Source organism: Mesorhizobium sp. WSM4871, assembly GCF_055811295.1.
The window spans coordinates 170,548-282,949 of sequence record NZ_JBVVPU010000004.1; the positions used below are offsets into that span (position 1 = coordinate 170,548).

Sequence of the window (112,402 nt, forward strand, 5' to 3'; positions counted from 1 at the left end):
ACATCCGCGGCAATGCCGTGGCCGGTCTTCAAGGCCGAAATGCGCGTGGCAAAGGCCGCGCAGAAACGATCGTAGATACCGCGCTGAACAAGGATGCGGTTGGCCGCAAGGCAATCCTGCCCGGAGGTGGCGAATTTAGCATCGACCGCAATCGTCACCGCCTTGTCGAGATCGGCGTCGTCGAAGACGATCAGCGGTGCATGGCCGCCAAGCTCCATGACCAGGCGTTTCATCGTCGGCGCGCACTGCGCCGCGATCAGCCGGCCGACTTCAGTCGATCCGGTGAAGCTCATGGCGCGGACGCGTGGGTCTTCGCACATCCGCCCGACAATCGCCGAAGCACTGCCGGTGATGACGTTGAAGACGCCCGCCGGCAGGCCGGCGCGTTCGCCGAGCTCGGCCAACGCCAGCGCCGACAGCGGCGTTTCGGAGGAGGGGTGCGCGACGATGGTGCAGCCGGCGGCAAGCGCTGCCGCCGCCTTTCGGGTCAGCATCGCCGCCGGAAAATTCCAGGGCGTGACGACGCCGACGACACCGAGCGGTTCGCGCCGCACCATCATCTCGGCGTTTGGCAGATGGCTGGTGACGCTCTCGGCATTGAGGCGTTTTGCTTCTTCGGCATACCATTCGACGAAGGAGGCGGCGTAATCGATCTCGCCAAGCGACTCCTTTAGCGGCTTGCCTTGTTCCAGCGTCATCAGCAGCGCCAGATCCTGCTTGGCGGCAATGATCAGCTCGAACCATTGGCGCAGGATTCTCGACCGCTCTTGCGGCAGCAGTCCGCGCCAGGCCGGGAAGCCCCGGGAGGCCGCATCGATGGCCGCCGTCGTTTGCCCGGCGTCGAGCGCGGCGACCCAGGCGACAGTCGTGCCGGTCGCCGGGTCGGTGACTTCGAAACTCTTTCCGGCCTCGCTCGCCGTCCAGCGCCCATCGACATAGGCGAGCTCACGCAACAGCCGCCGGTCGGCCAGCTGGTCGAGCGCTTCGTGACGGTGCGAGCGGGCGAAATGCGCGGACATGGTCGAGCCTCCCGGTGCAGGTGTTACGGGCAAGACTATCCGCACGGCACGGACAGAGAGGCTGTTTGCATGTCCCGGTGTAGAGAGATTGTCTTTATTGCGCCGCCCTGCCAGACGATCTCTCTGATGTCGCTATGGCTGCGCTGGCAGCAGTTCGGCTACCGGCAGCACGATCTCTTCCTTGACCGTCTTGGTGACGATGTAGGTGAAATAGCGGTCGATGCCGATTTCGCGTTCGAGCAAGCCATCGACGAGACGCTGATAGGCGTCGATATCGCGCGCCATCACTTTCAGCACGTAGTCGACGCCGCCGCCCACCGACCAGCAGGAGACGATCTCGGGCATGTCGCGGATGGCGCGCTCGAAGCGATCGAAATCGGCTTGGCGGTGGCTGGCAAGTGTCACTTCCATCAGTACGGTGGCGATCGGCGCCAGCGCACGGATCGCCACCTTTGCGTGATAACCGGAGATGATGCCGGCCTTTTCCAGCTTGCGCAGCCGCATCCAGCAGGGCGTCGGCGACAGGCCGACCTTTTGCGCCAAGGCAAGTTTGGTAATGCGGCCGTCTCGCTGAACGGCCTCCAGTATCCTGAGATCGATGGGATCGAGCCGCGCGGATGTCATTGCGGACAACTCCGCAGGCCTGGAACCGCATCGTGGCGGATGAGCCTCATTCGATGGCAACCGCAATGACGCTGGCGCAATCGCCGGCCTTGACGAGACCGGGAAAGTGTCGCGCGACGAGAAGGCCCGACATTCTTGCCACAATCTCCTTCGGCGTCACGCCGGTCCGGCTGATGGGGTGAATGCGGGCAACGACCTGTCCGGCTGTGATTGGTTCGCCAAGATCAACCATCGTCTCGATCATACCGTCGTCCTCGGCAAAGCAGAAGCAATCGCCTGACGGCATGTCCAGCCAGCGCGTCGGCCGCTGATCGACAGCGCCGGCGACGATGCCCGCGTGTCTGAGCACATTCAGAACACCACGCCGGGCAATGCTGACCGTATGCGCGGTCGACGTGCCGCCGCCGCCAAGCTCGGTGGTGACGAAGATCTTGCCGAGATCTTCGGCGGCAGTGTCGTACATGCCGACCGAGTCGATTTCGAGCATCTTCATCGACCATGGCGCCGAGAATGCCTCGACGGCTGCGAAGGCCTTTGCGGACAACGCCTGGTCGGGGAGAGTGTGCGCGGCACAATAGGGAATGAAATCAAGAGTTTTGCCGCCGGAGTGGAAGTCGAGCACGATGTCCGCGCGGGGCAATAGCTGGCGCTGGAAATAATCGGCGATTTTCTCCGTCACCGCGCCGTCAGGACGTCCGGGGAAGGATCGGTTCATGTTGCCCTTGTCGATCGGCGAGGTGCGCGTGCCGGCGCGAAACGCCGGGTAGTTCATGGCCGGCACGATGATGACCGTGCCGTTGACATCCTTCGGGGACAAGGTACGCGCAAGCTCGAACAAGGCAAGCGGTCCCTCATACTCGTCGCCATGATTGCCCCCGGTGAGAAGGGCGGTCGGCCCGTTGCCATTGCGGATCATGGCGATTGGAATCATCACCGAGCCCCAGGCCGAGTCGTCACGGCTGTAGGGCAGGCGAAGGTGGCCATGCTGGACCCCTGATTTGGCGAGGTCGATGGTCGGCGTGATCGACGAGGGCCGCTGGGCATCTGTCGGCATCATCAATCCTTGGCGAAAAGCTGGCGAGGCACGTTGGCCAAGCATTCGACGCCCGTCTCGGTGATCAGGATCGACTCGGTGATCTCCAGCCCCATCGTTTCCAGCCACAGACCCGTCATGAAATGGAAGGTCATGCCCGGCTGGAGTTCGGTGCGGTCGCCGGGCCGCAGGCTCATCGTGCGCTCACCCCAGTCCGGCGGGTAGGAAAGGCCGATCGAATAGCCGGTGCGGCTGTCCTTGACGATGCCATATCGCTTCAGGACCGCGAAAAACGCATTGGCGATGTCCTCGCAGGCATTGCCCGGTCTGGCGGCGGCGAGGCCCGCTTCCATGCCTTCCAGCGTGGCCTTCTCCGCGTCGAGAAAAGCCGGTGTCGGCCTGCCGAGAAATACGGTGCGCGACAAGGGGCAGTGATAGCGGTTGTAGCAACCGGCGATCTCGAAGAACGTGCCTTCATTCGGCTTCATGGGCTTGTCGTCCCAGGTGAGATGCGGCGCCGACGCATCCTCGCCCGAGGGGAGCAGCGGCACAAGCGCCGGGTAGTCGCCGCCAATCCCGTCGACGCCGCGTGTTCCGGCATCATAGATCTCGGCGACGAGGTCGCATTTGCGCATGCCGACCTCTACCTTGTCGACGATGCGCTTGTGCATGGCCTCGACGATGCGGGCGGCGTTGCGCATGTAACCGATTTCGGTCTCCGTCTTGATGGCGCGCTGCCAGTTCACCAGCGCCGTCGCGTCGATGAGGCGCGCGTTCGGCAAATGCTTTTGCAGGGACAAAAAGGCCGCGGCGGAAAACCAGTAATTGTCCAGTTCGACCCCGATGGCGAGCTTGTCCCAGCGCCGCTCGCCGAGAACCTGGGCGAGATAGTCCATCGGATGCCGCTCGGTCGACTGCACATAGTGGTCCGCATAGGGCACGATGTTGTCGTCGGAGAGATAGCTGGTGCGCCTGGCGCCGTTGGCGTCCTGGCCGCGGCCGTACCAGACAGGTTCTCCATCGGGCGGCACGATGACCGCCTGGTGGACGTAGAAGGACCAGCCGTCATAGCCGGTCAGCCAGTGCATGTTGGACGGATCGCTGACGATCAGCAGGTCGATGCCCTTGGCCTCCATGGCACGGCGCGTCTTGGCCAGGCGCTCGGAATATTCCTGCCGGGAGAACCTCAGATTTGCAGTGGTCATTTTCATTTGTCCCGGTTCTAAGTCATTGTTTGTTCGCATGATCTTGTCCGAAAAGTCTGCAACTTTTTGCTACGCTGACCGTCAGTTCGGGATCATGCTCTAGCTTTCGAACGATGTGCCGGCCGTGGCCGCATTGGCGCGATCGCGGGCAAGCGTGGCGATCGCGGTGTCCTGTACGCCGGTGCCGGTGAGATCGGCCAGGGTTATGTCGGAGGGGGATGTGCGTCCTGGCGACGTACCGGCAATGACTGCGCCAAGCTCCGGGAACGCCTGTTCCGCGGCGACGATTCCGGCGGCGATGGCGTGATGCAGTTCGCCCAGCCGCCGCGTCTGCTTGAGGCTGTCGGCGACGTAGACGGCTTTTTCGAACACCGCCGGATCGATCTCGTTCTTGTGCTCGGAATCCGATCCCATGGCCGTGACGTGCTGGCCGCTCTTCAGCCACTGCGCCATCAACACCGGTTTCTCGGATGGCGTCGTCGTGACGATGATATCGGCTTCGGCGGCAGCCTGGCGAGGATCGGACACGGCGCCGACGTCGATGCCGAGCGATTGGCTCAGATCGGCCGCGGTGGCCTCGGCCTTGGCCCCGTCACGCGCCCAGATGCGCGCCTGCCGGATCGGCCGCACCAAAAGCAGCGCTTCGAGTTGCAACCGCGCCTGGACACCGGCGCCGTAGACGGCAGCCACGGACGAGTCCGGTCGTGACAGGTGCTTGGCGGCGACTGCGCCGGCCGCTGCCGTGCGGACATCGGTGAGATAACCATTGTCCAGCAAAAGGGCTTCGACCAGGCCCGTTCTGGCTGACAACAACACCATCATGCCGTTGAGGCTGGGCAGTCCGAGCTTGGGATTGTCGAAGAAGCCAGGGCTGATCTTGATGGCGAAGCCATCGACGCCGGGGATGTATGCCGTCTTCACATCGACCTCGCCGCGATGCTCGGGAATATCGAGGCGCAGGATCGGCGGCATCGAAACCGGCAAGGTGGCCAGTGCCCGAAAGGCGTGCTCGACGCAGGCCACCGCTGCGAGATCAAGCTTGACGACCTTTCTCAGTTCGGCCTTGGTCAAGATGGTCATGCGGCTCATGGATTGGTCTCCTCGTCATTCGTCCATGTTCCGCAGACGATGCCGCGGTGCAGGTCCATGCCGATGTTGCGGCCCGACAGCAGCACGAAGGTTTCGCCTTCCAGCCTGACCTTGCCGGCCAAGATCGCCGCGATACCAACGGCGCCGGCGCCTTCGACAATCTCACGCTCGACGGCGTAGGCATGCCGAATACCCTCGGCGATCTCGGCCTCGGTCAGCAGCACCACCTCGTCGAGCAGGTCGCGGCACATGCGGAAAGTGTATTCATTGGTCAGGCCGATGCCGCCGCCCAGCGAGTCCGCGAGCGTCGGCAGCTCCGTCACCGGGAGTGGCTTGCCAGCATCGATGCTGGCTTTCATGGCGGCGCCGCGTTGCATCGAAACGCCGATGACACGTATGGCCGGCGAAATGCCTTTTACCGCGGCAGCTATACCGGCTGCGAGCCCGCCGCCGGAAAGCTGGACCAGAACTGTCCTGGCGGCAGGTACGGCTTCGATCATCTCGAAGCCGATTGTGCCTTGTCCGGCAATCACGGCAGGATGGTCGAAGGGCGGAACCATGGCCATGTTCTCGTCGCGGACCAGCCGATCGACCTCTTGTTGCGCGTCGTCCTGGCTGTCGCCGACAATGCGTATGTCGGCGCCGAGGCGACGGATTTCGGCAAGCTTGTTGTCGGGAACCAGACGCGACATGCAGATGACGGCGCGCACGCCCTCGAGCTTTGCCGCATGCGCCAGCGCGCGCCCATGATTGCCAGTGGATGCAGCGACCACGCCGCGCGACTTTTCGGCAGGAGAGAGCAGGGCGACTGCGTTGGACGCGCCGCGCAGCTTGAAACTGCCGGTCGTCTGCCGATGCTCCAACTTGAGGAACACCGGCACCCCGGCAATCTCCGAAAGCGCCTGAGAACGGACCGTTGCGGTCCGCTCGATCTTGTCGGCGATCCGCAGCCGCGCGGCCTGGATATCGCTAAGTGTGACCGGGTTCATTGGAGTGCCTGCGGTTCGGCCGCACGCCAATGCTTCTGGCCCGACAGCGCGTTGCGGAAAATCGAGAGTGCGAAATAGCGCGTCATATCAGCGGACAATCGGGCCGATGGGAGTGCGGGTGAGCACTTCCGCTCCGCTGCCGGTCAGAAGCACGGTGTTGGAGATGAAATCGTCGCCGCGGCCCGTGCCCATCAGCCAGGACAGGATATGAAAGCTCATGCCGGCCTCGATTTCGATGTCGGAATCGTGACGAAGCCCGGTCACCGAATTGCCGCCGGTCCAGGAGGGCGGCTGGCCAGCGCCGACCAGATACCCGCAATGGTGCCGCCGGTAGTGCGAGAGGCCCGCGTCATCGACGACGTTCTGCCAGGCTGCGTAGACATCGCGCGCCTTGGCGCCCGGTTTGAGGGCGGCGACGACAGCGTCGAAGGCGTTCGCAGTCGTCTCGGCCATCGCCGCGTCCGCGTCGCTGATGCCGCCGATACGGACCAGCCGTCCGAGCGGCGCGTGATAGCGCGAGACGCAGCCGGACAGTTCGAGGAACACCGGCTCGCCGGATCTGTAGTTCTTGTCACCCCAGGTGGTGTGCTCTTCGCCAAGCCGGGCAGCCGGGCGGATGAACGGGCCGAAGCCTGGAGCGTGGCCGCCGGCCCGGATCATCGCCGCCACGCATTGCGCCGCGACATCCTGCTCGGCCGCGCCATCGGAAATCGCTTCGATCGCGGCGGCGGCGGCGGCGTCCGTCACCTTGGCAGCGCGGCGCATGAGGGCCTGCTCCTCGGCACTTTTAACGCGCCGCATCGTGTCGACCAGGCCGGAGATGTCGCTCCATATGGCAGCGGTTTGCGCCTTGAGCCTGAGAGCGAGACCGTGGCTCAGCCCGGATGTCCAGTATTCGAGGCCGATCGGCTTGTCCGCGAGACCAAGTTCGGACAGCACGCGGGCAGCGAGATCGGCCGCGGTCTCGCTATCGGAATGGCCGCGAAATTCGGCTGCCTTGACCTGGTTCTCGATGGTCACGCGCTCCATCGAACGCGTGACCAGGATCGGTTTTCGATCGAGCGGAACGATAAGGAGATGCGGCGCGAAGTAACCCCAGTGATCGAGGCCGGTGAAGTAAAAGACATTCTCCGGCGAGACGATGATCGCCGCTTCGAGGTCACTTTCAATCAGCGCTGCGCGAAGCTTCGCAAGGCGTCTTGCCAGCTCGACTTCGGAAAACGGATTGCGGTCCATCAGGGGTCTCTTTCGAAGACATGTTCGTGGCACACTAACACTGCCGAAGACGCTCAATTGTGCACAACTAGCGAAGCTGGTGCGCTGAATTAGCAATGCGCAGTCAGCAATTTATGGATTGTTACAACGCCGCTTGCAGCAAGTCCAGATCAGTTGTATACGTCTTATGCGCCAATCGACGATGTGGGAGAAACATCGATCCGCTTGGCCAGCCATTGAAAAAAGAAAAGGGGAAAGCATGTTCAAATCAACGACCTCACGTCGCGCGGTGGTGAAAGCCGCTGCTTTTATCGCGATCGCAGCGACGTCATTGACGTCGCTGCCCGCTCACGCGGAGACCACCCTCGAACGGGCCAAGAAGGACGGCTACATTCGCGTCGGCTTTGCCAACGAGGCGCCATTCGGCTTCGCCACGCCAGACGGCAAGCTGACCGGCGAGGCGCCGGAAGTCGCCAAGGCGGTGCTTGCCAAGATGGGCATCAAGCAGGTGGATGGCGTTCTCACCGAATTCGGTTCGCTCATTCCCGGGCTCAAGGCAGGCCGGTTCGACATCATCGCCGCCGGCATGTTCATCAACCCCAAGCGCTGTGCGGAGATCAATTTCTCCGAGCCGTCCTACGGCATTGGCCAGGCCATGCTCGTGCTCAAGGGCAATCCGAAAGGCGTGAAGGACTATTCGAGCATCAAGGACAATCCCGACCTGAAACTCGCCGTGATGGCTGGCGCCGTCGAAGGCGGCTACGCGAAGGACGCCGGAGTAGCCGCTGACCAGATCGTCTCGCTGCCCGATCAGTCCAGCCTCGTTGCCGCCGTCCAGGCAGGCCGGGCCGACGCGGCGGCGCTGACTGCGCTGTCCATCGCCGACATGGCTAAGAAGGCCGACGGCGTCGAATCGACCAAGCCGTTCGGCGAGGTTGCCGGCAAGTCGGTGAAAGGCCATGGCGGCTTCGGTTTCCGCAAGGAAGACACCGATCTGCTGGAGGCGTTCAACGCCGAGCTGAAGACGTTCCTGGGGTCGCCTGAGCATATCGCGCTGGTCGAGCCGCTCGGCTTCGGCAAGGACTACCTCCCGAACAAGACCACCGCGCAGCTTTGCGCGGGCGAATAGTTTCCCCTACCGTTGGGCGGCGCAAAACGCGCCGCCCCCTTTGCAAGGAGGGGTAGATGGGAATCCGTACGCTGGTCGGCATGCTTGTCGCGGCACTCGCCGTCATCGGCGTCCTGGCGACGCAGGAGACCTATAGGCTCTTCCTGCCGGGACTGCTGCAAGGCGCGGTCCTGACGATCGAGATCGCCCTTCTGGGCAGCCTGCTCGCCGTCGTCATGGGCGTGCTCGCCGCGTTGGCGCGGATGTACGGCCCGGCGCCGCTCCGCTGGCTGGCGACGGTCTATGTCGAGATCTTCCGCGGCACCTCGGCGCTGGTGCAGCTGTTCTGGCTGTTTTTTGTGCTGCCGCAATTCGGCGTCATGCTCGATGCATTTCCTGTTGCCGTGCTTGCCCTTGGCCTCAATGTCGGGGCCTACGGCTCGGAAGTGGTTCGCGGCGCGATCCAGTCCGTCGCGCGCGGCCAATGGGAGGCGGCAACCGCGCTCAACATGAGCCGCGCCCAGATGTTGCGGCGGATCATCCTGCCGCAGGCGTTCGTCGCGATGATCCCGCCCTGGGGCAACCTCTTCATCGAGCTGTTGAAATCGACGGCGCTGGTTTCGCTGATCACGCTTTCGGACCTGGCCTTCAAGGCGCAGCAGATGAACCAGAACACGTTCAAGACCATCCCGATCTTCACGCTCGTCCTGCTGATGTACCTGGCCATGTCGCTGGTGCTGACGATCGGCATGCGACTTCTTGAAAGGCGCGCGTCGCTGGGCCTGGCACGGGGGAGGGCGGCATGATCTGGGACTGGGCATTCGCCTTCGAAATCCTGCCCGTGCTTGGCCGTGCGGCGATCGTCACCATAGAGGCGACGCTGCTTGGCTTCGCGATCGCCGCCTTGCTCGGTCTTGTCCTGGCCGTTGTGCGCATCGCGGTGCCGTGGACCGGCTGGACGATCTCGGTGCTGGTCGAGCTGATCCGCTCGACGCCCCTGCTTATCCAGATATTCTTCCTCTATTTCGTATTGCCGAAATTCGGCGTCGTGCTCGACGCCTTCACGGCTGGAGTGCTCGCCATCGGCATCCACTATGCCGCCTATTGCTCGGAGGTTTATCGCGCCGGCTTCGACAATATCCATCGCGGCCAGTGGGAAGCATCGATCGCGCTCAATCTCTCGTCGTGGACGACGTTCAAGGACATCATTATCCCGCAGGCCATCCCGCCGATCGTGCCGGCGCTGGGCAACTATCTCGTCGCGCTGTTCAAGGAGACGCCGCTGCTTTCGGCGATCGCGGTCCTGGAATTGATGCAGACCGCCAAGATCATCGGTTCCGAGACGTTCCGCTACACCGAGCCGATCACGCTCGTTGGCCTGTTCTTTCTTGCGATGAGCCTGGTTTCGGCAGCCCTCATCCGCTCCCTTGAAGGCGTGCTCAACCGGAGGACCATGCGATGACCGAACAACCCATGGTTCGCTTCGAAAACGTCTCGAAACGCTATGGCACGCTGACCGTGCTCGACGGCCTCGATCTCGAGATAAAGCGCGGCGAGAAGGTCTCGGTCATCGGCCCGTCCGGGTCGGGCAAGACCACGGTGCTGCGCATGCTGATGACACTGGAGACGATCAATGACGGCGTGATCTGGGTGGAGGGCGAGCCGCTGACGCATATGCAGCGGAACGGCAAGCTGGTGCCGGCCGACATCAATCACATCCGCAAGATCCGCGCCAAGATCGGCATGGTGTTCCAGTCCTTCAATCTCTTCCCGCACATGACCGCGATGGCGAACTGCATCGAGGCGCCGATCACGGTCCTCGGCATGAAGCGCGCGGATGCGGAGGCGCGCGCGGCCGATCTATTGGAGATGGTGGGGCTCGGGCAGAAAAAGGGCCACTACCCCTCGCAGCTGTCTGGCGGCCAGCAGCAGCGTGTCGCCATCGCCCGCGCGCTCGCCATGCGGCCCAAGATTATGCTGTTCGACGAGGTGACCTCGGCGCTCGATCCCGAACTTGTCGGGGAAGTGCTGGAGGTTATTCGCAAGCTCGGCAGAGAGCACGACTTGACCATGCTGATGGTTACCCACCAGATGGGCTTCGCCAAGGAATTTTCCGATCGCGTCTGCTTCTTCCATGCGGGCAAGATCTGCGAACAGGGTCCGCCGAAGGAATTGTTCGGAGCGCCGAAGAATGAGCGCACGCAGCAGTTCCTCCGTGCCGTTCTGGAGGCTGGATGACGCTTGAAGCGGACGATATGGTTATCCACGCGGCTTCGGCGGCCGCGCGTCCGCCTTCGGCACGGGAGCGGTCCGAACGCATCTACCTGATATTGCGCGACCGCATCTGCCTGCTCGACTACGCACCCGGCAGCCATCTTTCGGAAGAAGAGCTCGCCCAGGAGTTCGAGATCAGCCGCACGCCGGTTCGACGTGTGCTCACGCGCCTCGAATCGGAAGGTCTTGTTCAATCCGTCCATGGCGTCGGCACGATCGTCACCGACGTCAATGTCGAGGAGCTCCAGCAGGTCTACCATCTGCGTCTGGAATTGGCGCTACTGATCGGCAAGCTCACGCCGATCCCACGCACGGCCGCGGATCTCGACCGGATCCGAGCTTTGATCGAGCAATGCGAGACCGATATGCGCGAGCCGGATCAGCGCGCCTTCCTGCGCCTCAACAGGGATTTCTTCTACGAACTCAGTGCAATGACAGGAAACCAGCCACTGCGCGAGATCAGCGAACGGCTCTATTTCCAGGTCTCGCGCGTCGTCCTCAAGATGATGCCGCAACTCGGCCTGGTGGAGGAGTTCACCGCCTTCCGCCGCGAGATGGAGGAAGTGCTTGCCGCCGCCGAGATCGGCGACTGGGACTCGATCGGCCACATCAGGCGGGCGCATATCTCCATGAGTTTTCGCCGCATGATGCGCCATGCGGGCCATTCGGCCGATGTTACGGGCGCTCGCTGACTGAAGCGCTGACGCCGATATGCTGCGTTTCAGATGTCGAAGTTGGCCGGCAGAATGACGATGTCCCGGATCGTCACCGTCCGCGGCCGCGTCAGCATGAACAGCAGGACTTCGGCGATTTCCTTTGGATCGAACAGATTTCCGGACGCCATCGCCCGGTCGAGGTTCTCCTTCGGCCAGTTGGCGACGAGGGGCGTCAGCACCGGCCCGGGGGCGATCGCGCCGACACGAATGCCGTGTTTGGCGACCTGGCGCCTCAGCGCGTGGACGAACGCCTGAACCGCGTGCTTGGAAGCGGTGTAGATCGGCTCCCATGGCACCGCGGTGTGGCCGGCGACGGAGCTGGTGACGACAATGTCTCCGGTGCCCCGCTCGATCATGTGTGGCAGGACCGCATGGACTGTCCGGAATACGGCATTGACATTCAGGTCCAGCATCCGGTCAAAGGCGTCCGGATCGCCATCGACGAAATCGCCGCCGATATAGGCGCCGGCATTGGCATGGAAGGCATCGAGGTGACCGGCCTTGTCCAGAATGCCCGGCATCATGCCTGCCACGCTTTCCGGATTGGTGAGATCCACCCGCAAGGGAATTGCATTCTCGCCGAGCTCGGCAGCCAGGCTGCGCAGCTTGTCATCCGCATAGTCGATCAGGACCACACGGGCACCCGCATCGAGACAACCACGCACGCAAGCAAGGCCGATACCCGATGCCGCCCCTGTGATCGCGATGACCTTTCCAGAGAGTTGTCCGCTCATCCTCATCCTCCATCCGTCGAATTGCTTTCGGGGTTGAGCGCCTCGCCCGTGCAGGCGAAGCGGTACTCGTCCAGGCTGCGCTGGATCGAGGCGATCAGTAACGAGGTGGGCTCGAGCGGCTTGCCTGCAAACGCCTCGAATGCGGGCAGATGCTGCCGGAACAGCGTGAGCGGCACCGTCTTGCCGCGCAGTGCATCGGTCAGGTTCGCCACCGCTGCTTCCGCTTCCGGCCGGTTCCAGTAGTAGCGGATGCGGTCCGAGAAAGAGTAGTGACGCTGCAGGCGCTGTTCGGCTTCCGAGCCGTGATAGTGGCCCTGCCAATTGGCGGGTTCGGCCAGCATCAACCGCTCCATGGCGTGATAAAGCGGACGGGCTCCATAGTGCGGCAAAAGATCGGTCGCGACAAGGTCCAGCCCGTAGAGCGCCTCGCGCAGCACGAAGGTCAATTCCGGCCCCACTTTGAGGATTGGAAAGCCGTCCTCGACCAACTGGCGCAAGGATGTTCGTCCCTGGTAGTCGGTCGAATGCGCCTCGAAGACGAGGCCCGGCTCCTGGTCGAGCAGTTGCGTCAATCCGCGTGCCTTGGCGCGATCATAGAGGACCACATTCTCGTTGCCGAACTCCACGCCCGGCTGGACTACCAGCGCGATGACGCGTGAGAACGCATCGGCCAGGCCGTGGCTGAGGAACAGGTCGCGATGGACATCGATCGTATGCCTCGCCGCCGCGATGCTGGTTGGCTCGATATCGCTGATCGCATGGTTGGCGCCGCCGGGAGCCGGCACTTCGGTGCCGATAATATAGACCGGCGCCTCACCGCCCGCGGCGCGCGCCGCGTTCTCCGCCGCCGTGGCGAGCCGCGCTGCACGCTCCGCCGTCGTTGCGTCGTCGAGCGCGGCAGGCTCGCCGGCGCATCCCATCGAAGCATCGAGGTGGATCTTTCGGAAGCCGGCGGATACGTAAGCCGTGATCATCTCTTCCGCCTTCGCCATCGCCGCGTCGGCATATTCCCCGCGCCACGGATTTGGCCCGAGGTGATCGCCACCGAAGATGATCCTTTCCACCGGAAGCCCTTCTTCCGCCGCTATGGACTGGACGAGACGAACAAAATCGCCGGGCAACATTCCGGTGTAGCCGCCAAACTGGTTGACCTGGTTACAGGTTGCCTCGATCACCAGCGTGTCGGAGAAGCGTGCGGCGTTGCGCGCGGCCGCCCGAATGACCAATGGATGCGCCGAGCAAACCGACGTGACGCCTGTCGGCGAACCCTCGCGCCGCGCCGCCGCGAGGCTTCCGAGGAGACCGGTCATGGCAGGTTTCTCGGGGTGACGGCGATGAATTCGTCAAGCTGCAGGCGTGAGGCGGCGCCTTCCATCGGACCTTGGACCGTGACGTTGCGGGCACCCGCGGCATTGGCATATTCCAAAGCTTTGGACACAGGCATGCCGAGGCGGCGGCAAGCGACGTAAGCGCCGCCGAAGCAGTCGCCCGCGCCCGTCGGATCGACTTCCGCAACCTTGAAGGCCGGACAATCGACACGCGAGCCGTCGGCGCCGAAAAATGTCGAGCCTTGTTCGCCGCGTTTAAGAGCGATCTCCGTCACACCGCGGGAAAAGAGCGCGGTGACGGCGGCAGATTCACCATCAACACCGGCCGCCGTGAACAACTCGTCGCCCGAGGGCAGGATAAGGTCGGCGACATCGACCAGCCTGGCAAAGCGTTCCTGCGTCTGGCCGAGCCCGAGCAATTCCTTGCGCAAATTCGGGTCGAGTGAAACGGAGCCGCCGCGCTGCTTGATGGCACCGATGGCGTGGTCCATGATCTCCCACACTCCCGGGATGGCAAAGGCGGTGCCCATGACGTGAAGGTGTCCGGCGCGCGCGAAGAGCGCCTTTGCCTCATTAGTGAGGCTCACCAGCGCGGCCGCGGATTTTCCGATGTTGTAGACGAAGTCGCGTGAGCCGTCGTCGCGATAGCGGACAAACGCGCTTCCGGTCGGATAATCCGGACTGACGGAAATGGCCGATATGTCCGCGCCGTCGGACCGGAGCCGTTCGATGTTGATGCGGCCGAAATCATCATCGCCGACCGAGGCGACAATTGCCGCCGAGCCGCCGATCTTTGCGCATTGATCGATGAAAATCGCCGGCGCGCCGCTGGGGTAGGGGCCGATGAGTTCGATAGGTTCGAGGAAACCGTCGCCACGGCTTTTCGCCATGATCTCCACCAGGATTTCGCCGATGACGACCGTTGGCCCCAGTGCATCCGCTGCGAGCTTGGTCTGATCTAATATCGCATCCACGGGCATTGCATGGCTCGGCTGTTGGGCACTTATGGTGTCGGAACGCGCGCGCCGCAGGTGTTGCAGCGGGCGCTCGCTGATCCTGTCCGGCAGAGAATGACAGCCCTGAGACGGCTAGGGTCAGGAATACGCGATTGCTCCTCCAAAAAGCACACTATGAGTGTTTGTAGTTTTGTGCAACATATTAATCGGTCGAGACTGTGTGGCGATGGTGCCATTGTGAAGTCGCCGCCAAAAGCGGTCTCGCGCAATATCAGCCTTCATCTTCCTCCGGCTCTTCGAATTCGGCTGCTTCACCGGCGAAACGCTGGCTCTCCAGCGACAAATAGCGCTGGTGCAACATGCAGGCCGCACCGAAGGCGGAACCGACAGTTCCTTCATCGTTCACTGTGATTGATGGGACCGGGAAACTGGATTCCTGTATGGCATGGATGTGTGCCGCCACCCTGGCGGCCATCAAGGGATAGAGTGCTGCGACCGAACCACCCAGTACGATCCTATCGGCGTCGATGATCCGGCAAGCCTGCACAAGCCCAATCGCCAAGGCCCTTGCCCACTGCTCGGCAATGGAGACGGCGCTGGGCAACCGGTCCTGAACATCGGCCAGGAAGTTGCCGAATGTCGGATGATCGAGGGTGGAGGTCTTGCGATACTCCCCCATGATGGTCTCAAGGCCGATCAGTTGTTCCAGATTGCGGCGCGGGCCTGGCGTGTCGCTGATGATCAAGTGCCCGATCTCGCCCGCCAGCCCGTTGGCGCCGCGAAAAAGATTGCCGTCAATGATGATGCCGCCGCCGATGCCACTCTCCATCACCAGAAACAGCGTCACGCCCGAATGCACCTCGCTGCGCCCGTAGGTCGCGCCGATGGCGAATGCGTTGGCATCGTTTTCGGCAAGGACGGGAACGCGCAGCGGCAAGGCGTTTCTCACCAAATCCGCGAGGTGAACATTTCGCCAGCCGAGAAGCGGCGCCAGGCGGACCAGGCCATGCTTGTCCATCTGCGCCGGCGTCGATACGCCAAAGCCTTCGCAGCGCTCCAGCTTTGAGGCCGGAATGGACTGGAGAGCCAAGCTCACCGCGCGGTCGACCGCAGCCTCTACGCCGATCGAAGGCCCATCGAACGGCTCCACATTCGTCGAAACAATGTTGGTGCCGAGATCGATCTCGACCGTGCTGATGTGCTCGACACCGATCTCGACCCCAAGGAAAAATATGGCATCCGGCACGAGTTCGAGCATGATGCCGGGGCGACCGACCCGGGCATAGCCCGGTTGTTCAGGCGAATCCTCAATTGCTTCGCGCACCAAACCGTCGGCGGTCAGGCTGGCGATGATATGCCCCGACGAAGAGCGGTTAAGGCGCAATTTGCGGGCGAGTTCGGCCCGACTGAGACGCCCAAACTGATGCAGGGCCCTGAGAGCCGCGACTTCATTGCTTTGTCGGATTCGCCGATGCGAACTGGCGGTCAGCGCCGGGTCGTTCACGTAAGTCTCTCCAGACTGGCTGCGATCCGCCGCACAACCAGATCCTCGACTATGGCCGGGCGTTCGTCGTTCGCCGCCGAACCGCCTCTTCCATTTTCAGGTCGATGAAGGCCTTGGCGTGCTTTGCCAGCGGCATGTTCTCGGTCCAGGTATCGCGCCAGATAGCGCATGCCAGTGAAAGCCCTTCATCGACCACGGCGCTGGAGAACGATTCGAAAGTGATGTCGCGCTCGTAGCCGATGTCGAGCAAGGCATCGAAGATGCGATCGAAGTCGATTACCCCGTCGCCGAGATAGCCGCGATTGCTTTCGCCGATATGAAAATAGCCGATCTTGTCGCCGGCCAGACGAATGGCTGCCGCTGGATTCGCCTCCTCGATGTTCATATGAAACGTGTCGAGATGGAGCGTGACGTGGTCGGAGCCGGTCGCCTTGATGAAGTCGAGGCCCTGAGCCGTCGTGTTCAACAGGTTCGTCTCGAACCTGTTGACGACTTCCAGGACCAGATCGACCTTGGCCTTCTTTGCTGCTTCGGCCGTCCTGGCAATGGCTGCAACGCTGTTCTTGCGGCCGCGATCGCTTGGCATGGTCGAATATTTCGTATGGGCGGAATAGAGAATGCCGCCAAGCTTGGTGCCGCCGATATCGCGAACCGCCGCGACGGCACCCGCCAGCAATTCCTCGCCGGCCTTGACGATGCCTGCATCCTCGCTCGACACATCGGCGCTCAAGGGAAGGCCCATCGTGACCGCGATTTCGAGGCCCAGCGCCTGAGCCTTCCTGGCGAGGCGGTCGAGGTCGAACTTTTCAGGCCGAAGATACGCAAACTCGATCAGCCGGTAACCACACGCGGCCGAGTTCGCCATTGCTTCTTCAAGCATGGCCTGGGTGCCGCCGCCGGTCCAAACGAATGAATGAATGCCCAATCTGCGCATGCGGACCTCCTCCTCGAACTGCAATCTATGTTGCGTAGCGCAACAAAATAACCAAAATCGCCCCATGTCAAGATCACGCGAAATACGAAACGGGCTGATTTTGCCATCCGCATGAAAGTGATTGACAGCTTAGCAGAACACCTTAATTTGTCTCGTTAAGCAACATATAAGTTTGGCAAAAGCACCAGACGTGGAGGAGGACCATCCAGCCGTGCTTGGATGCACGGCTACCTCAGCTTATGTTTCGCCCTATGGCATCGTTCAGTGTACTTTGTTCGGTGGCGTACTTTGTCCGGTGGCTTGGGCACGCTGAATGATCCACAGGGCTCGTGACCATCGTCCGGTAAACGACGGTTTTCGAGAACTCCGGACAAGGGGGCGAAGCAGCGTTGGCCTACCGCTGAGGGCAGTCCTTGTGGGGCTGCGGGAGTGGCGGATCAAGGAGAGCCGAAGCGCTGCGTTATCGGGAAGGAGCCATTCAATGAAGCCCGCTCAGAAGATCGTTCCGGACTTCGAAATGATCATATGTCCGCCGGCGGAGTCGTTTCGCTGGAACATGCATGACTATCCATTTTTCAAGGCCAAATGGCATTATCACCCGGAATATGAGTTGCACCTGACGCGGACGACTTCGGGCGTCATGATGGTGGGAGATCATATTGGCAAGTTCGCTCCAGGGTGCCTGGTCCTGACCGGACCGAACGTCCCGCACAATTGGGTCAGCGATATTGAGCCCGGGAAGCTGGTTCGCAATCGCGATATGCTGATCCAGTTCAGCCGCGAATGGGCCGATCGTGTCACCGGCTTCTGTCCCGAACTCGGAACCATCCGGCCGCTCTACGACGACGCCGTCTACGGAGTGGAGTTTCGCGGCGCCACCGCGCTCGCCGGGCAGCGGCTGCTCGCACAAATCGGCGCCGCCCATGGCGCCGAGCGGGTTGTGCTCTTCCTGCAATTGATGATCACGCTGGCCCGCAATCCCGGCGACCGCCGCAGGCTGTCGCGGCTGGCACCTACCTCCTCACAGGCGGAATTGCCGCCGGAACTTGACGTGGCGATGCGCTACGTTCTGGACCACTACAGCGACGATATCGATCTGCCGTTCGTTGCCAGGCTCTGCGACCTGGAACCGCAGGCATTTTCACGTTTCTTCAAGCGTCAGACAGGCCATACCTTTGCCCGTTACGTCATCCTCGCGCGCATATATGCCGCCTGCTCGCTGCTGACGCAGACTTATCGGCCGATTACCGACATCTGCTTCGAGGTCGGGTTCAACAACATCGCCAATTTCAACAGGCAGTTCTTCAAGATCTGCGGGCGCACGCCATCGGACTACCGGCGCAGTGCCCACAAGATCGGGACTGAGGCGCGCGCCGATCCGTTCAGGGAAATCCGCACCTGGTCGGACGACGCACGCACGGTCGGCGAAAAAGTATAGGTCGCCTGCAAACCACGCGTGGCAGGGGTAATGCCCGCCGCACTAAGTTCATCGGAATGTCCACGGGAGCGAGGCTGCGGCAGACACTGCGAAGGCAGGTCGAGGGAGGAGGTATCTGGCGGGAACCACAGCCGCTGTTTCATTGTCTTGAGGGTACTGCGTCGTGGCAACCGCGCTGTTAGGAGGGATGGCGAGCGGCGCCATGGTCGGCTGGTCGGAGGCGCGACAGAGCTACCGCATTTATCGGCCTGAAAAGGGTTCCAGCTTTGTCCGGATGGCCAAGAGCTGCGTTCCCTAGCGGGTACGGACACAGCGATCGCAGAAGTGGATGACTGACAGTCAATGTTTTGTTGGAGGAGTGAAAAATGAAACATGAATTTGGAATGAGTCTTGCCGCATTGGCAGTCGGCCTGATGACCAGCGTAATGCCTGCAAAGGCCGATTTCTGGTCGGATGCCGGTGCAAAATACAAGGGTGTGACGCTGCACGGCGTGACCGAAAGCACCCCGCCTTCGAACTACATCAAGGACGTTCTGGCCCCCGCTTTCGAGAAGGCGACGGGCATCAAGGTGGAAATCGAGACCACGTCCTGGGACCAGATGTACGACAAGGCGATCAAGGACATGGAAGCCAAGACCGGCATCTATGACATGGTCTATATCGAGCAGGACATCATCTACGCCTACCTTGCTCGAGACTTCCTGGTCGACATCACGAAATCCCTCAAGGACGATCCATCGCTGAAAGCGCCGGATTACGACGAAACGCATTTCACGACATTTGCGAATTATTTCAAAAATGCCGACGGCGATCTTTTCGGCATTCCGATGGAAGCCTTCATCAAGCTCTATTTGTACCGGACCGATCTCTTCAACGATCCGGCGATCAAGGAAGCGTTCAAGAAGGAAACCGGCAAGGATCTGGTGCCGGCAAAGACCCATGAGGAATATACGCAGATCGCGGAATTCTTCACCAAATGGGGCAAGGACCACAGTCTGGAACTGTGGGGCACCACCGCGCAGGCGAGTACCGGCCATCCCGCTTCATGGTATGAGTTCTTCGAATCCGTCGCGCCCACTTTCGGCGTCTACAACTGGGGTATCGACGCTTCGAAAAACTACTCTGCGTCGGTCGCCAATGGCGGCACGATGAACAGCGACAAGGCAAAGGCGGCGCTCAAATATTGGCTGCATCTGCGCGATATCGCGCCGCCGGAATCCCCGGCCAGCACATGGACCGAAGTCGCGACCACCTTCGCTGCGGGCCGCGCGGCACAGGGTCTGGTTTATGGCGAGAACGCGGCATGGATCGCCGCCGACGCCGAGAAATCGAAGGTCGTGGGCAATGTCGGCGTTGCGCTGCCGCCGCTGGAGCCCGGCGTCATGGAGGATGCGGAGGCCGGCAAGGGCTATATCGGCTACTATGACGGGGGCGCCTTCGGCCTTCCCATCACCTCGAAGAACAAGGAAGCGTCGCTGCTGTTCCTGCAATATATCGGCCAGGATTCGGTCCAGGGCGATTGGGCGGTGGCCGCACCCCGCATCACCAACACGGCAACCTATGACGATCCGAAAGTCATCGAGATGGATAAGAAGCTCAACGGCTACTACACCATGCTCAAGAACGACGGAAAGCTGTTTGCCGGCGCTCCCCCCTATCCGTTCCATGCGCAGGTGCGTGAGGCAACGGCGCCGATCTTCTACAAGATCCTGTTGGGCGAGGTCTCGTCCGACGATGGGCTCGACCAGATGGCTGCCGCCGCCGAGGCGGAACTGACGAATCTCGGCTACCGCAAGTAGCAGCTCGAACGCAGACTTCGGGCCGCCTTGAAGCGGCGGCCCGAATACGCTTTTGCCGCTTCGCGACATTCCCGGGAATATCGTGAAGCGCCTTCCTGGAGAGTGGTTTCATGCGATCAAACAGAGTTGGATGGCTGCTGCTCGCCCCGACGATTGCGATCCTGGGGATCTTCGGCATCGTCCCATTTCTGTACGTGCTCTATGTGGCCTTCCATCAATGGAACCCGTTCGGCGCAAATCCCTATATGGTCTACAACGGCGCCAACAATTTCCGCCGCCTCGTGTTCGACAACGAGTTCCTGACCTCGATCGCCTTCACGCTGAAATTCGCCTTCTTCGCCGTTCTGAGCGAGGTCATCCTCGGCTACTTTCTGGCCCAGCTGTTCATGAAGGAGTTTCCCGGCCGGGGTTTGTTCCGCACGATCCACACGCTGCCGCTGATCGTGGCGCCGATCGTCGTCGGATCGGTGTGGCGGCTGATGACCACGCCCAGCATCGGTATCATCCCGTACCTTCTGAAATCCTGGTTCGGCTACGACCTCAATATCGGTCGTGACGCCACCATGGCCTTTGCGCTCACCGTCATCATGGATATCTGGCACTGGACGCCACTGGTGACGCTGACGCTGCTTGCAGCGCTCGTCTCGCTGCCCAAGGAGCCGTTCGAGCAGGCGCAGATCGACGGCGCCAACCGGTGGCAGATATTCTGGCACGTCACCTTGCCGATGATCCGCCCGGCGATCCTGGCCACGGTTTTCATTCGCCTGATGGATGCGCTGCGCACCGTCGACGAAGTGTGGATGCTGACCGGTGGCGGCCCAGGTGCGGCTACGCGCTATCTCGGCCTGCACATCTGGAAGATCGTGTTTCCCAAGACCGACTACGGCTACGGCTCGGCCACTTCGATCATCGTCCTGTACCTCACTCTGGTGATGTGCTGGCTGCTTTATGTCGCCCTTGTCGCTCGCCGCGGCCAGAAGAGAGCATCCTGATGCGTGCCAACCGCCCCATTCTTTCCATCCTGCTGTGGACCTTGCTCAGCCTGGTGACGCTGTTCCCGATCTATTGGCTGTTCGTGATCTCTGTGAAGCCGGCCGTCGAGCTGTTCACCACGCCAAGCGTGCTGCTCGAAACCGTCTACTGGAAGAACTATGTCAAGGTTCTCGGCGACGACACGCTGCGCCGCTACATGTTCAACTCCATCATTATCTCGACCGGCAACGCGGTGCTGGTGACCGTGCTGGCGTTCATGGCCTGCTATGCGCTGTCGCGCTTCGATCTGCCCGGAAAAGAGAACATCTTCTTCTGGACGATCACCAACCGCATGGCGCCGGCCGCTGTCTTCCTGCTGCCCTTCTTCCTGCTCTTCACGCAGGTCTTCGTCATAGGGGAGTGGAAGCTTTACGACACGCGCACGGGCATGATCCTGCTCTACTGTACCTTTAATCTGCCCTTCGCCATCTGGACGCTCAGGCCGACGATCGATGCAATTCCCAAGGAATTGGACGAGGCCGCGACCGTCGACGGTGCAACAACGTGGCAAGTGATCCGCGAAGTGATCTTTCCGCTGGCGCGGCCCGGTCTCGCCGTCACCCTGATCCTGACCTGGGTGTTCGCCTGGAACGAGTTCCTGCTCGCCGCGACGCTCACCAGTTTCAACGCGCGCACCATCACCACCGGCCTGTCGGAGTATGTCACGACGACCGGAACCGAATGGGGCACGATGGCGTCCATTGCGATCATCACGCTTATACCGGCGCTGCTGATCTTCTCGGTCGTCCAGCGGCACATCGTGGCCGGCCTGACCTTCGGCGCGGTCAAGGAGTAGTTCCATGGAACACATGGTCGATCTCGATGCGGTGGATGACGAAGCCAGCACCATCGTCGCGAGCCCGCAACGCACCGGCTTCCTGCCGATCGTAACCAACTGGTTCGACCGGGTTTTTGTCGGTATCTATCTGTTCGTTGCGCTCGAATTGTTCTGGATGAGGTTTCTCGAACAGTCGATCCCATTGTCGGTTTGTCATGTGCTGGCGATCGCGTTGGGTGTGCTGATCGTTTGGCGTGGCTAGAGCATGATCCCGAAAGTGTGAACCGGTTTCGGAACGGATCATGCTCAAACCAAAAGCTTAGCGCGCAACGACGATCGAGAGAGAAGAGGACGGGAAGCAGGCTCATGAAGTCATTGGTGCTGGAAGAAAAGATGAAACTTTCGCTGCGGGATTTCCCGATCGAGCGCGAGGAGGTGCTCGGCGTTCGTGACGTGCGCATCAAATTGCACACCGTCGGCATCTGCGGCTCGGATGTGCACTACTATACGCATGGTGGCGCCGGCATCTTCCAGGTGAAGGCGCCGATGATCCTTGGCCATGAGGCGTCAGGCATTGTCGTGGAGACAGGCGCGGAGGTGACGTCGCTGAAGGTCGGCGACCGGGTGTGCATGGAGCCGGGCATTCCCGACCCGAACAGCCGCGCGACGCGCATGGGCCTGTACAATGTCGATCCGGCGGTTCGCTTCTGGGCGACGCCGCCGATCCATGGCGTCCTGCGGCCGACCGTCGTCCATCCGGAGAATTTCACCTTCAAGCTTCCGGATAATGTTTCCTTTGCCGAGGCGGCCATGGTCGAGCCACTCGCCGTCGGCATCCATGCCGCCACGAAGGCGCAGGTGAAGCCGGGCGACATCGCCCTGGTGATGGGCGCCGGGCCGATCGGCCTGGTTACGGCGCTGTCGGCGCTGGCGGCGGGCTGTGCCCGGGTCTTCGTATCGGATATCGATGACACCAAGCTCGAGCTCGCGGCGAAGCTCGGCGCCATCACGCCGATCAATGTCGCACGGCAGGATGTGGCCAAGGAAATTCTCGCCGCAACCGATGGCTGGGGCGTGGAGATCGTGTTCGAATGCTCGGGCAGTCCACGCGCCGCGGCAGGCATTTTCGATCCGCTCTGTCCGGCCGGCCGGGTGGTATTCATCGGCGTGCAGATGCATGACATCAACTACGATGTCGGCAAGGCGATGGTGCGCGAAGCGCGCGTCGAGCACGTCTTCCGCTACGCACATGTCTTTCCGCGCTGCGTTGCCATGCTGTCTTCCGGCGCGATCGACGTGAAGCCGCTGATCACGCGCACGTTCGAGTTCGAAGACAGCGTTCGAGCCTTTGAAATCGCCGCATCCGCGCCAAAAGGCGAAGTGAAGATGCAGATTGCCTTGCCGCAATAGAGGGGATGCGAGTTGGCTGAAGTCACCGTCAGGAACATCGTCAAGCGTTATGGAAGCGTCCAGGTCATCCATGGAGTGAACGTCGACATCGCCGATGGCGAGTTCGTCATCCTCGTCGGCCCGTCGGGCTGTGGCAAATCCACCTTGCTGCGCATGATCGCCGGTCTCGAAGCCATATCGGGCGGCGAGATCAGCATTGGCGGCCGGGTGGTGAACGATGTCCTGCCGAAAGACCGCGACATAGCGATGGTGTTCCAGAACTATGCGCTCTATCCGCACAAGAACGTCGCCGACAACATGGGCTTCTCGCTCAAGATCAAGGGCAGGCCGAAGGCCGAGATTGAAGCCAAGGTCAAGAAGGCGGCCGAAATCCTCGATCTGGGCAAGCTGCTCGACCGGTTCCCCAAACAGCTGTCCGGCGGGCAGCGCCAGCGTGTGGCCATGGGGCGCGCCATCGTGCGCGACCCGCAGGTCTTCCTGTTCGACGAGCCGCTGTCCAACCTCGACGCCAAGCTGCGCGTTGCCATGCGGGTTGAGATCAAGGAACTGCATCAGCGCCTCGGCACGACGATCGTCTATGTCACCCACGATCAGATCGAGGCGATGACGATGGCCGACAAGATCGTGGTGATGCGGGACGGCAAGGTGGAACAGGTCGGCGCGCCGCTCGATCTCTACGACAATCCGGGCAATGTCTTTGTCGCCGGTTTCATCGGCTCGCCGGCCATGAATTTCATCAAGGGCAAGATCGGTTCGAAGGACGGCAGGCAGGTCTTTGTGTCGGACACCGGATCCGTGCTGCCGGTCGAGGCGGGTCGCGCGCGGGATGGCCAGCCGGCCATCTACGGCATACGTCCCGAGCATATCGATATCGCGCCCGACGGATTGCCGGCAACGGTTTCAGTGCTGGAGCCGACCGGTTCCGAGACGCAGATCTTCGCCAAGTTTGGCGAGGACGCCATTGACGCCATCGTCAAGGACCGGCTCACCGTCCGTCCCGGCGAAGAGGTTAGGCTGAAGATCGATCCGCGCCGGGTCCACATCTTTGACAGGCAAAGCGGCGTACGTCTGTAAAACATAATAATATCAACTATTTTTATGCGATTCTTCTTTCAATGTCTGATCGGGGTCAGCGTGCCGTCGCTGTAGACGATGCGACCGGAAAACTTTTCGAGTTTTCTCGTTTGCGCCGACGATGCTCATATTGGACAGAATTGTCCGAAAATAATTGCCTACGCGCAACCATCAGTTCTTGTCGACCGGCTTAGACCGCATCCGCGAAACGGTCTCGCGTTCGGCCCGCTTGGAGCGCATCGGCGGCAGGCCGCGGTCGATCAGATCCATGTCTTCCAGCACCATGTCGCCCATCCGCTTGAAGGCGATGTCGAGCGCTCCGGCCCGGTGGGCGGAGCGCAGGAAGCCGGGCAGCGTGCGCACCGGATGGTCCTGGGCCAGCGGCTCCTCCGGGAAGACATCGCTGGCGGCGACGATGTGGCCGCAGTGAACGGCATCCATCAGCGCCGGAAAATCGACGACACCGGCGCGGCTGAGCAGGATAAAGGCCGCTCCTCTGCGCATTTTGGCGAAGGCTTCCGCGCCAAGGAAACCCTGGTTCTCGCTGGTGACGGAAGCGACGACAAAGACGAAATCGCTCTCCGACAGGACGGCATCCAAGGAGGCCGGCTCGACGCCGTTCTCGATCAGGATCGACGGCGGCAGCCAGGGATCGAAGACCTTGGTGCGCGTGCGAAAGCCTGACAGCAGCCGGTTGAGCGCGCGGCCGAGATCGCCGAAGCCGATGATGCCGACATCGGCGCCGGAGAGCAGCCGCGCCGTCTGGTTGCCACCACCGCCCCACAGCTCCTTGCCCTGCCGAAAGGCGAGGTCGGCATCGACGATGCCGCGCGCGAGGTTGAGCGCCATGGCGAGGCCAAGCTCCGCCACCGGTTCGGCGAACACCAGGCCGGTGGTGACGACATGGACGCCGCGCGCAAACAGCGTCTCGTAGGGCATGTTGTTGATCAGGTTGCTCTCGACGTTGAAGATGCAGCGCAGCGCCTTCATCCTGTCCAGCGTTTCGGGTGCGATCGGCGGCTGGCCGACAATATAGCGCGCCTCGGCTAGCGCATCCGCCGGCAGCGCGGCGACGCCCTCGGGCGTCGTCTCGACGATGCGGTATTTCGCCCTGAAGCGCGCCAGCTGCGGCGGCGTGAAGATGAGGTCGAGCGTGCGCGGTTCCGGCGCGCTGATGACCAGCGGCAATGAATGCGACATTTCTCCTCCTGCGCCGATATCAGGGCAATCCGTGCAGATCTGACTATTCGATGATTGAACGGTTTACCAGTGGGGCCGCAGGCGCTGAGGAATGCCTGATCGCCCGCAAATTCAACCGAGGGGGTGCGCGAGCGCGACGATGTCCTCGACATTCTGATGGGAGCGGGCGAAACGCTTGAGCACGAGCGGATCGTGTCCCGGAACGATATGGGCGGGTGAGCTGGCAAGCTGCTTCATCCGCTCCACCCCAAGGATCACGTCGCTCAGCCGGTCGAAGACGGGAAATGGCTTCTCGCGTTCCATATTGGCATAGAAGTGAGCGGCGTCGGAGGCGATCACCACCGCGCCGTTGTCGGTTTCGACACGGACCACTTGCAGCCCGCGCGAATGGCCGCCGACCCTGTGCAGCGTGATGCCGGGCGCGATTCCCGATTCCGGATCGTGGAAGCAGACCTTGGCGTTGTAGACACGCCGCACCATGGTGGTGACGTCCTCGACTTCGAACGGATGGCTCATCGCGTGATGGCACATGCAGCGGCCGGTCGCGAATTCCATCTCCGCATCCTGCAAATGAAAGGTCGCGTTGGGAAACAGGTGATGGTTGCCGCAATGATCGTAATGCATGTGCGAAATGATCACGTCGCTTACGGCCGCATGGTCGATGCCGATGGCGGCGAGGCCTTCGTCGACCGGCCTGATGACGCTGCGGCCACGCTTGTCGCCGGTCGGCTTGTCGAAGCCGGTGTCGACGATGAAGGTGCGTTGCTCGCCGACGATCGCCCAGACGAAGTAGTCCAGCGGCATTGGAACGTCATGCGTGTCGCCGCCAAGGAAATTCTCGTTCGACCGGCGCTCGAAATGGCCGTAGCGCACGGCATGGATTTCATAACGTGCGGCGTTGCCCATCGTCAGCTCGCTTCGGCAACGCTTGCATCTTGAGCCGACCCGACTTGCACATGCGCCCAGGTCTCCACCGTCTTGACCATGCAGGTGAAATCAGAATCAGGCCCGTAGAGCTGGTTGGTTACGCTCAGCAACTGGCGGACCGCGCTGCCCACCACCATCGGCACGCCCATCGCCTCGGCCTCGTCGACGCAAAGCCGCACGTCCTTGAAGGACAGGCCGGTCGCGAAACCGAAATCGAAGGTGCGCGGCAGCACGGATTTCGGAAATTTGTCCTCGGTCGCACTGTTGCGGCCGCTCGACGCGTTGATGACATCAAGCATGACCTTGGGATCGAGACCCGCCTTGACGCCCATGACGACCGCTTCGGAAGAGACGGCCAGAGCTGCGGCGGCAAGCAGGTTGTTGGCCAGCTTCATGGTTTGAGCAGCGCCCTGGACCTCGCCCATGAAGAAGATCTTGCCGAAGTTCTCGATCACCGGCCTTACCGTTTCGAAGGCCGCTTTTGGACCCGATATCATCACAGCGAGCGTGCCGTTGCGGGCGCCCTTCAAGCCGCCGCTGACCGGCGCATCGATCATGGCGATGTTCTTCTGCGCAAGGCCTTCGGCGACCTTGGCGGCCGTGCGCGGGCCGGTCGTCGATATGTCGATGAAAATTCGAACCGATTTGCCCTCGGCGATACCGGATTCGCCGAGCACCACCTTTTCGAGGATCTGCGGACTGGGCAGGCTGGCAAAGACGATCTCGGCGCTGTCGGCGACGTTGCGCGCGCTGGTTGCCGCCTTGGCGCCTGCCTTGACCAGTTCCTCGACCGCCCTGGTGTCGAGGTCATGGACCGTCACGTCGTAGCCAGCCTGGATGAGACGGCTCGCCATCGGCGTGCCCATTTTTCCGATACCAACAAAGCCGATTTTCATGGTCATCGCTCACTCCTCGCTCGGTGCACATTTCCCATCGCGCTAATCTCAATCTCGCGGATTACATTCATCAGATGACATTTATCGTGGCTTCAGATGCCGTATCGCGCGTCAAACGCGGCACGAGAAGTTCCGCAATATCCAGGACCTTCAGTTTGTCCACCACACCAAGGGCATCGATGGCCGCGGTGTACATCACCTTGTCCTTCGGGCAGGCCACGACGAAATAGTCGATATCGCCAAGGCTCAGCGCTTCGCGGATACGGTTCTCGCTCGGCCGCTCGGTGACGCCGTCGTCGCTCTGCCAGATGCGGCCGCCGCCGGCGCCGCAGCAGAAGGAATTCTCCCGGCAGCGCGGCATGTCGTGAAGCGTGTAGCCGGCCGCGCGGATCAGGTCGCGCGGCGCATCGAAGCCGCCATTGTAGCGCCCGAGGTAACAGGGATCGTGATAGGTGACCTTGCCGCCGTCAACCGCGTCGAGTTCGAGCCTTCCCGCCTCGATGAGCTCGGCCAGCAGGGCGGTATAGTGCAGGACCTCAAATGCCGCGCCGAAATGCCGATAGTCGTTCTTGAGCGCATTCAGGCTATGCGGATCGGTGGTCATGATGCGGTTGAAGGTGCATTCCGCGATCGCATCGATGTTGGACTGCGCCAGAGTCTCGAACAGACCCTCTTCGCCGGCGCGCCGCACGTCGTTGCCGCTGTTGCGCTCGGCATCGAAGAGAATGCCGAAATCGACACCTGCCGCACTCAGCAACTCGGCAACCTTGCGGGTGATTTCCTGAACGCGCGGATCGTAGGAGGCGTAGTCGCCGACGAACCACAGCACATCGACAGGTTCGCTGCGTGCGTCCTTGACCGGAAAGCCGAGCTCCCTGGTCCAGCGTGCCCGCATTTTGGAAGGCTTGCCCATGGAGTTGCCAAGCCGGGTGAGGTTGGAAAGCGCATCCTGCAAACCCGGACTGACATGGCCTTCGTCGACCAGGTGACGGCGCATGTCGATGATCTTCGGCAGGTGCTCGATCTCGACCGGACACGCCTCCATGCAGGCGCGGCACGTCGTGCAGGCCCACAGCGTCGCCTCCGAAATGACGCCGCCGACCAGCGGAAGCGCCGACGGTCCGGCGGAGAGCGCGTCGCGCATGTCGGTGATCAGCATTTTGGGGCTGAGCGGCAGGCCCGCGGCATAGGCCGGGCAGACCGCCTGGCAACGGCCGCATTCGGTGCAGGAGAGAAGGTCGAGCTGCTGTTTCCAGTCGAACTCGGCGAGCTTGTCGACGCCGGGACTTTCACGTTCGCGCGGCACTGCCGGCGCGGTGCCGCGCGGTTCGAGATTGCGAAAATAGATGTTCGGCGCGGCAAGGAACATATGCCGATGCTTGGAGCCGGGAATATAGACGAGAAAGGCGAGGATGGCGCCGACATGCAGCCAGTAGCAGATCTCCTGTGTCTCCTGCGCCGGCACACCGATGCGGCCGAGCAGGCCGGCAAGCCAGGAGGCGACCGGTCGCCACGAACCGTCGGCGCCGCCCAGAATGCGCGCCGCCGCTTCAAACAGCAACGAGCCCACGATCAGCACGATCAGCACGTAGATGATCGCCGCGTCGCTGCCGCTCGATCCCTTGAACCGCGCAGGCCTCAGGACGTAACGCTGATAGAGCGCAAGCCCGACGCCGATCAGCATCAGCACCGCGAAGAAATCCTGCAGGCCGGCGATCCATGTCTCTCCGCCGATGGGCGCCAGCGAGAACCCCGGAAACAGACGTGAGCCGAAAGCCTCGATCGTCGCGGTGAACAGGACGAAGAAGGAAATGAAGATGATCGCGTGCAGCACGCCGGAAAGCGGCTTGCGCAGCATCTTCCTGTGCAGACCGATGGCGATTGCCACGCCTTCCAGGCGTCGCATCGGCTGGTCGAAACGGGCAGCCTTCGGCGCATTGGCAAGCGCAGACACGTAATGGCGCGCGCGCCAGCCTGTCATTGCGATCGCCGAAGCCAGTATTACCCAGAGCACCAAGGTAGATGTCATCTCAACGGCCTGGCGGCGCCTGCAGCCTGTCGCTCAGGCTCGCGACGAGATCGAACAGGTCACAGGTTGCGCCGTAGTGAGCAACGTTGAAGATGGGAGCCTTCGGATCGGTATTGACCGCGATGATCAGATCGGCATGCGACATGCCCTCGAGATGCTCGGGCGCGCCCGAGACACCGAGCGCCAGATAAAGCTTGGGCTTGACCTTCTGGCCCGATTTGCCGACCTGGCGCAGCTTCGGCAGCCAGCCATTGTCGACTACGGGGCGGCTGCCGGCGATCTCGGCGCCGAGGATCGCCGCCAGGTCGCGGGCAATGTCGATGCTCGCCTCGTCGCCAATGCCGCGACCCACGCAGACGATACGTTCGGCGGTCGTCAGGTCGACATCGGCGTAGTCAGGCACATCGATGGCCAGCATCTTGACCTTGGCGCTTTCGATGGCAGGGGTGGCATCGAATTGCTGCACCTTGGCGGCGTCGACGGGGCTTGGCATGGCTTCCTCGAAGGCGCCCGGATTGACCATCAGGACCGCGGGGAGCTTGACCACGCATTCGGCAAGGACCTTGCCGCCATACATCTGTGCTACGACATTCAAACTTTCGTCGTCCCGCTTGATTTCATTGACATAGGACAGGAGCGGCCAACCGGTGCGCGCGGCGATGTCGGCAGCGACATCCAGTCCGTTCGCCGAGTAGGGCACCAGCACCAGATCGGGCTGTTCGGCCGCGATCGTATCGCGCAACAGGCGCGCATAGGCTTCGGCCGGGATCAGATCGGACCCGGCGGCATCAGCGGTGACCAGCCGATCGGCTGCTCCGAAGGAAGAAGCCGCCGCCTTGGCGGCCTGGCCGGCGAAGAAGGCGACCACCTCGTCGCCAGCCGCTGCGATGGAACGCGCTGCGGCGATCATCTCCAGGGAGAAGGCTTCGATCCTGTCGGAGCGGCCTTCGGTGCAAGCTATCATCTTCATGGCTTACTTCCTTGCCAGACCGTTGGCGGTCAGACCGTTGACTGCCAGGATGGTGACCAATCGATCGGCGACATTCTCGGCGTCGTTGCCGAGGTCTTCACCCGAACCGCCCTGCGCTGGCAGGCGAAGCTCACGAATCTCGGCGGAACGCTCGAAGCCGGACGGCTCGAGCGTGGCGCGGGCGATCGGGGTCTTGGACGCTTCGCGCAGCTTGCTGCCGGAGACGTAGCGCGGCGCCTTGGAGGCAGTCTGCACGCCGAGCACCGCGGGCAAGGCCATCTCGTAGGTGACGGCGACGCCCGCGCCACGCTCTTGCGTTACCCGCAATCCGGCACCGTCGGCTAAAACGCGATTGGTGCCGGAGACATGCGGCCAGTCGAGCAGCGCGCCGACATAGGGTGCGAGCTGGCCGAAAACATCCTCGGTCGACTGCACGCCGCAGAGAACGAGATCGGCGGATTTGGCGCGCGCCGTCGCCGCGATCGTGGCGGCTATGGTGCGCGAGGAGATCATGGCGTCGTCCTCGGTTTGAAGGGCTATGACCTCGTCGGCGCCCCGGGCGGCGGCCATTTGCAGCACCCGGTTGGCGCCTTCGCCAAGGGCGACCGCCGTGACTGTCGCGCCGCTCGCTTCCTTGAGTAAAATCGCTTCTTCGAGTGCATGATCGTCGAAATCGTTGAGCTGGAAATCCAGCCACTCGCGATCGATGCCGCGCCCGTCCTCGGCAAGCTGAAGCTCGCCGGCGGAATCGGGAATCATGCGCAGGACAACGAGAATATTCACGGCCTCTCCTCCGACGGAACGCACCTCAAGCGCCCGGCACCCGTTTTAGATCGTATTTTCAATCCTTCCCAACGGGCAAAAATGTAATAGCAGCTATTACAAGACCGAAGGTTGACCTTTCCCGGCTATCAATTGTTAATTTGAGCCCAATCGTGGTCAATCCGCAATGTTCTGAACGGGAGAGGATTCAGAATAATACTTCTATTTTTTCCAGAATAGCTATCAACATTCTATTGAATGTTCAGGAGGAGGAACAAATGTCAGTAAAGAGCATATTAGATCAAAAAATCTCGCGTAAGAGTTTTATCCGGGGCGTGCCTGCCGCGGCTGCCGCCATCGTCGCGGCGCCAGCCATCCAACTCGCCCAGACCAGTGCTGCGGTCGCCGCCGAACCGGAAACCAAGCCCGGTTACTATGGTGCGCCACGCACCTGGATGTGGAATCCCAATGCCAACACCATGGTCGACACATCGAAGTGGAAGAAGGACGGACCCTATACGATCGGTTTCTCCAATGCCTCGATTTCGAATGCCTGGCGCGTCGCCTTCCAGCACGGCGTCCTCTGGTCCGCCGGCCAGCATCGCGACGAGATCGCTCATCTGTTGGTCACCGATGCCAATGACGATCCTTCCAAGCAAATCGCCGATATCCAGGATCTGATCAGCCAGGGCGTCGACATCCTGCTTATCGCCGCCTCAACCGAGGACGCGCTCGATTCCGTCGTCGGCCGCGCCATGGAACAGGACATTCCCGTCGTCATGGTCGACCGCAAGGTGAAGACGGCGTCGAATTACATCACCTATGTCACCGCGTCCGACTGGGCGCTCGGCCGCCTTGAGGCGCAGTGGCTGTGCGAGACCCTCGGCGGCAAGGGCAATATCGTGATGCTGCCCGGCATTGCCGGTTCCAGCGTCGCGGAAATCCGCATCAAGGCGAACGAGGAAGTGTTTTCGAAATTCCCTGATATCAAGGTGCTGGAGAAGCAGTATTGCGATTGGAACCCGGCCACCGGCAAATCGGTGATGGCGGCGCTGATCCAGAAGCATGGCAAGAACATCAACGGCGTGCTTGCCGACAGTGCGCTACAGGGCTATGGCGCGATCGAGGCGTTCCTCGACGCCGGCTACAAGGCCGGCGAATTTCCACCGATGACCGGTGGCGACGTCGCCCGGATGTATCAGCTGGCCAACCAGCACAACATCAAGATGGTCGGCATCGACTATCCGACCTCGATGGGCATCACCGGCATCGAGACCGCGCTCGACGTGATGAAGGGCATCTCTGTCCCGGACAAGGTCGAGGTGAGCTTCCAGGTCGTCACGTCGCCGGGCGCGGATACTGTCTCGGTCAAGGGCGACAGGCATCTGCTCGACCATGTCAGCATGGACGATCCGGGTGACCTGTCGCCAAGCAACGGGCTGCCCGCCGGCTATAATCCGAGCACATTCAATCCCGACTATCCGAAGTAAGCCTCCCAAGCGACCCGGTGCGCGCCAGGCTTGGTGCGCACCGGACGTGAATTGAACAGTTCGAGCGCCGGATATGTCAGCGTCTGTTATTGAGCTCAGCCAGATCGAGAAGGACTATCCTGGAGTCAAACCCCTGGACAAGGTCGATTTCGCCGTGCAGCCAGGCGAGATCCACGCACTTCTGGGCGAAAACGGCGCGGGCAAATCAACGCTGATCCGTGTCATGGGCGGCGTGACCAAACCCAATTCCGGCACCATCACCTATCTCGGCAAGCCGGTTTCCTGGCAGTCGCCGAAGGCAGCGCGCGCTGCCGGCATTCATGTGATCCACCAGGAGCTGGCGCTTTTTCCCGAGCTTTCGGTTGCCGAGAACATCCTGGTCGACTCCCAGCCCCGGGGCATGCTGGGGCTCATTTCGAACCGTGCCCGCCACGCCCGCGCGGCTGAAATCCTCGCACAGCTCGGCGTCGATATCCCGACCCACGCCAAGATCGACGAATTGCCGCTTGCCGATCAGCAGATGGTCGAGATCGCGAAAGCCCTGGTCGGCGACGTGCGGCTGCTCATCCTGGACGAGCCGACCGCGGTCATCGCCGGCCGCGAGGTCGATCTTCTGTTCGAGAACATGCGCAGGCTGCGCAATGAAGGCGTCGGCATCGTCTATGTCTCCCATCGGCTCGAGGAAATTTTCGAGATCGCCGACAGGGTGACGATCCTCAAGGACGGCCAGCTCGTCGACACGAGCCCGGTAAGCGCGCTCACGCGTGAAGAGATGATCACCAAGATGGTCGGCCGCCGGCTCAGCCAGATCTATCCGCCGCGGCGTGCCGCGCCAGCAGACGGCCCGGACGTGCTCACCGTTCGCAATCTCAGGGCCGGCCCGCGCGTCCGCGACGTCAGTCTTAACGTCAGAGTGGGCGAAATCGTCGGCGTGGCCGGCATGGTCGGTTCGGGACGCACCGAGGTCGCCGAGGCCATCTTCGGCACCCGTGCCGTCGACAGCGGCGTGATCGAATTCGACGGAAAGCCGTTCGAGAGAAAGCTTCCGAAGGGTTCGATCGGCCATGGGCTCGGTTTTCTGACCGAGAGCCGCAAGGACGACGGCCTGTTTCTCGGCCTGCCGATCTCCGCCAACATCGTGGCGCCAGATCTCGACGCCATAACGAAACGCGGGCTGATCGACCGTAAGCAAGAACGAGCGGTGGCCACGCGGCAGATCCAGGATTTTTCGGTGGCGACACCGTCGCCCGACGTGAAGATCGGCAATCTCTCGGGCGGCAACCAGCAGAAGGTGCTGTTCAGCCGCTGGTCGCGGATCGCCAGCAAGCTGCTCATCCTCGACGAACCCACACGCGGCGTCGATATCGGGGCCAAGGTGGAGATCTACCGCATCGTGCGCCGGCTGGCGGATTCGGGCGTCGGCGTGCTGATGATCAGCTCGGAATTGCCGGAAATCGTCGGTCTCTCCGACAGGGTCTTCGTGATGGCGCAGGGCCATGTCGTCGGCGAAATCAAGGGCGACGACCTCGGCGAGGAGGCGATCATGGATCTCGCCGTGCGTTCGGTCGGGGAGCGCAAGGCGGACATGGATCAGCATGCGGAGCCGGTCGGATGAGCGCGATCGCCATGGACATTCGTCGCAATCGGCTGATGCTCTCCTATCTGATCGTGGCAGTGCTGCTGGTGCTGCTTGCCGTCGCCGGCGGCTTCTTGTCCGACCGTTTCCTGACCTGGCGCAACATCGGCAATCTGCTCCAGCAGCTCATCGTGCTGGGCATGGTCAGCCTTGGCCAGACTTTCGTCGTGCTGATGGGCGGCATCGATCTGGCTGTTGGTTCGCTGGTCGGCGCACTCACCGTCTTTCTGGCGAACTTCCTCGAATGGCGCCCGGATCTGGTCTGGCTTGCCTTGCCGCTGGCGTTGATCGCCGCGACCGGGGTCGGCGCGATCAACGGCCTGCTGACCGTGGTGCTGCGCGTCCATCCTTTGATCGTCACGCTCGGCATGTCCTCGATCATCTTCGGCGGCACGCTTATGTACCGCAAGGAGCCCGGCGGCTCGGTACCGCGCGCCTTCGCGGACATCGCCTATACAAAGGTCGGCGGCATTCCGATCAGCGCCATCGTGCTCGTGGTGATTTTTGCGCTCGCCGGGCTTTGGCTGCAACGGACGCGCACCGGCCGCAGCATCTACTTCGCCGGCGGCGACCGGGAAGCGGCGCGGCTTAACGGCCTGCCCGTCGACCGCATCGTGGTGCTGGCCTATGCGCTGTCGGGCCTGTGCGCCGGCATAGCGGCGATTTTCCTGACCGCGCGAACCGGCGTCGGCGACCCGCGCATCGGCGTCGCGCTGACGCTGCAGTCAGTGACGCCGGTGGTGGTAGGCGGCACTATCCTGGCGGGGGGCAGGGGCGGCGTGCTAGGCACGTTCCTCGGCGTGCTGCTCGTCACCATGCTGAACAGCCTGCTGAATTTCGTGAATGTCTCGTCCTACTACCAGTGGGTCATTCAAGGTCTCATCATCCTCATCGCCGTCGGCATTCACAGCTCGAGGCGGAAATAGCGATGACACCTCTCGATACCCCGATGCAGCGATCGCAAAGCATTTCCATAGCGTCCGTTTTCGAGCGCTATGGACTGGTGATCTTCCTGGTCGCGCTTATGGTCGTTGCAGCCATCGCTTCACCGACCTTTCTGCGCCCGGCCAATTTGGTCAATGTGCTGACGATCGCCGCACCGCTCGGCATGGTCGTCGTCGGCCAGACCTTTGTCATCCTGGTGCGCGGACTGGATCTTTCCGTGGCCTCGTTGATGGCGACGGTGGCCGTGCTGGCCACGGCCTTCAAGGCCACGACCAACGAGGCGATCCCGATGATCTTCATCGCCGCGATCGCCCTGTCGGCCATGGTCGGCCTGGTCAATGGCTGGCTGGTGGCCAAGCGCAACGTCAGCCCGTTTCTCGCGACGCTGGCGATGATGATCATCCTGCAGGGTGCACGCTTCGCCTACACTGGCGGGGCGCCGATCAGCACGCTGCCGCCCGGCATGGGCTTTCTGGCCTCGGGACGGGTCCTTGGCATTCCGGTCAATCTGATCACCCTGGCGTTCCTGGCGATTGCCTTCGGCATCGTGCTGCACCGATCGCGCCTCGGCCGGGAAATATTCATGGTGGGCAGCAATCCGAAAGCCGCGTTTCTCAATGGCGTGGCGCCGGACCGCGTCGTGATCCTTTGCTACGTCATCTGCTCGGTCTGTGCCGGCATAGGCGGGCTCTTTCTGCTCGGCTATGTCGGCACGGTGTCGAACTGGGTCGGCCAGGGCTACGAACTGGATTCGATCGTCGCGGCGGTGATGGGCGGGGTCGCGCTTTCCGGCGGCCGCGGCAATGTCTTCGCCGCGCTGCTCGGCGTCGCCGTGCTGGTCGTGATCAATAACCTGGTGCTGCTGCTCGGTTTTCCGATCGAGATGCAGCTCATCATCAAAGGCATCATCATCATCGGCGCCGCGGCCTTTTACCGGACGCGGCTCGCCTGAGACATGATGCGGTGAACCTCGAGGGAGGAAGAGAATGACGGTTGAAATTCTGGCGCAACGCAATGCAAGGCCGGGACGCGACGAGGAGGTGGATGTCGTGATCGTCGGTGCCGGACCGTCCGGCTCGGTCGCGGCACTTCACCTGGCGCGCGCCGGCATTTCCGTGGTCGTGCTGGAGCAGGGCGAATGGCCGGACTATGACGATTACACCGGCGCCCGGCCGGAACACGAGCTGGTCAGCACCAAGCTCTGGCACCCAAATCCCAACGTCCGTGACAACCCGAACGACTATCCCGTCGATACGTCGACGACAGACATCAATCCGCTGATGTTCGCCGGCGTCGGCGGCAGCGCCACGCTTTACGGCGCGCAGTGGATGCATTTCCTGCCGTCCGATTTCCGGGTGCGCTCGATGGACGGCGTGGCGGAGGACTGGCCCTTCACCTATGAGGACCTCTTGCCCTATCAGCTCGAGATAGAGCGCGAGGTTGGTGTGTCGGGCCTCTCCGGCGACCCCGCCTTTCCGCCACGCGGCGCCTATCCCTTTCCGGCGCTGCCGATCGGGTCCGTCGGCCTGCGCGGGGCGCTCGGCATGGAGAAGATGGGCTGGCACTGGTGGCCGGGAAGCAATGCGATCCCGTCGGAGAAGTTCGGCGAACTCAATCCGTGCGTGCGCCGTGGCACCTGTCTTACCGGCTGCCCCGAGGGGGCGAAGTCAACGACCGACCGCTCGCATTGGCCGTTGGCGCTGAAGGCCGGCGCGCGGCTGATCACCCGTGCCCGGGTGAAGGAGGTCGAGACCAACGACCAGGGGCTCGCCACCGGTGTCGTCTATATCGACGCCAATGGGCGCGAGCGGCGCCAGCGCGCCAAGGTCGTCATCCTGTGCGCCAATGGTGTCGGCACGCCACGGCTGCTGCTGATGTCGGGTGGTTCAAGGAATCCGCACGGGCTCGCCAACTCCTCGGGCATGGTCGGCAAGCGACTGATGATGCATCCCTTCGCAAGTGTGCTTGCGTCCTACGAGGACCCGCTCGATTCCTGGCGCGGTCCGTTCGGCCAGCAGGTCTATTCACTGGAATTCTACGAGACGGATGAAAGCCGTGGCTTCGTGCGCGGCTCGAAATGGAACTGCATGCCGTCGGGCGGACCGGTCGGCGTGTCCGGCGCAACCGGGTCGAAGGTCTATGTCGCGGAGGAGGGCCGCTTCCAGGATTTCTGGGGCGCCAATCTGCATGAGAACGTCGCCCGCCGCTTCGGCCATTCGCTGATCTGGGGCATCGTCGGTGAAGACCTGCCGGAGGAGAGCAACCAGGTGGTGCTGTCGAAGGACCTGGTGGATTCCGATGGCCTGCCGGCGCCGCAGATCGTCTACAAGGTCAACGAGAACTCCAACCGGCTGCTGCAGTTCAATATCGACCGCTGCCTGGAATCGGTGCGTGCCGCCGGGGCCATCGAGACGCTGGTTTCGACACCGGTGCGTGAATCCGGCTGGCACCTGATCGGCACCACCGTCATGGGCGACGACCCCAAGCGCTCGGTCGTCGATCAGTGGGGCGCCTGCCATGACGTGCCGAACCTCTATGTCATGGATGCTTCGACCTTCCCGACCTCGGGTGCCACCAATCCGACGGCGACGATCATGGCGGTTGCGCTGCGCAACACGCAGCGCATGATCGCCGAGCGCCGCAATCAGAAGGTGGCCTGAAATGGCTGGGGAACAAGTCTTTTTCGCGCTCGCCGATTTCCTGATCCCGGCGCATGGCAAGATGCCGAAATTCAGCGATGTCTGCACCTACGCCGACGTCGAGAAGTCCCTCGATTTCCGCATCGACCTCAAGGAGGGCTTTGCCCGCGCCATCGCCATGGATCCGTCCACAGGCGCGGAGGCACATCTGGAAAAGATCAACAAGCAAGACGGCGAAGCCTTCTCGGCGATCACCACCGTTGCCATCGCCACCTACTACATGAATCCGCGCGTGCGTGAGCTGATCGGCTATCCCGGACAGGAAAATGTCCAGTACGATTCCAAGGCAACGCAGATCTACCTGACCAACGGTTCGCTCGGTCATGTGATCGCCCGCGGCCGCAAATATCGGCCGACCCCCGGCCTCTGACCTCGCAAGCAAACAGGAAAGGACTACCCAATGGGCAAGGACGTATTCGACAAGGGTTTTGAAATCCGCAAATCGGTTCTGGGCGCGGAGTTCGTCGAGAAATCCTTCGCCAGCGCGGATGACTTCAATCGACCGATGCAAGAACTGGTCACGGAGTATTGCTGGGGCGCCGTATGGGGCCGCGATACGCTCGACAAGAAGATCCGCAGCATGTTGAACCTTGCCATGCTGGCTGCGCTCAACCGTCCGCACGAGCTGAAAATGCATGTGAAGGGCGCGCTTCGCAACGGCGTCACCAAGGACGAGATCCGCGAAGTGCTGCTGCAGGTGGCGATCTATGCCGGCGTGCCGGCAGGCGTGGATGCCTTCCGGCTCGCCCGCGAGGCCATGCAGGAAGCCCAGGCATGATCACGCGTCCGCCGCTCGCCGCGGAAAAACTTTCGATGCTGGTCGGCGGCCGCTCCGTCGGTTCGGCATCGGGTGATCGTTTCGAATCCTTCGATCCCTTCACCGGCAAGGCCTGGGCGCTGGTTCCGCGCGCTGGGGTCGCCGATGTCGACTCGGCCGTCCAGGCCGCTCTCGATGCCTTCCGTGGCGAATGGCGGACAATGAGCCCAAGTGCGCGCGGGCAGATCATGACGCGTTTTGCCGACCTCGTCGCCGAGGAGGCAGAGAACCTGGCCATTCTCGAAACCCGCGACAATGGCAAGCTGATCAATGAAATGCGGATGCAGTGTAAATACATCCCGCAATGGTTCCGCTTCTTTGGCGGGCTCGCCGACAAGATCGAAGGAAGGGTCATCCCGATCGACAAGCCGGGCGTGTTCAACTACACGCGTCAGGAGCCGCTGGGCGTCGTGGCTGCGATCACGCCGTGGAATTCGCCGTTGATGCTGGCGACCTGGAAGCTGGCGCCGGCGCTCGCCGCGGGCAACACGATCGTCTGGAAACCGTCGGAATTCTCCTCCGTCTCGGCGCTGTTCTTCGGCCAGCTCTTTGAAAAAGCCGGCTTCCCGAAGGGCGTCGTCAACATCATCACCGGCTTCGGCAACGAGATCGGCGACCGCCTCGTCACCCATCCCGACGTGGCGAAAGTGGCCTTCACCGGCGGCGACGCGACCGGCCGCCGCGTCTATCAATCGGCGGCGGGCGGGCTGAAGAAGGTGACGCTCGAACTCGGCGGCAAATCCGCCAACATCGTCTTCGCCGACGCCAAGATGGAGGCGGCCATTCCCGGGCTCGTTTCCGGCATCTTCGCGGCGACCGGCCAGACCTGCATCGCCGGCTCGCGCGCGCTCGTCCAGCGTTTGGTCTACGACCAGGTGACGGAAAAACTGGTCGGCTTCGCAAGGACGGCGAAGATCGGCGATCCGCTCGATCCCGAGACCCAGGTCGGTCCGATCACGACGCTGCCGCAGCGCAAGAAGGTGCTCGACTATATCGGCATCGCCAATGGCGAGGGCGCGACGCAATTGCTGGGCGGCAAGGTGCCCGAGGACAAGTCGATCGCCGACGGCTGGTTCGTCGAGCCGACGATCTTCGGCAACGTCAAGCAGTCCATGCGCATCGCCCAGGAAGAGGTGTTCGGACCGGTGCTTTCGATCATTCCGTTCGAGGATGAGGACGAGGCGGTGGCGATCGCCAATGACAGCATCTATGGCCTTGCGGCCGGCCTGTGGACGCAGGATCTTGGTCGCGCGATCCGCCTGCCCGAACGGCTCGAAGCCGGCATCATCTGGGTCAACATGTATCGCGCAACCAGCTATCTTTCGCCCTTCGGCGGCTACAAGCAATCGGGCTTCGGGCGGGAGAACGGCCAGACCGCCATCTTCGAATATCTCCAGGAAAAAAGCGTCTGGATCGATGGCGGGAATTCCATCCCCGCGCCGTTCGTCCAGCGCTGACCGGACAGGATCTTCGCGGAGGAAGCCATGAGGGCCGTCGATGTCGTGCTATGAAATCATCGATGCGAGGTTTGGCGACCTGATCGATCCTGTCGCCTTCCTCGAAACCATCCATACGGGGAATCGCTGGGCGGAGGGGCCGGTCTATTTCGCCGACCTGCGGTCGCTGGTCTGGAGCGACATTCCCAATGACCGCATGCTGCGCTGGGACGAAGAGACGGGCGCGGTTTCGCTGTTTCGCGGCAATATCGCCAATCCGAACGGCAATACGCGCGACCGGGAAGGGCGTCTCGTCACCTGCATGCAGGGCGAGCGCCGGGTGGTGCGCACGGAATGGGACGGCTCGATCACGGTGCTGGCCGATGCGTTCGACGGCAAGCGGCTGAACTCGCCGAACGACGTGGTGGTGAAGTCGGACGGCAGCATCTGGTTCACCGATCCAAACTACGGGATCATCTCGGACTATGTAGGCCGCAGGAACCTTCAGGAGCAGCCGGGCTGCCGCGTCTACCGGGTCGAGCCGCTGTCGGGAAAGATCACGGTCGTCGCCGATGATTTCTCAATGCCGAACGGGCTCGCTTTCTCGGCCGACGAAAAACAGCTCTATATCTCGGACTCCGGATTTCTCACCGACCGCAGTGCGCCACACCACGTCAGGTTGTTTGACGTGGAGGGCGAAAAACTGATAAATTCCCGTGTGTTCGCCGAGATTTCTCCAGGCATTCCGGATGGCTTTCGCGTCGATATCATGGGCAATCTCTGGATCAGCGCCTGGGACGGCGTCCAGTGCCATACACGGGATGGCGAGCTGATCGGAAAGATCAAAGTGCCTGAAATGGTGGCGAATGTGGTCTTCGGCGGGCCGCGCGACAACCGGCTGTTCATCACGGCGACGACGTCGGTTTACGCGGTCTTCCTGAATGTCCGGGGCCTGAAATATCCATTCGGGACGTGAGAGAAGGCACCACGGAAATACCTGGAAGCTCTGCCGCAGCGGATGGCCAGATGGGTGAGAGTTGGACACGAAGCAGCTACAGGTTTTCATCGCCGTTGGCTCGGCAGGGAGCTTCTCGAAGGCAGCACTTGACCTGAATGTGACGCAGCCGATGGTTACGCGCCATATTCGCGGGCTGGAGGAGGAGCTCGGCGTCGAGCTTTTCTACCGGAACGGCCGCGGAGTGGTGCTGACCGAGGCCGGTGTGCTTTTGAAGGCGCATGCCGACGAAATCGTCGAGCGGCTGCGGCTGGCGCAGAACGCGGTGTCCAACCTCAAATCCTCGCCAAAGGGCCGGCTGGTGCTGGGCGTGCCGCCCTCGGTCGGCACGGTGCTGACGGTGCCTCTGGTCAAGAAGATCAAGAATGAATTCCCCAATGTCGTGCTGCAGGTGATCGAGGGTTTCAGCGGCCACATACTGGAATGGCTGATCGCCGGCCGCATCGATGCCGCGGTGCTCTACAATTCGCCGAACCATCCCTCCGTCCTTACCGAGCCGCTTGCCGACGACGAGCTGTTTCTGATCGGACCGGCCTCGGGCGAACGCGTGCTGCCGCCGGGGTCGGTCGGCCTCAACGTCTTTGCCGAACTGCCGATGATCCTGCCGAGCCGGCCGCATGGACTCAGGCGCCTGCTCGACAACATCCTGGCCGAGCACGGCGTCTACCCGCGCGTCGAGATGGAGCTTGAAGCAATGCCTTCGACATTGCTGCTGGTCGAGGAGGGCACGGGCTATACCGTGCTGCCCTATGCCTCGGTCCATCTGCTGGTCGAGGCCGGGCGCATCGAGGTCTGGCCGTTCGATCCGCCGATTACCCGCAAGCTCATTCTCGCGACCTCCTCGCAACGACCGATGTCGTCGACCTTCCGTCCGCTGTTCCGAACGGTTCGCACGGAACTGAGGGACATCATGTCGACCCACATCTGGAAACCGCCGCCGCATCTCGAATGACTGTGCGATGGCTGCGGAGTGTCTGCGCCTTTGTCGCGGGTCAACCCGCGTCATACCGCTCGGCAAAATCCTTCAGTATCGGGCGCTGGCCTTTCAGGATCCTGGTTTCGGCCTCGGGCAAGCCGAACCATCCCACCTTGTCGATCTCGGGGAACTCCCGCATCGAGCCGGACCTTGGCGGCCATTCCATCAGGAAAGTGTTGCTCCTGGTGACGGCCGCATCGACATCGGCTTCCACGCACCATGCCAGTACGATCTTGCCTCCCGGCTGCTTATAGCGGCCGAGAGGCTGGAAGCGCCCGTCGACACGCACGCCCAGCTCCTCTTCGGTCTCGCGCCGCGCTGCCGCCAACTCGTCTTCGTCCGCCTCGACGAGGCCCTTCGGGATCGACCACGCGGCTTCGTCCTTCCCTGCCCAGAAGGGCCCGCCCGGGTGCACCAGCAGAACCTGCAGCAGGCCCGCGCTGCGGCGATAGATCAACAATCCGGCACTTGTGACGGCCATCCGCTGGTCTTTCCTGGCGCTTGCCGCTTTTTCGCTAAGTGCTGTCGGGCCGCGCTAATGCATGTCGCGCAAAAGTGCGCAGCGATTTTTGCGATAACGACATGCATAAAGCCAAGAACTTAAAGCGCATCGCATGAATCCGTTCGAACGCGACGCGCTTTAATTGTTCCGACTCACCAATTCGGAAATGTAACTTTCCAATGTGACCGTGCCGCGTTGGGGATGGCTGGGCATCTCGAATCCCTCATCCAGGCTGACGGCAGTCATACGGGCATATGAATCGGCTGCAGCTTGGGAAAAGCCCATGCTTTCAAAGGTCTCCTGCCATTTTTCACGCGGTGCAGTCACGACCTCGACTTCCTTGCCCAGTTCTTGGCTGAATGACGCCGCGACATCTGCTGCGGCGTACCGGGCTGGGCCTTCAACATAGTGGATGCCTGTTTGTTGGACGGGCTCTGTCAGCAGACGGGCAGCAGCGCGTCCGAGATCGGCTGGCGCCACCATCGGCAATTTGAAGTCCGCTGGAAAAAGTGTGTTCACCACCCCCTCCCGTTCCGCAGTTCGAAGAGAAGAATCCCAATTGCTCATATAGTAGGCTGCACGAATGATGCTGGCAGGGATCGGCTGGCTGCGCAATCTTTGCTCCAGTTCGTGAAGGACGCTGAGATCGCCGACCCTGTCGCCGGGCTGTGCCCCATAGGTTGATTCGGCGATGATCTTCCGCAATCCCGATCCTTCAAGAGCTGCAGTGATGCTGGCAACGGTCATGCGTTCTTCGGCATCGGTATCGATAGCGGGGTCGGCTGGAGGATTGAGCAGAAAGAGGCGCTCGCCTTGCCGAAAGATGTCACGAAGGGCCTCGCTATCGTGGACATCCGCCACCGCGATGTCGGCGCCCTGACGGGCAAGTTCGGCGCCATGGGATGGATCGCGCGTTACAATTGTCACCGGTTCTGCCTGGTTCAGAAGTGACATTGCCGCGGCTGAACCAACATGACCCGTGCCTCCGAGGATGATGTGCATGGCCTGTCCTTTCTCCGTCAGTCGGTAGTGATCACGATCTCGATCCCGGGTTGACGGCGGCTAATCCGCAGGGGCTGTGGCAGGAGCCGTGTAGCGCCGGCGCACCGCATCAAGAACGAGCTGGCGGCTCTCCTGCGCCGACAACGTCTTGTCCTTTTCCGCGGCCGCGGTTTCACGGGCCAACTCCTTGTCCCGAATCTGATGGCGAAACCATTTTGAATAATCGCCGCTCCGCAGATGGTGCTCCCAGGTCTTGTCGTCGATGCCTTCCGCCATCTGCGCGAAGATCATCAGATTGTGCGCCCTCAGATTCATAGCATTGTCCGGGCCCTTGAAATAAAAGCTGCCGGCCTCGTCGAGTTGGCCTTCGGCATATTTGCGGCTGTGCCGTTTGAGCGACTGGCGCGGCTCGACCGCTTTGATCGTCGCAGGTTTCTTTTTCGCGTGCGGTCGCCAGAACAGCACGCGCTCGCCCTTTGGCGAGGCCATCTGCTTTGGCGCGTCCATTCCGGTTTCACTACAGAACGTCTTGACGACGCCCTTGGCCTTGGGACCAAGCGCGATGACGGCCGTCACCAGGCGCAAGACGTCCGTCGAGATCGCCTCGGGATGCACTGTGATCAGGATCGTGCCGGGCAATTCCAACGACAGGACCGCGCGGGTGTCGTCGCGCCGCTTGGGCAGAAGGTGGTGCGCTTCGTCGATGACCAGAAAATGCGGTCTCGCCGTGCGGTAACGGAAATTGCCCAAGCCGGGCAGCAGGTCGGCAAAGAAATCGGGGCGTTCGTTGACCCTCAGGGACAATCCGTTGACGACAACGTTGGTGTCGGGCTTCTCGATCAAGTCGAGCAACTGCTCCTTTGTCGGCGCTGTCGCGCCATCGCCCAGCCGCACGGCGCCTTGCAGGCCATCATAGTCACCCTCCGGGTCGAAGACACAGAACTGGAATCCGCTTTCGACGAAGCGTTCGGTCAGTGCGGTGGCCAGGGTGGATTTGCCAATGCCCGAGCTCCCGGCGATCAGAACGGTATCGGTCGGCGACAGATATGTCTCCTTTCCGGCCGCAGCGCCTAGCAGGATGCCATCGCGCGGCTTCCGGACAAGCTTGCGATCATGCTTGATCAGCTTGCCGATCAGTTCCTCGACGCCCTTGCCGCGAGCGCCGCGTGTGACAAGGTCGGCGGTGTCCTTTACCGCCGGCAGCGCGTTGTCGACGGCGACGCTGCAGCCGCAGGCCCGCAGAAAGGCGTGGTCGTTTTCGGCATCGCCAACGCCGACCACATTGCGCGGCGAGAGGCGAAGATCCTGAAGTGCGGCGGCCAGCCCCGCCGCCTTGTTGATGCCGCTGGGCAGGATCATCACCGCGCCCTTGTTGAAGATGATCTCCAGCTCCAGTCCCAGTTTCTTGATGACGTCGAGCACCGTCGCCTGGTGAGGTTCCCAGGTGGCGACGATCGAGCGCCCGACCGAAAGCGGCTTCACGCCGCGCTTCTTCAGCTTGGCGACGAGATCGGGCGAGGGCGATGGTGAAATCGCGCGTTCCTCCTCGCTGGCCGGCGTGTAGATCAAGGCGCCGTTTTCGGCGACGACCTTGTCGAACAGGCCGATCTCCGGAAAAACCTGCTGGAGATCGGGCAGTTCGCGCCCGGTGACCAGGATGAGCTTACGACCGGTCTTTTTCGCCCGTTCGAGTGCCGAAAGCGTCTTTTTCGATACGATCCCATCATGCGCCAGCGTCCCGTCATAGTCCGTCGCCAAAGCCATGAAATACATATTCGGACCTTTCACATCGGCATCGCGGCGCAATCGGCGCAATTATGATCGCGCTGCCCAGCCAAGGGTTGCCTGGAGACAACGCATGTCCGGCGAAAAGGTTTACGCGCGATGCGTCATTCCTTCGACAATGCAGCTGTTGGCGGAACCCGCCCGCCCATTCGTCGTTGTGGTCACTACGGACAGACGCAGTTTCCATCCAAGCGCAATGTCAGGTGAAAGCATGGTTGAAAAAGCTACAGCCGGAAGAAAGAGCAAAGGCGTCGATAAGGATGCCCTTCGCCTTGCCGAAACGACCGACGTGTCGCCCAGGCAGGCAAAGGAGTTGCTCCAAAAGCACGGCAGCGATCGCAAGAAGGCAGAGAAGGAAGCGAAGAATTTCAAGGCCGAGGGATGATTGACGTGGCCGATGCCGGGGAAGCTGGAACACTCTAGCAAGGCCGACAGAACAGGCCCATCAATTGGGGAATTCCTCGTCCAGAACCTGAAGGCTTTGCTCGTATTTTGATGTCGAGGCGCCGATCTGTCGCGCCTGCCGTATATTGTCGGCGAGATCCGCGCGCTTGACCGGCAGCGCCAGGGGATTGGCCGCCGCTCTGCGTACGAAAGTAAGCTCATCTTCGTCGGGCCGGCGGGTCATCGCCTCGACAGCCGAGACGATGGACGGTCCGAAGCCGGCCGCCTCCAGTCGGTCGCGGCTCCATCCATCGCCTTTCTCAAGAACGTCGTGAAGGTAGGCGATAGCCTTGCCGTCAAGCGTGTCCACGGCATCGACGACCCGGCGACAATGCTCGATATACGGCTCTCCGGTCTTGTCTGTCTGCCCGGCATGAGCCTGTTCGGCGATCTTTGCCGCGCGGTAAAGCACGCTCATGGTGTCAACCCTCACCTTGTTTAACGAGGTTCTGGCCTAAATCGTCAATTCGCCCGCGGGTTCCATTCGACAAGGCCGGTTCACCAATGTTCTTCGGTGTCGCGATGCGGTAAATCAATCCCGCAGCAGACCCAGCCAAGCCGTTGCCTCGATCCATAACTGTATTGCGGCGCCAGATCTGCGGGCTCGTCAAAGCTTCCGACATGCAAGGCGATCTCCTGGGGCGATGCATCGTAGGCAAGGCAGAGCGGAGAGCCACAAGCACTGCAGAAGCCTCTCCGGGCGATCGGCGACGATCGGCGATAGGACGGTTCCGCGCTGTCCCACGACAGACCTTCCGAAGCCACCCATGCCAAGACCGCGAACGCGCTGCCGGTCGCTCGCCGACACATGTCACAGTGACAGTAGTGAACACGCAATACCGTTTCGACGCGAAAGCGGATGTTTCCGCAGAGACATCCACCAACCAAGCCCGTGATCACTTGGTTCGGCAGGAGCGCCCTGCCAGCTCGAACGTGGTGCTTCCCGGGATAGCGCTGCAGGTCATCCTTGTCCCACAATGTGTCTTTCAGTTTCGAGGTGAGCAACGCGCGACGATGTTGACGGTTCCGGACCCTCGGGGGAACGAGGTGTCGTGCTCTGCGTTTGTTGGTAAACGTTCACAGGTTGAACTTATGGACAACGGGACCGATATCGATCGATTGCGCCAAACCGATGCCGCTCGTGAAATGACGTTGCGATTGTCGATGTCCTGATGTCGACGCCGGGGCTGGCATATGGCCCTTTGGGCAATAACTGCGCGCACCTTTGCGTCGACATGCAACGCTTGTTCGCGGAACCTTCGGCGTGGGCGACGCCCTGGATAACGCGTGTCCTGCCGCTTATCGAAAGCCTTGTCGAACGACGCGCAACGCAGACTATCTTTACCCGCTTCCTGCCGGCACAGAGGACAGGGCAGGGTGTGGGTACGTGGAAGCGTTACTATGAACGCTGGGCATCCATGACCCTGGAAAGGCTCGACCCGGAAATGATCGACCTGCTGCCTCAACTGGCGCGGCACTGTCCTCCTGCTGTCGTCATCGACAAGCACATCTATTCTCCCTGGTTCGAAGGCGAGCTCAGGCGCCTTCTCTTGCAACGGCAGGTCGATACTTTAGTGATCACCGGCGGCGAGACCGATGTGTGCGTGCTGGCCACCGTGCTCGGAGCCATCGATTTCGGCTACCGCGTGGTGCTCGTCACGGACGCGCTCTGCAGCTCGTCGGACGCTACGCATGATGCGTTGTTAACGGTCTATCACCAACGGTTCGCGCAGCAGGTCGAGACGGTGGAGATGGAGGCGGTCCTGTCATCCTGGACATAATTTGAAAGGCCGGCTGCTGGTGCCGGTATGGTCAGTGCGGAACGCCGGGGTAGTTCCCGGCGCTCAGCACTTTCGCCAGATGAGCAGCGTTCGAGGCTGCCATGTCGATCATCTCGACGACCTTCTCCGGTGTGCCCGGCAGGTCGACATAGTTGACGCTGCCCATCGCTTCACCGACCCAATAGACGCCGCCATTTGCCGGGATGGTGAAACCGACATCGTTCAGCGCCTGAAAGCATTCAGCATGGCAATGATGGGCGCCATCCTCGTTGCCGACGATAGCCACCAGAGCCACTTTGCCGGCCGCCGGCATGCGACCCTTGTCGTCTGTCTCGGAAAGGAAGGCGTCCATCCGCTCCATCACGCGCTTGGCCACGCTTGAAGGCTGACCCATCCAGATCGGCAGCCCCAGCACGAAGATATCGGCGGCGACGATCTTCTCTCGCAATTGCGGCCAGCCATCGCCCTTGCCCATGTCGGACAGGACGCCCGGTTTGATGTCGTGCTCGAGCGCACGCACGATTTCGCCTTTGACGCCATGCGGCACCAAAGCCGCAAGGAGATCGGCCAGCAATCTGTCGGTCGACGAGCTCTCCTCGTCGTTTGGCATTTTGAGGCTGCAGTTGAGGGCGAAGGCTGTCAGTGACATCAGGGGCTCCGGCGTGGCTTTGCAGACCAACGCATCTAACAGCCTCAGGTTGCCTTGCGGCCCGTTTTTAGGGTCGGAGGTGACTCGTGTCGGCCGTACGGCTCCTAACCATCGCCAGATCCGGGAGATACTTCGGAATCGGGGAGAATTCCAAAGTCCTGAGACTTGGCGCCTTGCGCCGCCGTCAAGAATCCTTCCGCCGCAAGACCGCGACGCAACAGCTCTCTGACCGCCGCAGACCTGCTTGGCATGCGCTTTTCAAAACGCCAGTTCTCAAGCGCGGCGAGTTCCTCGGCGGTCAGCATGACCTGCAATCGTTCAGGTCGTTCCAGATCGGCCATGTCAGTCCCTCCAACACAACAAGGAGACGAGTTAGTAAGTGCCTCATCTACAGTGGAGTTAGTAATCGTCTCAAGATACGTCAAGAGGGGATGTGAAGTGATTTACGCGCAAGGCAAACGATGAGCGTCAAGCGTGGACGGCACAATCGGCGAGCTATGCTAACTAATTGATTTTATAAGAAAATATATGAGATTTTTTCTTGTCATTCGTACGCCTGAGGTGCATCCTTAAGGGATGAGGGAAACAGTTCCTGGAAGGAAGTTTTCCATGCGCTATGACTATTCAGTTCGACTGCGAGAGGACGTGAGTGTCCAGGTTCTGGCCGCGTTGCACTCGCGAGGCATCATCAATGTGGCCTTAATCGCGGAGAAGGTGAGACGGCGCAATCTCGCTGAAAACATCGCTCTTGAGGATATCGAACATCTCGTCATGCAGGCGGCCCAATTCTATGGGGCGCCCATGGAATTCGATGGCTTGACCGTCCTTATGGAGACGAATGTGTCACTTCCCAACAATGGTCAGGTAGTGACCGCGAATGGCGGTCTCAAGGACGAGGGCGCGCAAGTCGATTCTCACCAGGGACAGTTGCAGTAGGAGCACTCGGAACTCACGAAAGCGACTGACCGGATCGCTTCCTCAATATTCGCGCCTCGCGCAGCAGCGAATTGCAATCGGCGCCGATCATCGCGATCAGATCCTGCGCCTGATCAAGGGTAATGCCGGTCTCCGCCGCCAAGGCGCGCGCCAGAGCAGTCTTTTCACGCCTGTTCTGGTTCTGCTTGTCGTCGTCCATCGCATGGTCCTCCCGATATGGAAGAACCTCAGGCGGGAGCGATGGTTCCTCCAATAGATGAGGGAGAATGCATTCCGGTGAGTGCAAGGGCGCCTCGGTGCGAGATCGCCTCCTTGTTGCTGACGCCGTGCAAGACCGCGTCAGGAGCGAGCGAATGCAAACAGTCCTGCGTCCGTATCGTCGCCTCCATCAATCGCCGACGCAACGATCTCCGAAGCGATCTGCGAGAAGGTGATGCCGTTGCCGCCATAGCCCATCACGGCATGAACGCGCGGATGGCCAGGCAGGGCACCGATATAAGGCAGCCCCGAGGTCGTGGTGCCGAAGGAGCCGGCCCAGGCAAATTCGGGGCTGACGTCGAGGTTCGGAAAGAGGCTGGCCAGTTTTGCCGCCAGCCGTTTGGCCTTGTCGGCGATCGACCCATCGCGATGCGCCTCGTCGGTGAACTCCTCGTCCTCGCCGCCGCAGATGACGCGGCCGTCGGCCGTTGCCCTGACATAGAGGTAAGGATCCGATGCCTCCCAGATCAGAGCTGCGTCCGTCCAGATCGCTTTTTGTTGCCGCCGCGTGGCGATCGCCCAGGTCGAAACTATGCGGTGCCTGGCCGCCGGGATGAGATCGGTCAGTTCGTAACCCGTCGCCAACACCAGATGCCGCGCCGTGATGATCGGTCCAAGGTTGGTGCCGACGGTGACCTGGCCACGACTGTGTTCGATGGCTGTCGCCTCGACCGGCGCATAGAAGCGCGCCTTGCGCGCCAGTGATTTGAGCAGCAGGCCCGCGGTGAGCTTGCGCGGGTCGAGCGCAAGATTGCCATGGCTGAAAATGGCGCCGGCGCGATGGATGCCGAACTTTTCCGTGAGAGCCTGGCGGGTCAGGTAGGATGCGGCGATTCCAGCCTGTCGGCGGGCCTCTGCCTCGGCCTGCAGTTCGGTCGGATCGAGCAGATTGCCGGCAAGATAAAGCGAAGGCAAACTGGTCAGGCTGCAATCGATGCCGAGTTCGGCAATCCGTCCGCTCAGATTAATCACCGCCAGGCGCGAGCGCCGCCATGCCTGCTCGGCATCGGCCTTGTTTTTGATCGTCGCAAGTTTCGTCAGGGGTTGGTCAAGCTCGAAACTTACCAAGGCCGTCGTTGCCGAGGTCGATCCCTTCAGCGGTCCGCGCCGGTCGATACAGACCACCGAGTGGCCGGCGCGCGTCAGCGCCTCGGCCGCCATGGCGCCGCTGACTCCCATGCCGACGACCAGCACGTCGGTCTTTACATCCCGTGTCAGTTTTCCCGTCGGCACCGATGGCGCGCGGTAGGAGACCCAGACGGGTCGTCCGCCCCTCAGGTCAAGTTTGCGCTTCATCGACGCCTCCGGTTTTCAGCAACAGCCCGCCGCTCCTTGCGGAACGGCGGGCAAGCCGGTCTCAGCCGGTAGGCTAGATTCGCCCGAGGACGACCAGAATGATGACGATGAGCAAGACGAGCCCCAGACCGCCGCCGCCATAGTAGCCGGTTCCGTAAAAAGGCCCGCCGCCCAAGCCGGAAAAACCGCCCAGCAGCGCAAGTATCAGAATGATGATGAGAATGGTTCCAAGGCCCATATTTTCCTCTCCTTCATGCGGCCGCGCCATGTATGTTGCGCGGATTCCTCAACTTGAACTCGCAAGCAGCGTTCCTGTTCCCCAGATGGGAAGCGCCCGCTGCGCCGCGCAGTTGACAGAAACGGCCGCGGCCTTGTTGACGTTCCGCCATTGCTGACGGCGGTCGTCAGCGCCTACGATGCGTGGCGGGCTTCGATCTGGCCGCCGACAAGAGCCGACGCGAAGGCTCAACTGTGTAATTTTTGACCGCCCGACGGTGGCCGCTATTTTGGGAAAGACGCTTTGACAGACCTATCGGACCTGTTCGGCCTTGCCGGCAAAACCGCCTTCATTTCGGGATCGAGCCGGGGCATCGGCCTGGCGCTTGCCCAAGCCCTCGGCAAGGCGGGCGCCGCCGTCATCATCAATGGGCGTGACGAAGGTCAGGTTCAGAAAGCCGCGGGATCGCTGAAAGCGTCGGGAATCGAGGCGATCGGTTCCACTTTCGATGTCACCGTAGCCGAGGATGTCGAGCGCGAAATCGCTAGGCTCGAAGCGGACTTCAAGCCGATCGACATCCTCGTCAACAATGCCGGCATGCAGCACCGGGCGCCCTTCGCCGACTTTCCGGCCAAGATGTTCGACAAATTGATGCGAACAAACCTTTACAGCGCGTTCTATCTCACCCAACCGGTTGTCCGGTCGATGATGGGCCGCAAGCAGGGTTCGATCATCAATATCTGCTCGGTGCAGAGCGAACTCGGGCGTCCCTCGATCGTGCCGTACACCGCATCGAAGGGCGCAATGAAGATGCTGACCAAAGGCCTTGCGGCGGAACTTGGCCCGCATGGCATCCGGGTCAATGGTTTGGCGCCCGGCTATTTCCGGACGGATCTGAACGAGGCGCTGGTGAAAGATGCCGAGTTCTCGCGCTGGCTGGTCGGCCGGACGCCGTTGGCCAGATGGGGCGAGGTGGATGAACTGGGCGGCGCGGCGATCTTCCTGGCTTCCAATGCGTCGAGTTTCGTGACCGGCCAGATCGTCTATGTCGATGGCGGGATGACCAGTTCCGTATGAGTTCTGGCGCGCAGGTCTGTCGGACAGGAATTCGGCCTGGCGAACTCGCTTGACGGCACTCGCGGTGAGCGGCATGTCTACTTGTTCACTCAAAGAGACAAGTGATCTTCCATGGACCATCAATACATCATTGGACTGGATGTCGGAACATCGGTGACGAAGGCCGCCCTGTTCGACCGGGCCGGTCGCGAATTGGCGGCGACCTCGCGGCGCACGGCCGTCCTTTCGCCGCATGCCGGCTGGTACGAGATGGAGCCGGACGAGCTTTTCGACGCGGCTTGCACTGCATGCCGCGAGTTGATGGCAGCGGCCAAAGTTCCGCCAACTGCGGTCTCCGCACTCGCCATTTCAGGCGTCATGATCGGCGGCTGGCTGGTGAGCGCGGACCAGCAGGTCGTGCGGCCGGGAATCCTGTGGAACGACGGCAGGGCACAGGAACTGGTCGACCGGCTGAGCGCGGCGAATCCGTCCCTGATGTCGCAGCTTTTCGACAGTTCCGGGCAAGTCATGCAGCTTGGCTGCACCTTGCCGGTCCTGGCATGGCTTGCCGAAAATGAGCCACGGTCGGTAGCGCGGGCTTCGGTGATCCTGACGGCCAAGGATTTCATCCGCATGCGGCTGACCGGCACTATCGCCACCGACGAGACCGACGCCGCGATCGCGCCGGGAAGTGCCGCGCGGCGTGCCTTCAATCCCGAGCTCCTGCAACTCTTCGGCATCGAGCGTCACGCCCACCTCCTGCCGCCGGTGCGGCGTTCGAGCGAGCGCGCCGGCGTTCTCGGCGTGGAGGCTGCCCTTGCCACCGGGCTCGCGCCCGGAACGCCCGTCGCGATCGGCGCCGGCGACCTGCCCGCCTGTGTGCTGGGCGCCGGTGCGGCAGAGCCCGGCATTGCCTGCTCGGTCGTTGGAACGACCTGTCTCAACGGGGTGGTTTCCGATGCTCCGGTGTTCAGCCCTCGCGACATGGGCATACTCTTCACCATTCCCGGCGACCTCTGGATCAAGACGATGGTCAATGTCGCCGGGACGACCAACCTGGACTGGAGCCTGAGCGCGCTCTGTCCGGATTTGCTGGGGCGGCCTGATGCCTATGAGCAACTGGCTTCGCTGGCGGCGAGCAGCCCGGCCGGTGCCGGGGGCGTGTGCTATGTGCCGTATCTCAGCCATATCGGCATCATCGCGCCGCGGCTCGAGGCCGGCGCCCGCGCCGGCTTTGTCGGCCTCAATCCCAGCCACGGGCGAGGGGATCTGATCCGCGCCGTCTATGAAGGGCTCGCCTATGCGATCCGCGATTGCTACGACCGCATCGAGCAGCCGATCTCGGCGATCCGCCTCGTCGGCGGTGCGGCGCGCAGTCCCTTCTGGACACAGATGATCGCCGATGTGACCGGCGTGCCGGTGGAAGTGCCCGAGGGAAGCGAGTTCGGCGCCAAGGGCGCGGCGCTGCTGGCCGCGGTGGCGATCGGCTGGTACGGCGACATCAGGCAGGCCTGCCGCGAGACCTTCAGCCTGTCGCGGCGACATGATCCCGATCCCGCCCTGCGCGCCGCCTACGAGGAGGGTTATCGACGCTATCAGGTCGCTTGCGAGGCCATGCTGGATCGAGTGGCGCCGGTTTATCGGTGATAGGGCATCGGATCCAGATCCCTGGACAATCCTATTCTAAAACAAATAGATAAGGCGGAAAGCTCAACCGGCGAAATTGCCGAAACCCACCCGGTAGTTCCATGGCTCTCCGGCAGGCTGCGCCGCACCCGGCCAATCGGCGCCGACCTGGGAAATAGAGATCTCCAGCGCGACCGGCACGAGAGAAATGGTCGACAGTTCGATCGGCGCGCCCGACTGGTCGAAAGCGCGGCGTTCCGCGATGTAGATGGCTGCCGGCTCGCCAAGCTCCAGCAGCCGGGCCGTCTGCGCGTCGGCGATTGCGGGCCGGTAGCGGTCTTCCGCATGAACGATGGTGCGGCCAAAACCCTGGCGCAACGCCTCGTAGAGGCCTTGAGCGAGGTGAGAGAGTTCGAGACCCCTGAGCCGTTCCAGATTGAGCAGCGTGTCGGCGACCGCGACCGGCTTGCGGTCGGCAAGCACCAAGCGTGTGTGGCGGTAGACCGAAGCACCCTCGGCAAGGGCGAAAAACGCCCTGGCGGCTGGCGATGCCGGCTCGGGCGCACTGGCAAGAATGCGGTAGTCGGCCGCCAGGCCTTGTGCCCGCACGCCGTCGGTGATCGATGTGATCGCCCGATAGTGCTTGGCGACGCCGCTTTTGTTGATGAAGGTGCCGGTGCCCTGCTGGCGCCGCAGCAGGCCCTCGCGCACGAGGATGTCGATCGCCTGCTGGATCGTGCGGCGGCTCACCTCCCATTCCTCGACGAGCTTCAATTCGCCGTCGAGGCGATCCTCATAATAACCCGACAGGATGCGCGCACGCAGGCTTTCAGCCACCTGGATGTAAATCGGGCGATGATCGCGCACCGCGCTGGCGTCGGCTTTCAAGATGATGTTTCCCCAACCGATCGGGATCCTGTTTGCCGAGAATAGAGGTCCGCGACCAGTTCAGCCATCCGGTTAATGACCGCGTCGAGGATTATCCTGCCTTTTTCGCCGGTGGCGGCGGTGGCGTCGCCGAGCACCGGGCTTGCCGAGAATTCGCTCCAGCGATAGGCCACCTCGCCGAAATCGGCGGGAAAATCGGGATAATTGACGATCGCCTCGTCCATCCGCACCAGTTCCGGCGCCAGATGCAGCATGTAGGAGGTCTCGATCTCGCAGGCATGCATGTAGGAGGGATGCGCCGCCGGCCTTTCTCGGACGGTTCTCGTGGGCTCGGCGGCACCCGGGTAGTTGAAGATGGCGACGGTCACGCCCTTGTCCTTGAGCTGCCGTTGCGCCTCGCGCAGCGCCGTCACGTTGCCGTAATGCGCGTTGATCACGGCAAGGCTCGACAGCCCTTTTTCCAGCATGGACAGGCCGATTTCCGAGACCGTGCGCGACACCGTTTCATTGGAGATTGAAAACGAGCCGGGCGCGTCCGACAGCGACCAGACCTGGCCGAACGGCAAGAGCGGCAACAGCATCACCGGCGTCGCGCCGGCGATGCGCTCGATGAGGGCGGTCGCCAGCCGGCGCGCCAGATAATTGTCGGTGCCCGCCGGCAGATGGTCGCCATGCGCCTCGACCGCGCCGATGGGCAACAGCAGCACGGGCTTCTTTAAAAGCAGCGCGCGCGCTTGCGCATCGTTGAGGCGTTCCAGTTCGGCGTCTTCGAGGTACAAATCGGGCCTCAGGTTCTGAAGGCGAAAGCCCGCTTGGGATTTTCGACCATGAAGGTGTGGATGAGCGCCTTGCCGTCGAAGCCGGCCTCGCCAGCCTCCTCGATGAAACGTGGCACCCAGCTTTCGAGGATATAGCCCAGCCCGAGCCCGCCCTCGCCATAGTTGCGATACATGGTGCGGCGGGCGATGTCGCCGCCGATCATCACCTGCTTCTCGTAACCGCGTTTGACCAGCTTGAGGATGCAGTCGATGAGCACGCTCTCGGGGTGGTATTTGATGCGGGAAATGCCGTCGAAGCACATGTAGACACCGGTCTCGGCTGCCTTGGCGTGCACCCATGGATCGGGATTGCGGTCGACATGGGCGATGGTGAGGCGGCTCGGGTCCACGCCCTCCGCCTTGACGATGGCCAGTTGCTCCAGGATCAGCGTGCCAAGCTCGGTGTGCGAATGGATCGGGGCATTGGTTTGCTTATGCGCGTCAAGCGTGGCGCGCAGCACCTTGTCCTCGGCATCGCTGATGGTGTTGTAGCCGGTGCCGAATTTCACCACGCCGCCGCGGATATCGGTGCCGTCGAGGCCGGCGGTGATTTCGCTGGCGATGTGGTCGCGGATCTCGGCGCGGCTGTGGGCGTCGATCCACATCTGGAACGTCATGTTCTGGCCCTGCATCTGTCCGGGCCACATCACCGCCTTGTTGAAACCGGCGGTGGCGATGATCTTGATGCCGGTGCGCTCGGAGATGGTCTTCAGCGCCACGGGATCGCGTCCGTAGTCGATGGCGGTGGCGTCGTAGACAGCCTGGCCGCCGGCCTTGACGAAGAGTTCGACGTCCTTGATCGAGGCCTCGACGTCGTCGATCATGAAGTCGTCGATCTTCTTCTCCTTCCACAGCGGCGGGATGCAGAAGAGATGATCGTGCGCATAGGTCACGCCGAGCTGGTCGGGATCGATGTCGCCGGTCAGGGTGCGGATGAAGCTCATTGGGATCGCTCCTGTTTGAGGTTCGCAAGCGCGAGCGCCAGGATGATGATGAGACCCTGGACGATGAATTTGGCGGCTGGCGGCAAGGCCAGCACATAGAGCAGGCTTTGGACGAAGAACAGGATCAGCGCGCCGGCCATGGCGCCGAGCGGCAGGAAGACCCCGCCGGCGAACAGCGCGCCGCCGATGACCGCGGCCGCGATCGAATCCAGCGTGAAGTTGTTGCCGACGCCGATGCTGGCCATGCCGGTGATCGCCGACAGCAGGATGCCGCCGATCGAGGCGAGCACACTGCACAGCACAAAAGACAGGATGATCAGTCCATCCGAAGGAATGCCGCTGTGCCGGGCAGCGACCACATTGGCGCCTGACAGGATCATCTTGCGGCCGAGCATGGTGAAATGGACGAGCAGCAGCAGAGCGACCAGCAACACCAGCCAGATGAGGGCGGAGTAGGGAGCGATGCCAAAGAGCCAGCCCTCGGTGATGACCCGGAAAGCGGGCGGCACCGCGCCGCGCGGCGAGCCATTGGTGAAGAATACCACCAGCCCGGCGATGATCAGCGAACTGGCGAGCGTCGCCAGAAACGCCGGGATGCGAAGCTTGGTCGACATGATGCCATTGGCGAGGCCGACGAGCGCGCCGGCGGCAAGGGTCGCCGCCACAGCCGGCACCAGATTGGCCATGTCGCTGTTGAAGATCGAGCACAGGACGATGTTGGCCATCGAGGCGGTTGCTCCGACCGAAAGGTCGAGCCGGCCCATCATCAGCACCAATGCCTGTCCCGCGACAACGACGCCGAGTGGTGCTGCCTGCCGGATGTTGTCGAGCAGCAGGATGGACGAGAAGCCGCGCGTCGAGATGAAGAATGCGGCAAGCAGCAGCAGCAACAACGCCATGGCGCGCAGGCTGGCGCCGGCCGGCCGGAGGCGGTCCAGATAGGTTGCGGCCGTCATGCCGGGCTCCGCGATCTGCCGCGCATGAAAAGCATCAGCGCCGCCACGAAGATCAGCCCCTTGGCGATCTGCTGCAGATTGGTGTTGAGCTCCAGAAGGTTGAAGGCATTGCCGATCAGCACCAGCGCGATCGCCCCGGCAAGGACGCCGAAGACACTGCCGCGTCCGCCTTGCAACGCCACACCACCCAGCACCGCCGCCGCGATGGCATCGAGCGTGAAGGAATCGCCGATGAGCGGGTCACCGGAGAGGATCTTGATGCCCACTGCGAGACCGGCGACGGCAGCGAGCCCGCCCGAAATCAGGAACACCGAGAGATCGATGCCAGGCACGTTGACGCCGTTGGCGAAGGCGGCACGGCCGTCGGAGCCCAGCGCATAGATCGACCGCCCGAAGCGGGTGAAGCCGAAGATCGCGAAGGTGGCGGCGAATGCAACCGCGATCAAAAGCAGCGGCCAGCCGAAGAATTGATCCTGGCCGTAGAAGGCATCGTAGAAGCCGTAGTCGACTTCGCCGCCCGGCGAGGGAAGCAGCAGCAAGGCGATGCCTTTCACCACCGCCGATGTCGCGAGCGTCATGATCAGCGGATTGATGCGCAGCAAGATGACGCCGGCGGCGTTGAAGGCGCCGCAGGCGAGCCCTGCCAGGATGACCAGCGGGATGCTGAGCCAGCCGAGCTGCGCCGAGGTGACGCCGAGGATCGCTGTCGAAAGGCTGATGACCGAGCCGACCGACAAATCTATGCGGCCGGCAAACAGCACCACCGCCTCACCAAGGGCTGCGATGGCGAGCGGGAGCACGCGGTTGACGAGATTGCCGAGATTGCCGGCGGACATGAAGTCGCCCGACCAGGTGGTGGCGATCGCGCCGATCGCCACCGCCAGCAGCAGCGCCGGCAGGCCGAGCATCAGATTGGGGCAGACCGATCCTCTAGGCTGCATGGTTCAATACGCCCTCCGGACCGGCGGCGAGCCGCATGATTGCTTCCTCCGAAAATTCCGGCCGGGCCAGCGTGCCTGTCACGGCGCCTTCGAACAGCACGTGGATGCGGTCGCTGAGGCCGATCAGCTCAAGCATGTCGGCGCTGATCAGCACCACGGCAACGCCCGCCGCGGTGAGATCGCCGATCAGCCGGTAGATTTCGGTCTTGGCGCCGACATCGACGCCCTTGGTCGGTTCGTAGAGCACCAGCACTTTCGGCGTTTCGGCGAGCCAGCGGGCAAACACCACTTTCTGCTGGTTGCCGCCCGAGAGCTGCCGGACCGGCTGGTCGATGCCGGTCGAGCGGATGGCGAAGCGCTGGCGGGCCGTTTCGGCGAAGCGCCGCTCGAGCGCATGGGCGAGCCAGCCCCAGCTGCTGCGCCGCGACAGGGCAAAAAGGCTGACATTCATGCGGATCGGCAGGTCGAGCGCGAGGCCCTCATGCTTGCGGTCGTCGGGAATGGAGGCGATGCCCGCGGCAATGCCTCTTGCCACGCTGGTCAGCCTGATCGGCGCGCCGTCGATAGCGATCTCGCCGCCATGGAACGGCGTGATGCCCGACAGCGCCCGCGCCAGCGGCCGCTGGCCCTGGCCCTCGAGCCCGGCGAAACCGACGACCTCTCCGGCTCGTAGCGAGAAGCTGAGCGGCTTCAGCCCGGCAGCCGCGGCATTGGTCACGGACAAACGCACCGGCGAGGCCGCAAGGTCGGCGGGCCGCGCCGGGAAGATATCGGCCAGCGTGCGGCCAACCATGGCACGGATCAGGTCGTCGCGACTGAAGGCGCCGCGCTCGGCGTCCAGCGTCAGCGCGCCATCCTTGAGCACGACCGCATGGTCGGCTGCTTCCATTACTTCGTCGAGCCGGTGCGAAATGAAAATCACCGCGCTGCCTTGCGCCTTGAGCCGCGCCATGGCGGCCAGTACTAGTTCGGTCTCGTGCGAGGAGAGCGAGGCCGTCGGCTCATCAAGGATCAGCAGGCGCGGTTTCAGCCGTATTGCCTTGGCAATCTCGACCATCTGCCGCTCCGCGGCGCTGAGTTCGCTGCCCATGCGAGTGGACTTCAGGGCAAAGCCCATCTCTGCAAATTGCGCATCCGCCGCCTCGTGCAGGCGTTTTTGCCGGATGAACCCCAGACCATTGCGCGGCTCGTCGCCGAAGAACAGGTTCTCACCGACCGAGAGGTCCGGCAGGATCGAAGTCTCCTGCAGGGCCAAGGCCACTCCCGCCCGGCGCGCGGCCTTGGGCGAGGCGGGGCGGAAAGCCACGCCGTCGAGCGCCATCGCGCCGCCGTCGGCGGGAAAACTGCCGGCGCAAATGTGCATCAGCGTCGATTTGCCCGCTCCATTCTCGCCGACGAGCGAAACGATCTCGCCAGCGCGAACGGAGAAGGACACGTCCCGCAGCACCTTGTTGGCGCCGAAGGCTTTCGACACCTGCGCCACTGCCAGCCGCGGGAACTCGGCCGGCATTGGCTTCAGTGCAGGGGTGACGATCTCGATCATCGATTACCTTAGAACGATCTCGCTTGGAGTGATCTGGGAACGACCTTCAGTTTGCGAAGATCGCCTTGACCTGCTCGTCGGTAAGACGGGTATTGGCCCAGAACGAATCGGACAGGTCCGCCTTCACATATTTGCCGAGGTCGTCGGCGGTGATCGTCGGCACCGGCAGCACGGTGTCCCTGGTCGCGCTCTTGCCATCCAGCAGATCGAGCGTGATGCGCAGCGCTTCCGAACCGAGCCAGGTCGGCTTGGAGGTGGCGATCGACGCGAAGCCCTTGTCCTTCAGCGCCTGCCAGCGCTTTAGGTAGCCATTGTTGTCTTCGCCGGTCATCGGCACCAGCGGACGCTGCGCCGCTTCGAACGCATCGATGGCGCCGAGCGTCATGGCGCCGCCCTGCGACCACACGCCCTCGATCTGCGGATTGGCGGCGAGCAGGTTGGAGACCGCCTGCTTGCCTTGGGCGTAATCCCACGAGGCGTCGACGGCGCCCAGGATCTTGATGCCCGGATTGGCATCGAACACCTCCTTGGCGCCTTTGTAGCGGTCGTCGCTGACCGAAATGCCGGCGATGCCGTTGAGGGCGATGATGTTGCCCTTGCCGCCCATCTGCTTGACCAGCCATTCGGCGCCGGCCTTGCCGAAGGCGATGTCGTCGACGGTGACCAGCGCGTCGTAATCCTGCGATTTGATGGTCGAGGCGAGCAGCACGACCTTGATACCCGCCGCGCGCGCCTTCTTCAGGGTCGGAATGAGCGCCGTCGGCGAGGTCGGCGTGGTGATGATGGCGTCGACCTTCTTGGTGATCAGATCCTCGATGTTGGTGATCTGCTTCTGCGTGTCGCCGGCGGATTCCACATAGACGACGTTGACACGGTCCTTGTCCTTTTCGGCCTCGGCCTTGAACTCGGCGGCGAGCTGGACCGACCAGCTGTTGCCCATGAAGTAATTGTCGTAGCCGATCGTGTATTTCTTGTCGGCGGCGAACGCCGAGGTGATCATTCCCGCCGTGACGACGGCGGCGGTCAGCAGAGTCTTCAGTCCCATTTGCATCAAACCCCTTGTTGGTTCGCGCCTTGCGCGTCACGGCCAGAGCGGCAACAGATGGTAGCTTGTCCATACAAGGAGTCAAGTTGATGCGTGATGACCCGATAGGAGCCGTCGGCACTCACCGCGTCAAAGGCCAAACCGGTCCTTCAGCCGTCCCGACAGGATCGCCGCCTTCACGCCCACCGGCCAGAACCGGTGGAACCGGATCCTCCTCACCTGCGATATCGGCATCGGGAAGGGAGCGGTCTCGTCGCCGCGAAGACGCTGCGCCAGGGCATTGCCCATCGCCGAGGCCATGGCGACGCCTCGGCCGTTGTAGCCGAGGCAGATCAGCATGCCAGCTTCCGGCTCGTGCACATGCAAGAGGTGATCCCTGGTGATCGCGACCCGACCGTTCCAGCCATGTGTCCAGCGTGCTCCGGCAAGCGCTGGCCAGAGCTGGCGCGCGTAATCGGTGAGGTAGCGGATGGCGGACGCATTCTCGATCGGCCGCATCGGCCCCCTGCCGCCCATCAGGAGGCGGTTCTGCGTATCGATCCGGTAGTAGACCGTGATGTTGCCGGCCTCATAGACGACCTGCCTTTCGGGAAGGATTGCCGCGGCAACCGGGGACGGCAGCGGTTCGGTCGCGGCGATGGCGCTGAACACCGGAACGAGGGATTGCTCCAGGCCCGGCCAGAGCGTGCCGGTATAGCCATTGGTCGCGATCAGAACCTTCTCGGCGCTGAGAGAGCCGCTTGCGGTCTTGAGGAGCCACCGTCCGGCTTCCCTGCCGAGCGAGAGGACCTCGCTGTCGCCGAAGATCCGCGCGCCGGCATTCTGCGCCGCGGCGGCCAGACCAAGGGCATATTTCAAGGGATGGAGATCGCCGCCGCGGGCGTCGAACATGCCCGACATGTATCTGTCCGTGCCGGTCCGCGCCGCCATCGCCTTTGCGTCCAGAATGGCGACCGGCATGCCTCGCCGCTCGCACTGCTCGGCCGTGGCCTGTACGGCGCCGGCCGGCTTCAGGCGGACGGCGGCACGTATGGTGCCGTTCTGCCTGATGTCGCAGGCGATCGACAGGCGCTTGATGAGATCGAAAGTGAAGTCGGGCGCACCATAGGAGAAGTCGACCATGCGCGGCCCGAGATCCGGGCCGAACATCGCCTCTATGGTGTCAGGATCGTATTTGAGGCCGGGATTGACCTGGCCGCCGTTGCGGCCCGAGGCGCCCCAGCCCGGCTGGCGGGCTTCGAGCACGGCGACGTCCTCGCCGGCCTCCGCCAGATGCAGGGCCGTCGAAAGCCCTGTGAAGCCGCCGCCGACAATGGCGATCCTCGCCCGCTGCGCACCGGCCAGGGCCGGGTAGTTGACGCTGCCGCCGGCGGTTTCGCGATAAAGGCTTCTGGGCGGTTCGCTTTCGAGCATGTGCGATGTTTATGAGAGAGCGGCCGGTGGAACAAGTTCTCCCCCGCTTCGAACGCAATAGCGAATGGTGGAGCGATATCGCCGAAGGTCTGCCCGATCCTATCGTCGGGGACGGCATGGCGCGGTGATCGACAGGCCCGGAATGGGCGTGGACCTGATCCCCGAACGCGCCGAGCGTTATCTTACGGAGGATGATGCGGGGTTTTCGGCTGGGTCGGGAGCTCCTAAACCGGCACGAATGGCCGCATATGGATGTTTGTTTTTCGATTTGAAGGTGCTTGTTCTTGACGAGGGTTACCATGTCGTGAAAGCGCCAGGAGCTGTCTTCGCCCAGACGATCTCTGAAGGGTCGCGTATGGGGCGATGGCCGCCGCCAGTGACAACCGATCCGCTGTTAAAAATCGCGCGCAGGTTGACAACCTTTGCGTTGGTGCAACATCCTGCCGATCTTTGACCGGAGGCAGTATGACTATTTCGATCAACCGCCGCGTCTTTTCCATCGGCGCGGGTACTTTGGCGTTGGCGGGCGCGGGGCTTTCGCCGGCGCGCGCGCAGCAGGCTTTTTTCCGTATCGGCACCGGCGGCACGTCCGGCACCTACTATCCGGTGGGCGGGCTGATCGCCAACGCGATCTCGGCGACGGGGCCGGCCGGCGTCGAGGGCCTGGTTGCCAGCGCCACGTCCTCCAACGGCTCGGTGGCCAACATCAGCGCCATCCAGTCGGGCGCCTCCGAATCAGGCTTCACGCAATCCGACGTCGCCTACTGGGCGCAATCGGGCACTGGCCTCTATGAGGGCAAGCCCAGGGTGGAGGACCTGCGCCTCATCGCGACGCTCTATCCCGAAACCATCCATCTGGTCGCGCGCGCCGACGCCGGCATCAAGACGGTGGCGGACCTGAAGGGCAAGCGCGTCTCCCTCGACGAGCCAGGTTCCGGCACCATCGTCGATGCGCGCCTCGTGCTCGGCGCCTATGGCCTGACTGAAAAGGACGTGAAGCCGGAATACCTCAAGCCCGGCCCGGCCGGCGAGCGGTTGCAGGACGGCGCCATGGACGCTTATTTCTTCGTCGGCGGCTATCCGACCGGCGCCATCGTCGAACTTGCCAGCACCAACAACATCACCCTGGTGCCGATCACTGGCCCCGAGGCCGACAAGCTCCTGTCCGAGCAGAAGTTCTTCTCCATCGATATCGTGCCCGAAGGCACCTACAAGAACGTCGGCGAGACCAAGACCATTTCGGTCGCCGCGCAATGGGTGACCAGCGCCAAGCAGACCGATGACCTCGTCTACAAGATCGTCAAGTCGCTCTACAGCGACGAAACCCAAAAGGCGCTGCAGGCTGGTCATGCTAAGGGCAAGCTGATCACGCTCCAGAACGCCGTCACCAGTGCCGGCATTCCGTTCCATCCCGGCGCGGAGAAATTCTACAAGGAAGTCGGTGTCCTGAAATAAGAGGCCACCAACAGACTGACGACAACGAGGCGGAAGGCGTGCTTTCCGCCTCGTTTGTCTGGGGATTCAGGATGCGGAACCGGCTATGAGCGACGACGACAAGATCAGGCTCTCCGGCATGGAGTTCGACGAGGAAAAGGCTCGCGAACTGGAGGAGAAATTCGACTCCGAGATCCGGTTCCGGCCGCTGACCCGGGCCGCCGGGTGGCTGGTCGGCTCCCTTCTGGTGGCCTTGTCGCTGTTTCACTATTACACGGCTGGATTCGGCCTGCTGCAGGAGATGCTGCACCGGGGCATCCACCTATCGATGGTGCTGTCGCTGATCTTCCTCGTCTTCCCATTGGTGAAGAAGGGCTACGACCAGCCCGCGCAATCCAGCCTTCTGCGGCCGCTCGGCATACCGGTTTTCGACTGGCTGTTGGCGATTGCCGCGGTGGTGGCGGTCCTGCACGTGCCGATGATCCCGCTCGACGATCTTGCCTTCCGCGTCGGCAACCCAACGACGACGGACGTCGTGCTTGGCCTGACCCTCATTCTGCTCCTCCTGGAGGCGACGCGCCGGTCCGTCGGCATCCCGCTGCCCATCATCGCCATCGTCTTCATGTCCTATGCGCTGTTCGGCCCGTATATGCCGAGCATCCTGGTGCATCCCGGCGCGTCCGTCTCCCAGCTCGTCGACCACCTCTACCTGACGACGCAAGGCATCTACGGCATCGCACTCGGCGTCGTCGCAACCTATGTTTTCCACTTCGTGCTGTTCGGCGTCTTCGCCACCCGCATCGGTCTCGGCCAGCTCTTTCTCGACTGCGCGGCATGGGTCGCCGGCCGCTACGCAGGCGGTCCGGCCAAGGTATCGATCTTCGGCTCGGCCCTGTTCGGCATGATCTCCGGCTCGTCGGTCGCCAACACCGTCACCGTCGGCTCATTGACCATCCCGGCGATGATCAGGCTCGGCTACAAGAAGCATTTCGCCGCCGCGGTGGAGGCGGCTTCTTCCACCGGCGGGCAGGTAACGCCGCCGATCATGGGAGCCGCCGCCTTCCTGATGATCGAGTTCCTCGAACTGCCCTACACGACTATCATCTTGGCAGCGATAGTGCCGGCCTTCATGCACTTCTTCGGCGTGTTCATGCAGGTGCATTTCGAGGCCAAGCGCACCGGCTTGCGCGGCCTTCGGCCGGACGAGATGCCCGATGTGGTCGAGGCATTGAAACGGGACTGGCCGACCATCATCCCGCTCGTCGTCCTGATTGCCGTGCTTCTCGCGGGCTATACGCCCTACATGGCTGCCTTCTGGGGCATTACCCTGTGCATCGCCGTTGGCCTTCTCAATCCGCGCCGGCGCATGTCGGTCGCCGACATCCTGGTCTGCCTGCGCGACGGCGCTAAATATGCGCTCGCCGTCGGCGCTGCCGCCGCCACGGTGGGCATCGTCATCGGCGTTGTCACCCTGACCGGCGTCGGCTTCAAGCTGTCCTACATTGTCACTTCGACGGCAGGCCACCTGTCGCTCCTGTTCGGCACCTTCATCCCCGAGGCGATCTTCTCGACGCAGGGGCTGACCCTTTTGTTCACGCTGATCATGACCGGCGTGGTCTGCATCCTCATGGGCTGCGGGATCCCTACGACGGCGAACTACATCATCATGGTGACGATTGCCGCGCCGGCACTGGTGATGCTCGGCACCGAGCCGATTGTCGCCCACTTCTTCGTCTTCTATTACGGCCTGCTGGCCGACATCACGCCGCCGGTTGCGCTGGCTGCCTACGCTGCCGCCGGCATGGCGGGATCTGATCCGTTCAAGACCGGCAACACCGCCTTTCGGCTCGGGCTCGGCAAGGCGCTGGTGCCCTTCGTCTTTGTCTTCTCGCCGTCGCTTCTGCTGGTGACGAAAGATTTCACCTGGCCAAACTTCTTCCTGGCCTTCTTTGGCTGCGTGCTCGGCATCACCTGCCTGGGGGCGGCCCTGTCGCGCTACCTGCTCGTGCGCACCCGGCCGTGGGAAAACGTGTTGCTGGTGTTGGCCGCCCTGCTTCTGGTGGCGCCCGAACTCTATTCGTCCCTACTCGGCCTGATGCTGACCATTCCCGTCGTACTGCGCCATTGGAGCGCGCGCAATGTCGAAGAGGCACGACCAGCCTGATCAGCGCCGCTCCAGCGGCTGCGGGCTTATGAATCCAACCTAGACCTATCCGGCCTTGACGATACGAAATCCTTCGAGCTCGGCCACGATGGGCAGGCCCTTCCACCGCTCTATGTCGTGCAGGATGATCAGTTGTCCAAGATCGCCGCCGATCTCGGTGTTGATGCGGTCGATGGTCTTCAACTGTTCCCAGACGCTGCCGACGGCATTGTTGAGCGGCGCGTAGACGCCGTCGTGCCTGTGCCCGGTGATCTGCCGGCTCGAATAGACGCAGTCGCCGGAGATGACCAGCCTGCCTCGCGCGGACTGGACGATGACGAATTGCTGTCCGATCGTGTGGCCGCTGCCCAGCCGGACATGGATACCCGGCAGCACATCGTCCTTGTCGCCGTCGATCAGCGAGACGCGGTGTTCGACCGATGCATCGAGGGCGGCGCGCAGCGTATCGGGATCGATGATGGCGGTCAGATAACCGAAGCGGGGAGGCAAGGCGATCGCCTCATACCAGGACAGCAGCTCGCTTTTCTGGATGTGGAGATTGGCGTTCGGGAACTCGGCGATCGATCCCATGTGGTCGAAATGCGCATGGGTGACGAAAATATCGGTGATCGCGCTGGGTCCGATGCCAAGCTCGGCCAGCATGCGAACCGGCGAGACCCAGTAGGGGATGCCGAATTTCAGCGAGAAGGCGTCGCTCGATTCCTGGATGAAACCGGTGTCGACCAGCACGTTGCGGTCGCCGCGCCGCAGCAGGACGAAGGAGAAGGGCAGGTCGACCTTGCCGTCGTCATACATGCCGGCGACGAGATCCACCCAGGGCTGCTGCCGCGATCGGGCAAACTCGATGACATAGACTTCCCAGGGCTTGTTCTCGCTTGTCATCGTTTCCTCCTCACCGTTCCGCCAGCGAGCGGCCGAGACTGGCCATGCCCACGGCGATGATCAAAATGGCGCCCTGCAACACATATTGCGAGAAGGTCGGGGCGCCGAAAATGTTGAGGCCGTTGAAGCCGAAGGCGATGATGAGAGCGCCGACCAGCGTGCCGAGCACATGGAATTCGCCGTCGCGCAGCGTCGCCGAGCCAAGGAAGACGGCGGCGAAGGCGGTGAGCAGATAGGAGTCGGCCGCACTTGCCGTGCCGCTGCCCAGCCGCGAGGCAAGCAATATCCCGGTCAGAGCCGCGCACATCCCCGAAATGACGAAGCCGAGGATCTTGATGCGGTCGACATTCACCCCGGCAAGGCGGGCGGCAACCGCGTTGCCGCCGACGGCTTGGATCTCCTGGCCAAGCGGTGTCCGCTCGACCAGAAGCCAAAGCCCGCCGAGAACGAGGATCATGACGATGATGTTGTTGGGGATGCCGAACAGCCAGCGGCCAAGCGAGAGCTGGAGGAAGGCCTCCGGCACGCCCGCGACAATGGGAACGCCGGCGGAATAGGCGAAGGCGAGACCCGTCAGGATCGTGCCGACGCCCAGCGTCGCGATGACGGAATTGACCTTGACCTTGGTGACGATGAAGCCGTTGACGAGGCCGATCACCGCGCCCAATCCGATCACGATGACCACGGCAAGCGGGATCGGCAGCTTGTCGTGGACGACAAGCCCGGTGATCAGGATGCCGTGCAGGCTGGCGGCGAAGCCGATGGACAGGTCGAGTTCGCCGACGACCACGGCAAGCGTCAGCCCGCCGGCAATGATCATGGCCAGCGAGGCCTGGTTCAGCACATTGGTGAAATTGTTGACGGTGGGAAAGGCATGCGGCGACAGGATCGAGAAGGTGACGATCATCGCCAGCAGTCCGATGATTGTCCCGTAGCGGGCAAAGATGCCGAGCACCGCCTTGGTTCCGGGCGACAGACGCCGGGCGCTAATCGCAACGTCGCTCATGCCAGATGATCCTCCATCAATGCTTGCGGGTCGACATAACTTGCCTCGACGATCGCCTTTCGCGACACGGCCTGGCCGGTCAGTTCGCGAACGATGCGGCCTTCCGACATCACCAGCACACGATCGCACAGGTCGGGCAGTTCGTCCGGTTCCGACGATATCACCAGAACCGCCATTCCGGAGTCCGCCTGCTGGCGGATCAGCCGGTGGATCTCGGCGCGCGCGCCGATATCGACGCCTCGCGTCGGTTCGTCGAGGATCAGCACCTTCGGCTTGCGCTGGAGCCAGCGGCCGATTGCAACCTTCTGTTGATTGCCGCCACTGAGGCGGCCCACGGGCGTGCTGGCGTTGCGTGCCTTTATCGACAGCGAGCTGATCATCTCGCCGGCCATGAAGGTGCGGGCGCGGCGGTTCAGCAGCGGCAGATATCGGCCGTGCACAAGCTTGTCGAGATTGGCGATGCCGAGATTGAAGGCGATGCTCTTGGACAGGAACAGCGCCTCGGCCCGGCGCTCCTCGGGGATCAATCCAAGCCCGGCCCGGACCGCCGCCGCGGGCGAGGCGGGCTGATAAGGCCGGCCCGCAAGCCTCATCTCGCCGCTGTCCGGCCGGTCTGCCCCGAAAAGCAGCCGGGCGAGTTCCGTGCGCCCGGCGCCGACAAGGCCGCCAATGCCCAGCACTTCGCCGGCGTGAAGCTTGAGGCTGACGCCGCGGACTTTTGGCGCCCGCGTCAGCTTGCTGGCTTCCATCACGATATCGCCGCGCGGCCTTGTTGTGGCGATCCGTTGCGGGTCGCGGATTGCGCCACCGACAATCGCCTCGACCAACGCAGGCCGGTTGAGCCCTTTTCCGGCGAGTTCGGCCACGGAGCGGCCGTCGCGAAACACCGAGACGCGCGAGCACAGGTTCAGGATCTCGTCCAGCCGGTGCGAAATGTAGAGCACCGCCACGCCCGAGGCGGAAAGATCGCGCACGATCGCAAAGAGCCGTTCCGCCTCGCTCGCGGCAAGCGATGCCGTCGGCTCATCCATGACGATCAGCCGCGCCTTGCGCACCAAGGCGCGGCAGATGTTGATCAACCATATCTCGGCGGTCGAGAGGCCCTTCACGCTGGCATTGAGCGGCGCCGATATGCCGACGCGCCTGGCGATGGGTGCTACGTCGCGCGCGATCGCCCGCCAGTCGGTCAGCCCGAAGCGCGATTTCTTCGGCACGCCCAGCATGATGTTCTGCAGCACGGTCATGCCCGGCACAAAGGCAAGCTCCTGGTGGATGAAGCTCATGCCGAGTTCGGTCGCGCGCTGCGGCGTGGCGATCTGCTGGCTCTGGCCATCGATTTCGATCCGGCCGGCATCGGGATGGTTCAGTCCGGCGAGGATACGGATGAACGTCGACTTGCCGGCGCCATTGGCGCCGACAAGACCATGGATTTCACCCGGCGCAATGTCGAGCGATACGCCCTTCAGCGCCTGCGCGCCGCCGAAGGCCTTGGCGATATCATGTGCGACCAGGAACGGAGTTGTCATCGGCGCCGCCTGCTGCGGCGCACCCCTTGTGAACGCCGTCTGCAAACCAAGTCCTACTTTATGGCTTCCGGATGGTCCTTGAGAAAAGCGTCGACGGTTTCCTTGGTCACCAGCACGGCCGGGACTTCGGCTGCCTTGGCTTGCCAAGCGCTGCCGGCGTCCTTGATGTCCTTCAGCATCTTGACCATGTTGTAGCCCTCGGTGAAGCTGTCCTGCCACGCCGTCGCGGTCATGAAGCCGTTCTTGATGTTCTCCAGCGCCTGGGCATTGCCGTTGATGCCGTAGACCAGCACGTCGTCGCGGCCCTGCGCGCGCAGCGAACCGATGGCGCCGATCGCCGGGTCGTCCCAACATCCCCAGATCGCCAGGTTTTCCTGGCCGGCCGGATGCGAGGCCAACCACGCGTTGGCGTATTGGGCGCCGTCCTCGAAATAGCCAGGAATGCGTACTTCGTTCTTGGTGACGGTGATGCCGGGGTTCTTGGCGACGATCTCGTCCATGACGACTTCACGGTTGCGGCAGACTTCGCCGGTCCGGTAGGTGAGGGCGAGGATCGAACCCTTGCCCTCCATTTTCTTGACCATCAGATCGACGACCGGGATCGCCATAGGTCCGCCCGAGCCATTGGTGGCGGCAACCGTCGAGCCAAGTCCGCCGCCCCAGGTCACGACGGGTATTCCGGCGTCGCCCGCGGCAGCCAGGCCGGCGCCGATCGACGAATAGGGGAACACCATGTCGATGATCGCGTGCGCCTTGAGCTGCGCGAAATTCTGGATCGCCGAGTTGGCCTGGTCGGCGCTGCCGGCGGCGTCGACGACATTGGTCTGCCAGCCAAGCTCGTCGGCGGCTTTCGTGGCGCCCTGGATGTAGCGGACATTGTTCGCTTCGGTGGCGCTGATCGACACGATGCCGAGCAGCGGCTTGTCCTGCGCGGCAGCGCCAGACGTCGCCAGCGAGAGCGCTCCAAGCGCGATGATGTAGCCAATCTTTTTCATGGTTTTCCTCCCTTGGTCCATCTGCCGTCAGAGCCTCATTGACAGCAAACCGTTTCGTTAACGTCCCGCAAAATGCGCTCCAATGCAAGCGTGAATCCGCTGGACACAGCCATAAATCTGAACCAGACTTTAGCGAAACGATTAGCTATCGGGGCGAAATGGCCACCATCAAAGACGTTGCGAGAAAGGCTGGCGTGTCGACCGCGACGGTCTCGGCGGTCATGAACGACACTGCCTTTGTCAGCCCGGAACTGAGGGCCCGCGTCGTCACCGCCATTCGCGAATTGCGCTATGAGCCGTCGCAGGCCGCCCGCAATCTGCGCCGCAACCGCAGCCAGTTGATCGCGCTTGCGGTGGCCGATCTGTCGAATCCGTTCTACGCACGCATCGTCTGGTCGGCGGAGGCGGCGGTCGCGGCGTGGGGCTATTCGCTGGTTCTCTTCAATAGCGATGAAAAGCCCGACACCGAGCGGCGCATCCTGTCGCGGATTCGCACCCTTGGTTGCGACGGCATGGTTCTGGTTCCGGTGGGTGCGGCCAACCAATACCAGCCGCATGAGTTCGAGGGCATCGCGACCGTGCTTCTGGGCCGCTCGATCGAAGGCAACAGCGCCGATACGGTGACCATAGACAACCACGCGGCCGGCCGGCAGGCCGTCGATTATCTGCTCGATCTCGGGCATCGCCGCATCGGCTCCGTCACCGGCCCGATGCAATTGTCGACCAGCAAGGGCAGGCTTGACGGCATGATCGACGCGATGGCGGCGCGTGGGCTCGCACCGCAGCCTGGCCATGTCAGGTCAGGCGAGTTTCGCGAGGAAGCCGCCTATTCGGTCGCCCGCGACATGATGGGCTCGCCAGATCGCCCGACTGCCATCTATGTCGCCAACGGCGTCATGGCGATCGGCGTGATGCGCGCCATCGCCGATCTTGGCCTGCGTTGTCCGCAGGACGTCTCGATCGCCTCAACGGACACGGTCGCGGGCGCCGGCGGCTTGAAACCGCGGCTGACGAGAACCGAGCACCCCATCGCCGACATGACCAACGAAGCGCTGCGCCTGCTTGTGGACCGCATCGAGGAGAGGGGAGCCGAGCCCCTGCGCAACATCATTTTTCAGCCGGCGCTGATCGTCGGCGAAAGCTGCATGCCGTTGCGCGGGGACGCCGGCTGAGCGGCAGGCTCACTCGGCTTCAGTGACATTCAAACAGTATACATTATAGGCTTAAAATACATTGCCAGACGATCAAACATGTGCTCCACTTCGCCTTGGAGCATAGGCTGGCAGGGCAAATTCTGTCGATATGTGGCTGCCTTTCAACGGATGAGCGCGAGAACACAGCCGTAATCATATACGAAATCTTCGCATGGGAAGGCGTGGATGACGAAACCGATAGAGTTCAAACGGGTTGGCGAGGGCAATCTGCGCGCCCAGGTCTATCAGCAGATCCGCCTGACGATACAGCGCGGCGAACTGGCGCCCGGCCGGAAGCTCGTCGATGTGGATATTGCCGCCCAGCTCGGCATCTCCAGAATGCCCGTCCGCGACGCGTTGATGCAGTTGGTGCATGAAGGCTATCTCGTCGGCACGACACGCGGCTTCACATTGCCCACGCTTACCGCCACGGATGTCGCCAACATTTTCGAGGTCCGCCGCCTGCTCGAACCGCGGGCCGCCGCGCACGCCGCGCGCACACTGGACGCCGCTGGCCTCAAGACGCTGACAGCCGCGCTTCAAGATGCAGAGGCAGCGGCCTCCGCCGGCGATGCGGACCGCTTTTTCCAGGCCAATTCGGCATTCAGGAACTGTTGGCTCGGCGCCGTCGAGAACGATCGCCTTTCACAAACGATTGCCCGCTTCGCCGACCACGTCCTCGTCGTCCGGTTAAAGACGCTGTCGCACCAGCCGACGCAGGCCGTCATCGTGGCCGGCATGCGCGCAATCCACGAGGCGTTCGTCAAGCGCGACGCCGTCGCTGCCTACGACCGCATGACCCACTTCATTCAGAACGCCGAGGAGCGGTTCACGAGGCTGAGCCCACCGTTGCAGCATTCCAACGATGAGGGTGAGAGCATCCCGCTGCAGGGTAGATCATGATCAGAAAGCAGCATCCGCTGAAAGGACCGAACAGGTTCAAGCTCGGCATCTTCTCGATGAACGCCGATGGCGGCCTGGCAATCACCACCGTTCCCGAGCGCTGGCGCGCCCGCTGGGAAGACAACCTCAATTCCGCCGGCATCGCCGATCGCGCCGGCCTGGAGTTCCTGCTGCCGATCGCGCGCTGGCGCGGCTTCGGCGGTTTGACGCATGTGCGCGAGTGGTCGTTCGAGACCTTCACCTGGGCGGCGGGTCTTGCCGTCGCCACGGAGAACATCGGTCTGTTCATGACGGTGCATGTGCCGCTGGTTCATCCGCTGCAGGCCGCAAAAGCGCTGGCGACGGTCGACCACATCTCCAACGGGCGTGCCGGCTTGAACATTGTCTGCGGCTGGAACCCGGACGAGTTTGCCATGTTCGGACAGACGGTCGGCGACCGAACCTACGATCAGGCGGAAGAATGGATCAACATCATCGAGCGTGCCTACCAATCCCGGGAGCCGTTCGATTTTGCCGGCGAATTCTACGACCTGAAGGGGGTCGTCAGCCGTCCGCCAAGCCTGCAGGCGCCACGCCCGGTGACCATGAACGCCGCCTTCGGCGCGCCGGGGCGCAACTATGCGGCGCGCCACTGCGACTATTTGTTTTCGACTTTTTCCGAAATTGCCGATGGCCGCGCGCATGTGGTCGACATCACCAACCGCGCCGCCGAGGTCGGACGCGAAGTCGGCGTCTACACTGTCTGCCACGTCGTCTGCCGGGAGACCCAGCAGGAAGCCGAGGATTATTACCGGCACTACGCGCTGGAATGCGCGGACCAGGGCGCGGTCGACGAGCATATGCGCAAGAAGAAGGAATTCGCGAACTCGCATGACGCAAAGGCCTTCACCGAATATCGGCAAAGGTTCGCCGGCGGCGCTGGAACGTTCCCGCTCATAGGCACGCCGGAAAAGATCGTCGACGATCTCACCGAGATCATGGACCAGGGATATTCCGGCGCAGCCCTCACATTCGTCAACTACACCTACGAACTGCCCTTCTTCTGCGACCGTGTGCTGCCGCTGATGCGCCAGGCCGGGCTTCGCGTAAATTGATGCCGGCGGCCGCCAGTCCGACGACATGGGTGCATGGGCACGACGCCATCAATCCGCGCGCCTTCAAGCAAGCGATGCGAGCCGTGGCGGGATCGGTCGCCATCCTCGCGTCGGAGCATGACGAGATAGGCTTTTGCGGCATCACGGCGACGGCCGTCTGCTCGTTCAGCGCCGAGCCGCCTTCGCTTCTGGCCTGCGTGAACCGCGGCAGCACCTTTGCCTCGGCCATTAGCGAAGGCCTGCCGTTTTCCGTCAATCTTCCCGCCGGCGACCAGGAGAATGTCGCGCGTGCTTTTGGTGGCATGACCAAAGCCAGGGGCGTCGCGCGATTCTCGTCCGGATCATGGGTACGCGGTGAAACCGGCGCGCCCTTGCTTGTCGGCGCGCGGGCAATGTTCGAATGCCGGGTGGCCGAACTCATCGTGCGGGCGTCGCATATGATCGTGATCGGCATCGTCTCGGGGGTCGCGCTGGATCGCGCTGACCGGTCGCCGGTCTTCTACGCGCATGGACGATTCCTGACGGTAGGAGATGATGCCAACTAATTGCCGTTCCCGTGGCGGCGCAGCGATTGCAATTTCAGATCGGCCTGATCGTGGGCCCAACGTAAGCGAAGTGATCTATCAGAGGGGGTACGGCAATGCGCATTTGGAAGACATTTGTTCTGGCTGCACTCATGTCTGTCGTAGCGGGTATCGCCACGGCCGAAGAGGTTGTCCTTAACGCCGTGCATTTTACGCCAACGCAGAACGGCTACGCACAGAGTTTCCTGAAGTTCGTTCAAAAGGTGAACGAAAAGGGCAAAGGCGTGGTTCAGATCAATGTGCGTGGCGGGCCGGAAGTCATTCCACCCATTCAGCAGGGCGCGGCGCTCAGGAATGGCCTGATCGACATGATCGACACACCGGCAGGTCAGTTCCTGGAGCTCGTTCCCGAAGGCGAGGTTTTCTCGGCATCGACGAAGACGCCTTGGGAAGTTCGCGAAAATGGCGGCTGGGATTTCATCAGCGGAATTTTCGAGAAGAAGGCCAATGCTCATCTGCTGGCGCATGTCGACGCGGGCTCGGGCTTCAACATCTTCACCGTCGACGAACCCAAGCTCAATGATGAAGGCAGCATCGACTGGAGCAGTCTGAAGATCCGCTCGTCGCCGCTCTATCGCGATTTCCTTGAATCCCTGGGCGCAACCGTCATCGTGCAAGCGCCGGGGGACGTCTACACCTCGCTCGAGCGCGGCGTCGTCAATGCCAACGCCTACACCGTATTTGGCTATGCGTCCTTCGGCTGGGACAAATTCACCAAATACCGCGTCGACCCGCAATTCTTCAAAACCGATGTGCTGGTCTCGATCAACAAGGCGAAATGGGACGCGTTGTCGCCCGAGGCGCAGAAGCTGCTTGCCGACACGGCTGTCGAATACGAGCGCGCGAGCTACGACGCCAATCTTGCCGAGTCTGAAAAGCAGGCACAGGCGATGATCGACGGCGGGCAGAAGGTGATCAGCTTGACCGGCGCCGGCCGTGACAAATTCCTGGCAGCTGCCGCGCAGGCGAGTTGGGCGAGAATGACCAAACGCGATCCCAGCAACATCGAACAGTTGAAGAAATTCTTTCAATAGCCCGATGGAGGGCGCTCGCGCGCCCTCCCAAGGATAGGCATGAGGGCCGTCGGGAATGGACAAGATGTTTGCAGCGATCGGGAAGCTGAGCCTTGCGCTGGCCGCGGTGGCGAAAGTGGCGCTTGGTCTCATCATCGTCGCGGTGGTCGCTGATGTATGCGTCCGCAATCTAGGCCTGAGACCGCTTGCCTGGGCTGTGTCCGCGACGGAATACGGTCTGCTCTACGCGGCATTTCTGCCGATGCCCTGGCTGGTCCACAGCAAAGGCCATGTCTTCGTCGAGTTCCTGCGCAAGGCGCTGCCCGTGCCGGCACGGGCGGTGCTTGAAAAACTGGTCTATCTCGCCTGCATCGGTGTCAGCCTCTACCTCGGCAGCGTCGCACTCGCTTCCCTGATAGGCGCCGTGTCGGGCGGCGAATATGAGACGCGCAGCTTCGACATGCCGAAATGGCTGGTCTTTCTGCCTATCATGCTCGCCTTCTACCTCTCGGCGCTGGAATGGCTCAGATATCTGCTGGGTCGTGACACGCTGTACACGCTCGATCCTCTGGAAATGGAAGGGCTCTGACCGGTGGCCTGGCTGTTTCCATTCGCCGTGCTCGTTGGCACCATCCTTGTGTTGATGGGCCTTGGGCTGCCGGTCGCCTTCGCGTTCTTCGTCACCAATGTGATCGGGCTGTATTTGTTCTTCGGCGGTTCGGTCGGCGTGACGCAGATGGTCGCCAACTTCTCCGACGCCGTCTCGACCTATGCGCTTGCCCCGCTGCCGATGTTTCTCGTCATGGGCAGCCTGTTCTTCCGCTCCGGCCTCGGCGAGAAGGTCATCTACGCGCTCGACCTGTGCATCGGCAATTTGCGGGGACGCCTTGCCTATGTCGTGCTCGCCGCCGGCACGATCTTCTCTGCGCTTTCAGGCTCGAGCCTCGCCAATACCGGCATGATGGGCTCGCTGATGGTGCCCGAGATGCTGAAGCGGGGCTACAAGCCGCACATGGCCTACGGACCGGTGCTTGGCGCCGGAAGCCTTGCCGTCATCATCCCGCCGTCCTCGCTGGCTGTCTTGCTTGGCTCGCTTGCCCAGATCGACGTTGGCGCGCTGCTCATAGCCGGTGCGCTGCCTGGGCTGCTTCTCGTCGTCATGTACGCGACGCTGATCTTCGCACAGACGAAGATCGACCCGGACGCCGCTCCGCACTATCCAGTGCCCGCCGTTCGTGCGGCCGAGAAGGTGAGGGCGGTCGCCGTCAACATCATTCCGATGAGCGTCATCGTGTTCATGGTGGTCGGCACGATCATCCTTGGAATAGCGACGCCGACGGAGTCCGCAGGGCTCGGATGTGCCGCCGTCTTCGCGTTGTTGTTCGTCTATCGAAGGTTCAGCTGGTCGGTTGTCTGGAAGTCGCTGGACGATGCGATGAAGGTCACAGGCATGACCTTCCTGATCATCTCGGCTTCGACGACGTTCTCGCAGATATTCGCCTTCTCCGGCGCGTCGAACGGTTTTATCCAGTTCATCGTCGGCTACGACCTTGGACCGTATCCCATGCTGCTCATGATGGTGCTCGTCATCCTGCTGCTCGGCATGTTCATGGATCAGGTCTCGATGATGCTGATCACGCTGCCGATCTTCCTGCCGATCGCCCAGCAATTCGGCTACGATCCTGTCTGGTTCGGGCTGATCCTGCTGCTTGCCTACGAGGTCGGCTTTACCACGCCGCCCTTTGGTCTGCTGCTGTTCATCATGATCGGTGTTGCGCCGAAAGGCACGTCGCTCAAAACGGTTGCACTGTCCGCGGCGCCCTACATCGCGCTGACGCTTCTTTTGATCCTGCTGATTGTCCTCTTTCCGCAGATCGCCCTCTTCCTTCCGAATTTGATCTAGCCGAACCCAGCAGGTGGTCCAGATGCGCTTTGCCTATCTCGCTTTCTTCCATGATGACCGCCAGGAAAACCTGTCCATCGCCGGTGAAGACGTCGACGCTGTGCGGGGCGTAATCGCCACAACGCCGGGTCTTGCGCTTGCAAACATCTACCTGCCTGAAGTGGCGACGGACATGTTCAACAAGGATGGTCCGCCGCCGGTCTTTGGCTTCCAGCTCTATTTCGACGAGTTGGCGGAGATGGAGGCGGCGCTCGCGCCGTCCGGCCATCTGCAGGCGCTTGCCGCACCGGGTATGCTGTCGAGCATTGCCGGTTCGAGGCCAACGCAGCAGGCAATGTGCGTGCGTCCGTTCCCCGTCGATGACGCTGGCGTCAAGACGCCTGGGCTGCCCTGCAGTTACCTTGTCCACTATCCCGGGCCGGCCGAGGACATGAATAGCTGGCTCTACCACTATGTGACGCATCATCCGCAATTGATGCGGGGCTTCCCCGGCATTCGCCACATCGAGGTTCTGTCGCGGCTGGATTGGTGCGGCTCGTTGCCCTGGCCGCGGGTCGACCATATGCAGCGCAACCGGGTCATGTTTGACAGTCCCGCGGCGCTGACGCATGCACTGCAATCGCCGGCGCGGCTGGAGATGCGCGCCGACTACAAGACCTTCCCGCCCTTTTCAGGCGGCAGCCGGCACTTTCCGATGTCGACGGAAGCCGTGCATCCTTTGCCGCGGACTACCGGCAAATAACGCGAACAGTTCGCCGACGCCGAAAAAATCTCTGGAGTTTTCATGTACGACTTTCGGAAAAAATGTGTCTCGCTCGATCGCCTCATCGGCACCTTCTGCGCCATCCCGCATCCTGTGGCGATCGAAGTGGCGGCTGCAAGCGGGGTCGATTTCCTGTGCATCGACTGGGAGCATTCGCAGATTGGCCGCGAGCGGCTTGAGGATCTGGTCCGCGCCGCCGATGTCCACAAGGTTCCCGCCATGGTGCGTGTGCCGGGCCACACGCCGGAGTGGATTGCGGCCGCGCTCGACGCCGGCGCGTCAGGTGTCCTGGTGCCGCGCGTCTCGACGGCCGAGCAAGCGCGCATGGCGGTCATGGCCTGCCGTTACCCGCCTGTCGGTGCACGCGGCGTCGGTCCAGGTCGCGCCGCTGGTTATGGGTACAGGATTCCAGACTACCTCAAGTCGGCCAACGATGTCCTGGCGGTCGCCATCCAGGTCGAGACCGCCGAGGGCCTCGCCAACATCGACGACATAGTCCAGGTCGACGGCGTCGACGTGATCTTCATTGGTCCCGGCGACCTGTCGGTCTCGATCGATGCGATGGGGCCAGCCGGTCAGGACAAGCTCGATGCCGCCATCATCAGGATCGCGGCGGCGGCGCGCGCGGCCCACAAGGCCGTCGGTATCTTTCGCCCCTCGGCGGATGATGTCGGCAAATGGTCGAAGCACGGCATCAGCTTCTACATGCTGGCCAGCGACACGATGTTTCTTGGCGCCGGCCTTGCCGCCGGTGCCGCCGCGGCGCGCAGCGCCTGATTGCAAGAGATTGGCATGAAGATAATCAAGACCGATGGCGTGTTGTCAGTCGAGGCAGAGCAGCTGCGCTACCTCGACGGCTTGAACGCCGAGTTCGTCGAAAAGACGCTTCTCACAGAGGATGCCCTGATCGAACAATGCCGTGACGCCGACGCCTTGATGATATTGCGGGAACCGATCACGGCTCGCGTGCTGGCGGAACTGAAGACCCTCAGGGTAATCGGACGGTTCGGCGTAGGCCTGGACTCGATCGACGTCGAAGCCGCCACCCGTGCCGGTGTTCAGGTAACCTATGTGCCGGACGCCAATCTGGTGGAGGTCAGCACGCATGCCATGGCCCTGATCCTGGCCCTGACGCGCAGGCTGAAGCAGTTCGACGGCGCAGTACGCGCCGGCCGCTGGGCTGCAATGGCCGACGGCGCCGGCATCACGCGGCCGGACAGGCAGGTTCTCGGCCTGATCGGCTTCGGCCAGATCGGACGGCTGACCGCCGAGCGGGCGCGGGTCTTCGGCTTTCATGTCATCGCCTATGACCCGCATATGCCGGCGGAGCGCATAACGGCCGGCGGTGCTGAACCGGTCGGTTTCGACGAGCTGCTCGCCAGGGCCGACATCGTCTCGCTGCATGTTCCCGCAACACCGGAAACCAGAAACATCCTATCGGCTGATGCCCTGTCGCGCATGAAGCAAGGGGCGATACTCATCAACGTGTCCCGTGGCGGGCTGGTTGACGAAGTCGCGCTGGCGGATTTGATCCGGCGTCGCCATCTGGCAGGCGCCGGCATCGACACGTTCGAGCAGGAGCCGCCTTCGCCCGACAACCCGCTGCTGGCGCTGGACACCGTCCTGGTCAGTCCACACGCGGCGCATTACTCGACCCAGTCCTACGCCGAGGTTCGCAACAAGGTGTTTGCCGATGTCGCATCGGTCCTGCGCGGCGGCAAGCCGGTATATCCGGTCAACCGGGTATGACTGTCCGTTGAGGAGAGCCGATACGGCCTATTCGGTCGGCTGCATCATTTCAACCGGCGCTGATCGTCGGCGAAAGCCGCATGCCATTGCGCGGGGATGCCGGCTGAGCGGCAGGCTCACTCGGTTTCAGTGGCCAATGTGCGGATATCCGTGAGCACGAGGTCGGGATCGAGGAAGTCCATGCTGTAGATGTTGCGGACCAGGCCTGCCTCGTCGATCAGGAAGACGCGAAGGATATGGCTGAGGCCTCCGGTCGGATCCTGTGGATCGGGATCCGGCGCAACCGCCTGGTCGTAGGCCGCAAGGATCGGGCGAAGTGCTGCCTGGCCGGGCGCGGTCACGAAGAGCCATTGCGATCCGCCGTCGCCGGGATCGCGCCAGAGCGTGCCATAGTCGGCCATGACAGCGGGCGTGTCGTGGTCCGGGTCGAAGCTCATCGATACGAGGCGCACCCGGCGGTCGAGTTCGGGATAATGGCGCACAAGCGCGCGCAATTGCGCCAGCTGCGCCGTGGCGAGCGGACAGATATCGGCGCAGCGTGTGTAGATGAAGGAGAAGACGGTGATGTGGCCGCGCAGCAGCTTGGCCAAGTCAGCGCTTCCGCCCTTTTCCGTCAGCACCGGGCCGCCTGCTGCCGTGCGGATCGGCGGCAGGTGGTAGGAGCCCGGCTGCGGCAGCGCGAAGGCGTAGGCCGATGCCGGGCCCGACCGCACGGCATCGGCGCCATGATTGCTGCCATGGGCCAGGGCAGCGCCGCCGAAGCCGAGGCCGGCAAGGATTGCGAAGACGAACGGCAGGTGGCGCATCGGCTCTTCTCCTCCGGGCCTGTTGTCACTTGGCGTAGAGGCTGGCGGCGCCGAAGGCCATCATATGCGGCCGGCCGAGCTTTTCCCCGGTGAAGTCGATTTCGAAGCGCGGCGTCAATTCCTTGCCGTTCCAGGCATAGGCCTTCAGGAACTGCTCGTTGGCGTCGCCGGCCTTGTCCCAGTTGGCGAGCAGCGAGCTGGTATAGTAGATGCGCTCGCCATCCCAGCTCTGCGAGACCATGTTGAGTTGCTCGCCGATCTTCTTCTCGTAGATCTGCCTGGGGTGGTGCGGATCGGAGACGTCGAAGACCCTGGTCATGCCGTCCATGAAAGTGTCGGCGAACAGCGTCTTGTCGTCGGCGCTCAGGCTGATGTCGACAGGGATCGGCAGCTTGGCGGGATCGCCAATGTCGGCCACTGCCTTGGCCTGCCATTCGCCCTTCTCGTCCTCGTGGACCAGCCAGAGTTTCGAGGTAAGCGCGGTCGAGGTGAAGGCATAGTCATGGTCCTTGCCCTGGGCCCAGCGTATTTCGAGCGGCACGCCCGGCACCTGGAAAACCTTCTTCGGCGTGCGGGCATGGAAATCCCAGATGATCATGGAATTGCCGAATTTCTTCATCGCCTCGGCGTCGCCCGCAACCTCGCCGAAGGGACGCATATAGTTCTCCCGCCCGGCGAAGGACGAGGTCAGCATGACGTTCTTGCGCGGCAGGACGCGCGCATCATAGCCGTAGCCGTCGGCAAACTCGCCGCCGGGAATGTCCTTCGCCTCCTTGGCCGTCGGCAGCCAGTGGGTGGCGATGATCTCGCCTTCGTTGGAGAACTCGACGAGCGCCGTGCGGCCGGTGCCGTCCTTGTTGGAGAGCGCCGGGATCATCATGCGTCCAGGCAGCGCATAGGCGCCGTGCGGACCGACGACGCCACCGGTCTTCTCTGCGAAATCGGCAATGGTCTTGACCAGCTTCGGGTTGGCCGGGTCGCTTGCGACGTCGAAGACGAAGATCGTGTTGCTGTCGAGCCCCGTCGCCCAGAACTGGCGGCGGTCGTCGGTGAAGCCGCCGTGATGCGCTTCGTTGCGGCTGCCGATGGAATCGATATCGATGACCTTGCCTGATGTCGGCGAGTTGTCTCGCGCATCCACGGTGACGAGCTTGTCGGAGCCGTCGCCCAACCCCTCGACGCCGAGCGTCCAGACATAGACGTAATCCTCGTGCCCGGTGATCTTCGGCATATAGGGCGAGAGGCAGGTCTCGTCGGCAGAGGCGGGCAAGGCCACCGTGGCAGCCAGCAAGGCTGCAAGTGTGCTGGATGTCCGCAAATCAGGGCCGGGCAGGCGACGGAGCACCGGCGCAGCCAGGCGGCCAAGGAAGCGGCCGACCGCGCGAGGCGTCGCGCGGATCGAGGCACGCCTCAGCGAGTGCGCCTGATTTGCATAAAAGGATATGTCGAGTGAGCCGTCCTTGCGGCGGCGGGCGTCGATCGGACTTGTCATCGCGGCAGCCTCCCTGAACAATGGTCGGCAAGATGCCCGACCAGGGCGGACGGCGCTTGAGCAAAATCCTACCAAACCCTTGTCTTATTCCTGTATCTTCCTGTCCAAGCGTGAGCCGTTCGCGGCCACATCGTGAGTTGCGGCCATGCGTTACCGTTTCGGAAACTGCGAACTCGCCCCTGAGAGCCACGAGCTCGTCGTGGGTGGCCAATCGCGACCGGTCGAGCCCCAGGTGTTCGACCTGCTGCATCTTTTGATTAGGAAGTCAGGGCAACTCGTGACCTATGACGAGCTGCTCGAGGAGATCTGGAATGGCCGGATCGTCTCGGATTCGGCGATCAGCGCCCGGCTCAGTGCCACCCGCGCTGCAATCGGCGATGACGGTGCAAGGCAGGAATTCATCAAGACCGTGGCACGGCGCGGCGTTCGTTTTGTCGGCAATGTGGAAACCGTCGGAGCGGTTTCGAAGCCGGACCATTATCGCGGCGAAAAAACCGAGGCAGACCACCAGCGCGTGAAATTCTGCAATTCGCGCGACGGCACCCGCATCGCCTATGCGACCACCGGCTCCGGCCAGGCTCTCGTCAAGGCGGGACATTGGCTCACCCATCTCGACTATGACTGGCGAAGCCCGATCTGGCGGCCGTTCCTCGACGAACTGAACCGGCATATGCGGGTCACGCGGTACGACCAGCGCGGCAACGGGCTCTCCGACTGGAACGTCGAGGACTTCTCGCTGGAGAGCTTTGTCGAGGACCTGGAAGCCGTTGTCGATGTCGCCGGACTGGAGAGGTTCGCGCTCTACGGCACCTCGCAAGGGGCTGCGATCGCCATTGCCTATGCTTGCCGGCATCCCCACCGGGTGAGCCATCTCATCTTGCATGGCGGCTACGAGAAAGGACGGCTTGTGAGGACTTCAGCCAGCGAACGCGCCGAGGGCGAAGCGATATTGACGCTTATCCGCCATGGCTGGGGCAGGCCCGGCAGCCCTTTCATCAAGGCGTTTTCGTCGATGTTCATTCCGGACGGCACACGCCAGGAGATCGACTCGCTGGCGGAATTGCAGAAGTTGTCCACATCGCCCGAAAACGCCGCTCGCCTCAGGGAGGCGGTCGATCGCTTCGATGTCAGCGATCTTCTGCGAGAAGTAACGTGCCCGACGCTCGTCCTGCATTCACGCGACGATGGCGTCCATCCGATGGATCAGAGCCGGAAACTCGCCGCGGGCATTGGCGGCGCCGAGTTCGTGATGCTGGAAAGCGCCAACCACGTGATTCTCTCTCATGAGCCTGCTTGGACCATGCTCTTCGACACGATGATGAGATTTGTCGGATCGACCAAAGATCGGACATGAGCATCATTCCATCGTCTTCCCTGCCGCCGGAGCTACCATGCGCCGATGGCAATGATCACGATGGCAACGGCTAAAGGCCGTGCTTGGGCGGCGCGTCGTTCTCATCGGGATTGGGGACAGGGTCTTCGTCCGGAAGTCTCTCCGGATCCGGTTCACGCATCGGTTTCGGTTCGGGGAGCGGCGGTGGTGTGGGCACCGGCGTAGGCGTTGGTTCGGGAGTGGGAAGAATGGCCATGGGTGATTTCCTTACGCTCGGCGCTCTCTGCCCTGGCGCGTCATCGACGTCGGCAGAACGCGAATTTTTCGGATTCGCCGCACCAGGTTGTCGCTCTGCCGCTGATGCAGCAGAACGACCACGCCTGCCTATGGTTCCGCTGTGAGCCACTGACGATCCTGCGGGGATTGGGCGCGCTCATGGCAAGATGGCAACCTCGGGACGTGTGATCGAAAAGTCCGTGCATGCGGGCCTTGCCGACCTCATGCAGTGCCATAATTCCATTGAGGGCGGATTCCATTGATGGCCCAGGCAAATTCACCTGCTGAATAGGAGGCGGCCGTGAAGCACCAGACACTTGACCAACTGCATGCCGTTGCCGACGTTCACGCTGAAGCAACATATCTCGTGGAGACCAGGAGCCAACGTCTCGAACGCTGGGCGAAGCTTCTGGAGCAAAATCCCGATCGGCGCCTGGAAGCGCTCCCGGGCACCGAATACAAACCCGCTGAAATACGCGAAATGATGCGATATGACGGCTCACCGATCACGGTTGCCTTGGAGGATCCGATTTTTCGCGCGCAGGGCTTGAAGGATGACACCTACGGTGAAGCCAGGCGCTTCTTCGAGCTGACCGACTGGCAGTTGCACGACATCGTCTGCCATTGTCATGTCGGCGCCACGATAAGGGCGCGATGGGCTGCCTCTCGCGTGCGTGCGGCGATGTCCGAGCGGCATGGTTTCCTCGCCTGGCTGCGGGGAACGTTCGCGTATTGAGGCTGGGATTGCGCACGCAGCGGATATTGACACTCTGTGTGGCGGTCGATTTGTTGAACGATAGAGGCGGCGAGATGATTTCACCGCCTCTTGGGCTTGTTCCGTGCCCTGCTAGCCGATGATCCTGAATCCGTCAGGCTCCAGGGCGGGATCGACGTCCCGCGATGTCACGCTGGAGACCGACGCCCCGCTCGGGCCTTTCCGGAACCGGTCCATCATCGTCGAAACCGCGCCCTCGGCCCCGACCACCAGTGCCGTTACGGATCCGTCGTCTTCGTTGCGGACCCATCCGGTAAGGCCGAGCTTTTCGGCTTCGGTGCGTGTCCATACGCGAAAGGATACGCCTTGCACCCTTCCGTCGATCCTCACTCGTACCGCTTTGAGCTCATCCGCCATGGTCACCTCGTGCCGGGGCTTTTGGTATCCTCAACTCGCCAATGGCGGGAAGGCTCCGGCTTCATTCCTTTGCAGTTTTGCCAGCCCCAGTGCGCCTGCATGATGCCGGCAACGGAACCATGCGGCGACGGCTTTGTTAAGGACGGACAGTCGCAGTTTTGCTGGGCCTCGGAGCCACGGTGTCATGACCGAAGATCCTACACCGGAAGGTGTCATTCCGGCATCCGTCCCGACGATCAATCCAAAGGCGGCGCCGACGCTCCAGCATGCCGAAGCGGAGGTCTTTTACACCAAGGCGATCCGCGAGCTCGCCGCGACGGACATTCCCTTCCTGGTTGCCGGTACCTACGCGGTGAGCGCTTATACTGGCATCGTGCGGCAGACCAAAGATCTCGACATTTTCTGCAAGGCAGGCGATCACGCCCGTATTCTCGCTCATTTCAAGCAGGCCGGCTATGCCGTCGAGATCGTGGACGATCGATGGCTTGGGAAAGTCTTCAAGAGCACGCACTTCTTCGATGTCATATTCGCTTCGGCCAACGGAACCATGCCTGTCAGCGACCAGTGGCTGGAGCACGCCCGGCAAATCGAGCTGCTCGGCAGCCGGGTGAGGATTGTCGGTCCGACAGAGCTTATCTGGTCCAAATGCTTCATCCAGGATCGAGGCCGCCATGACGGGGCGGATATCGCCCACACCATCCTCAAGGCTCGGGATCAGATCGACTGGCACCGGCTGCTTTCCTACCTGGAAGTCCATTGGGAGGTGCTTTTGATGCAGCTTTTGAATTTTCGATGGATCTATCCGAGCGAGCGCGGTCATGTTCCGGCCTGGCTGCTCGACGAGTTGCTTGATCGGCTCGCCAAGCAAAGGGAGCTGCCCTCTCCCCGCACGAAGATCTGCCGCGGGCGCCTGCTTTCGCAGACCGACTACGAGATCGACGTCAAGGAATGGGGCTTTGCCGGTGTCGGCGGAGCCGGTGAGTTTCGCGATGACTGAGGACAGCAAGGTTGCGGCGTCAGCGATCGGGAGCGACGGCGCCGTCAAGATTGCCGCCGTCGGTGACCTGCATGTGAAGGAAGACGCCCAGGGATCCTGCCGCGATCTGTTCGGCGAGGTCTCGCGCGAAGCCGACATTCTCGTGCTGGCCGGGGATCTCACCAACCTCGGCAAGCCCAGCGAAGCCGAAGTCCTAGCGGAGGATCTGCGCGCCTGCACGATTCCGGTTGTCGCTGTACTTGGCAACCACGACTATGAATCCGGCGCGATCGATGACGTCACCGCCATCCTCAAGCAGGCAGGCGTTAATCTCCTCGATGGCCAAACGACGGAAATCAGCGATGTCGGCTTCGTCGGAGTAAAGGGCTTCGTGGGTGGCTTTGGCTCTCGCATGCTTGGCTCCTTTGGCGAGCCGGCGATCAAGGCTATGGTTGCTGAGAGCGTCAGCGAGTCGATGCGGCTCGAGAATGCCATGCGGCAGGTCCGTACCGCGCGTACAGTCGTCGTCCTGCACTATGCGCCGATTGCCGAGACCATCGCCGGCGAGCCGCTGGAAATTTTCCCTTTCCTGGGCTCGTCGCGCCTGGCGGAGACGATCGACCGGTTCCAGGTCAGCGCCGTAGTCCACGGTCACGCGCATCGCGGTGTCTATGAAGGTCGCACGCCGGGCGGTGCCCGGGTATACAATGTCGCCATGCACGTGGCGAAGCCGACCGGCCGTCCCTACGCCCTGCTTGAAATCTGAAGCATCGGTCAGCGGTCGATCTCGCCGAACACGATATCAAGCGATCCGATGATCGCCGCGACATCGGCGATCATATGCCCGCGCGACAGAAAATCCATCGCCTGCAAATGGGCAAAGGACGGCGCGCGTATCTTGCATCGGTAGGGAGTATTGCTTCCGTTTGAAACCAGATAGACGCCGAATTCTCCTTTCGGCGCCTCCACCGCCGCGTAGACCTCTCCGGCGGGCACACGAACACCCTCCGTATAGAGTTTGAAATGGTGGATGGTCGCTTCCATCGAGCGTTTCATTTTCGCGCGCGGCGGCGGCGTGATCTTCTGGCTCGGGATCGCGACCGGTCCGCTGCCTTGCGGCGAGCGCAGTTTTTCCAGACATTGCTTCATAATGCGGACCGACTGGCGCATTTCCTCCATGCGGACGAGGTAGCGATCGTAGCAGTCGCCGTTCTTGCCGACGGGAATGTCGAAATCCATTTCGGGGTAGCATTCATAGGGCTGCGCCTTGCGCAAATCCCATTGCGCGCCGGATCCGCGCACCATCACGCCGGAGAAGCCCCAGGCCCAGGCGTCGTCGAGAGCGATGACGCCGACATCGACATTGCGCTGCTTGAAAATGCGGTTGCCGGTGAGCAGGTCCTCAAGATTGTCGCAGACCTTGAGGAACGGTTCGCAGAAATCCCACATGTCGTCCAGAAGCCGCGGAGGCAGGTCCTGGTGCACGCCGCCGACTCTGAAATAATTGGCATGCATGCGGGCGCCGGAGGCGCGCTCGTAGAAGACCATTAATTTCTCGCGCTCGGCGAAGCCCCACAGCGGTGGGGTCAGCGCGCCGATATCCATGGCCTGCGTGGTGACGTTGAGGAGATGCGACAGGAGCCGGCCGATCTCGCAGAACAGGACGCGGATGAGCTGCCCTCGCCGGGGCACCGATATTTCGAGCAGCTTCTCGGCGGCAAGGCAGAACGCATGTTCCTGGTTCATCGGCGCGACATAATCGAGCCGGTCGAAATAGGGCAGGGCCTGCAAATAGTTCTTGTACTCGATGAGTTTTTCCGTGCCGCGGTGGAGCAGGCCGATATGGGGATCGGCGCGGTCGACGATCTCGCCGTCCAGTTCGAGCACCAGCCGCAGCACACCGTGGGCAGAAGGGTGCTGCGGCCCGAAGTTGAGGGTGAAGTTGCGAACTGCTGCCTCGGCCATGGCGATCCTCCGCGATGCTATGTTTTTCGCGGCCGAAGCCGGGCGGTCCGGTCCGGCACGCCCGGGGCTGCTTTTCAGGTCGTTGTCTGAATGATCAGCGTCAAGGTGCCATCGCCATCGACGTTGGCGGCGATAACCTGCGAGGAGTTGAGCCCGTTAGCCGCCAGCGCCGATGTCGCCTGCGGCGATGCATCGATCGAGCTTTGCAGGACATGCAGATCCTCGGCGCTGGTCTGGGTAATCACCGCCTCGGCCTGCGTCTTGAGTTCCGGGGGCAGATCCTCGAGAGCGATGATCGCGATACCGGTGAAATTCTGATCGGAAAAACCCTGGCCAGGCGGCGTTTCGCCAGGCGGCGTCTGATCAGGCACGATTCCCTGGGCCGGGGGGTCGATTTGCGGGAGCGGGTCGAGGGATTGCGCGTGGATCGGCTGCGCCAGGGCCAATCCCGAAAGGGCGGCGATCGTCGTCAACATGCGCATGATCTTTCCTTCCGTTTTGCTCGAGGAGGACCATCCTGGTGACCACACAACCGCCGCGCCGGACTATGGTTCCCCTCCGTCGCGGAAAAGGCCATCAGGGCTCTGCCATAATGGGCATGGCAGTCATGTGCCGCTCGTTGACTGCGGGCGGCTTCGATGGTGACGGAGGCAGGCGACGACGCCGGTCTGAACCAGCGGCAGATGAAATCTTGATTCAAAGCGGCGCTGCAAGCTGTTGAAAATGCTGGCGATGCAGGCGCTCCAGCCTCAAGCCACGACGAATTCCTCGTGGGCGCGCAGGAAGCGCAGGAAATCCTCGCCACCGAGGATCAGGTCTCGCTCCATGGCGGTGCGGGCCTTTGCGGAATCCTTGTCGCGCAGCCCCTCTATCACCCGCTCATGTTCGGCGGCGCCGACATATTTATGCTCGCCTTCGTTGAAGAAGACGGTGAGCATCGGCCCCATCGAGACCCACAGGCTCTCAATGTGGGCGACCAGCATTTCCATGCGGGAAAGCCGGTAGACGGTGAAATGGAAGTCCCTGTTGTAGCGGAAGGACTGGTCGGGGTCGCCGGCCCGGTCGGCCTTCTCGAAGAGCTTCTGGATGCCGGTAAGCTTGTCGACATCCTCAGGGGTGGCGTGCTCGGCGGCAAGGCCGGCCGCCAGGCCCTCCAGCGAGAGCCGGATGGTGCGCACTTCCATGTAGCGCGCCAGCGTCAGGGCGGGAACGGTGACAAAACGGCCCGAGCGCAGTTCGAGGCCGCGTTCGCTGACCAGCCGCAGGCAAGCCTCGCGGGCAGGGGTGACGCTGGTGCCGAGCCGGTCGGCCAGATCCTGCATTACCAGCCTCTGGCCGGGCCGGAACTGGCCCGCGATCAATCCCTCGCGAAGCGCAACATAGGCGCGCGCCGAAAGATTGCCCTGTTCGAGCGGCTGAATGTTCACGGCGTCGTTCTCCTCGACATCCTTGCTTTAGGCATCGGCACTGATTCGACAAGATACAGCCAATAGACGCGTTTTTCCTTTTGTTTATGCGAGCAAAGACTGTGCAACGCTTTCGATGCCGGCGGCGTCGAGTTGATAGTGCCTGTAGAGATGGGTCGGTGGTGCGATCAGGCTGAACTCGTCCTTGATGCCATGGCGCACAAGCCGTGCGCCGCCGCCTTCCTCGGCCATGACTTCTGCCACCGCGCCACCGAGACCGCCCAGCACATTGTGTTCCTCCACCGTGAGTACGATGCGCGATTTGCGCGCCGCCGCCACGACCGCCTCGCGGTCGAGCGGCTTGATCGTGTGCATGTCGATCAGACCGACGGAATGGCCTCGTCCATTCAGAGCTTCCATCGCCGCCTTGGCCGGATGGACCGGCATGCCGCAGGCGATGATGGTGAGATCGGAACCGATGCCGTGGACGACGGCCTTGCCGAATTCGAACGGCGCGTCATCGGCGTAGACAACCGGATCATGGCCGCGGGCGATGCGGAAATAGATCGGCTGCGGATGATGCACCGAAGCGCGCAGCGCGGCGGCGAATTGCGGCCCGTCGGCGGGCGACACCACGGTCAGGTCGGCGATCGAACGCATGATGGCGATGTCCTCGGTGGCGTGATGCGACGTGCCATAGAAGCCGAGCGAGATGCCGGTGTGGTGCCCGATGAGGCGGACCGGCTGGGCGCAATAGGCGACATCCATGCGGATCTGTTCGCAGCACAGCAGCGCCAGGAAGGAGGCGAAGGTCGCGACATAGGGCATGACGCCGGTGGTGGCCATGCCGGCGGCGGCCGAGACCATGTTCTGCTCGGAGATGCCGAACTGGGTGAAGCGCTCGGGAAAGCGCCGGGCAAAGCCGATCAGGCCGTTGGAGTGCTGCAAGTCGGCGGTGCCGGCGACCACCGGATGGCCGGCCTCCGCCAGCTCGATTAGCGTGTTGGCGAGGGTGGCGAGCGAGGGCGCGCGTTTGTTGAGCTCGCGATATTGCCAGGACTCCGGGTTGAGGGCGCGGTTCATTGCGCACCTGCAAGGATGGTTTCGCGGGCCAGCTTTTCGTCCTCGGGCGCGAGATAGCCAAGATGCCAGCCGGGCTCGGTCTCCATGTAGTCGATGCCCTTGCCCTTGACCGTTTTGGCGATGATGCAGCACGGTTTTTCGCGCGCGCTGTCGGCTTTTACGGCGCGCAGCAAATTGGCGAGTGCTGCGACGTCGTGGCCGTCGACCTCATGCACCTCCCAGCCGAAGGCGCGCCATTTCTCGTCGAGCGGCTCGATCGCCACCACATCGTCGACCCTGCCGTCGAGCTGGTAGCCGTTGCGGTCGACGATGGCGACGATCTTGCTCAGACGATGGCTGGCGGCGCTCAGCGCCGCCTCCCAGACCTGTCCTTCCTGCATCTCGCCGTCGCCGAGCAGGACGAAGACATTGAAGGCCTGGTTCTGGAAGCGGCCGCCCAAAGCCATGCCGACGCCATTCGACAGCGCATGGCCGATCGAGCCCGAACTGAAGTCGACGCCCGGCACCTTGCGCATGTCGGGATGATCGCCGAGCGGGCTGCCGAGCCGCGTGTAATCGTCGAGCCAGGATTTGTCGAAGTAGCCGAGATCGGCAAGGATCGGAAACTGGCCGACGGCGGCATGGCCCTTGCCCATCAGGAAACGGTCGCGGTCGGGCCAGGCCGGTTCGCCCTGCCTGAGCTTCATCGTGTCGTAGTAGAGGACCGAAAAGATCTCGGCGCAGGAGAACACCGACGAATAATGGCCGACCTTGGCGATCGAGATCAGGCGAATCGTCTCGAGCCGCACGAAGCGTGCCCGCTCGCGCAGACGGGCCGCCTGTTCGTCCGAGATCCGGCCGCCCGGACTGTTGCTCGGCCACCGTTCTGCGCCTGAGGACGCCATGCCTTCTTCTCCTCCTGATCCGAACCGACACTCGACAACTTATAAGTTATAAGATACTGAGTGAATCCGCAACCTAAATCGTCTGCCGCAGGACTGAGGACATGCTCCACAATTCGGCCCGTGCCATCGACATGAGCCTGCATCTGCATTCGCAGACCGACCCGCGGCGGCATGAACTGGAGGGCCCCTTCGTCATTTCGAGTGGCGACGGCGTGTATGTCGAAGACGATACTGGCAAGCGCTATATCGAAGGTATGGCGGGCCTGTGGACCGCATCGCTTGGCTTCAACGACGCCAGGCTTGCAGCGGCTGCCGGCGCCCAGTTCGCCAGGCTGGCAAACTATCACACCTTCAACCATCGCTCGAACGAAGCCTGCATCGACCTGATGGAACAGATCGCGGCGATTTCGCCGCTGGCGCCGTGCAAGATCTTCTTCGCCAATTCCGGTTCCGAGGCGAATGATTCCATGATCCGGCTGGCCTGGTACTATCAGGCGGCACGTGGCATGCCGCAGAAGCGACGCATCATCAGCCGCCAGGGCGCCTTCCATGGCAGCACCGTGATGGGCGCGCTGCTCAGCGGCCTGCCGCATATGCATCGCTCATTCGGCACGAGCAGCGACGACATCCTCTATGCCACCAAGCCGCATCTCTATCGGGAAGGACGTGAAGGCGAGAGCGAGGACGACTTTGCCGATCGCCTGATCCACGAGCTGGAGGCGATGATCCTCAAGGCCGGCCCTGAGACCATCGCCGCCATGATCGCCGAACCCATCATGGCGGCGGGCGGCGTCATCGTGCCGCCGCGAGGCTATTTTGCCAGGCTGCGCCAGCTGCTCGACCGATACGACATACTGCTTTTGGCCGATGAAGTCGTCTGCGGCTTCGGCCGCACCGGCAACTGGTTCGGCAGCCAGACCTTCGACTTCGTGCCGGACATGTTCTCTGTCGCCAAGGGCCTGTCGTCGGGCTATCTGCCGATCGCGGCGGTGGTCGTGTCGGACAGGCTCTACCAGGCGATTGCCGATGAGGGACATCGCAATGGCGGCTTCGGCCACGGCTTCACCTATTCGGGCCACCCCGTCACCTCGGCGGTGGCGGCGGAGGCGCTGCGGATCTACCATGAGATCGATGTGGTCGGGCGTGCGCGCACGCTCGGCGCGCATATGCATGCGGCGTTGCGCGAGGCGCTTGCCGATCACCCCATGGTGGGCGAGATCCGTGGCATCGGCCTGATCGCCGGTGTCGAGCTTGTTGCCGACCGGCGGACCAGGCAGAGCTTTCCGGCCGAGGCGAAGGTGGGTGCGCGAGTGGAGCGCGCCTGCCGCGCGCGCGGCATCATCCTGCGCAACATGGGCGACGTGCTGGCGCTTTGTCCGCCCTACATCGTCGAACCCGAGCAACTGGACGAACTCGTCCGTGCTCTCGCCTTGGCGATCGAGGACACGCGAGCCAGTCTCGATATTTGAGACGCAAAACGCGCGAATGCGTCTAAGTGAATTGCACAGCGGAGGTTTGCATGAACGACAGGATATCCCACGATCCAGCCGATGGAATTGCCTTCGTCAATGGAGCCTATGTGCCGCTGGCTGAGGCCACCATTCCGCTCACCGACCGCGGTTTCGTGCGCTCCGATGCGACCTATGACGTCACCCATGTGTGGAAGGGGCGTTTCTTCCGGCTCGACGACCATATCGAACGCTTCCAGGCCTCGATGCGCGGCCTGCGCATGAGCCTGCCCTATTCCTCGACCGAGATCACCGCAATCCTGGTCGAATGCGTTCGCCGCAGCGGGCTGCGTGACGCCTATGTGCAGATGACCTGCACGCGCGGCGTGCCGCCGCGCGGAACCCGCGACCCCAGGCTCTGCGAGAACCGCTTCTATGCCTTCGCCCAGCCTTTCGTGTGGATCGCCAATGACGAGCAGCGCCGTGACGGGCTGAAGATGGTGGTGAGTTCCGTGCAGCGGATCCCCCCGGAATCAGTCGATCCACGCCTCAAGAATTTTCATTGGCTCGACCTCACCATGGGTATCTTCGAGGCTTATGACAAGGACGCCACCGTTGCGGTGCTCACCGACGGGCAAGGGCATGTGACCGAGGGTGCCGGGTTCAACGTCTTTGCCGTGAAGGACGATGTCATCACGACGCCCGACCGCGGCGTGTTCGAAGGCATGACGCGCCGCAGCGTGATCGAACTGGCCGCGGAGGCCGGTGTCGGCTGCGAACTGCGTCCGCTCGCCATCGAGGAATTGCGCGATGCCGACGAGATATTCATCACCAGTTCGGCGGGCGGCATCATGCCGGTGACGGTGCTCGACGGCCGCATCTACGGCAATGGCAAGCCCGGGCCTATCACCAGCCGCATCCACGACCTCTATTGGGCCAGGCATGATGCCGGCTGGCTCTCCACCCCGGTCGACTACACGCCGTGAGTACGGCGGAACGCGTCTTCCTGGTGACGGGCGGCACGCGTGGCATCGGTGCTGCCTGCGTCAGTCGGCTCGCTGCCGACGGGTCGCGCGTCGTCTTCACCGGGCGCGACCGGGATGCCGCTCAAGCGGTGATGGACGCGGTTCCGCAGGCGGTATTCGCCGCTGGCGACGCCACCAGTGAGCCCGACTGCCAACGCGCCGTCGCCATGGCTTTGGAGATCGGCAAGGGCCGTATCGCCGGATTGGTCAATAATGCCGGAACAGGCGCCAGGCTCGCCTTCGACCAGACCACGCTTGCCGACTGGCAGCGGACGATGACCGCCAACACGACCTCGGCCTATCTGTTCACCCGCCACGCGCTGGCTGGGCTGCGCGCCGGCCGTGGCTCGGTGGTGATGATATCGTCGGTCGCCGGCCTCGTCGGCGAGCAAGGCCTGGCGATCTATACCGCGTCCAAGGCGGCACTCATCGGTCTCGCGCAGGCGCTGGCACTGGAATATGGCGCGCAGGTTCGTTTCAATACGCTGTGTCCCGGCCAGATCACCACGCAGATGATGGCCAATACGCTCGGCATTCCAGGCCGCCGGCAAGCGCTGGAAAGCCGCATTCCGGTCGGCCGCCTCGGCACGCCCGAAGACGTGGCCGAGACGGTGGCCTGGCTGATGTCGGCTCCTGCAAGCTTCATCAACGGCGCGGTGATCAGCGTCGATGGCGGAGAAACCGCCGGTCTCATGGCATCTAAATCCGATGGGATCTAAAGCTGGGCCTCGATAGCCGCCTTGTCCACGACAGACCAAACTTGCACGATCTTCCCGTCGCGGAATTCATAGATCACGTTCTCCGAGAAGGAGACGCGCTTGCCGTTCAGGGGGACGCCAAGGAAAGTTGCCTTTGGCGAACAGTCGAAATCTATCCGGCTCGCTATGTAAGGCGGGTCGGCAATCAGCATCCGGACATTGAAATAAAGGTCCGGAATGTCGTCGAAGTCTTTCTCCAGCATCTGGCGATAACCTGACAGGCCGAGCCGCCGGCCATTGTGGATCGCGTCGTCATCAACGAACCGTCCCAGCTGCGGCCAGTCCTGCTTGTTCAGACAGGCGATATAGTCCCGGTAGATGTCGGCGAGGGTGGTTCCGGTCATGGCAATGTCTCTCACTACCCGGCTGCAAATTTGGCGCCCGGATTTTGAGCCCGGCTCGGCGTGAGGCGCTGTGCGACATGGTCGGCGATCGCCAGGCTGGAGGTCAGGCCGGGGCTTTCGATGCCGAACAGGTTGACCAGCCCGTCAATGCCGTGGACCGAAGCGTCCTGGATGACGAAATCGGCGTTGGCCTCGCCGGGACCCGAGAGCTTTGGCCGGATGCCGCTATAGGCCGGCTGCAGACTGCCATCGGCAAGGTCCGGCCAATATTTGCGGATCTCGTTGTAGAAGCGTTCGCCGCGCGCAGGGTCGACGCGGTAGTCGAGCGTATCCGTCCATTCGACGTCCGGCCCGAAGCGGGCGACACCGTCGAGATCGAGCGTCAGATGCACGCCGAGCCCGCCGGGTTCGGGCACGGGATAGATGAGCCGCGAGAAGGGAGCCCGGCCGGCGACCGAGAAATAATTGCCCTTGGCATAGCGAAGTTCCGGGACGAATTGCGGATCGAGCCCGTCGATCGATCGGGCAAGCGCCGTGGCATCGAGTCCGGCTGCATTGATGAAGGATTTGGTTGCGATTTCAAAGCGCTCGCCGCTAGTACTGTCGATCGTGTCGAGCACGATGACCCCACTTTCGACACGACCGGAGACTATGCTTGTGTTGAGGCTGAGTGCGGCGCCATGCTCCTCGGCGTCGCCCAGCAAGGCGAGCATCAGCGTATGGCTATCGATGATGCCGGTGGAGGGCGACAGCAGCGCCGCTGTGCAGCGTAGCCTGGGCTCCAATGCGAGCGCCTCGGCGGCGGTCAGAGGCATGAGGTCATCGACGCCGCAAGCCGATGCATTGGCCCGGATGGTGGCAAGAACCGGCTCCTGATCGGCATTCGCGGCGACGATCAGCTTGCCGCAGCGCGCGTGGGGGACCGCGTGCTCCTCGCAATAGCGGTAGAGCATGTTGCGGCCGGCGACGCAGAAGCGCGCCTTCAGCGATCCAACGGGATAATAGATGCCGGCGTGGATGACCTCGGAGTTGCGCGAGCTGGTCCCGGTGCCGATGGCGTTCGCGGCCTCAAGGATCAGCGTGTCCATGCCGCGGCGCGCCATGTCTCGCGCGATCGCAAGGCCAACAACGCCGGCGCCGGCGACGATGCAGTCGACATGGTCCATGCTCAGGCGGCTCCGGCCTTGACGTCGTGCCTGCTGATGAGCCGTTCGAGGATCACTTTTCCACCTTCCGTTATGTCGGCGACAATCGCCCGCTCGGCGGCATCGGCATCCTGTTTCTCGACGGCCGCAAGCACCGCATAATGGTTCTCGATCAAGGCACGGCCGCCCTCATGATATGATTCCGCGATCAGCGGTCCCATCTGCAGCCAGAGCCGGTTCAGTATGCCGCGCAGCACCACCATATCGGCGATGTCGGCGAGCGCGAAGTGAAAGGTCTGGTTGAGCGCCAGTCCCTCCGTCCAGTTTTTATCGGCGATCGCCCGTTCGTTCAACGCAATAAGGCCGCGCAGATGTTCGACATCCTTGGCGGCCGCCTTGAGCGCGGCTTCCCGCGCGGCCAGCCCTTCGAGCTTCAGCCGGATCTGGCGGATTTCGCGATAGCGCCTCAGCGTGATGATGGGAACGCGCACCTCGCGCGCCGATTTCTGCACCAGCGCCTCGTCCTGGATGAGCCGCAGGATGGCGTCCCGGACCGGCGTCACGCTGGTTCCGAGCGACTGCGCGAGGTCGCGGATGGTGAGCCTTGCATCCGGCGCGAACCGCCCTTTGATCAGCGCTTCGGCGACACGGGAATAGACCGTTTCGCCGAGGTTCTCGCGTTCGAGAGTCTCGAAGCTGAAAGCCTGCATTACGTCTCCGCCCCGTCCTCGCCAGCCCACAGGAAAGGGCTTGACACTATATCTTATAAGAAACATGATGCATCAAACAGCATAATGCAAGAGGGAACGCCAATGCGCGCCAAGTGGCGCGCAGGTGCGGGAATATCCCTGGAAGCAGGCAGGACAGGACCTCATGGACGCACGACCGAATTCGCCCGAAGCCCGCGACATCAACTACCACATGCATGGCTACACCAATGCCCGCAAGCATCAGGAGTCCGGGCCGCTGGTCATCGAGAAGGGCGACGGCATCTATGTCGAGGACCTGGCCGGCAACCGCTACATCGAGGCCATGGCCGGCCTATGGAGCGTGGCGGTGGGCTTTTCGGAGAAGCGGCTGGTCGAGGCGGCGACACGGCAGATGGCCAAGCTCCCCTTCTATCACGACTTCGGCTCGAAATCGCATTCGCCGCTGATCGATCTGGCCGAGAAACTGGTGCAAATGGCGCCAGTGCCGATGAGCAAGGCGTATTTCACCAATTCCGGCTCCGAGGCCAACGATACGGCCATCAAGATGATCTGGTACCGGTCGAATGCGCTTGGCCAGCCGGCGCGCAAGAAGATCATCAGCCGCAAGCGGGGCTATCATGGCGTCACCATCGCCGCGGCGAGCCTGACCGGCCTGCCCAACAATCATCTCTCTTTCGACCTGCCGATCGCCAATGTGCTTCACACCTCCTCGCCGCATTATTGGCGCGAGGCGCTGCCGGGCGAGAGCGAAGAGCAGTTTTCGAGCCGGCTTGCCGACGATCTGGAAAAGCTGATCCTGGCCGAGGGACCGGAAACCATCGCCGCCTTCATCGGCGAGCCCATCATGGGCGCTGGCGGCGTCATCGTTCCGCCGGCCGGCTATTGGGCGAAGATCCAGGCGGTGCTGTCGAAATACGACATACTGCTCGTCGCCGACGAGGTCATCTGCGGCTTTGGCCGGACCGGCGAGATGTTCGGCTCGCAGACTTTCGGCATCAGGCCCGACATCATGGTCATGTCGAAGCAGATTTCTTCGTCCTACCTGCCGATCTCGGCGCTGCTGATCAACGAGAAGGTGTTCGAGCCGATTGCCGATGAAAGCAATCGCATCGGCACGTTCGGGCATGGCTTCACCGGCGGCGGCCATCCCGTCGCGGCGGCGGTCGCGTTCGAGAACCTGAACCTGATCGAGGAACGCGACCTTGTCGGCAATGCGCGCACGGTCGGTGCGCATATGCAAAAACGGCTGCGCAAACTGGCTTCACATCCGCTCGTCGGCGAGGTGCGCGGCGTCGGCCTGATCGCGGCGGTCGAACTGGTCGGCGACAAGGCGAACAAGACGCCCTGGGGCGCAGTCGGCGCGCTGGGCGGGCTGGTCAACGGCTTCCTACAGCAGAACGGCGTGATCTCGCGCAACATGGCCGATGCAATCGCCTTCTGTCCGCCGCTGATCATCACCGAACCGCAGGTCGACAGCATGGTCGATGCATTTGAAAGATCGCTCGAGGCCGCCGCCAGGCAGGTCGGATCGCCGACCTGACCAGACTTTCGCGGGCGGGCCGCAACCTCTATCGACAAGGCTCGTCGCTGCGTTGACACATAAGATATAAGATGTAAGTTGTGTGAAAGACCCGAAGAAGCCAACGAAGAAGTGGCGCGACTGAATACAAAAACCAGGTGAGCGCCGGTCGACGCCTTCAGTCGCCGGACGCAAAGAAACGACCGCAGGGGCGGTTAAGCAAATGGGAGATTTCCAGATGAACGGACTGAAGAAAACACTGGCCCTGGCCGTGTCGGCCACGATGCTGTCAGCCGGAATGGCGCAAGCCGCGGACTGGTGGCCCTTCAAGATCGCTTCCGCCAAGGACGGCGACCTGAAGAAGATCGAGGAAATCGAATACAAGCCGCTCGAAAAGGCCGAGAAGCCCTGGAAGCTGTGCGTGCTTTTCCCGCATCTGCAGGACAGCTACTGGGTCTCGGTGGATTACGGCATCGTCGAGGAAGCCAAGCGGCTGGGCGTCAAGGTGACGGTGCTGCAGGCCGGCGGCTACACCGCCTTGCCGAAGCAGATTTCGCAGTATGATGACTGTGTCGCCTCAGGCGCCGACGCGATCCTGATCTCGGCGATCTCGGAAGCAGGCGTTGCCGCCAAGATCGGCGAGGGCATGGGCAAGGGCATTGTCAACATCGCCGTCGCCAACCCGATCCTGGAGACGCCGATCACCGCCCGCATCACACCCGACTTCTTCCAGAAAGGTTTCCAGACCGGCGAATACGTGAAGAAGTATCTCGGCGACAAGCAGGGCTCGGCGGTGGCCTTCCCCGGGCCGCAGGGCAGCGGCTGGGCCGAAACCTACATGGACGGTTTCCGCGAGAGCACCAAGACCGGCAACGTCAAGCTCTTGGCTGAGATGTTCGGCGAGGCGAGTGTCCCGGCACAGCTCAAGCTCGTCGAGGACGCGCTGCAGACGCATCCGGACGTCAACGTCATCTGGGGTGGCGCGCCCACGGCCGAAGCGGCGATCGGCGCGGTGGCGGATGCCGGCCTCAGCAACGTGACGATCATGTCGTCCTATGAGAACCAGACGATGCTGAAAGCGGTCAAGGACGGCTCGGTGCTTGGCTTCGCCACCGAATATCCTGTCATCATGGGGCGCATCGGCGTCGACCTCGCGGTCCGCGCCCTGGAAAAGAAGGAGCACGAAAAGGTGCTTCTGGTTGCTCCCGGTATCGTCACCAAGGATAATATCGACAAGATCGATACGACCCAAATCTTCGCGCCGGACAGCTGGCGCCCGGAATTCTCGGTGGAGTAACATCGGGCCACTATGGCCTAACCTGGCTGCTTCTTCCGGGAAGCGGCCAGGCGCCGCCGGCTTCAAGCGCATCGCTAGCAAAATGATTCAGCCGATGCGCTTAAGTCCTTGTTTTTGAGCATGTCGGCCAAAGTCGCCGCCTAATTTGGGCGAGATGCTCCAGGGCTTTATGACGAGATGCTGGAAGTAACCGGATTCACCAAGAGATTTCGCGGCATCGCCGCGCTGGACAATGTCGACTTCTCGCTCAACGAGGGCGAGGTGCACGCGCTGCTTGGCGAGAACGGCGCCGGCAAGTCGACGTTGATCAATCTCATTGCCGGCACGTTTCCCTGGGCCGAAGGCGTCTATCGGATCAATGGCCGCACGATCACGAGCCTCACTCCGCAGATCGCGCAGGAGATCGGCATTGCCGCCGTCTTCCAGGAATTCAGCCTGGTTCCCGACCTCACGGTGCTGGAGAACATCTTCCTCGGCCGCGAGCAGTCGGGCAGCCTCTTCCTCAAGCGGCGGCAGATGCGCCAGGCCGGCACCGAACTGCTCGACGGGCTCGGCTTCCACTTGCCGCTCGACGAGAAGGTGGCGTTCCTGTCGCGCGCCCAGAAACAGATGGTCGAGATCGCCAAGGCACTGCGCATGCGGCCGAAGGTGCTCATCCTCGACGAGCCCACCGCATCGCTCACCGACGGCGAGGCCGAAAAGCTCTTCCATGCCGTGGCGTTGCTCAAGGGCAGGGGCGTCGGCATCATCTATGTCTCGCACCGCATGAGCGAGATCCGCAACCTGTCCGACCGCGTCACCGTGCTGCGCGGCGGCAAGAGGATCGGCACCGTGGTGACGTCGGAGATTTCGGACGAGGGGCTGATCGAGATGATGGTCGGCCGTCCGGTCGAGCAGCTCTTCCCCAGCATCGAGCACAGGCCGGGCGCGGCCAGACTTGAAGTCCGCGACCTGACCACGCAGGACCATTCCGTCATCGCCGCCTCTTTCGTGGCGCGGGCAGGCGAGGTGGTCGGCCTCGCCGGTCTCGTCGGCTGCGGGCGCAGCGAGCTTTGCCGTGCCGTCTTCGGTCTGGAGACGATCGAGGCGGGAACCATCACCGTTGGCGACAAGACCGTCGCGCGTCCCACGCCAGCCTCCATGCTGGCCAGCAAGGTCTGCTATTTCCCGGCCGACCGCGGTTCGGAAGGACTGGCCATGGCCCGCTCTGCGCGCGAAAACGCGACGATGAGCTCGCTCGACCTGCCGGCCTTGTCGGCCGGGCCGGTGCTGAAGTTCTGGCGCGAGCGCGAGGTGATCAAGGCGCCGCTGGCCGACCTTGCGCTGCGGCCAATGGCGCCCGAACGCAAGGTCTCGGCCTTTTCCGGCGGCAACCAGCAGAAGCTGATGCTGGCGCGCGGGCTGATGCGGCCCTTCGATGTCTATCTCTTCGACGAACCGACGGTAGGCATCGATGTCGGCGCCAAGGTCGATGTCTACAATCTCATCAAGTCACTGGTGGAAGCCGGCGCCTCGGTCGTCGTCTCGACCTCTGAATTGCCGGAGCTCATCAACCTCGCCTCGCGCGTCTATGTCATGCATGAAGGCAAGGTCGTCGCCGAACTCGGCCAAAGCGAGCTGACGGAGGCGCAGATCCTGTCCCATTATTTCGGAGGGCGGGCGTGAGTTCGGAGCAGGCAACGATGGCCCCTTCGGGCGCGGCCAAACCCGCGGAGCACCGGTCGAGCCTGCTCGACCGCTTTCTCATGCAGGGCGGCATCGTCATCACGTTTCTCATTGTGGCGGTGGTGGCGACGGCGCTGGTCGAGCCGCGTTTCCTCAACCGGCTCAACCTCATCAACGTCATGCGCAATTTCGCACTCCTGCTGATCCCGTCTCTGGCGCAAATGCTGGTGATGACGGCCGGCGGCTTCGATCTGTCGGTCGGCGCGGTCGTCGCAATCTCCTCCGTTGTCACCGCTGCTGTGATGCTCGTCGGCAGCGGCTATTTTCCGGACATGGAGATTGCAATCATCCTGCTTTCGCTGGTTGCCGCCATCGGCGTCGGGGTCCTTGTCGGGTTGACCAATGCCGGGCTGGTGGCGAGCCTCTCACTCTCGCCCTTCATGGTGACGCTCGCCATGATGTCGGTGCTGATGGGCATAGCGCTCTATTTCACGCAAGGCATACCGATCTATGGCGTCGCCCAATCCTTCATCACCGGCGTCGGGCGCGGACAGTTTCTCGGCCTGCCGATCGTGCTGCATGTCGCGCTCGTCGTGCTTATCGGCTGCATCGTCATGCAGCGCTTCACCGCGCTTGGAAGGCATATCTACGCGGTCGGCAGCGATTTGCGTTCGGCGCGGCTGTCCGGCGTGGCGACCGGCCGGACGCTGGCGATCGCCTATGTGCTTGCCGGCATCCTTGCCGCGCTGACGGGATTCCTGATGACATCGCGGCTCGGCTCCGGCCAATCGACCATCGGCGGCACGCTGGCGCTGGAGACCATTGCCGCCGCCGTCATCGGCGGGGTGTCGCTGCGTGGAGGCGTCGGCCGCGCCGAGCATGTGGCGCTTGCCGCGCTCTTCCTCGCCGTGATCGCCAATGCGATGAACCTGGTCCAGGTCGACAGCAAGTATCAGACGCTGGTGCTCGGCGCGGTGCTGATCGTGGCGCTCGCCATCGACCGGCTTCTCCTCAGAAAGCGGCAGGCATGAGCACACCCTCAGGCGCCAAGGCCCAGTCGATCGGCCCGTTCTCCGGCGGCGCCGTCAAGGACATGCTGCTCGCCGCCCGCCTGCCGATCGCCATCGTCGTTACGCTGGTGCTGTTCGGCATGGTCGAGCCGCGGGTGCTGTCGCTGGGCAATTTCCGCAACATTGCCATCCAGGCGAGTTATCTCTCGATCTTCGCCATGGCGCAGACCATGGTCATCCTGACGCGCGGCTTCGACCTGTCGCTGGGCTATACCGTCTCGCTGGTCAGCGTCGCCGCTTCGATGGCCATGGTGGCGATGGGCGGCGGCGATGCCTCGATCCTCTACGGCATCGGCACCGGCGTGCTGATCGCGGCCGGCATCGGTTTCGCCAACGGGCTGCTGATCGCCGGCATCGGCATCAACCCGCTGGTGACGACGCTCGGCATGGCCAATATGGTGATGGCCCTCGCCTCGACCATCAGCGGCGGCTTTCCGGTCACCGGCCTGCCGCGCGGGCTAACAGCGGAATTCGCGCAAGGCTCGCTGCTGGCCATTCCGATCCCGATCTGGTTCGCCGGGCTGGTTTACGCGCTGCTCTTCCTGACGCTCAAGGCGACGAAGTTCGGGCGCAGCCTCTATATCATTGGCGCCAACCCCCGGGCAGCAATTGCGGCCGGTATCCGCACGCTGCCGGTGCTGGTGCTCGCCTATACGCTGTGCGCGGTGCTGGCCGCAGTCGGCGCGCTGCTGCTCACCGCCCGCACCGGCTCGGGCGAACCCAATCTCGGCGGCAATCTTACGCTGGAAGCGATCGCCGCCGCTGTCGTCGGCGGGGTGCGGCTGTCGGGCGGCGAGGGCGGCGTCGGCGCGGCCCTGCTCGGCGCGCTGTTCATCACCGTGCTCTCCAACGGCATGAACCTTGTCCAGATCGACGGCTATCTCCAGCAGATCTGCCTCGGCGTTATCATCATCGTCAGCCTGATCGTCAATCGCGACGTCGCCAGGCGCTGAAACCCTTCTTTTTGAGGACATGCATGACCTATCAAGTTTGCATCGACATTGGCGGCACCTTCACCGACTGCCTTGTCTCGAACAGCAAGGGCGAGATCGCCATTTTCAAGTCGCCGACGACGCCGGGTGAGTTCGAAAAGGGTTTCATCGACGTCCTGCATGTCGCGGCCGAGGGCTATGGCCTGCAGCCCGCCGATTTCATGAAGAAGATAGAGCTCGTTGTGCATGGCTCGACGGTGTCGACCAACGCGCTGGTCGAGCGCAAGACGGTCAAGGTCGGCCTTGTGCTGACCGAGGGCCACCAGGACATCCTCGTGCTGCGCGAGGGGCCGCGCAAGGGCGCCTTCCAGTGGCGCCTCGATTATCCCGATCCCTATGTGCCGCGCCATCTGACCAAGACGGTTGCCGGCCGCATCGACGCGCGCGGCCGCGAGCTTGCGCCGTTGTCGCTGGACGACGTCCGCAAGGCTGCGAGCGAGTTCCGCAATCTCGGCGTTGAGGCGGTTGCGGTCGGCCTGCTGTGGTCGGTGGTCAATCCGGCCCACGAGCTCGCGGTGCGTGCTGTCCTGGAACAGGAATTGCCCGGCATTCCGATCACGCTCAGCCACGAGATCAATCCGATGCCGCGCGAGTACAAGCGCATCATCGCAGCCGCCATCGATGCCTCGATCAACCCGATCGTGCGCACCTATATCGAGAAGCTGAAGACGGCGCTCGACGAGGAAGATTTCGCGGGCGAACTGCTGCTCGCCAACTGCGTCGGCGGCATGATGCCGCTCGCCGACATGATCCGCAAACCGATCTACAGCGTCATGTCGGGACCGACGCTGGCGCCGATGGCCGCACTTGCGCTGTCCGACGAACCCGACATCATCGTCGGCGACATGGGCGGCACAACCTTCGACGTCTCGGCGCTGCGCGATCACCAGATCATCGTCACGCCCGACAGCATGATCCACAATGACTCGCTCGGCATCCCCAAGGTCGATGTGCGCTCGGTCGGCGCCGGCGGCGGCTCGATCGCCTTCGTCGACGAGGGCGGCCTGCTTCGGGTCGGCCCGCGAAGCGCCGGCGCGCGGCCGGGGCCGGCTTGCTACGGCAAGGGCGGCACCGAACCGACCGTCACCGACGCCAATGTCGTGCTCGGCATCGTCGACCCGGACTATTTCCTCGGCGGCAAGATGAAGCTGGAACGCGAACTCGCCGAAGCGGCCGTCGACAAGATCGCCGAGCGGCTCGGCGTCACGCGCGAGCAGGCGGCCTACGCGATCTACACGACCAGCAACCACAATATGGTCGCGGCGATCGAGGAAATCACCGTGCGCGAGGGCATCAATCCGCGCGACAGCTTCTTTGTCTGCGGCGGCGGCGCCACCGCCATCCACATCGCCGAGATGGCCGACATTCTCGGCCTCAAGCGCTATATGGTTCCGCGCTTCATGGCGGGCCTCAGCGCCTTTGGCGGCCTGATCTGCGATATCCGCAACGAGGAAAGCGCTGTCCTGCTGACCTCGGACGCCAATTTCAACGTCGACGGCGTCAACCAGGCGCTGAAGCGGCTGCGGCAGACCGGAGACAGTTTCCTCGCCGAGGCCGGCGTGGCGCCGGAAAACCGGCAGTTCGAGTTTTCGTTCCTCGGCCGCTACGAGTACCAATCCTTCGAGATCGAGGTGCCGTTCGAAAGCGAGGGCGGCACGCTGTCGGCCGACGACCTGCCCGGACTGGTCGAGGCCTTCCACAAGATGCATGAGCGCATCTATTCGATCCGCGCCGACAATGATGTGGTCGAATTTACGGCGTGGAAGCTGCGCGCCATCGGCAAGCGCTCCGGCCAGGATCTCTGGCAAAAGAACACGCTTGCGGTCCAATCGGGCGACATCAAACCCAAGGCTCGGCGCGGCATCTACCAGCAGGAAAGCGGACGGGTCGAAACCGTGCCGGTCTACGAGATGGCCGAGCTTGGCGCCGGCGCCCGTCTCGCCGGACCTTGCCTGGTCGAGGCCGAGACCTTCACCGCCTACCTGAAAAACCAGCACCAGGGCGAAATAGACCGCTACGGCAATCTCGTCGTCAACATCGCGTGAGGTAACGACCATGGACGCCATCAACAAAGCTGAGCTCGACGTCGCGGAGCGGCGGGTGGATCCCTTCCTGATGTCGGTTCTGAAGAGCCGCTTCGAGGCGATCGTGCGCGAGATGACGCTGGTCGTCATGCGAGCAAGTCGCTCGGCGGTGATCAAGAACGCGCGCGACTTCTCCTGCGCCATCCTGACCTACGACCACAAGCTGGTCTCGGTCGAGGACGCGCTGCCGATCCATGTCATGTCGATGGACATGGCGACGCGGCCGCTGACCGAGCTCTTCGACGACATCACGCAAGGCGACATCTTCCTCAACAACTGCCCCTATACGGGCGGCACCCACCACGCCGACCTGATCATGACGATGCCGGTGTTCCATGAGGGCGAGCCGCTGTTCTGGGTCGTCGCCCTGTCGCACCACGCCGATACCGGCGCCCCGGTGCCGTCGACCTATCTGCCCTTCGCCAAAAATATCTTCGAGGAGGGCATGCATTTTCCCTGCGTGCGGGTGGCGCAGAACTATCAGGAGAAGAAGGACATCCTGCGCATCGGCACCATGCGCAACCGCGTGCCCGATATGTGGCTGGGCGACGTGCGCGCGCAGATCGGCGCCTGCCGCACCGGCGAGCGCCGTATCGGCGAACTGTTCACGCGCTATGGCCGCGACACGATCATGGGCTTCGTCGAGGACTGGTTCGACTATGGCGCGCGCTGCGCCAAGGCGGCGATCGCGAAGTTGCCCGCCGGCAGCTACAGCTATGAGACGCGGCACGACCCGGTGCCCGGCGTGGCCGACGAGGGCATCCCCGTCCGGCTCACCATCCATGTCGATCCGGCCAAGGGCGAGATCGTCGTTGACGCGCGCGACAACATCGACAATGTGCCAGGCGGCCTGAACCTGTCCGAAAACACCGCCACCGGCTCCTGCCGCATCGGCGTCTTCAACAATCTGGACGAGAGCATCCCGCACAATGAGGGCGCCAAGTCGCAGATCAAGGTGCTGCTGCGCGAGGGAAGCGTCGTCGGCAAGCCGAAATATCCGGTCGGCACCTCTGTCGCCACCACCAATGTCAACGACCGGCTTATGATCGCCGGCAATTGCGTCTTCTCGCGGATGGGCGCGCCATATGGGCAGGCCGAGAGCGGCTCGCATCTTCCGGCCGGCGTCGGCGTCATCTCCGGCGAGGACCCGTTCAAGAACGGCAAGTCCTATGTCAACCAGGTCTTCGTCGGCTATGCCGGCGGCGGCGCCCGGCACGGCTATGACGGCTGGCTGACCTATTGCGGCCCGGCCAATGCCGGCCTCATCCAGCTCGACTCGGTCGAGGTCGACGAATCCATGTATCCGATCGTCATCGAGCGGCGTGGCGTGCTGCCGGGCTCACAAGGTTTCGGCGAGTTCGAAGGCGCGCCGGCGACCGGCGGCGTCTTCTATCCGCTCGACCACGACATGACGATCGTCTACGCCGCCGACGGCACCTCGTTTCCGCCGCGCGGCGTGCTGGGCGGCGGCGACGGCAAGGAGAGCGAGTCTATCAAGGTGCGTGGCGGCGACAGGATCGTGCTGCCGGCGTTCAGCGAGGAGACGATCGAGGACGGCGCCAGGATCGAGTTCACCGCTTGTGGCGGTGGCGGTTATGGCGATCCGCTGAAACGCGAGCCGAGACGCGTCGTGGCGACCGTCAATCGCGGCTGGCTGAGCCGGGAGGACGCCGAGACAGTCTATGGCGTGGCGTTGATGGATGCGGCCGAGCCCGGCCTGCTGATGGTCGACGAGGCACGGACGGCGGAGCTTCGCGCCAGCCGGCGCTAATTGGAGAGTAAGCCGGCTTTCTGCGCTGAGACCGGAAAGGGGAGGGCGCCTGGCCAAGGCTGGGTGCATGATGCGGCCATGCATGAAGATCGACCGTCTTCGCGACGATTCCGCCTGGCGGATGCCGCGCTGCTGCTGCTTGCCGCGGCGATCTATGGCGGCATCTTTGCGGTGAACCGCCTCGCCGCGGAAGCGCTCTGGCCGCCGATGGGCTTTGCCTTTCTGCAATCGCTGCTGGCGGGTATTGTCCTGGCCTTCCTGGTGGTGCTGAGCGGACAGTTCGCCCTGTCGGCGGCGCATCTGCGCGCCTATGTCGTCATGGGCGCTTTGGTCGTCGGCCTGCCGATCGGCATATTGGTCAAGGCGGCGGAGCATCTCGATGCCTCGGTGCTCACGCTGGTGCTCTGCCTTTCGCCCATCCTCACTCTCTTGATCGGCGTGCTTGCCGGGATAGAACGTTTCGACCAGCGCACCTTGCTCGGCATGTTTCTCGGGATAGCGGGCGTGGCGGTGATCATGGCGCCGGGAGCCGGCGTCATCGGCGCTGGCGGCGTGTTCTGGTTCCTGGTCGCTCTTTCGGCGCCGCTGATGTTCGCCGCCGCCAACAATTGCGCCAAATGGCTGCGGCCGGCGGATGCCACGTCAGCCGCCATGGCTGCCGGAACGCTGCTCGGTGCCGCGGCCGTGGCAGGCGTGGTGATGCTGGTCCTCGGCAGCGCGGTGCTGCCGCCCGGCGGCATTATGTCGGGGCTGCCGCCGCTCGTCATCGCCACGGTGATCAACACCGTCTTCTTCTGGCTGTTCTTCACGCTTGTCGAGCGCATCGGCCCGGCGCGCTTCTCGCTGTTCAACTATCTCGCGGTGGCGGCGGGAATTCTGTGGAGCCTGGTTTTCTTCGGCGAGCAGCCGGGCGCGCTCTTCTGGCTGGCGCTGCTGCTGATGATGGCCGGGATGTACCTGGCGCTGTCGCGCAAGGCCGGGCCGGCGGCTGCGGAATGATCCTGCACATGCGACGTCATGTGAACGCCCGCCGCTTGCGCACGCCGAACGCCGGTGTTAGGTCTGCCGCATCGACAGGGGCGCTCCGTATTGCCGGGGCTGAGACATAAGGCGCCAAGCCTTCGGTCCCTCAAGCTGATCTGGGTAATGCCAGCGGAGCGAGGCGACCATGTTTTCAGGTGCACAGATTTCCCTCTATCCGATGTGCGACGATTTCGTCGGCGTCATCCTCGGAGCGCTTTCGGCGTTCGATCCGTACCGGGCGAATTTCCGCATCGAGACCGACGACATCTCGACGCTGATCGTCGGCCCAGCTGAACAGCTTTTCCCTGCGATGCGCGATCTGTTCGCCTCGGCGGCGGCAAGCGGCGTGCATTGCGTTCTGTCGGCAACGGTGTCGCGCGGCTGCCCCGGCGAGCCCGACGATCCGATCTGCACGCCGATTTCCGGCGGCAGCCACGAGCTGCCGCTGGCGGAGCGCATCGGCGCGGCGCGGGCACATGTCGACGCTGCGGAAAGGCTTGGGCAAGAGGTCACCGCGCAGTTCTCGCTTTATCCGCTCGGCGAAGGCCACCATATGGACGAGATCTACGGCTGCATCGACTTCCTCAAGGCGTCCGGCGTCTTCGATAAATCGAAGAACTTCTGCACCAAGCTGAGAGGCGATGCCGGACCGGTGTTCGCGACGCTGTCGGAGGCGTTCCTTCGCTTCGGCGCACCGCAAGGCCATGTCGCGCTCGACCTGACCGTATCGGCGAACAGCCCGAGCTTGCGGTAAGCAAATCGAACCGGGCGGTCAGTCTGTTCGCGCGGTATCGCCTTCGTAGCCGCAGCGCCAGTAGGCGACCACGAGATGCGCGTCGCGCCCAAGCTTCCGGTCTTGCCTCAGGTGGGAGCGGATGGCGCGGAAGCTCTTGTGCTCGCAGCCGGCCCAGGCGAACACGCTGCGCCCGTCTTCGGGCCAACGGACCTCGCGGACGGCATCCTGAAGCAAGGTCGATTTGCCTGGGGCCACGCCGTTCCTGTGCAGCCACTTTATGTCCAGCGAGGCATCCGAAACCAGCTCCTGTTCCTCGCCGCCATCGGCGACTTCGATGCGGATGACGGCGTGCATACCTGCCGGCAGTGTCTCGACGATGCGGCCGATCGCGGGCAGGGCGGTCTCGTCGCCGGCAAGCAGGCACCAGTCGGCCACGGGGACGCCGCCGCCACCCGGCCCGGTCATGCCGACGATGTCGCCGATCCGCGCATTGGCGGCAAAGCGCGCGCCGGGCATGCCGTCACCATCGTGCAGAACGAAGTCGATATCGACCTCTCCCTTGTCGACGTCGATGCGGCGGATCGTGTAGATGCGCACGTCCGGCCGCCGTTCCGCTTCGGGCCATGCGGGGCGGCCATCCTCGCCGGTGACGGGCCAGGCGGGCACGGCGCCATCCCTTGGCAGCAGCAGGCGGACATGAAGCCCGCCCGTCGCGAAGCGTCCGAGGTCGCTGCCGGCCAGGGTCAGCCTCCGCATATGCGGCGTCACGCTGGTGGTCCGCACAACGCGCATCTCGCGGAAATAGGGCAGTGGCTGGCCCGCCGCGCCATCGCCACGCCAGACGATGGCGGGGTTCTCCGCCGAAGCGAAATGCAAAAGATGTTCGGCGATGGAGAGTTTCACATAGGCCAGTGATGTTTCGTCATTGCCCTCGGCGAAAACCCTTAGGCAGCGCTGGCAGGCTTCCATGCTGGCCGAACCGAAGGCCGTGTCGATGCGACTGCAGGCGCCGTCGATGGCGACGTCGCCATGATCGGCAAAATGTCTGCAAAGCCGCTGCATGATGTCTTGCGGACATGACAGCGCGATCTCGGCGGACGCCTTGAGGTTTCTCGGCATGTCAGCCATGACGCGGCACTCCTTTTGCGAGCAGATGGACGAGATACGGTCCGCCAAGCAGCGAGGCGAACAGGCCGACGGGCAACTCGTATGGAAAGGCCGCCATGCGCGACAGCCAGTCCGATACGATCATCAGCAGCGCACCGACCAGCACCGCGCTGGCGAGGTGAGCGCGGGCGCGGGCAAAGCCGGCCAGCCGTGCGAGGTGCGGCGCGATGAGGCCGACAAAGCTCAACGGTCCGACGAACATCGCGGCAAGCGCGGTCAGGATCGCGGCGAGAACGATCTGCGTCAGCCGGCTGTTGGCGACCGGAAGGCCGAGCCCTCGCGCGGTATTTTCGCCGAGCGGCAGGATATCGAGCCAGCGGGCGGCGAGAAACAGCGGCAAGGTCAGCAGAACCAGACAGGCGACCATGGGCCAGGCATCGCCGCTGGTCGCCTGGCTGGTCGAGCCGCTGAGCCAGCGCAGCAGGACGTAGGACTGCGCATTTCCCATCGCGATGGCTGCGGTGATGACGGCGCTGCACAGCGCGCTCATGGCGACGCCGGCAAGCAGCAGCCGCTCGGCGCCGAATTTCGCCCGCGCACCGATCGCCAGCATGGCGATCAACACCGCCAGCGAACCGAGCACGGACCCAGCAAATTGCCAACCGGGCGCGGCCGCCACGCTGAACGCCAGCACCGCGGTCAGGCCGGCGCCGGCGCCGGTGCCGACACCCAGCACCTCGGGGCTTGCCAGTGGATTGCCGGTGATGCGCTGGATCACCACGCCCGCCGCTGCCAGCATGGCGCCGGCGGCCGCCGCCACGCCGATGCGCGGCGCGCGCCAGGCGGCGAGATCAGAAAGCATGTCGCCGCCGGCGACCGACCAGCCCGCCGGCCCACGCCCGAGAAGGAGCGCCACCCCGGCCGCGAAAAGCACCGCCAGAAACAAAAGCAGGATGATGAGCCGAGGACGGGCAGCCTTGCGTGGGGAAGGGCTGTTCGCACCGAGATCAGGCCATTCGAGCATGCGCAGCCTCGGCAGCAGCCAGAGCAGAACGGGGCCGCCCAGAAGTGCGGTGCCGGCGCCGGTCGGAATGCGTTCGCCGCCAGTGCCGGCCGCCAGTTGCACCAGCCCGTCCGTCAGCCACAGCAGGATGGCGCCGATCAGCGGCGCGGCGAGCAGCTTTTGCCGCAGCGTTCGCGCGCCCGAAAGCGCGGCGAGCGCGGGCGCCGCAAGGCCGACGAAGCCGATGACGCCGACCTCGGCAACCACGGTGGTGGCCATCCATACGGCAAGCGCAATGACGAGAAAGCGGCTGCTGTGACGGGCAATGCCGAGACTGCGCGCCGAGGCGTCATCAAGGCCAAGGATCGTCAGCGGCCTGAGCAGCAACAGGGCGGCGACGGCGCCGACCGCAAGCCTGACCGCCAATGCGATGGCCGGTCCCCAGTCCTGCTGGGCCAGCGATCCGCCGCCCCAGATAAACAGCGAGAACAGATAGTCGCCATTGGCGAGGATCAGGGCGGCGCTGATGGAGCTGGCGGTCAGCGCCACCATCATGCCGGCAAGCACCACGGAGACGGGCTCCAACCCGCGCCGCCAGGTCAGCGACAGTACCAGCAGCACCGCTGCGATGCCGCCGGCAAAGGCGACCGGCCTTTGCGACCGCTCCATCAGGAACGGCGCGTAGACGGAAGCCGCCGTCATGGCCAGTTGCGCGCCGGCCGAAATGCCGAGCGTCGACGGTTCGGCAAGCGGGTTGCGCAACACGCGCTGCAGCAGCAGGCCGGAGAGACCGAGAACGGCGCCGGCCAGCACTGCCACCGCCGCCCGCGGCAGCGTGCTGTAGAGAAGAACGACACGGTCGAGATCGATGCCTTTGCCCGGCAGCGCCGTCGGCCACCGCATGCCGACACGCCAGGTGAACAGGAGTGCCGCCACTCCGGCCAAAAGACCCCAGAGCGCGATCGGCGGCAGCGCATGGCCAGTCGTGGCGGGCTCGGTCATGGCGCGGTCAGCCATGGGCCTGCCCGGCAAGTGCCATCGTAGCCAGGCGTGCGAAGCGGCGCGCCGAGGGCAAGCCGCCGAAATGATTGATCGGTTCCAGCACGGCGACACGACCTTCGCGGACCGCCGGCAGTGCGTTCCACAAGGCATTTGCGGGCAGCGAGCGGCCGACATCGGCCGGCAGCGGCGAGACGACGAGGATCGATGCGTCGGGAACGCGCGCCAGCGCTTCCAGGCCGACCGGAGCGGCGGCGCTGTAGTCCGTCTCGCCAGTCCAGGCATTCTTCATGCCGAGGCGCTGAAGCACGTCGCCAAACATCGAATCCCGGCCGAAGGCGCGGAAATGGCGTGAATCGCCCAGGCTGATGACGAAGACCGGCCGCCCGGTGGTGGCCGGCAACGCGGCGCGTAGCTGGGTGATCTCGACGGATGTCTCGTCGACATAGCGCTTCGCCTCGGCCTGTCGTCCGAGCCTTTCGCCAAGCGTCAGCGCTGCTGCCTCGGCCAGAGGGTAGGGTGGCACGCCGGGTGTGTAGACCGCTTGCGCAAGCACTGGCGCGATGCGCTCAAGCATGGGGCGCTGATACTCATAGAAGTTGGAGATGACGATGAGATCCGGCGCGACGATGCGTAGCAGCTCGTAATTGGGCGTGCCGCGCAGGCCGAGGTCGGTCACCGATCGAGGGACGATCGGCTCGACCGCGATCTTGCGGAACTGGATGAGTTCGGTCGCCGCGACCGGCTCGATGCCGAGCGCCAGCACGGTTTCCAGCATGCCCCAGTCGATCGCCGCGACGCGCAGCGGCGCTGCCCTGGCAGCGACCGGCGGCAGCAGAGTGGCGGCCGCCAGCGCAAGCACCTGCCGGCGGGTGGGGAAGGGGATTATCGCCGGCGGATTTGGCACAGAACTACCAAGTGGTGTGAGCCTTCAGCTTGAACGAGCGGCCTTCACCGTACGAGCAGGTCGCGATCGTCTGGCAGCTT

At 62.9% G+C, this 112,402-nt stretch carries 111 protein-coding genes and 1 pseudogene (2 of these 112 running past the window's edge); 56 read left to right on the forward strand and 56 right to left on the reverse strand.

Annotation, left to right across the window (positions count from 1 at the left end; all coding sequences use genetic code 11):
* The 7 genes from AC0L2H_RS10085 to AC0L2H_RS10115 form a co-directional block, all read right to left on the reverse strand.
* Positions 1–1,019, reverse strand: the 5' portion of a protein-coding gene (locus AC0L2H_RS10085) for an NAD-dependent succinate-semialdehyde dehydrogenase (RefSeq protein ID WP_473590055.1). 475 nt of this gene lie to the left of the window's left edge; 1,019 of the gene's 1,494 nt are visible here — the first part of the coding sequence; the start codon lies at positions 1,017–1,019; its stop codon lies off the left edge, out of view.
* A gap of 132 nt (positions 1,020–1,151) precedes the next feature.
* Positions 1,152–1,643: an Lrp/AsnC family transcriptional regulator gene (locus tag AC0L2H_RS10090; RefSeq protein ID WP_473590056.1), complete on the reverse strand. Its 492-nt coding sequence runs from the start codon at positions 1,641–1,643 to the stop codon at positions 1,152–1,154.
* 46 nt (positions 1,644–1,689) lie between these two features.
* Positions 1,690–2,697, reverse strand: a complete 1,008-nt coding sequence (gene doeB, locus AC0L2H_RS10095; protein WP_473590057.1) for a N(2)-acetyl-L-2,4-diaminobutanoate deacetylase DoeB — start codon at positions 2,695–2,697, stop codon at positions 1,690–1,692.
* Between the two features lie 2 nt (positions 2,698–2,699).
* Entirely contained in the window at positions 2,700–3,881 is a 1,182-nt protein-coding gene (gene doeA, locus AC0L2H_RS10100; RefSeq protein ID WP_473590058.1) for an ectoine hydrolase DoeA, read from the reverse strand.
* 99 nt (positions 3,882–3,980) lie between these two features.
* Positions 3,981–4,970 carry an ectoine utilization protein EutC gene (eutC, locus tag AC0L2H_RS10105; protein WP_473590059.1) on the reverse strand — a complete coding sequence of 330 codons (990 nt, stop codon included), beginning with the start codon at positions 4,968–4,970 and terminating at the stop codon, positions 3,981–3,983.
* A complete protein-coding gene (gene eutB, locus AC0L2H_RS10110; RefSeq protein ID WP_473590060.1) occupies positions 4,967–5,959 on the reverse strand; it encodes a hydroxyectoine utilization dehydratase EutB in 993 nt (330 codons plus the stop codon). The genes eutC and eutB overlap by 4 nt, the downstream gene beginning before the upstream one ends.
* A gap of 87 nt (positions 5,960–6,046) precedes the next feature.
* The gene (locus AC0L2H_RS10115) at positions 6,047–7,195 is read right to left on the reverse strand and encodes a M24 family metallopeptidase (RefSeq protein WP_473590061.1); all 1,149 of its coding nucleotides are present in this window, start codon (positions 7,193–7,195) and stop codon (positions 6,047–6,049) included.
* Between the two features lie 238 nt (positions 7,196–7,433).
* Here AC0L2H_RS10115 and ehuB point away from each other — a divergent pair, with 238 nt between their 5' ends.
* From ehuB to AC0L2H_RS10140, 5 genes are read left to right on the forward strand one after another with little or no spacing between them, the layout of a single operon-like run.
* Positions 7,434–8,303, forward strand: coding sequence for an ectoine/hydroxyectoine ABC transporter substrate-binding protein EhuB (gene ehuB / locus AC0L2H_RS10120; protein ID WP_473590062.1), 870 nt, complete (start codon positions 7,434–7,436; stop codon positions 8,301–8,303).
* Positions 8,304–8,359: 56 nt separating this feature from the next.
* The gene (gene ehuC, locus AC0L2H_RS10125) at positions 8,360–9,088 is read left to right on the forward strand and encodes an ectoine/hydroxyectoine ABC transporter permease subunit EhuC (protein ID WP_473590063.1); all 729 of its coding nucleotides are present in this window, start codon (positions 8,360–8,362) and stop codon (positions 9,086–9,088) included.
* Entirely contained in the window at positions 9,085–9,744 is a 660-nt protein-coding gene (gene ehuD / locus AC0L2H_RS10130; RefSeq protein WP_097571494.1) for an ectoine/hydroxyectoine ABC transporter permease subunit EhuD, read from the forward strand. The genes ehuC and ehuD overlap by 4 nt, the downstream gene beginning before the upstream one ends.
* Positions 9,741–10,520, forward strand: a complete 780-nt coding sequence (gene ehuA / locus AC0L2H_RS10135; RefSeq protein ID WP_107650820.1) for an ectoine/hydroxyectoine ABC transporter ATP-binding protein EhuA — start codon at positions 9,741–9,743, stop codon at positions 10,518–10,520. The genes ehuD and ehuA overlap by 4 nt, the downstream gene beginning before the upstream one ends.
* Positions 10,517–11,248, forward strand: a complete 732-nt coding sequence (locus AC0L2H_RS10140; protein WP_473590064.1) for a GntR family transcriptional regulator — start codon at positions 10,517–10,519, stop codon at positions 11,246–11,248. Before ehuA ends, AC0L2H_RS10140 begins: the two co-directional genes overlap by 4 nt.
* A 29-nt stretch (positions 11,249–11,277) precedes the next feature.
* Here the strand turns inward: AC0L2H_RS10140 and AC0L2H_RS10145 are convergent, their stop codons facing one another.
* The 5 genes from AC0L2H_RS10145 to AC0L2H_RS10165 all read right to left on the reverse strand — a co-directional run bounded on the left by AC0L2H_RS10145 (position 11,278) and on the right by AC0L2H_RS10165 (position 16,728).
* Positions 11,278–12,006, reverse strand: coding sequence for an SDR family oxidoreductase (locus AC0L2H_RS10145; RefSeq protein ID WP_473590065.1), 729 nt, complete (start codon positions 12,004–12,006; stop codon positions 11,278–11,280).
* 2 nt (positions 12,007–12,008) lie between these two features.
* Complete coding sequence (locus AC0L2H_RS10150; RefSeq protein WP_473590066.1) at positions 12,009–13,316, reverse strand: D-tagatose-bisphosphate aldolase, class II, non-catalytic subunit; 1,308 nt, start codon at positions 13,314–13,316, stop codon at positions 12,009–12,011.
* Positions 13,313–14,314 (reverse strand): tagatose kinase, encoded by a 1,002-nt coding sequence (locus AC0L2H_RS10155; RefSeq protein WP_473590067.1) that lies wholly within the window; start codon positions 14,312–14,314, stop codon positions 13,313–13,315. Before AC0L2H_RS10155 ends, AC0L2H_RS10150 begins: the two co-directional genes overlap by 4 nt.
* A gap of 247 nt (positions 14,315–14,561) precedes the next feature.
* On the reverse strand, positions 14,562–15,794 hold the full coding sequence (locus AC0L2H_RS10160; RefSeq protein ID WP_473590068.1) for an ROK family transcriptional regulator: 1,233 nt from the start codon (positions 15,792–15,794) through the stop codon (positions 14,562–14,564).
* 49 nt (positions 15,795–15,843) lie between these two features.
* A complete protein-coding gene (locus tag AC0L2H_RS10165) occupies positions 15,844–16,728 on the reverse strand; it encodes a sugar phosphate isomerase/epimerase family protein (RefSeq protein ID WP_473590069.1) in 885 nt (294 codons plus the stop codon).
* A 481-nt stretch (positions 16,729–17,209) separates the two neighbouring features.
* On the opposite strand from AC0L2H_RS10165, the gene AC0L2H_RS10170 reads away from it, so the two are divergent.
* The 7 genes from AC0L2H_RS10170 to AC0L2H_RS10200 all read left to right on the forward strand — a co-directional run bounded on the left by AC0L2H_RS10170 (position 17,210) and on the right by AC0L2H_RS10200 (position 24,259).
* Positions 17,210–18,166 (forward strand): helix-turn-helix domain-containing protein, encoded by a 957-nt coding sequence (locus tag AC0L2H_RS10170; RefSeq protein WP_473590070.1) that lies wholly within the window; start codon positions 17,210–17,212, stop codon positions 18,164–18,166.
* A 383-nt stretch (positions 18,167–18,549) separates the two neighbouring features.
* Positions 18,550–19,965 carry an extracellular solute-binding protein gene (locus tag AC0L2H_RS10175; protein ID WP_473590366.1) on the forward strand — a complete coding sequence of 472 codons (1,416 nt, stop codon included), beginning with the start codon at positions 18,550–18,552 and terminating at the stop codon, positions 19,963–19,965.
* Positions 19,966–20,075: 110 nt separating this feature from the next.
* A complete protein-coding gene (locus AC0L2H_RS10180) occupies positions 20,076–20,957 on the forward strand; it encodes a carbohydrate ABC transporter permease (RefSeq protein ID WP_473590071.1) in 882 nt (293 codons plus the stop codon).
* Positions 20,957–21,793, forward strand: a complete 837-nt coding sequence (locus tag AC0L2H_RS10185; protein ID WP_097571505.1) for a carbohydrate ABC transporter permease — start codon at positions 20,957–20,959, stop codon at positions 21,791–21,793. Before AC0L2H_RS10180 ends, AC0L2H_RS10185 begins: the two co-directional genes overlap by 1 nt.
* A gap of 4 nt (positions 21,794–21,797) precedes the next feature.
* Positions 21,798–22,037 (forward strand): DUF2160 family membrane protein, encoded by a 240-nt coding sequence (locus AC0L2H_RS10190; protein WP_473590072.1) that lies wholly within the window; start codon positions 21,798–21,800, stop codon positions 22,035–22,037.
* A 104-nt stretch (positions 22,038–22,141) separates the two neighbouring features.
* Complete coding sequence (locus AC0L2H_RS10195; RefSeq protein ID WP_473590073.1) at positions 22,142–23,185, forward strand: NAD(P)-dependent alcohol dehydrogenase; 1,044 nt, start codon at positions 22,142–22,144, stop codon at positions 23,183–23,185.
* A 12-nt stretch (positions 23,186–23,197) separates the two neighbouring features.
* Complete coding sequence (locus AC0L2H_RS10200; RefSeq protein WP_473590074.1) at positions 23,198–24,259, forward strand: ABC transporter ATP-binding protein; 1,062 nt, start codon at positions 23,198–23,200, stop codon at positions 24,257–24,259.
* 171 nt (positions 24,260–24,430) lie between these two features.
* Here AC0L2H_RS10200 and AC0L2H_RS10205 read toward each other — a convergent pair whose 3' ends face one another.
* The 6 genes from AC0L2H_RS10205 to AC0L2H_RS10230 form a co-directional block, all read right to left on the reverse strand.
* Positions 24,431–25,459 carry a hydroxyacid dehydrogenase gene (locus tag AC0L2H_RS10205; protein WP_473590075.1) on the reverse strand — a complete coding sequence of 343 codons (1,029 nt, stop codon included), beginning with the start codon at positions 25,457–25,459 and terminating at the stop codon, positions 24,431–24,433.
* A gap of 111 nt (positions 25,460–25,570) precedes the next feature.
* Complete coding sequence (locus AC0L2H_RS10210) at positions 25,571–26,365, reverse strand: N-acyl homoserine lactonase family protein (RefSeq protein ID WP_473590076.1); 795 nt, start codon at positions 26,363–26,365, stop codon at positions 25,571–25,573.
* A 2-nt stretch (positions 26,366–26,367) separates the two neighbouring features.
* On the reverse strand, positions 26,368–27,282 hold the full coding sequence (locus AC0L2H_RS10215) for an NAD(P)-dependent oxidoreductase (protein WP_473590367.1): 915 nt from the start codon (positions 27,280–27,282) through the stop codon (positions 26,368–26,370).
* A 70-nt stretch (positions 27,283–27,352) separates the two neighbouring features.
* Positions 27,353–29,311 (reverse strand): heterodisulfide reductase-related iron-sulfur binding cluster, encoded by a 1,959-nt coding sequence (locus tag AC0L2H_RS10220; RefSeq protein WP_473590077.1) that lies wholly within the window; start codon positions 29,309–29,311, stop codon positions 27,353–27,355.
* A 1-nt stretch (position 29,312) separates the two neighbouring features.
* Positions 29,313–30,281 (reverse strand): electron transfer flavoprotein subunit alpha/FixB family protein, encoded by a 969-nt coding sequence (locus AC0L2H_RS10225; RefSeq protein ID WP_473590078.1) that lies wholly within the window; start codon positions 30,279–30,281, stop codon positions 29,313–29,315.
* 3 nt (positions 30,282–30,284) lie between these two features.
* Complete coding sequence (locus tag AC0L2H_RS10230) at positions 30,285–31,064, reverse strand: electron transfer flavoprotein subunit beta/FixA family protein (RefSeq protein ID WP_473590079.1); 780 nt, start codon at positions 31,062–31,064, stop codon at positions 30,285–30,287.
* 257 nt (positions 31,065–31,321) lie between these two features.
* On the opposite strand from AC0L2H_RS10230, the gene AC0L2H_RS10235 reads away from it, so the two are divergent.
* From AC0L2H_RS10235 to AC0L2H_RS10280, 10 genes are all read left to right on the forward strand, one after another.
* Positions 31,322–32,533: a substrate-binding domain-containing protein gene (locus AC0L2H_RS10235; RefSeq protein WP_473590080.1), complete on the forward strand. Its 1,212-nt coding sequence runs from the start codon at positions 31,322–31,324 to the stop codon at positions 32,531–32,533.
* A 73-nt stretch (positions 32,534–32,606) separates the two neighbouring features.
* On the forward strand, positions 32,607–34,148 hold the full coding sequence (locus AC0L2H_RS10240) for a sugar ABC transporter ATP-binding protein (protein WP_473590081.1): 1,542 nt from the start codon (positions 32,607–32,609) through the stop codon (positions 34,146–34,148).
* Complete coding sequence (locus AC0L2H_RS10245) at positions 34,145–35,095, forward strand: ABC transporter permease (RefSeq protein WP_473590082.1); 951 nt, start codon at positions 34,145–34,147, stop codon at positions 35,093–35,095. Before AC0L2H_RS10240 ends, AC0L2H_RS10245 begins: the two co-directional genes overlap by 4 nt.
* Before the next feature lie 2 nt (positions 35,096–35,097).
* On the forward strand, positions 35,098–36,066 hold the full coding sequence (locus AC0L2H_RS10250; RefSeq protein WP_107650850.1) for an ABC transporter permease: 969 nt from the start codon (positions 35,098–35,100) through the stop codon (positions 36,064–36,066).
* Positions 36,067–36,100: 34 nt separating this feature from the next.
* The gene (locus AC0L2H_RS10255; protein WP_473590083.1) at positions 36,101–37,774 is read left to right on the forward strand and encodes a GMC family oxidoreductase; all 1,674 of its coding nucleotides are present in this window, start codon (positions 36,101–36,103) and stop codon (positions 37,772–37,774) included.
* Between the two features lies 1 nt (position 37,775).
* A complete protein-coding gene (locus AC0L2H_RS10260; protein ID WP_473590084.1) occupies positions 37,776–38,183 on the forward strand; it encodes a hypothetical protein in 408 nt (135 codons plus the stop codon).
* Positions 38,184–38,213: 30 nt separating this feature from the next.
* Positions 38,214–38,591 (forward strand): 4-carboxymuconolactone decarboxylase, encoded by a 378-nt coding sequence (gene pcaC, locus AC0L2H_RS10265; protein WP_097571522.1) that lies wholly within the window; start codon positions 38,214–38,216, stop codon positions 38,589–38,591.
* Entirely contained in the window at positions 38,588–40,087 is a 1,500-nt protein-coding gene (locus AC0L2H_RS10270; RefSeq protein WP_473590085.1) for an aldehyde dehydrogenase, read from the forward strand. Before pcaC ends, AC0L2H_RS10270 begins: the two co-directional genes overlap by 4 nt.
* Before the next feature lie 40 nt (positions 40,088–40,127).
* Complete coding sequence (locus AC0L2H_RS10275; RefSeq protein ID WP_473590086.1) at positions 40,128–41,042, forward strand: SMP-30/gluconolactonase/LRE family protein; 915 nt, start codon at positions 40,128–40,130, stop codon at positions 41,040–41,042.
* A gap of 61 nt (positions 41,043–41,103) precedes the next feature.
* Positions 41,104–42,033 carry a LysR family transcriptional regulator gene (locus tag AC0L2H_RS10280; protein WP_473590087.1) on the forward strand — a complete coding sequence of 310 codons (930 nt, stop codon included), beginning with the start codon at positions 41,104–41,106 and terminating at the stop codon, positions 42,031–42,033.
* 40 nt (positions 42,034–42,073) lie between these two features.
* Here AC0L2H_RS10280 and AC0L2H_RS10285 read toward each other — a convergent pair whose 3' ends face one another.
* The 3 genes from AC0L2H_RS10285 to AC0L2H_RS10295 form a co-directional block, all read right to left on the reverse strand.
* Complete coding sequence (locus tag AC0L2H_RS10285; RefSeq protein WP_473590088.1) at positions 42,074–42,538, reverse strand: NUDIX hydrolase; 465 nt, start codon at positions 42,536–42,538, stop codon at positions 42,074–42,076.
* Between the two features lie 159 nt (positions 42,539–42,697).
* Positions 42,698–43,561: an NmrA family NAD(P)-binding protein gene (locus AC0L2H_RS10290; RefSeq protein ID WP_473590089.1), complete on the reverse strand. Its 864-nt coding sequence runs from the start codon at positions 43,559–43,561 to the stop codon at positions 42,698–42,700.
* 60 nt (positions 43,562–43,621) lie between these two features.
* Entirely contained in the window at positions 43,622–45,334 is a 1,713-nt protein-coding gene (locus tag AC0L2H_RS10295) for an HAD-IIB family hydrolase (protein WP_473590368.1), read from the reverse strand.
* Between the two features lie 85 nt (positions 45,335–45,419).
* On the opposite strand from AC0L2H_RS10295, the gene AC0L2H_RS10300 reads away from it, so the two are divergent.
* Positions 45,420–45,731: a hypothetical protein gene (locus AC0L2H_RS10300; protein ID WP_473590090.1), complete on the forward strand. Its 312-nt coding sequence runs from the start codon at positions 45,420–45,422 to the stop codon at positions 45,729–45,731.
* A gap of 60 nt (positions 45,732–45,791) precedes the next feature.
* Here AC0L2H_RS10300 and AC0L2H_RS10305 read toward each other — a convergent pair whose 3' ends face one another.
* From AC0L2H_RS10305 to AC0L2H_RS10315, 3 genes and pseudogenes are all read right to left on the reverse strand, one after another.
* Complete coding sequence (locus AC0L2H_RS10305; protein WP_473590091.1) at positions 45,792–46,208, reverse strand: HD domain-containing protein; 417 nt, start codon at positions 46,206–46,208, stop codon at positions 45,792–45,794.
* Positions 46,209–46,212: 4 nt separating this feature from the next.
* Positions 46,213–46,413 (reverse strand): hypothetical protein, encoded by a 201-nt coding sequence (locus AC0L2H_RS10310; protein WP_473590381.1) that lies wholly within the window; start codon positions 46,411–46,413, stop codon positions 46,213–46,215.
* Positions 46,414–46,429: 16 nt separating this feature from the next.
* Positions 46,430–46,690 (reverse strand): annotated as a pseudogene (locus AC0L2H_RS10315) (GFA family protein); the annotation flags it as partial.
* 272 nt (positions 46,691–46,962) lie between these two features.
* On the opposite strand from AC0L2H_RS10315, the gene AC0L2H_RS10320 reads away from it, so the two are divergent.
* Positions 46,963–47,571 (forward strand): cysteine hydrolase family protein, encoded by a 609-nt coding sequence (locus tag AC0L2H_RS10320; RefSeq protein WP_473590092.1) that lies wholly within the window; start codon positions 46,963–46,965, stop codon positions 47,569–47,571.
* A 31-nt stretch (positions 47,572–47,602) separates the two neighbouring features.
* Here the strand turns inward: AC0L2H_RS10320 and AC0L2H_RS10325 are convergent, their stop codons facing one another.
* Positions 47,603–48,220, reverse strand: coding sequence for a flavodoxin family protein (locus tag AC0L2H_RS10325; RefSeq protein WP_473590093.1), 618 nt, complete (start codon positions 48,218–48,220; stop codon positions 47,603–47,605).
* A gap of 104 nt (positions 48,221–48,324) precedes the next feature.
* Positions 48,325–48,561, reverse strand: a complete 237-nt coding sequence (locus tag AC0L2H_RS10330; RefSeq protein WP_473590094.1) for a hypothetical protein — start codon at positions 48,559–48,561, stop codon at positions 48,325–48,327.
* Between the two features lie 268 nt (positions 48,562–48,829).
* Between AC0L2H_RS10330 and AC0L2H_RS10335 the strand changes: the two genes are divergently transcribed.
* Entirely contained in the window at positions 48,830–49,156 is a 327-nt protein-coding gene (locus tag AC0L2H_RS10335) for a hypothetical protein (protein WP_473590095.1), read from the forward strand.
* A 13-nt stretch (positions 49,157–49,169) separates the two neighbouring features.
* Here the strand turns inward: AC0L2H_RS10335 and AC0L2H_RS10340 are convergent, their stop codons facing one another.
* The 3 genes from AC0L2H_RS10340 to AC0L2H_RS10350 form a co-directional block, all read right to left on the reverse strand.
* Complete coding sequence (locus AC0L2H_RS10340; RefSeq protein ID WP_473590096.1) at positions 49,170–49,355, reverse strand: hypothetical protein; 186 nt, start codon at positions 49,353–49,355, stop codon at positions 49,170–49,172.
* Positions 49,356–49,495: 140 nt separating this feature from the next.
* Entirely contained in the window at positions 49,496–50,710 is a 1,215-nt protein-coding gene (locus tag AC0L2H_RS10345) for an NAD(P)/FAD-dependent oxidoreductase (protein ID WP_473590097.1), read from the reverse strand.
* Between the two features lie 73 nt (positions 50,711–50,783).
* Complete coding sequence (locus AC0L2H_RS10350) at positions 50,784–50,948, reverse strand: DUF3309 family protein (RefSeq protein WP_023768317.1); 165 nt, start codon at positions 50,946–50,948, stop codon at positions 50,784–50,786.
* A 282-nt stretch (positions 50,949–51,230) separates the two neighbouring features.
* Here AC0L2H_RS10350 and AC0L2H_RS10355 point away from each other — a divergent pair, with 282 nt between their 5' ends.
* Positions 51,231–52,004 carry a glucose 1-dehydrogenase gene (locus tag AC0L2H_RS10355; protein WP_473590098.1) on the forward strand — a complete coding sequence of 258 codons (774 nt, stop codon included), beginning with the start codon at positions 51,231–51,233 and terminating at the stop codon, positions 52,002–52,004.
* Positions 52,005–52,115: 111 nt separating this feature from the next.
* Positions 52,116–53,630 carry an FGGY-family carbohydrate kinase gene (locus AC0L2H_RS10360; RefSeq protein ID WP_473590099.1) on the forward strand — a complete coding sequence of 505 codons (1,515 nt, stop codon included), beginning with the start codon at positions 52,116–52,118 and terminating at the stop codon, positions 53,628–53,630.
* Between the two features lie 63 nt (positions 53,631–53,693).
* On the opposite strand, the gene AC0L2H_RS10365 is transcribed toward AC0L2H_RS10360, so the two are convergent.
* The 8 genes from AC0L2H_RS10365 to AC0L2H_RS10400 form a co-directional block, all read right to left on the reverse strand.
* On the reverse strand, positions 53,694–54,497 hold the full coding sequence (locus tag AC0L2H_RS10365) for a GntR family transcriptional regulator (RefSeq protein ID WP_473590100.1): 804 nt from the start codon (positions 54,495–54,497) through the stop codon (positions 53,694–53,696).
* Entirely contained in the window at positions 54,494–55,276 is a 783-nt protein-coding gene (locus AC0L2H_RS10370; protein ID WP_473590101.1) for a creatininase family protein, read from the reverse strand. Before AC0L2H_RS10370 ends, AC0L2H_RS10365 begins: the two co-directional genes overlap by 4 nt.
* A gap of 8 nt (positions 55,277–55,284) precedes the next feature.
* On the reverse strand, positions 55,285–56,259 hold the full coding sequence (locus AC0L2H_RS10375; RefSeq protein WP_473590102.1) for a phosphotriesterase family protein: 975 nt from the start codon (positions 56,257–56,259) through the stop codon (positions 55,285–55,287).
* Positions 56,256–57,215, reverse strand: coding sequence for an ABC transporter permease (locus AC0L2H_RS10380; RefSeq protein ID WP_473590103.1), 960 nt, complete (start codon positions 57,213–57,215; stop codon positions 56,256–56,258). Before AC0L2H_RS10380 ends, AC0L2H_RS10375 begins: the two co-directional genes overlap by 4 nt.
* Positions 57,212–58,156, reverse strand: a complete 945-nt coding sequence (locus tag AC0L2H_RS10385) for an ABC transporter permease (protein WP_473590104.1) — start codon at positions 58,154–58,156, stop codon at positions 57,212–57,214. Before AC0L2H_RS10385 ends, AC0L2H_RS10380 begins: the two co-directional genes overlap by 4 nt.
* Positions 58,146–59,699 (reverse strand): sugar ABC transporter ATP-binding protein, encoded by a 1,554-nt coding sequence (locus AC0L2H_RS10390; protein ID WP_473590105.1) that lies wholly within the window; start codon positions 59,697–59,699, stop codon positions 58,146–58,148. Before AC0L2H_RS10390 ends, AC0L2H_RS10385 begins: the two co-directional genes overlap by 11 nt.
* Before the next feature lie 46 nt (positions 59,700–59,745).
* Entirely contained in the window at positions 59,746–60,744 is a 999-nt protein-coding gene (locus AC0L2H_RS10395; RefSeq protein ID WP_473590106.1) for a substrate-binding domain-containing protein, read from the reverse strand.
* Positions 60,745–60,873: 129 nt separating this feature from the next.
* Positions 60,874–62,157 (reverse strand): NAD(P)/FAD-dependent oxidoreductase, encoded by a 1,284-nt coding sequence (locus tag AC0L2H_RS10400; RefSeq protein ID WP_473590107.1) that lies wholly within the window; start codon positions 62,155–62,157, stop codon positions 60,874–60,876.
* 148 nt (positions 62,158–62,305) lie between these two features.
* Here AC0L2H_RS10400 and AC0L2H_RS10405 point away from each other — a divergent pair, with 148 nt between their 5' ends.
* The 3 genes from AC0L2H_RS10405 to AC0L2H_RS10415 all read left to right on the forward strand — a co-directional run bounded on the left by AC0L2H_RS10405 (position 62,306) and on the right by AC0L2H_RS10415 (position 65,755).
* Complete coding sequence (locus AC0L2H_RS10405) at positions 62,306–62,611, forward strand: hypothetical protein (protein ID WP_473590108.1); 306 nt, start codon at positions 62,306–62,308, stop codon at positions 62,609–62,611.
* An 11-nt stretch (positions 62,612–62,622) separates the two neighbouring features.
* The gene (locus AC0L2H_RS10410; protein WP_473590109.1) at positions 62,623–63,612 is read left to right on the forward strand and encodes a TAXI family TRAP transporter solute-binding subunit; all 990 of its coding nucleotides are present in this window, start codon (positions 62,623–62,625) and stop codon (positions 63,610–63,612) included.
* Between the two features lie 85 nt (positions 63,613–63,697).
* Positions 63,698–65,755, forward strand: a complete 2,058-nt coding sequence (locus AC0L2H_RS10415) for a TRAP transporter permease (protein ID WP_473590110.1) — start codon at positions 63,698–63,700, stop codon at positions 65,753–65,755.
* 45 nt (positions 65,756–65,800) lie between these two features.
* On the opposite strand, the gene AC0L2H_RS10420 is transcribed toward AC0L2H_RS10415, so the two are convergent.
* Genes AC0L2H_RS10420 through AC0L2H_RS10435 form a run of 4 tightly spaced genes read right to left on the reverse strand, consistent with a single transcriptional unit; the run spans position 65,801 to position 70,164 of the window.
* A complete protein-coding gene (locus AC0L2H_RS10420; RefSeq protein ID WP_473590111.1) occupies positions 65,801–66,637 on the reverse strand; it encodes an N-acyl homoserine lactonase family protein in 837 nt (278 codons plus the stop codon).
* A gap of 10 nt (positions 66,638–66,647) precedes the next feature.
* On the reverse strand, positions 66,648–67,643 hold the full coding sequence (locus tag AC0L2H_RS10425; RefSeq protein ID WP_473590112.1) for an ABC transporter permease: 996 nt from the start codon (positions 67,641–67,643) through the stop codon (positions 66,648–66,650).
* Positions 67,640–69,169: a sugar ABC transporter ATP-binding protein gene (locus AC0L2H_RS10430; protein ID WP_473590113.1), complete on the reverse strand. Its 1,530-nt coding sequence runs from the start codon at positions 69,167–69,169 to the stop codon at positions 67,640–67,642. Before AC0L2H_RS10430 ends, AC0L2H_RS10425 begins: the two co-directional genes overlap by 4 nt.
* Positions 69,170–69,222: 53 nt before the next feature.
* Positions 69,223–70,164, reverse strand: coding sequence for a sugar ABC transporter substrate-binding protein (locus tag AC0L2H_RS10435; protein ID WP_473590114.1), 942 nt, complete (start codon positions 70,162–70,164; stop codon positions 69,223–69,225).
* 158 nt (positions 70,165–70,322) lie between these two features.
* Between AC0L2H_RS10435 and AC0L2H_RS10440 the strand changes: the two genes are divergently transcribed.
* From AC0L2H_RS10440 to AC0L2H_RS10485, 10 genes are all read left to right on the forward strand, one after another.
* Positions 70,323–71,336, forward strand: a complete 1,014-nt coding sequence (locus AC0L2H_RS10440) for a LacI family DNA-binding transcriptional regulator (RefSeq protein WP_473590115.1) — start codon at positions 70,323–70,325, stop codon at positions 71,334–71,336.
* Between the two features lie 207 nt (positions 71,337–71,543).
* On the forward strand, positions 71,544–72,260 hold the full coding sequence (locus AC0L2H_RS10445; protein ID WP_473590116.1) for a GntR family transcriptional regulator: 717 nt from the start codon (positions 71,544–71,546) through the stop codon (positions 72,258–72,260).
* A complete protein-coding gene (locus AC0L2H_RS10450) occupies positions 72,260–73,354 on the forward strand; it encodes an LLM class flavin-dependent oxidoreductase (RefSeq protein WP_473590369.1) in 1,095 nt (364 codons plus the stop codon). Before AC0L2H_RS10445 ends, AC0L2H_RS10450 begins: the two co-directional genes overlap by 1 nt.
* Positions 73,354–73,899 (forward strand): flavin reductase family protein, encoded by a 546-nt coding sequence (locus AC0L2H_RS10455; RefSeq protein WP_473590117.1) that lies wholly within the window; start codon positions 73,354–73,356, stop codon positions 73,897–73,899. Before AC0L2H_RS10450 ends, AC0L2H_RS10455 begins: the two co-directional genes overlap by 1 nt.
* A gap of 131 nt (positions 73,900–74,030) precedes the next feature.
* The gene (dctP, locus tag AC0L2H_RS10460) at positions 74,031–74,972 is read left to right on the forward strand and encodes a TRAP transporter substrate-binding protein DctP (RefSeq protein WP_473590118.1); all 942 of its coding nucleotides are present in this window, start codon (positions 74,031–74,033) and stop codon (positions 74,970–74,972) included.
* A 64-nt stretch (positions 74,973–75,036) separates the two neighbouring features.
* Complete coding sequence (locus tag AC0L2H_RS10465; RefSeq protein ID WP_473590119.1) at positions 75,037–75,540, forward strand: TRAP transporter small permease; 504 nt, start codon at positions 75,037–75,039, stop codon at positions 75,538–75,540.
* A gap of 3 nt (positions 75,541–75,543) precedes the next feature.
* Entirely contained in the window at positions 75,544–76,854 is a 1,311-nt protein-coding gene (locus AC0L2H_RS10470) for a TRAP transporter large permease (protein ID WP_473590120.1), read from the forward strand.
* 22 nt (positions 76,855–76,876) lie between these two features.
* Complete coding sequence (locus AC0L2H_RS10475) at positions 76,877–77,596, forward strand: hypothetical protein (RefSeq protein WP_473590121.1); 720 nt, start codon at positions 76,877–76,879, stop codon at positions 77,594–77,596.
* A 42-nt stretch (positions 77,597–77,638) separates the two neighbouring features.
* Entirely contained in the window at positions 77,639–78,394 is a 756-nt protein-coding gene (locus AC0L2H_RS10480) for an HpcH/HpaI aldolase family protein (RefSeq protein ID WP_473590122.1), read from the forward strand.
* Between the two features lie 15 nt (positions 78,395–78,409).
* Positions 78,410–79,366, forward strand: a complete 957-nt coding sequence (locus tag AC0L2H_RS10485; protein ID WP_473590123.1) for a C-terminal binding protein — start codon at positions 78,410–78,412, stop codon at positions 79,364–79,366.
* Positions 79,367–79,482: 116 nt separating this feature from the next.
* Here the strand turns inward: AC0L2H_RS10485 and AC0L2H_RS10490 are convergent, their stop codons facing one another.
* Positions 79,483–80,172 (reverse strand): SCO family protein, encoded by a 690-nt coding sequence (locus AC0L2H_RS10490; RefSeq protein WP_473590124.1) that lies wholly within the window; start codon positions 80,170–80,172, stop codon positions 79,483–79,485.
* Positions 80,173–80,197: 25 nt separating this feature from the next.
* Entirely contained in the window at positions 80,198–81,664 is a 1,467-nt protein-coding gene (mtoX, locus tag AC0L2H_RS10495) for a methanethiol oxidase (RefSeq protein ID WP_473590125.1), read from the reverse strand.
* 145 nt (positions 81,665–81,809) lie between these two features.
* Here mtoX and AC0L2H_RS10500 point away from each other — a divergent pair, with 145 nt between their 5' ends.
* A complete protein-coding gene (locus tag AC0L2H_RS10500; protein ID WP_473590126.1) occupies positions 81,810–83,018 on the forward strand; it encodes an alpha/beta hydrolase in 1,209 nt (402 codons plus the stop codon).
* 556 nt (positions 83,019–83,574) lie between these two features.
* Positions 83,575–84,009, forward strand: coding sequence for a hypothetical protein (locus AC0L2H_RS10505; RefSeq protein WP_473590127.1), 435 nt, complete (start codon positions 83,575–83,577; stop codon positions 84,007–84,009).
* Positions 84,010–84,120: 111 nt separating this feature from the next.
* On the opposite strand, the gene AC0L2H_RS10510 is transcribed toward AC0L2H_RS10505, so the two are convergent.
* On the reverse strand, positions 84,121–84,405 hold the full coding sequence (locus AC0L2H_RS10510) for an acylphosphatase (protein WP_473590128.1): 285 nt from the start codon (positions 84,403–84,405) through the stop codon (positions 84,121–84,123).
* Between the two features lie 184 nt (positions 84,406–84,589).
* Here AC0L2H_RS10510 and AC0L2H_RS10515 point away from each other — a divergent pair, with 184 nt between their 5' ends.
* Complete coding sequence (locus tag AC0L2H_RS10515; protein ID WP_473590129.1) at positions 84,590–85,402, forward strand: nucleotidyltransferase domain-containing protein; 813 nt, start codon at positions 84,590–84,592, stop codon at positions 85,400–85,402.
* The gene (locus AC0L2H_RS10520) at positions 85,395–86,147 is read left to right on the forward strand and encodes a metallophosphoesterase family protein (RefSeq protein WP_473590370.1); all 753 of its coding nucleotides are present in this window, start codon (positions 85,395–85,397) and stop codon (positions 86,145–86,147) included. The genes AC0L2H_RS10515 and AC0L2H_RS10520 overlap by 8 nt, the downstream gene beginning before the upstream one ends.
* A gap of 8 nt (positions 86,148–86,155) precedes the next feature.
* Here the strand turns inward: AC0L2H_RS10520 and AC0L2H_RS10525 are convergent, their stop codons facing one another.
* From AC0L2H_RS10525 to AC0L2H_RS10545, 5 genes are all read right to left on the reverse strand, one after another.
* Positions 86,156–87,346: an NADH-quinone oxidoreductase subunit D gene (locus tag AC0L2H_RS10525; protein WP_473590130.1), complete on the reverse strand. Its 1,191-nt coding sequence runs from the start codon at positions 87,344–87,346 to the stop codon at positions 86,156–86,158.
* A 74-nt stretch (positions 87,347–87,420) separates the two neighbouring features.
* A complete protein-coding gene (locus AC0L2H_RS10530) occupies positions 87,421–87,828 on the reverse strand; it encodes a hypothetical protein (RefSeq protein WP_473590131.1) in 408 nt (135 codons plus the stop codon).
* Between the two features lie 267 nt (positions 87,829–88,095).
* Positions 88,096–88,773 (reverse strand): GntR family transcriptional regulator, encoded by a 678-nt coding sequence (locus AC0L2H_RS10535; RefSeq protein ID WP_473590132.1) that lies wholly within the window; start codon positions 88,771–88,773, stop codon positions 88,096–88,098.
* Positions 88,774–88,857: 84 nt separating this feature from the next.
* Complete coding sequence (locus AC0L2H_RS10540; protein WP_473590133.1) at positions 88,858–89,835, reverse strand: transketolase family protein; 978 nt, start codon at positions 89,833–89,835, stop codon at positions 88,858–88,860.
* Complete coding sequence (locus tag AC0L2H_RS10545; protein ID WP_473590134.1) at positions 89,832–90,719, reverse strand: transketolase; 888 nt, start codon at positions 90,717–90,719, stop codon at positions 89,832–89,834. The genes AC0L2H_RS10540 and AC0L2H_RS10545 overlap by 4 nt, the downstream gene beginning before the upstream one ends.
* Positions 90,720–90,820: 101 nt before the next feature.
* Between AC0L2H_RS10545 and AC0L2H_RS10550 the strand changes: the two genes are divergently transcribed.
* From AC0L2H_RS10550 to AC0L2H_RS10560, 3 genes are read left to right on the forward strand one after another with little or no spacing between them, the layout of a single operon-like run.
* Positions 90,821–92,188 carry an aminotransferase gene (locus tag AC0L2H_RS10550; protein ID WP_473590135.1) on the forward strand — a complete coding sequence of 456 codons (1,368 nt, stop codon included), beginning with the start codon at positions 90,821–90,823 and terminating at the stop codon, positions 92,186–92,188.
* 50 nt (positions 92,189–92,238) lie between these two features.
* Complete coding sequence (locus AC0L2H_RS10555) at positions 92,239–93,153, forward strand: aminotransferase class IV (RefSeq protein WP_473590136.1); 915 nt, start codon at positions 92,239–92,241, stop codon at positions 93,151–93,153.
* Entirely contained in the window at positions 93,150–93,911 is a 762-nt protein-coding gene (locus tag AC0L2H_RS10560; RefSeq protein ID WP_473590137.1) for an SDR family NAD(P)-dependent oxidoreductase, read from the forward strand. The genes AC0L2H_RS10555 and AC0L2H_RS10560 overlap by 4 nt, the downstream gene beginning before the upstream one ends.
* Here AC0L2H_RS10560 and AC0L2H_RS10565 read toward each other — a convergent pair.
* The 3 genes from AC0L2H_RS10565 to AC0L2H_RS10575 are packed head-to-tail and all read right to left on the reverse strand — an operon-like array spanning position 93,908 to position 96,149.
* A complete protein-coding gene (locus tag AC0L2H_RS10565; protein WP_473590138.1) occupies positions 93,908–94,294 on the reverse strand; it encodes an ester cyclase in 387 nt (128 codons plus the stop codon). The genes AC0L2H_RS10560 and AC0L2H_RS10565 overlap by 4 nt on opposite strands.
* Before the next feature lie 14 nt (positions 94,295–94,308).
* Positions 94,309–95,460, reverse strand: coding sequence for an NAD(P)/FAD-dependent oxidoreductase (locus AC0L2H_RS10570; RefSeq protein ID WP_473590139.1), 1,152 nt, complete (start codon positions 95,458–95,460; stop codon positions 94,309–94,311).
* A gap of 2 nt (positions 95,461–95,462) precedes the next feature.
* Positions 95,463–96,149, reverse strand: a complete 687-nt coding sequence (locus tag AC0L2H_RS10575; protein ID WP_473590140.1) for a GntR family transcriptional regulator — start codon at positions 96,147–96,149, stop codon at positions 95,463–95,465.
* 163 nt (positions 96,150–96,312) lie between these two features.
* Here AC0L2H_RS10575 and AC0L2H_RS10580 point away from each other — a divergent pair, with 163 nt between their 5' ends.
* The 9 genes from AC0L2H_RS10580 (at position 96,313) to AC0L2H_RS10620 (ending at position 108,324) form a co-directional block, all read left to right on the forward strand.
* On the forward strand, positions 96,313–97,689 hold the full coding sequence (locus AC0L2H_RS10580; protein ID WP_473590141.1) for an aspartate aminotransferase family protein: 1,377 nt from the start codon (positions 96,313–96,315) through the stop codon (positions 97,687–97,689).
* Positions 97,690–97,906: 217 nt separating this feature from the next.
* On the forward strand, positions 97,907–98,965 hold the full coding sequence (gene torT / locus AC0L2H_RS10585) for a TMAO reductase system periplasmic protein TorT (RefSeq protein WP_473590142.1): 1,059 nt from the start codon (positions 97,907–97,909) through the stop codon (positions 98,963–98,965).
* Between the two features lie 177 nt (positions 98,966–99,142).
* On the forward strand, positions 99,143–100,630 hold the full coding sequence (locus AC0L2H_RS10590; RefSeq protein ID WP_473590143.1) for a sugar ABC transporter ATP-binding protein: 1,488 nt from the start codon (positions 99,143–99,145) through the stop codon (positions 100,628–100,630).
* Positions 100,627–101,661 (forward strand): ABC transporter permease, encoded by a 1,035-nt coding sequence (locus tag AC0L2H_RS10595; RefSeq protein ID WP_473590144.1) that lies wholly within the window; start codon positions 100,627–100,629, stop codon positions 101,659–101,661. Before AC0L2H_RS10590 ends, AC0L2H_RS10595 begins: the two co-directional genes overlap by 4 nt.
* Positions 101,658–102,653 carry an ABC transporter permease gene (locus AC0L2H_RS10600; RefSeq protein WP_473590145.1) on the forward strand — a complete coding sequence of 332 codons (996 nt, stop codon included), beginning with the start codon at positions 101,658–101,660 and terminating at the stop codon, positions 102,651–102,653. Before AC0L2H_RS10595 ends, AC0L2H_RS10600 begins: the two co-directional genes overlap by 4 nt.
* Positions 102,654–102,676: 23 nt before the next feature.
* Positions 102,677–104,737 (forward strand): hydantoinase/oxoprolinase family protein, encoded by a 2,061-nt coding sequence (locus AC0L2H_RS10605; protein WP_473590146.1) that lies wholly within the window; start codon positions 102,677–102,679, stop codon positions 104,735–104,737.
* A 10-nt stretch (positions 104,738–104,747) separates the two neighbouring features.
* Positions 104,748–106,547: a hydantoinase B/oxoprolinase family protein gene (locus tag AC0L2H_RS10610; protein ID WP_473590147.1), complete on the forward strand. Its 1,800-nt coding sequence runs from the start codon at positions 104,748–104,750 to the stop codon at positions 106,545–106,547.
* Between the two features lie 78 nt (positions 106,548–106,625).
* Entirely contained in the window at positions 106,626–107,546 is a 921-nt protein-coding gene (locus AC0L2H_RS10615) for a DMT family transporter (RefSeq protein ID WP_473590148.1), read from the forward strand.
* 169 nt (positions 107,547–107,715) lie between these two features.
* Entirely contained in the window at positions 107,716–108,324 is a 609-nt protein-coding gene (locus AC0L2H_RS10620) for a YkoF family thiamine/hydroxymethylpyrimidine-binding protein (protein WP_473590149.1), read from the forward strand.
* Positions 108,325–108,342: 18 nt separating this feature from the next.
* Here the strand turns inward: AC0L2H_RS10620 and AC0L2H_RS10625 are convergent, their stop codons facing one another.
* The 4 genes in view from AC0L2H_RS10625 to AC0L2H_RS10640 are tightly spaced (at most 4 nt apart) and all read right to left on the reverse strand, a layout consistent with a single transcriptional unit that may run on beyond the window.
* Complete coding sequence (locus AC0L2H_RS10625) at positions 108,343–109,434, reverse strand: DUF2218 domain-containing protein (protein ID WP_473590150.1); 1,092 nt, start codon at positions 109,432–109,434, stop codon at positions 108,343–108,345.
* A complete protein-coding gene (gene fhuB, locus AC0L2H_RS10630) occupies positions 109,427–111,433 on the reverse strand; it encodes a Fe(3+)-hydroxamate ABC transporter permease FhuB (protein ID WP_473590151.1) in 2,007 nt (668 codons plus the stop codon). Before fhuB ends, AC0L2H_RS10625 begins: the two co-directional genes overlap by 8 nt.
* Complete coding sequence (locus AC0L2H_RS10635; protein WP_473590152.1) at positions 111,426–112,322, reverse strand: iron-siderophore ABC transporter substrate-binding protein; 897 nt, start codon at positions 112,320–112,322, stop codon at positions 111,426–111,428. The genes fhuB and AC0L2H_RS10635 overlap by 8 nt, the downstream gene beginning before the upstream one ends.
* Positions 112,323–112,326: 4 nt before the next feature.
* A protein-coding gene (locus AC0L2H_RS10640) for a TonB-dependent siderophore receptor (protein WP_473590153.1) crosses the window boundary here: on the reverse strand, positions 112,327–112,402 show its 3' end. It continues 2,111 nt past the right edge of the window; the window shows 76 of its 2,187 coding nt (coding positions 2,112–2,187); its start codon lies beyond the right edge, outside the window — the gene reads right to left on this strand; it ends in the stop codon at positions 112,327–112,329.

Excerpts from the sequence above, each read along its gene's own strand:
- AC0L2H_RS10090 (WP_473590056.1), bottom strand. The coding sequence starts at position 1,643 with ATGACATCCGCGCGGCTCGATCCCATCGATCTCAGGATACTGGAGGCC.
- doeB (WP_473590057.1), bottom strand. The coding sequence starts at position 2,697 with ATGCCGACAGATGCCCAGCGGCCCTCGTCGATCACGCCGACCATCGAC.
- doeA (WP_473590058.1), bottom strand. The coding sequence starts at position 3,881 with ATGACCACTGCAAATCTGAGGTTCTCCCGGCAGGAATATTCCGAGCGC.
- eutC (WP_473590059.1), bottom strand. The coding sequence starts at position 4,970 with ATGAGCCGCATGACCATCTTGACCAAGGCCGAACTGAGAAAGGTCGTC.
- eutB (WP_473590060.1), bottom strand. The coding sequence starts at position 5,959 with ATGAACCCGGTCACACTTAGCGATATCCAGGCCGCGCGGCTGCGGATC.
- AC0L2H_RS10115 (WP_473590061.1), bottom strand. The coding sequence starts at position 7,195 with ATGGACCGCAATCCGTTTTCCGAAGTCGAGCTGGCAAGACGCCTTGCG.
- ehuB (WP_473590062.1), top strand. The coding sequence starts at position 7,434 with ATGTTCAAATCAACGACCTCACGTCGCGCGGTGGTGAAAGCCGCTGCT.
- ehuC (WP_473590063.1), top strand. The coding sequence starts at position 8,360 with ATGGGAATCCGTACGCTGGTCGGCATGCTTGTCGCGGCACTCGCCGTC.
- ehuD (WP_097571494.1), top strand. The coding sequence starts at position 9,085 with ATGATCTGGGACTGGGCATTCGCCTTCGAAATCCTGCCCGTGCTTGGC.
- ehuA (WP_107650820.1), top strand. The coding sequence starts at position 9,741 with ATGACCGAACAACCCATGGTTCGCTTCGAAAACGTCTCGAAACGCTAT.
- AC0L2H_RS10140 (WP_473590064.1), top strand. The coding sequence starts at position 10,517 with ATGACGCTTGAAGCGGACGATATGGTTATCCACGCGGCTTCGGCGGCC.
- AC0L2H_RS10145 (WP_473590065.1), bottom strand. The coding sequence starts at position 12,006 with ATGAGCGGACAACTCTCTGGAAAGGTCATCGCGATCACAGGGGCGGCA.
- AC0L2H_RS10150 (WP_473590066.1), bottom strand. The coding sequence starts at position 13,316 with ATGACCGGTCTCCTCGGAAGCCTCGCGGCGGCGCGGCGCGAGGGTTCG.
- AC0L2H_RS10155 (WP_473590067.1), bottom strand. The coding sequence starts at position 14,314 with ATGCCCGTGGATGCGATATTAGATCAGACCAAGCTCGCAGCGGATGCA.
- AC0L2H_RS10165 (WP_473590069.1), bottom strand. The coding sequence starts at position 16,728 with ATGCGCAGATTGGGCATTCATTCATTCGTTTGGACCGGCGGCGGCACC.
- AC0L2H_RS10170 (WP_473590070.1), top strand. The coding sequence starts at position 17,210 with ATGAAGCCCGCTCAGAAGATCGTTCCGGACTTCGAAATGATCATATGT.
- AC0L2H_RS10175 (WP_473590366.1), top strand. The coding sequence starts at position 18,550 with ATGAGTCTTGCCGCATTGGCAGTCGGCCTGATGACCAGCGTAATGCCT.
- AC0L2H_RS10180 (WP_473590071.1), top strand. The coding sequence starts at position 20,076 with ATGCGATCAAACAGAGTTGGATGGCTGCTGCTCGCCCCGACGATTGCG.
- AC0L2H_RS10185 (WP_097571505.1), top strand. The coding sequence starts at position 20,957 with ATGCGTGCCAACCGCCCCATTCTTTCCATCCTGCTGTGGACCTTGCTC.
- AC0L2H_RS10190 (WP_473590072.1), top strand. The coding sequence starts at position 21,798 with ATGGAACACATGGTCGATCTCGATGCGGTGGATGACGAAGCCAGCACC.
- AC0L2H_RS10195 (WP_473590073.1), top strand. The coding sequence starts at position 22,142 with ATGAAGTCATTGGTGCTGGAAGAAAAGATGAAACTTTCGCTGCGGGAT.
- AC0L2H_RS10205 (WP_473590075.1), bottom strand. The coding sequence starts at position 25,459 with ATGTCGCATTCATTGCCGCTGGTCATCAGCGCGCCGGAACCGCGCACG.
- AC0L2H_RS10210 (WP_473590076.1), bottom strand. The coding sequence starts at position 26,365 with ATGGGCAACGCCGCACGTTATGAAATCCATGCCGTGCGCTACGGCCAT.
- AC0L2H_RS10215 (WP_473590367.1), bottom strand. The coding sequence starts at position 27,282 with ATGAAAATCGGCTTTGTTGGTATCGGAAAAATGGGCACGCCGATGGCG.
- AC0L2H_RS10220 (WP_473590077.1), bottom strand. The coding sequence starts at position 29,311 with ATGACATCTACCTTGGTGCTCTGGGTAATACTGGCTTCGGCGATCGCA.
- AC0L2H_RS10225 (WP_473590078.1), bottom strand. The coding sequence starts at position 30,281 with ATGAAGATGATAGCTTGCACCGAAGGCCGCTCCGACAGGATCGAAGCC.
- AC0L2H_RS10235 (WP_473590080.1), top strand. The coding sequence starts at position 31,322 with ATGTCAGTAAAGAGCATATTAGATCAAAAAATCTCGCGTAAGAGTTTT.
- AC0L2H_RS10240 (WP_473590081.1), top strand. The coding sequence starts at position 32,607 with ATGTCAGCGTCTGTTATTGAGCTCAGCCAGATCGAGAAGGACTATCCT.
- AC0L2H_RS10245 (WP_473590082.1), top strand. The coding sequence starts at position 34,145 with ATGAGCGCGATCGCCATGGACATTCGTCGCAATCGGCTGATGCTCTCC.
- AC0L2H_RS10250 (WP_107650850.1), top strand. The coding sequence starts at position 35,098 with ATGACACCTCTCGATACCCCGATGCAGCGATCGCAAAGCATTTCCATA.
- AC0L2H_RS10255 (WP_473590083.1), top strand. The coding sequence starts at position 36,101 with ATGACGGTTGAAATTCTGGCGCAACGCAATGCAAGGCCGGGACGCGAC.
- AC0L2H_RS10260 (WP_473590084.1), top strand. The coding sequence starts at position 37,776 with ATGGCTGGGGAACAAGTCTTTTTCGCGCTCGCCGATTTCCTGATCCCG.
- pcaC (WP_097571522.1), top strand. The coding sequence starts at position 38,214 with ATGGGCAAGGACGTATTCGACAAGGGTTTTGAAATCCGCAAATCGGTT.
- AC0L2H_RS10270 (WP_473590085.1), top strand. The coding sequence starts at position 38,588 with ATGATCACGCGTCCGCCGCTCGCCGCGGAAAAACTTTCGATGCTGGTC.
- AC0L2H_RS10275 (WP_473590086.1), top strand. The coding sequence starts at position 40,128 with ATGTCGTGCTATGAAATCATCGATGCGAGGTTTGGCGACCTGATCGAT.
- AC0L2H_RS10285 (WP_473590088.1), bottom strand. The coding sequence starts at position 42,538 with ATGGCCGTCACAAGTGCCGGATTGTTGATCTATCGCCGCAGCGCGGGC.
- AC0L2H_RS10290 (WP_473590089.1), bottom strand. The coding sequence starts at position 43,561 with ATGCACATCATCCTCGGAGGCACGGGTCATGTTGGTTCAGCCGCGGCA.
- AC0L2H_RS10295 (WP_473590368.1), bottom strand. The coding sequence starts at position 45,334 with ATGTATTTCATGGCTTTGGCGACGGACTATGACGGGACGCTGGCGCAT.
- AC0L2H_RS10300 (WP_473590090.1), top strand. The coding sequence starts at position 45,420 with ATGTCCGGCGAAAAGGTTTACGCGCGATGCGTCATTCCTTCGACAATG.
- AC0L2H_RS10305 (WP_473590091.1), bottom strand. The coding sequence starts at position 46,208 with ATGAGCGTGCTTTACCGCGCGGCAAAGATCGCCGAACAGGCTCATGCC.
- AC0L2H_RS10310 (WP_473590381.1), bottom strand. The coding sequence starts at position 46,413 with ATGTCGGAAGCTTTGACGAGCCCGCAGATCTGGCGCCGCAATACAGTT.
- AC0L2H_RS10320 (WP_473590092.1), top strand. The coding sequence starts at position 46,963 with ATGTCGACGCCGGGGCTGGCATATGGCCCTTTGGGCAATAACTGCGCG.
- AC0L2H_RS10325 (WP_473590093.1), bottom strand. The coding sequence starts at position 48,220 with ATGTCACTGACAGCCTTCGCCCTCAACTGCAGCCTCAAAATGCCAAAC.
- AC0L2H_RS10330 (WP_473590094.1), bottom strand. The coding sequence starts at position 48,561 with ATGGCCGATCTGGAACGACCTGAACGATTGCAGGTCATGCTGACCGCC.
- AC0L2H_RS10335 (WP_473590095.1), top strand. The coding sequence starts at position 48,830 with ATGCGCTATGACTATTCAGTTCGACTGCGAGAGGACGTGAGTGTCCAG.
- AC0L2H_RS10340 (WP_473590096.1), bottom strand. The coding sequence starts at position 49,355 with ATGGACGACGACAAGCAGAACCAGAACAGGCGTGAAAAGACTGCTCTG.
- AC0L2H_RS10345 (WP_473590097.1), bottom strand. The coding sequence starts at position 50,710 with ATGAAGCGCAAACTTGACCTGAGGGGCGGACGACCCGTCTGGGTCTCC.
- AC0L2H_RS10350 (WP_023768317.1), bottom strand. The coding sequence starts at position 50,948 with ATGGGCCTTGGAACCATTCTCATCATCATTCTGATACTTGCGCTGCTG.
- AC0L2H_RS10360 (WP_473590099.1), top strand. The coding sequence starts at position 52,116 with ATGGACCATCAATACATCATTGGACTGGATGTCGGAACATCGGTGACG.
- AC0L2H_RS10375 (WP_473590102.1), bottom strand. The coding sequence starts at position 56,259 with ATGAGCTTCATCCGCACCCTGACCGGCGACATCGATCCCGACCAGCTC.
- AC0L2H_RS10380 (WP_473590103.1), bottom strand. The coding sequence starts at position 57,215 with ATGACGGCCGCAACCTATCTGGACCGCCTCCGGCCGGCCGGCGCCAGC.
- AC0L2H_RS10385 (WP_473590104.1), bottom strand. The coding sequence starts at position 58,156 with ATGCAGCCTAGAGGATCGGTCTGCCCCAATCTGATGCTCGGCCTGCCG.
- AC0L2H_RS10390 (WP_473590105.1), bottom strand. The coding sequence starts at position 59,699 with ATGATCGAGATCGTCACCCCTGCACTGAAGCCAATGCCGGCCGAGTTC.
- AC0L2H_RS10395 (WP_473590106.1), bottom strand. The coding sequence starts at position 60,744 with ATGGGACTGAAGACTCTGCTGACCGCCGCCGTCGTCACGGCGGGAATG.
- AC0L2H_RS10400 (WP_473590107.1), bottom strand. The coding sequence starts at position 62,157 with ATGCTCGAAAGCGAACCGCCCAGAAGCCTTTATCGCGAAACCGCCGGC.
- AC0L2H_RS10410 (WP_473590109.1), top strand. The coding sequence starts at position 62,623 with ATGACTATTTCGATCAACCGCCGCGTCTTTTCCATCGGCGCGGGTACT.
- AC0L2H_RS10415 (WP_473590110.1), top strand. The coding sequence starts at position 63,698 with ATGAGCGACGACGACAAGATCAGGCTCTCCGGCATGGAGTTCGACGAG.
- AC0L2H_RS10420 (WP_473590111.1), bottom strand. The coding sequence starts at position 66,637 with ATGACAAGCGAGAACAAGCCCTGGGAAGTCTATGTCATCGAGTTTGCC.
- AC0L2H_RS10425 (WP_473590112.1), bottom strand. The coding sequence starts at position 67,643 with ATGAGCGACGTTGCGATTAGCGCCCGGCGTCTGTCGCCCGGAACCAAG.
- AC0L2H_RS10430 (WP_473590113.1), bottom strand. The coding sequence starts at position 69,169 with ATGACAACTCCGTTCCTGGTCGCACATGATATCGCCAAGGCCTTCGGC.
- AC0L2H_RS10435 (WP_473590114.1), bottom strand. The coding sequence starts at position 70,164 with ATGAAAAAGATTGGCTACATCATCGCGCTTGGAGCGCTCTCGCTGGCG.
- AC0L2H_RS10440 (WP_473590115.1), top strand. The coding sequence starts at position 70,323 with ATGGCCACCATCAAAGACGTTGCGAGAAAGGCTGGCGTGTCGACCGCG.
- AC0L2H_RS10445 (WP_473590116.1), top strand. The coding sequence starts at position 71,544 with ATGACGAAACCGATAGAGTTCAAACGGGTTGGCGAGGGCAATCTGCGC.
- AC0L2H_RS10455 (WP_473590117.1), top strand. The coding sequence starts at position 73,354 with ATGCCGGCGGCCGCCAGTCCGACGACATGGGTGCATGGGCACGACGCC.
- dctP (WP_473590118.1), top strand. The coding sequence starts at position 74,031 with ATGTCTGTCGTAGCGGGTATCGCCACGGCCGAAGAGGTTGTCCTTAAC.
- AC0L2H_RS10465 (WP_473590119.1), top strand. The coding sequence starts at position 75,037 with ATGTTTGCAGCGATCGGGAAGCTGAGCCTTGCGCTGGCCGCGGTGGCG.
- AC0L2H_RS10475 (WP_473590121.1), top strand. The coding sequence starts at position 76,877 with ATGCGCTTTGCCTATCTCGCTTTCTTCCATGATGACCGCCAGGAAAAC.
- AC0L2H_RS10480 (WP_473590122.1), top strand. The coding sequence starts at position 77,639 with ATGTACGACTTTCGGAAAAAATGTGTCTCGCTCGATCGCCTCATCGGC.
- AC0L2H_RS10485 (WP_473590123.1), top strand. The coding sequence starts at position 78,410 with ATGAAGATAATCAAGACCGATGGCGTGTTGTCAGTCGAGGCAGAGCAG.
- AC0L2H_RS10490 (WP_473590124.1), bottom strand. The coding sequence starts at position 80,172 with ATGCGCCACCTGCCGTTCGTCTTCGCAATCCTTGCCGGCCTCGGCTTC.
- mtoX (WP_473590125.1), bottom strand. The coding sequence starts at position 81,664 with ATGACAAGTCCGATCGACGCCCGCCGCCGCAAGGACGGCTCACTCGAC.
- AC0L2H_RS10500 (WP_473590126.1), top strand. The coding sequence starts at position 81,810 with ATGCGTTACCGTTTCGGAAACTGCGAACTCGCCCCTGAGAGCCACGAG.
- AC0L2H_RS10510 (WP_473590128.1), bottom strand. The coding sequence starts at position 84,405 with ATGGCGGATGAGCTCAAAGCGGTACGAGTGAGGATCGACGGAAGGGTG.
- AC0L2H_RS10515 (WP_473590129.1), top strand. The coding sequence starts at position 84,590 with ATGACCGAAGATCCTACACCGGAAGGTGTCATTCCGGCATCCGTCCCG.
- AC0L2H_RS10520 (WP_473590370.1), top strand. The coding sequence starts at position 85,395 with ATGACTGAGGACAGCAAGGTTGCGGCGTCAGCGATCGGGAGCGACGGC.
- AC0L2H_RS10525 (WP_473590130.1), bottom strand. The coding sequence starts at position 87,346 with ATGGCCGAGGCAGCAGTTCGCAACTTCACCCTCAACTTCGGGCCGCAG.
- AC0L2H_RS10530 (WP_473590131.1), bottom strand. The coding sequence starts at position 87,828 with ATGCGCATGTTGACGACGATCGCCGCCCTTTCGGGATTGGCCCTGGCG.
- AC0L2H_RS10540 (WP_473590133.1), bottom strand. The coding sequence starts at position 89,835 with ATGAACCGCGCCCTCAACCCGGAGTCCTGGCAATATCGCGAGCTCAAC.
- AC0L2H_RS10545 (WP_473590134.1), bottom strand. The coding sequence starts at position 90,719 with ATGGCGTCCTCAGGCGCAGAACGGTGGCCGAGCAACAGTCCGGGCGGC.
- AC0L2H_RS10550 (WP_473590135.1), top strand. The coding sequence starts at position 90,821 with ATGCTCCACAATTCGGCCCGTGCCATCGACATGAGCCTGCATCTGCAT.
- AC0L2H_RS10555 (WP_473590136.1), top strand. The coding sequence starts at position 92,239 with ATGAACGACAGGATATCCCACGATCCAGCCGATGGAATTGCCTTCGTC.
- AC0L2H_RS10565 (WP_473590138.1), bottom strand. The coding sequence starts at position 94,294 with ATGACCGGAACCACCCTCGCCGACATCTACCGGGACTATATCGCCTGT.
- AC0L2H_RS10570 (WP_473590139.1), bottom strand. The coding sequence starts at position 95,460 with ATGGACCATGTCGACTGCATCGTCGCCGGCGCCGGCGTTGTTGGCCTT.
- AC0L2H_RS10575 (WP_473590140.1), bottom strand. The coding sequence starts at position 96,149 with ATGCAGGCTTTCAGCTTCGAGACTCTCGAACGCGAGAACCTCGGCGAA.
- AC0L2H_RS10580 (WP_473590141.1), top strand. The coding sequence starts at position 96,313 with ATGGACGCACGACCGAATTCGCCCGAAGCCCGCGACATCAACTACCAC.
- torT (WP_473590142.1), top strand. The coding sequence starts at position 97,907 with ATGAACGGACTGAAGAAAACACTGGCCCTGGCCGTGTCGGCCACGATG.
- AC0L2H_RS10590 (WP_473590143.1), top strand. The coding sequence starts at position 99,143 with ATGCTGGAAGTAACCGGATTCACCAAGAGATTTCGCGGCATCGCCGCG.
- AC0L2H_RS10600 (WP_473590145.1), top strand. The coding sequence starts at position 101,658 with ATGAGCACACCCTCAGGCGCCAAGGCCCAGTCGATCGGCCCGTTCTCC.
- AC0L2H_RS10605 (WP_473590146.1), top strand. The coding sequence starts at position 102,677 with ATGACCTATCAAGTTTGCATCGACATTGGCGGCACCTTCACCGACTGC.
- AC0L2H_RS10610 (WP_473590147.1), top strand. The coding sequence starts at position 104,748 with ATGGACGCCATCAACAAAGCTGAGCTCGACGTCGCGGAGCGGCGGGTG.
- AC0L2H_RS10615 (WP_473590148.1), top strand. The coding sequence starts at position 106,626 with ATGCATGAAGATCGACCGTCTTCGCGACGATTCCGCCTGGCGGATGCC.
- AC0L2H_RS10620 (WP_473590149.1), top strand. The coding sequence starts at position 107,716 with ATGTTTTCAGGTGCACAGATTTCCCTCTATCCGATGTGCGACGATTTC.
- AC0L2H_RS10625 (WP_473590150.1), bottom strand. The coding sequence starts at position 109,434 with ATGGCTGACATGCCGAGAAACCTCAAGGCGTCCGCCGAGATCGCGCTG.
- fhuB (WP_473590151.1), bottom strand. The coding sequence starts at position 111,433 with ATGGCTGACCGCGCCATGACCGAGCCCGCCACGACTGGCCATGCGCTG.